At 52.5% G+C, this 115,343-nt stretch carries 90 protein-coding genes (2 of these 90 running past the window's edge); 42 read left to right on the forward strand and 48 right to left on the reverse strand.

The genetic code is table 11. The features are described 5' to 3' along the window. Both ACS5NO_RS06605 and ACS5NO_RS06610 read right to left on the reverse strand, forming a co-directional pair. Positions 1-656, reverse strand: the 5' end (the start) of a protein-coding gene (locus ACS5NO_RS06605) for a RagB/SusD family nutrient uptake outer membrane protein (protein WP_439414391.1). It extends 760 nt beyond the left edge of the window; the window shows 656 of its 1,416 coding nt (coding positions 1-656); it begins with the start codon at positions 654-656; the stop codon falls past the left edge of the window. Positions 657-679: 23 nt separating this feature from the next. Next, positions 680-3,853, reverse strand: a complete 3,174-nt coding sequence (locus ACS5NO_RS06610) for a SusC/RagA family TonB-linked outer membrane protein (protein WP_439414392.1) — start codon at positions 3,851-3,853, stop codon at positions 680-682. Between the two features lie 169 nt (positions 3,854-4,022). Between ACS5NO_RS06610 and ACS5NO_RS06615 the strand changes: the two genes are divergently transcribed. From ACS5NO_RS06615 to ACS5NO_RS06625, 3 genes are all read left to right on the forward strand, one after another. Continuing rightward, entirely contained in the window at positions 4,023-5,636 is a 1,614-nt protein-coding gene (locus ACS5NO_RS06615) for a DUF5060 domain-containing protein (protein WP_439414393.1), read from the forward strand. Positions 5,637-5,941: 305 nt separating this feature from the next. After that, a complete protein-coding gene (locus ACS5NO_RS06620) occupies positions 5,942-6,706 on the forward strand; it encodes a DeoR/GlpR family DNA-binding transcription regulator (RefSeq protein ID WP_114405658.1) in 765 nt (254 codons plus the stop codon). A gap of 141 nt (positions 6,707-6,847) precedes the next feature. Beyond that, entirely contained in the window at positions 6,848-7,798 is a 951-nt protein-coding gene (locus ACS5NO_RS06625; RefSeq protein WP_439414394.1) for an NmrA/HSCARG family protein, read from the forward strand. 34 nt (positions 7,799-7,832) lie between these two features. Here the strand turns inward: ACS5NO_RS06625 and ACS5NO_RS06630 are convergent, their stop codons facing one another. The 3 genes from ACS5NO_RS06630 to ACS5NO_RS06640 all read right to left on the reverse strand — a co-directional run bounded on the left by ACS5NO_RS06630 (position 7,833) and on the right by ACS5NO_RS06640 (position 13,112). Beyond that, positions 7,833-10,583, reverse strand: coding sequence for an alpha-d-galacturonidase (locus ACS5NO_RS06630; RefSeq protein WP_439414395.1), 2,751 nt, complete (start codon positions 10,581-10,583; stop codon positions 7,833-7,835). 123 nt (positions 10,584-10,706) lie between these two features. Continuing rightward, positions 10,707-12,179: an MFS transporter gene (locus tag ACS5NO_RS06635; protein ID WP_439414396.1), complete on the reverse strand. Its 1,473-nt coding sequence runs from the start codon at positions 12,177-12,179 to the stop codon at positions 10,707-10,709. A 195-nt stretch (positions 12,180-12,374) separates the two neighbouring features. Further along, positions 12,375-13,112 (reverse strand): class I SAM-dependent methyltransferase, encoded by a 738-nt coding sequence (locus ACS5NO_RS06640; protein WP_439414397.1) that lies wholly within the window; start codon positions 13,110-13,112, stop codon positions 12,375-12,377. An 86-nt stretch (positions 13,113-13,198) separates the two neighbouring features. Between ACS5NO_RS06640 and ACS5NO_RS06645 the strand changes: the two genes are divergently transcribed. Then, positions 13,199-13,621, forward strand: coding sequence for a phage holin family protein (locus ACS5NO_RS06645; RefSeq protein WP_439414398.1), 423 nt, complete (start codon positions 13,199-13,201; stop codon positions 13,619-13,621). Between the two features lie 94 nt (positions 13,622-13,715). On the opposite strand, the gene ACS5NO_RS06650 is transcribed toward ACS5NO_RS06645, so the two are convergent. From ACS5NO_RS06650 to ACS5NO_RS06670, 5 genes are all read right to left on the reverse strand, one after another. Further along, on the reverse strand, positions 13,716-14,135 hold the full coding sequence (locus ACS5NO_RS06650; protein ID WP_114405664.1) for an organic hydroperoxide resistance protein: 420 nt from the start codon (positions 14,133-14,135) through the stop codon (positions 13,716-13,718). 90 nt (positions 14,136-14,225) lie between these two features. Next, positions 14,226-15,065: a DUF4097 family beta strand repeat-containing protein gene (locus ACS5NO_RS06655; protein ID WP_439414399.1), complete on the reverse strand. Its 840-nt coding sequence runs from the start codon at positions 15,063-15,065 to the stop codon at positions 14,226-14,228. A 127-nt stretch (positions 15,066-15,192) separates the two neighbouring features. Then, a complete protein-coding gene (locus ACS5NO_RS06660; protein WP_439414400.1) occupies positions 15,193-16,062 on the reverse strand; it encodes a DUF4097 family beta strand repeat-containing protein in 870 nt (289 codons plus the stop codon). 141 nt (positions 16,063-16,203) lie between these two features. Then, the gene (locus ACS5NO_RS06665) at positions 16,204-17,019 is read right to left on the reverse strand and encodes a HEAT repeat domain-containing protein (protein WP_439414401.1); all 816 of its coding nucleotides are present in this window, start codon (positions 17,017-17,019) and stop codon (positions 16,204-16,206) included. 42 nt (positions 17,020-17,061) lie between these two features. Further along, complete coding sequence (locus ACS5NO_RS06670) at positions 17,062-17,580, reverse strand: RNA polymerase sigma factor (RefSeq protein WP_439414575.1); 519 nt, start codon at positions 17,578-17,580, stop codon at positions 17,062-17,064. A 137-nt stretch (positions 17,581-17,717) separates the two neighbouring features. Here ACS5NO_RS06670 and moaA point away from each other — a divergent pair, with 137 nt between their 5' ends. The 4 genes from moaA to ACS5NO_RS06690 all read left to right on the forward strand — a co-directional run bounded on the left by moaA (position 17,718) and on the right by ACS5NO_RS06690 (position 23,464). Then, entirely contained in the window at positions 17,718-18,698 is a 981-nt protein-coding gene (gene moaA, locus ACS5NO_RS06675; RefSeq protein WP_439414402.1) for a GTP 3',8-cyclase MoaA, read from the forward strand. A 203-nt stretch (positions 18,699-18,901) separates the two neighbouring features. Beyond that, positions 18,902-20,230 (forward strand): serine hydrolase domain-containing protein, encoded by a 1,329-nt coding sequence (locus ACS5NO_RS06680; protein WP_439414403.1) that lies wholly within the window; start codon positions 18,902-18,904, stop codon positions 20,228-20,230. Positions 20,231-20,399: 169 nt separating this feature from the next. Next, the gene (locus ACS5NO_RS06685) at positions 20,400-22,823 is read left to right on the forward strand and encodes an ABC transporter permease (RefSeq protein ID WP_439414404.1); all 2,424 of its coding nucleotides are present in this window, start codon (positions 20,400-20,402) and stop codon (positions 22,821-22,823) included. Positions 22,824-22,939: 116 nt separating this feature from the next. Beyond that, positions 22,940-23,464 carry a DinB family protein gene (locus ACS5NO_RS06690; protein ID WP_421829726.1) on the forward strand — a complete coding sequence of 175 codons (525 nt, stop codon included), beginning with the start codon at positions 22,940-22,942 and terminating at the stop codon, positions 23,462-23,464. A gap of 145 nt (positions 23,465-23,609) precedes the next feature. Here the strand turns inward: ACS5NO_RS06690 and ACS5NO_RS06695 are convergent, their stop codons facing one another. From ACS5NO_RS06695 to ACS5NO_RS06720, 6 genes are all read right to left on the reverse strand, one after another. Further along, positions 23,610-25,283 carry a serine hydrolase domain-containing protein gene (locus ACS5NO_RS06695; protein ID WP_439414405.1) on the reverse strand — a complete coding sequence of 558 codons (1,674 nt, stop codon included), beginning with the start codon at positions 25,281-25,283 and terminating at the stop codon, positions 23,610-23,612. A gap of 95 nt (positions 25,284-25,378) precedes the next feature. Continuing rightward, positions 25,379-26,209 (reverse strand): AraC family transcriptional regulator, encoded by an 831-nt coding sequence (locus ACS5NO_RS06700; protein ID WP_439414406.1) that lies wholly within the window; start codon positions 26,207-26,209, stop codon positions 25,379-25,381. Positions 26,210-26,332: 123 nt separating this feature from the next. Continuing rightward, positions 26,333-26,902, reverse strand: a complete 570-nt coding sequence (locus ACS5NO_RS06705) for a type 1 glutamine amidotransferase domain-containing protein (protein WP_439414407.1) — start codon at positions 26,900-26,902, stop codon at positions 26,333-26,335. 53 nt (positions 26,903-26,955) lie between these two features. Continuing rightward, complete coding sequence (locus tag ACS5NO_RS06710; protein WP_439414408.1) at positions 26,956-28,449, reverse strand: serine hydrolase; 1,494 nt, start codon at positions 28,447-28,449, stop codon at positions 26,956-26,958. Next, on the reverse strand, positions 28,449-29,522 hold the full coding sequence (gene bla, locus ACS5NO_RS06715; protein ID WP_439414409.1) for a class A beta-lactamase: 1,074 nt from the start codon (positions 29,520-29,522) through the stop codon (positions 28,449-28,451). Before bla ends, ACS5NO_RS06710 begins: the two co-directional genes overlap by 1 nt. Before the next feature lie 131 nt (positions 29,523-29,653). Next, a complete protein-coding gene (locus ACS5NO_RS06720) occupies positions 29,654-30,865 on the reverse strand; it encodes a cystathionine gamma-synthase family protein (RefSeq protein WP_439414410.1) in 1,212 nt (403 codons plus the stop codon). Positions 30,866-30,985: 120 nt separating this feature from the next. On the opposite strand from ACS5NO_RS06720, the gene ACS5NO_RS06725 reads away from it, so the two are divergent. The 8 genes from ACS5NO_RS06725 (at position 30,986) to ACS5NO_RS06760 (ending at position 43,750) form a co-directional block, all read left to right on the forward strand. Further along, positions 30,986-34,108 carry a SusC/RagA family TonB-linked outer membrane protein gene (locus tag ACS5NO_RS06725; RefSeq protein WP_439414411.1) on the forward strand — a complete coding sequence of 1,041 codons (3,123 nt, stop codon included), beginning with the start codon at positions 30,986-30,988 and terminating at the stop codon, positions 34,106-34,108. Between the two features lie 24 nt (positions 34,109-34,132). Next, a complete protein-coding gene (locus ACS5NO_RS06730; RefSeq protein WP_439414412.1) occupies positions 34,133-35,548 on the forward strand; it encodes a SusD/RagB family nutrient-binding outer membrane lipoprotein in 1,416 nt (471 codons plus the stop codon). 633 nt (positions 35,549-36,181) lie between these two features. Next, a complete protein-coding gene (locus ACS5NO_RS06735; RefSeq protein WP_439414413.1) occupies positions 36,182-37,303 on the forward strand; it encodes a fatty acid desaturase family protein in 1,122 nt (373 codons plus the stop codon). A 225-nt stretch (positions 37,304-37,528) separates the two neighbouring features. After that, complete coding sequence (gene fabF, locus ACS5NO_RS06740) at positions 37,529-38,773, forward strand: beta-ketoacyl-ACP synthase II (RefSeq protein WP_439414414.1); 1,245 nt, start codon at positions 37,529-37,531, stop codon at positions 38,771-38,773. 200 nt (positions 38,774-38,973) lie between these two features. Then, the gene (locus ACS5NO_RS06745) at positions 38,974-40,305 is read left to right on the forward strand and encodes a hypothetical protein (protein ID WP_439414415.1); all 1,332 of its coding nucleotides are present in this window, start codon (positions 38,974-38,976) and stop codon (positions 40,303-40,305) included. 91 nt (positions 40,306-40,396) lie between these two features. Further along, positions 40,397-40,918, forward strand: coding sequence for a hypothetical protein (locus ACS5NO_RS06750; protein ID WP_439414416.1), 522 nt, complete (start codon positions 40,397-40,399; stop codon positions 40,916-40,918). Further along, positions 40,915-41,982 carry a phosphotransferase family protein gene (locus tag ACS5NO_RS06755; RefSeq protein WP_439414417.1) on the forward strand — a complete coding sequence of 356 codons (1,068 nt, stop codon included), beginning with the start codon at positions 40,915-40,917 and terminating at the stop codon, positions 41,980-41,982. The genes ACS5NO_RS06750 and ACS5NO_RS06755 overlap by 4 nt, the downstream gene beginning before the upstream one ends. A gap of 25 nt (positions 41,983-42,007) precedes the next feature. After that, entirely contained in the window at positions 42,008-43,750 is a 1,743-nt protein-coding gene (locus tag ACS5NO_RS06760; RefSeq protein ID WP_439414418.1) for a T3SS effector HopA1 family protein, read from the forward strand. Here the strand turns inward: ACS5NO_RS06760 and ACS5NO_RS06765 are convergent. After that, on the reverse strand, positions 43,716-45,593 hold the full coding sequence (locus tag ACS5NO_RS06765; protein ID WP_439414419.1) for a tetratricopeptide repeat-containing sensor histidine kinase: 1,878 nt from the start codon (positions 45,591-45,593) through the stop codon (positions 43,716-43,718). The genes ACS5NO_RS06760 and ACS5NO_RS06765 overlap by 35 nt on opposite strands. Positions 45,594-45,878: 285 nt before the next feature. Here ACS5NO_RS06765 and ACS5NO_RS06770 point away from each other — a divergent pair, with 285 nt between their 5' ends. Beyond that, positions 45,879-46,679 carry a sensor histidine kinase gene (locus tag ACS5NO_RS06770; RefSeq protein WP_439414420.1) on the forward strand — a complete coding sequence of 267 codons (801 nt, stop codon included), beginning with the start codon at positions 45,879-45,881 and terminating at the stop codon, positions 46,677-46,679. A 10-nt stretch (positions 46,680-46,689) separates the two neighbouring features. Here ACS5NO_RS06770 and ACS5NO_RS06775 read toward each other — a convergent pair whose 3' ends face one another. Continuing rightward, the gene (locus tag ACS5NO_RS06775; RefSeq protein ID WP_439414421.1) at positions 46,690-47,763 is read right to left on the reverse strand and encodes a ComEC/Rec2 family competence protein; all 1,074 of its coding nucleotides are present in this window, start codon (positions 47,761-47,763) and stop codon (positions 46,690-46,692) included. 33 nt (positions 47,764-47,796) lie between these two features. Further along, positions 47,797-50,055 carry a S8 family serine peptidase gene (locus tag ACS5NO_RS06780; RefSeq protein WP_439414422.1) on the reverse strand — a complete coding sequence of 753 codons (2,259 nt, stop codon included), beginning with the start codon at positions 50,053-50,055 and terminating at the stop codon, positions 47,797-47,799. 314 nt (positions 50,056-50,369) lie between these two features. On the opposite strand from ACS5NO_RS06780, the gene ACS5NO_RS06785 reads away from it, so the two are divergent. After that, positions 50,370-51,425, forward strand: coding sequence for an alpha-hydroxy acid oxidase (locus tag ACS5NO_RS06785; protein ID WP_439414423.1), 1,056 nt, complete (start codon positions 50,370-50,372; stop codon positions 51,423-51,425). Positions 51,426-51,474: 49 nt separating this feature from the next. On the opposite strand, the gene ACS5NO_RS06790 is transcribed toward ACS5NO_RS06785, so the two are convergent. From ACS5NO_RS06790 to ACS5NO_RS06810, 5 genes are all read right to left on the reverse strand, one after another. After that, entirely contained in the window at positions 51,475-52,371 is an 897-nt protein-coding gene (locus ACS5NO_RS06790) for a pirin family protein (RefSeq protein ID WP_439414424.1), read from the reverse strand. A gap of 50 nt (positions 52,372-52,421) precedes the next feature. Further along, the gene (locus ACS5NO_RS06795) at positions 52,422-52,925 is read right to left on the reverse strand and encodes a hypothetical protein (RefSeq protein ID WP_439414425.1); all 504 of its coding nucleotides are present in this window, start codon (positions 52,923-52,925) and stop codon (positions 52,422-52,424) included. 125 nt (positions 52,926-53,050) lie between these two features. Then, positions 53,051-54,295 (reverse strand): sugar MFS transporter, encoded by a 1,245-nt coding sequence (locus ACS5NO_RS06800; RefSeq protein ID WP_138989349.1) that lies wholly within the window; start codon positions 54,293-54,295, stop codon positions 53,051-53,053. A gap of 219 nt (positions 54,296-54,514) precedes the next feature. After that, complete coding sequence (locus ACS5NO_RS06805) at positions 54,515-55,657, reverse strand: trypsin-like peptidase domain-containing protein (protein WP_439414426.1); 1,143 nt, start codon at positions 55,655-55,657, stop codon at positions 54,515-54,517. Between the two features lies 1 nt (position 55,658). Then, positions 55,659-56,234, reverse strand: a complete 576-nt coding sequence (locus ACS5NO_RS06810; RefSeq protein ID WP_439414427.1) for an RNA polymerase sigma factor — start codon at positions 56,232-56,234, stop codon at positions 55,659-55,661. Positions 56,235-56,376: 142 nt separating this feature from the next. On the opposite strand from ACS5NO_RS06810, the gene ACS5NO_RS06815 reads away from it, so the two are divergent. From ACS5NO_RS06815 to ACS5NO_RS06855, 9 genes are all read left to right on the forward strand, one after another. Beyond that, the gene (locus tag ACS5NO_RS06815) at positions 56,377-56,562 is read left to right on the forward strand and encodes a hypothetical protein (RefSeq protein ID WP_114405693.1); all 186 of its coding nucleotides are present in this window, start codon (positions 56,377-56,379) and stop codon (positions 56,560-56,562) included. Between the two features lie 178 nt (positions 56,563-56,740). After that, positions 56,741-57,601, forward strand: a complete 861-nt coding sequence (locus ACS5NO_RS06820; RefSeq protein ID WP_439414428.1) for a heme/hemin ABC transporter substrate-binding protein — start codon at positions 56,741-56,743, stop codon at positions 57,599-57,601. A gap of 32 nt (positions 57,602-57,633) precedes the next feature. Continuing rightward, positions 57,634-58,740 (forward strand): FecCD family ABC transporter permease, encoded by a 1,107-nt coding sequence (locus tag ACS5NO_RS06825; protein WP_439414429.1) that lies wholly within the window; start codon positions 57,634-57,636, stop codon positions 58,738-58,740. A 30-nt stretch (positions 58,741-58,770) separates the two neighbouring features. Next, positions 58,771-59,610, forward strand: a complete 840-nt coding sequence (locus ACS5NO_RS06830; protein ID WP_439414430.1) for a heme ABC transporter ATP-binding protein — start codon at positions 58,771-58,773, stop codon at positions 59,608-59,610. A gap of 12 nt (positions 59,611-59,622) precedes the next feature. Further along, on the forward strand, positions 59,623-60,663 hold the full coding sequence (locus ACS5NO_RS06835) for a hemin-degrading factor (RefSeq protein ID WP_439414431.1): 1,041 nt from the start codon (positions 59,623-59,625) through the stop codon (positions 60,661-60,663). Next, a complete protein-coding gene (locus ACS5NO_RS06840; RefSeq protein WP_150881487.1) occupies positions 60,663-60,890 on the forward strand; it encodes a hypothetical protein in 228 nt (75 codons plus the stop codon). The genes ACS5NO_RS06835 and ACS5NO_RS06840 overlap by 1 nt, the downstream gene beginning before the upstream one ends. Positions 60,891-60,941: 51 nt before the next feature. Then, positions 60,942-61,541, forward strand: coding sequence for an HmuY family protein (locus ACS5NO_RS06845; protein WP_439414432.1), 600 nt, complete (start codon positions 60,942-60,944; stop codon positions 61,539-61,541). 65 nt (positions 61,542-61,606) lie between these two features. Then, a complete protein-coding gene (locus tag ACS5NO_RS06850) occupies positions 61,607-61,963 on the forward strand; it encodes a DUF6686 family protein (RefSeq protein WP_439414433.1) in 357 nt (118 codons plus the stop codon). A gap of 248 nt (positions 61,964-62,211) precedes the next feature. Next, complete coding sequence (locus ACS5NO_RS06855; RefSeq protein ID WP_439414434.1) at positions 62,212-63,363, forward strand: hypothetical protein; 1,152 nt, start codon at positions 62,212-62,214, stop codon at positions 63,361-63,363. A gap of 96 nt (positions 63,364-63,459) precedes the next feature. On the opposite strand, the gene ACS5NO_RS06860 is transcribed toward ACS5NO_RS06855, so the two are convergent. The 10 genes from ACS5NO_RS06860 to ACS5NO_RS06905 form a co-directional block, all read right to left on the reverse strand. Beyond that, positions 63,460-64,854 carry an HmuY family protein gene (locus ACS5NO_RS06860; protein WP_439414435.1) on the reverse strand — a complete coding sequence of 465 codons (1,395 nt, stop codon included), beginning with the start codon at positions 64,852-64,854 and terminating at the stop codon, positions 63,460-63,462. Positions 64,855-65,008: 154 nt separating this feature from the next. After that, positions 65,009-67,282: a TonB-dependent receptor gene (locus ACS5NO_RS06865; RefSeq protein ID WP_439414436.1), complete on the reverse strand. Its 2,274-nt coding sequence runs from the start codon at positions 67,280-67,282 to the stop codon at positions 65,009-65,011. Between the two features lie 522 nt (positions 67,283-67,804). Further along, the gene (locus ACS5NO_RS06870; RefSeq protein ID WP_439414437.1) at positions 67,805-69,013 is read right to left on the reverse strand and encodes a hypothetical protein; all 1,209 of its coding nucleotides are present in this window, start codon (positions 69,011-69,013) and stop codon (positions 67,805-67,807) included. 88 nt (positions 69,014-69,101) lie between these two features. Continuing rightward, entirely contained in the window at positions 69,102-70,397 is a 1,296-nt protein-coding gene (locus tag ACS5NO_RS06875; RefSeq protein ID WP_439414438.1) for a sensor histidine kinase, read from the reverse strand. A 90-nt stretch (positions 70,398-70,487) separates the two neighbouring features. After that, a complete protein-coding gene (locus ACS5NO_RS06880) occupies positions 70,488-71,870 on the reverse strand; it encodes a sigma-54-dependent transcriptional regulator (protein ID WP_439414439.1) in 1,383 nt (460 codons plus the stop codon). Positions 71,871-71,987: 117 nt separating this feature from the next. Beyond that, positions 71,988-73,142 carry an ABC transporter permease gene (locus tag ACS5NO_RS06885; protein WP_439414440.1) on the reverse strand — a complete coding sequence of 385 codons (1,155 nt, stop codon included), beginning with the start codon at positions 73,140-73,142 and terminating at the stop codon, positions 71,988-71,990. A gap of 105 nt (positions 73,143-73,247) precedes the next feature. Next, complete coding sequence (locus ACS5NO_RS06890; protein ID WP_439414441.1) at positions 73,248-74,492, reverse strand: ABC transporter permease; 1,245 nt, start codon at positions 74,490-74,492, stop codon at positions 73,248-73,250. Between the two features lie 110 nt (positions 74,493-74,602). Continuing rightward, complete coding sequence (locus ACS5NO_RS06895) at positions 74,603-75,265, reverse strand: ABC transporter ATP-binding protein (protein WP_439414442.1); 663 nt, start codon at positions 75,263-75,265, stop codon at positions 74,603-74,605. A 1-nt stretch (position 75,266) separates the two neighbouring features. Next, a complete protein-coding gene (locus ACS5NO_RS06900; RefSeq protein WP_439414443.1) occupies positions 75,267-76,769 on the reverse strand; it encodes a TolC family protein in 1,503 nt (500 codons plus the stop codon). Further along, positions 76,759-78,018 carry an efflux RND transporter periplasmic adaptor subunit gene (locus ACS5NO_RS06905; RefSeq protein WP_439414444.1) on the reverse strand — a complete coding sequence of 420 codons (1,260 nt, stop codon included), beginning with the start codon at positions 78,016-78,018 and terminating at the stop codon, positions 76,759-76,761. Before ACS5NO_RS06905 ends, ACS5NO_RS06900 begins: the two co-directional genes overlap by 11 nt. A gap of 255 nt (positions 78,019-78,273) precedes the next feature. Here ACS5NO_RS06905 and ACS5NO_RS06910 point away from each other — a divergent pair, with 255 nt between their 5' ends. After that, complete coding sequence (locus ACS5NO_RS06910) at positions 78,274-78,885, forward strand: hypothetical protein (RefSeq protein ID WP_439414445.1); 612 nt, start codon at positions 78,274-78,276, stop codon at positions 78,883-78,885. 65 nt (positions 78,886-78,950) lie between these two features. Here the strand turns inward: ACS5NO_RS06910 and ACS5NO_RS06915 are convergent, their stop codons facing one another. Together ACS5NO_RS06915 and ACS5NO_RS06920 are read right to left on the reverse strand one after the other, a co-directional pair. After that, positions 78,951-80,957, reverse strand: coding sequence for a S9 family peptidase (locus ACS5NO_RS06915; protein WP_439414446.1), 2,007 nt, complete (start codon positions 80,955-80,957; stop codon positions 78,951-78,953). A gap of 195 nt (positions 80,958-81,152) precedes the next feature. Further along, positions 81,153-81,794 (reverse strand): cysteine hydrolase family protein, encoded by a 642-nt coding sequence (locus ACS5NO_RS06920; RefSeq protein ID WP_114405714.1) that lies wholly within the window; start codon positions 81,792-81,794, stop codon positions 81,153-81,155. Between the two features lie 181 nt (positions 81,795-81,975). Here ACS5NO_RS06920 and ACS5NO_RS06925 point away from each other — a divergent pair, with 181 nt between their 5' ends. Continuing rightward, on the forward strand, positions 81,976-83,178 hold the full coding sequence (locus tag ACS5NO_RS06925; RefSeq protein ID WP_439414447.1) for an FAD-dependent oxidoreductase: 1,203 nt from the start codon (positions 81,976-81,978) through the stop codon (positions 83,176-83,178). A gap of 115 nt (positions 83,179-83,293) precedes the next feature. Here the strand turns inward: ACS5NO_RS06925 and ACS5NO_RS06930 are convergent, their stop codons facing one another. Continuing rightward, a complete protein-coding gene (locus ACS5NO_RS06930) occupies positions 83,294-84,556 on the reverse strand; it encodes a serine hydrolase domain-containing protein (protein WP_439414448.1) in 1,263 nt (420 codons plus the stop codon). A gap of 58 nt (positions 84,557-84,614) precedes the next feature. On the opposite strand from ACS5NO_RS06930, the gene ACS5NO_RS06935 reads away from it, so the two are divergent. Together ACS5NO_RS06935 and ACS5NO_RS06940 are read left to right on the forward strand one after the other, a co-directional pair. Further along, entirely contained in the window at positions 84,615-85,925 is a 1,311-nt protein-coding gene (locus ACS5NO_RS06935) for an AAA family ATPase (protein ID WP_439414449.1), read from the forward strand. A gap of 3 nt (positions 85,926-85,928) precedes the next feature. After that, positions 85,929-86,747, forward strand: a complete 819-nt coding sequence (locus tag ACS5NO_RS06940; protein WP_439414450.1) for an HNH endonuclease family protein — start codon at positions 85,929-85,931, stop codon at positions 86,745-86,747. 7 nt (positions 86,748-86,754) lie between these two features. Here ACS5NO_RS06940 and ACS5NO_RS06945 read toward each other — a convergent pair whose 3' ends face one another. Continuing rightward, positions 86,755-87,348, reverse strand: coding sequence for a Uma2 family endonuclease (locus ACS5NO_RS06945; RefSeq protein ID WP_439414451.1), 594 nt, complete (start codon positions 87,346-87,348; stop codon positions 86,755-86,757). 46 nt (positions 87,349-87,394) lie between these two features. Further along, complete coding sequence (locus ACS5NO_RS06950; RefSeq protein ID WP_114405778.1) at positions 87,395-88,315, reverse strand: aspartate carbamoyltransferase catalytic subunit; 921 nt, start codon at positions 88,313-88,315, stop codon at positions 87,395-87,397. A gap of 152 nt (positions 88,316-88,467) precedes the next feature. On the opposite strand from ACS5NO_RS06950, the gene ACS5NO_RS06955 reads away from it, so the two are divergent. Next, the gene (locus tag ACS5NO_RS06955; protein ID WP_439414452.1) at positions 88,468-88,947 is read left to right on the forward strand and encodes a hypothetical protein; all 480 of its coding nucleotides are present in this window, start codon (positions 88,468-88,470) and stop codon (positions 88,945-88,947) included. Between the two features lie 63 nt (positions 88,948-89,010). Here ACS5NO_RS06955 and ACS5NO_RS06960 read toward each other — a convergent pair whose 3' ends face one another. The 3 genes from ACS5NO_RS06960 to ACS5NO_RS06970 form a co-directional block, all read right to left on the reverse strand. Continuing rightward, positions 89,011-90,318 carry an aminotransferase class V-fold PLP-dependent enzyme gene (locus tag ACS5NO_RS06960; RefSeq protein WP_439414453.1) on the reverse strand — a complete coding sequence of 436 codons (1,308 nt, stop codon included), beginning with the start codon at positions 90,316-90,318 and terminating at the stop codon, positions 89,011-89,013. A gap of 150 nt (positions 90,319-90,468) precedes the next feature. Next, a complete protein-coding gene (locus ACS5NO_RS06965; RefSeq protein ID WP_439414454.1) occupies positions 90,469-93,975 on the reverse strand; it encodes a PVC-type heme-binding CxxCH protein in 3,507 nt (1,168 codons plus the stop codon). Between the two features lie 242 nt (positions 93,976-94,217). Beyond that, positions 94,218-95,777, reverse strand: coding sequence for an alpha-amylase family glycosyl hydrolase (locus ACS5NO_RS06970; protein ID WP_439414455.1), 1,560 nt, complete (start codon positions 95,775-95,777; stop codon positions 94,218-94,220). A gap of 684 nt (positions 95,778-96,461) precedes the next feature. Here ACS5NO_RS06970 and ACS5NO_RS06975 point away from each other — a divergent pair. From ACS5NO_RS06975 to ACS5NO_RS07020, 10 genes are all read left to right on the forward strand, one after another. Then, entirely contained in the window at positions 96,462-97,316 is an 855-nt protein-coding gene (locus ACS5NO_RS06975) for a pirin family protein (RefSeq protein ID WP_439414456.1), read from the forward strand. A gap of 116 nt (positions 97,317-97,432) precedes the next feature. Then, positions 97,433-98,629, forward strand: a complete 1,197-nt coding sequence (locus tag ACS5NO_RS06980; RefSeq protein WP_439414457.1) for a molybdopterin molybdotransferase MoeA — start codon at positions 97,433-97,435, stop codon at positions 98,627-98,629. A 13-nt stretch (positions 98,630-98,642) separates the two neighbouring features. Further along, positions 98,643-99,740: a DUF922 domain-containing protein gene (locus tag ACS5NO_RS06985; protein WP_439414458.1), complete on the forward strand. Its 1,098-nt coding sequence runs from the start codon at positions 98,643-98,645 to the stop codon at positions 99,738-99,740. 116 nt (positions 99,741-99,856) lie between these two features. Then, positions 99,857-100,882, forward strand: coding sequence for a dipeptide epimerase (locus tag ACS5NO_RS06990; RefSeq protein ID WP_439414459.1), 1,026 nt, complete (start codon positions 99,857-99,859; stop codon positions 100,880-100,882). After that, on the forward strand, positions 100,879-101,943 hold the full coding sequence (locus ACS5NO_RS06995) for an aminotransferase class I/II-fold pyridoxal phosphate-dependent enzyme (RefSeq protein ID WP_439414460.1): 1,065 nt from the start codon (positions 100,879-100,881) through the stop codon (positions 101,941-101,943). Before ACS5NO_RS06990 ends, ACS5NO_RS06995 begins: the two co-directional genes overlap by 4 nt. Next, the gene (locus tag ACS5NO_RS07000) at positions 101,927-103,342 is read left to right on the forward strand and encodes a serine hydrolase (RefSeq protein ID WP_439414461.1); all 1,416 of its coding nucleotides are present in this window, start codon (positions 101,927-101,929) and stop codon (positions 103,340-103,342) included. The genes ACS5NO_RS06995 and ACS5NO_RS07000 overlap by 17 nt, the downstream gene beginning before the upstream one ends. A 129-nt stretch (positions 103,343-103,471) precedes the next feature. Continuing rightward, positions 103,472-103,936 carry a hypothetical protein gene (locus tag ACS5NO_RS07005; RefSeq protein WP_439414462.1) on the forward strand — a complete coding sequence of 155 codons (465 nt, stop codon included), beginning with the start codon at positions 103,472-103,474 and terminating at the stop codon, positions 103,934-103,936. A 262-nt stretch (positions 103,937-104,198) separates the two neighbouring features. Next, complete coding sequence (locus tag ACS5NO_RS07010; protein WP_439414463.1) at positions 104,199-105,314, forward strand: C40 family peptidase; 1,116 nt, start codon at positions 104,199-104,201, stop codon at positions 105,312-105,314. Between the two features lie 110 nt (positions 105,315-105,424). Continuing rightward, the gene (locus tag ACS5NO_RS07015) at positions 105,425-106,288 is read left to right on the forward strand and encodes a helix-turn-helix domain-containing protein (RefSeq protein WP_439414464.1); all 864 of its coding nucleotides are present in this window, start codon (positions 105,425-105,427) and stop codon (positions 106,286-106,288) included. Between the two features lie 119 nt (positions 106,289-106,407). Continuing rightward, positions 106,408-106,815, forward strand: a complete 408-nt coding sequence (locus tag ACS5NO_RS07020) for a DUF983 domain-containing protein (protein WP_439414465.1) — start codon at positions 106,408-106,410, stop codon at positions 106,813-106,815. 141 nt (positions 106,816-106,956) lie between these two features. Here ACS5NO_RS07020 and ACS5NO_RS07025 read toward each other — a convergent pair whose 3' ends face one another. The 6 genes from ACS5NO_RS07025 to ACS5NO_RS07050 all read right to left on the reverse strand — a co-directional run. Beyond that, a complete protein-coding gene (locus tag ACS5NO_RS07025; protein WP_439414466.1) occupies positions 106,957-107,793 on the reverse strand; it encodes a sugar phosphate isomerase/epimerase family protein in 837 nt (278 codons plus the stop codon). Between the two features lie 87 nt (positions 107,794-107,880). Next, positions 107,881-108,282: a c-type cytochrome gene (locus ACS5NO_RS07030; protein WP_439414467.1), complete on the reverse strand. Its 402-nt coding sequence runs from the start codon at positions 108,280-108,282 to the stop codon at positions 107,881-107,883. A gap of 33 nt (positions 108,283-108,315) precedes the next feature. Next, positions 108,316-109,995 carry a DUF8832 domain-containing protein gene (locus ACS5NO_RS07035; protein WP_439414468.1) on the reverse strand — a complete coding sequence of 560 codons (1,680 nt, stop codon included), beginning with the start codon at positions 109,993-109,995 and terminating at the stop codon, positions 108,316-108,318. Between the two features lie 61 nt (positions 109,996-110,056). Then, complete coding sequence (locus ACS5NO_RS07040; RefSeq protein WP_439414469.1) at positions 110,057-111,253, reverse strand: hypothetical protein; 1,197 nt, start codon at positions 111,251-111,253, stop codon at positions 110,057-110,059. Positions 111,254-111,392: 139 nt separating this feature from the next. Then, positions 111,393-114,257 carry a putative Ig domain-containing protein gene (locus ACS5NO_RS07045; RefSeq protein ID WP_439414470.1) on the reverse strand — a complete coding sequence of 955 codons (2,865 nt, stop codon included), beginning with the start codon at positions 114,255-114,257 and terminating at the stop codon, positions 111,393-111,395. A 272-nt stretch (positions 114,258-114,529) separates the two neighbouring features. After that, positions 114,530-115,343 carry the 3' end of a hybrid sensor histidine kinase/response regulator transcription factor gene (locus ACS5NO_RS07050; protein WP_439414471.1) on the reverse strand. It continues 3,245 nt past the right edge of the window, so the window shows 814 of its 4,059 coding nt (coding positions 3,246-4,059); the start codon falls outside the window, past its right edge; its stop codon occupies positions 114,530-114,532.

The following is a 115,343-nucleotide window of genomic DNA, read 5'->3' on the forward strand; positions in this document are numbered from 1 at the left end:
CCCAGCAACGTCTGAGCGGCTCCCTTGGAAGCCCGGCCCGGAATCGTAATGGCCGTCGCCAGGGGTAGTTTTTCAGCCGCAAAAATCAGGTCTTTCTTGATTTGATCGTAAACCGCACTTTGCGGGGAACGCAGGACGGCGTAGCTTTCCTCGCCGGTCAGTGGCGTGGTGACGATGGGCAAATCACCCCACAGTTGCACCATGTTGAAATAATAGAGCCCCCGCAGAAACTGCATCTGGGCTTTCACACCGTCCTTGTAAGCCGCATCCAGACTGGCCCCTTCAATTTTGTCGAGAACGATGTTTGCGTTAAAAATGGCCTTGTAGGATTCCTGCCAGAACTGGTACACCATCGTGTTGGCGGTGGCCAGACTGTAGTCCTTGAACTGCCATTTATCGGCCTGAATCCCCGAAATATTGAACATGATGGCGTTATCGCTCATCTGCTCGTTGGCGTACGAAACCGGCCCTTCCGGGTGGTAAACCGTATAGAGCGACGCATACGCTCCGTTGACGGCCAGCTCGAAATCGTCCCGGGTTTTGAAGTTATCCGCTGTCGCGTTCGAAAGGGGCGTCAGGTCCAGAAACGTGTCCTGGCAACTGGAGGTCAGCAAGCAGACGCAAAGAAGGGTGAGAAAATATTGTATCGTTTTCATGGGTGATCGTTCTAGAGTTCAGTTTACAGATCTACTTTCAGGCCAACCGTGACGACGCGCGGGATGGGATACGAACCGTAATCGACGCCGATGAACGCCCCGTTGGGCGCATTGCCTGAGGCATTCAAACCGTTGCTGCCACCGGCATAATTGCTGGCGCCGTAGGTCGTGTTTTCGGGGTCGTAGTTGGTGTATTTGCTCCACAGGTACACATTGTCAGCATTGATGTACACGCGGGCCACGCGGAACGGGGTTTTGCGGGTCAGCGACGACGGCAGCGTATACGAAAGCCGAATGTTTTTCAGGCGGGTAAACGACGCATCTTCCACCCACAGGCTGTGAAACTGATCCTGCAAACCGGTCAGGCCGAGGGTCGCGCGGAAGTGTTTGCCGTCGCCGGGATCGGCTTCCGACCGCCAGCGGTTGTCCACGCTCGCAAACATGTTCCGGCCGTTGTTCCAGAAGCCCAGGTAGCGGAAATTCTGGTTCACAATCTCCCCGCCGTAGGTTCCCTGCAACAGAAATGAAAAGTCGAAGCCTTTGTAGGAAACCGTGTTGGTCAGACCGGCGGTGAAATCGGGTTGGAAATTACCCAGCGAGGTACGGTCGTCCGGCGTAATCTTGCCATCGCCGTTCACGTCGCGGATGATCGGATCACCCGGTTTGGTCGAGCTGTAGTGCGGAGCCGCATCGACAGCCGCCTGGTTTTTAAACACGCCGTCGACCACGTAGCCGTAGAAATTCGAGATCGGCTGGCCCACTTCGGTTTTAACCGCCACGACGAAATCGGTGTAGATGATCGGGGCGTTCGTCGGCCCTAACTGCAAAACCGTATTGCGGTTCCGGCTGACATTCAGATCCGTCGTCCAGATGACCTTGCCGGTGGTATTTTTCGAATTAATATTCAGTTCAATCCCCCGGTTGCGCATCCGGCCGATGTTGGTGAGCTGGGACGAAAAACCGGAAATATCCGGCACCGGCACGTTCAGCAGCATATCGCGCGTCACCGAGTTGTAATATTCCGCCGACAACCCGATCCGGTCGTTCAGCACGCGCAGGTCAACGCCAATGTTCATCTGGCCGGTGCGTTCCCATTTCAGGTTGGTATTGGAAATATTGGAGATCGTCAGACCGGACGCCAGGGCGGCCCCGGAAACGTAGTTGGTCGCCGATAGCAGGCTGATGGCGCCGTAGTTCGGAATCTGATTGTTCCCCGCAATCCCGTAACTGGCGCGTACTTTCAGGCTGTTCACAAACTTGACATGCTGCATGAACGACTCGTCCGAAATCAGCCAGCCCGCCGAAACCGACGGGAAATAGCCCCAGCGGGTGTCCCGTCCAAACCGCGAGCTGCCGTCCCGGCGAATGGCCGCCGTCAGGAAATATTTGTTCTGGAAATTGTACTGCGCCCGGCCCAGATACGAGATCATTGACCATTCGGTAGCGGTGCTGGAACCGCTGGTGACGACTCCGGCATTGAGCGTTTCGACGAGGTCGTTCGGGAAGCTGCCCGACGTAACGGTCGCAAATTCATCGCGTTGTTTCTGCACCGAATAACCGGCCAGCACATTCAGGCTGTGGTCGCCGAAGCGTTTGTCGTACGTCAGCGTGTTTTCCGACAGCCAGTTCAGCATGTAGGACGACTGCACATTGCCCTCTGCCGGGAGCAATCCCGAATAGCCATAGCCTTGGTTCTTAACCCGATACGAGTTCAGGCGGTTGTTGAACAGGTTGCCGCTGATGCTGGTCCGAAATTTCAGGTCGTCGGTGATAAAGTATTCTGCAAAGGCGGTTGCGAGGGTGTTGAACGACTTGTTCTGCTTGTGGTAAAACCGGGTGAGTGAATACGGATGCCAGAGGTTCAGGTCGTTGTAGGCGACGTATTTGCTCCAGACCGAGTTGGGATCCCGGTAACCCAGGTTGCCGTTTTCGTTGTAAACCGGGAAAATCGGATCGCTCTGAATCGCCAGACTGACAACATCGCTTTTGCCCTGCGTGCCTTCCGTCCGATCAAAAACCGTCGTTGCGCTCAGGTTCAGCCCCAGCGAAAACTTGTCCGAAACCGCGTGTTTGATGTTGGTGCGCAGCGCCAGGCGTTTGTAATAATTTTCATCCAGAACCGCCTGTTGATCGAGGAATGATCCCGAAAACAGAAACTGGGTTTTCTCGGTACCGCCCGAAACCGAAAGCTGCGCGTTGTGCGATGGCGCCACGCGAAACATGACGTCCTGCCAGTCGGTGCCTTTGCCAAATTGCTGCGGATTGGTGATAAAATCGTCGGGGATGCGGTAGGTCGAGGGCCGGGCGCTGTTGGGGTCGGAGGCTTTGTTGACCGCCGGATTCAGGTCGACCCAGGCGTTGTTGTGGGCGTCAATGTAATACCCGATCCACTGCTGGGCGTCCATCATCGGCACCTTCCGGATCACCGACTGCGTGCCGTATTCGTAGCCCGCACTGATGTTGGTTTTCCCCGCCTTGCCCAGTTTGGTTGTAATCAAAACGACGCCGTTGGCCCCGCGTGAGCCGTAAATGGCGGCCGATGAGGCATCTTTCAGGACATCGACCGACTCGATGTCCTGCGGATTGATCAGGTTGAGGTTGAAGTTTTCGAGCGGAACGCCGTCGACCACAAACAATGGAGTCGTACCGGCGGTGATGGAACTGACGCCCCGAATCCGGATAATGGGCGAAACCCCCGGCGCTCCCTGCGACTGCGTGATGTTCACCCCAGCAATTTTGCCCGCCAGCGACTGAGTAACATTGCTGAACGAACGGTCTTTGAACTCATTGAAGCCCACCGAGGCCACCGCGCCGGTGATGGCCCGTTTGCTTTGCGTCCCGTAGCCCACCACGACCACTTCGTTGAGCGTCTTGTTGGACGGAAGCATGGAAACATCGATCACTGAGCGGTTGCTGACCGGAATTTCCTGGGTTTCGTAGCTGATGGAGCTAAAAACCAGCGTCGAATTTTCGTTGGCGGAAAGGGAATAGGCGCCGTCCTGATTTGAAATCGTGCCGCTGGTGGCGGATTTGATCAGCACCGAAACGCCCGGTAGCGGTTTCCCGTTTTCGTCGGTGACCTTCCCCGTAATGGTAAGGGATTTGGTCTGTGCGAAGGTCTGAACAAAAGAAAAGCAAAATAAAGTAAAGATCAAGCTGGCCCACCAGCATCTTCGGGAGGTAAGAGTAGAGTTCATCGTACTGGATTTGTTAAAATGTTCATAGAAATGATCAATTGAATCCGAATAAATTACCAGTAAATAGTGAATGGTTTAAAGCGTGTTAGGTTGGTATTTTCTTATTTTTTCTTAAAAGTATTTCGTTTTATTTGTTTTACTTTGTTTTTTAAAAATATTTTCTTGAATTATGTTCAGACAAGCTCAAATCCGGCTTTTGTTTCTTTTCTTCATGGGTTCTCCGCTGTATCCGATGGCGCAGGTCACGGTGGCTTCCGAAAAAGGCATTGAAAAATGGGAGGTCTACGAGATTACCTTGTCGGGGCCAACGGCTGGCAATCCCTTCACGGACGTTTGGCTAACGGCCGAGTTCTCGTCGGGCGAGAAGAAGATCATGACGACTGGTTTTTACGACGGCGAGGGGGTGTATAAAATCCGGTTCATGCCGGAAGCGACGGGGCAATGGTCGTACCGGACATCCAGCAACGTCAACGCGTTGCGTGGAAAAACAGGAAGCTTTACATGCCGCGCGCCTTCTGCGACCAATCACGGCCCGGTCGGCGTCCGGAATACGTACCACTTTCAGTACGCCAACGGAAAACCGTATTACCCCTTTGGGACGACGGCGTATGCCTGGACGCACCAGCCCGAGCCGTTGCAGGAACAGACGTTGACCACCTTGAAAAATGCGTCGTTCAACAAAATCAGAATGTGCGTGTTCCCGAAAACGTACAGTTACGTGGAGGAAGAACCGGCCCTTTTTGCCTATGAAGAGAAAGGCCGCACCAAACGCCCGAATGGTTCGACAAAGTACCAATGGGACTTTACGCGCTTCAATCCGACGTTCTTCCGGCACCTGGAAAAGCGGATTGCGGACCTCGCCAAACTCAATATTGAAGCCGATCTGATTATTTTTCATCCATACGACAAAGGCCGCTGGGGATTCGATAGTATGGGCTTGAAGAATGATTTATTATACATCAAGTATCTGGTAGCCAGATTGTCTGCGTATCAGAACGTCTGGTGGTCGATGGCGAATGAATTTGATTTCATCAAGAACAAACCACGCGAAGCCTGGGATGTCTACAGCAAAGCCGTGGTCGAAGCCGATCCGTATCACCACCTCTGTTCGATCCACAACGGGACGGAATACTACGACAACTGGAAACCGTATTTCACCCACGTCAGCATTCAGAATGGGTCGACCGTCGAGGATTTTGGGCGGGCGGTTTTGTTGCGCGATGCCTACCGAAAACCGGTGATTTACGACGAGGTCTGTTACGAAGGCAACCTCCCGCAGCGCTGGGGACGACTGAGTCCGGAGGAAATGACCGAGACATTCTGGCAGGGCGTCATTGCCGGCACCTACGTGACCCACGGCGAAACGTACCGGACGCCGGGCGACACCATCTTCTGGGCCGAAGGCGGCCGGTTTCACGGGCAAAGTCCGGCGCGGATCGGTTTTTTGCGAAATCTGCTGGAACAGCAACCCGGCCCGGTCGAACTGGCGGACCCCTGGAAAGATCACCAGACCTGCCAGTCCGACAGCGCGCATTACCTGATTTATTTGGGAAAACAGATGCCGTCGGAATGGGTGTTCAGTTTGCCCAAAAAAGGCGCACCACCCACCGGCGCGGTTTTCAAAGCCGAACTCATCGACACCTGGAACATGACCATTACGCCCGTTTCGGACACCTTCCGGCTGGGAGAAGCGAAAGATTACCGGGTCTATGACGAAGGATTCAGGAAAATTCGTCTGCCTGCCAAACCGTATCAGGCGATTCGGCTGACGCAGGTTAAATAGAAACATTTTTTCGTTCTCTAAGTATTGTTTATGATTAGTTAAGAATGAATAGAAGCTGTAGAAAGTAAATTTGGCAAATCCGATTTATTGACCAGCCCACGGTTTCAACCGTGGGATTTCGCGAATGATCCACCCAAAATTGAAACCGTTAAAACGGTTTTTGTTCACCGGTTTTCGTCATCAAAAACCCACGGTTGAAACCGTGGGCTGGGTAACAAACCGGGTCTTAGGCAATTAATCTATAGCGAAGAGAAAATTTCTTTTTGTTACTTTTGACAAACTCAGATAGTTTAGAATAAAACCGTATGCTACCGAATCAACGTCGGGATAAAATACTTGAATTGCTGAAGGAAGACGGCTCCGCCAAGATCGTCAATCTGGCCCGGATTTTTAAGGTGACGGAAGTAACGATTCGTCAGGACATCGAGAAACTGGAAAAAGACGGACTGGTGATCAAGGACCACGGCGGGGCGTACCTGAAAAACGTGGAAGACCAGGTGCGGACGGTTTCGCTGGGAAATCAGGAGAACATCGACAAAAAGGAACGCATCGCGAGCAAGTGCCTGGAATTCATCGAAAGTGGTGACACCATCATTCTGGATTCGGGTTCGACCACCACCGAAATCGCCAAAAAACTGCGCGGCTACCGAAACCTCACCGTGATCACCAACGCCCTGAACATCGCCCTGATTCTGGGCGCCGAAACCGGCATCGAGGTGATCATGACCGGCGGGGAGTTTAAACCGCCCACCCTGTCGCTGACGGGGCAGAAAGCCGCCGATTTTTTCAAAGGCATCAACGTCCAGAAGCTGTTTCTGGCCACAGCGGGAATCTCGCTGAAGGCGGGCTTAACCTATCCGAGTATCAGCGACTTAGTGGTGAAAAAAGCCATGATTGATGCCGCCGATGTAACCTATCTGGTGGCCGATTCGACCAAAATTGGCAAAAGTGCCTTCGCCAGTCTGGGAGCCTTGTCGTTGATCGATTACATCATCACCGACGCGACCATTCAGGAGAAGTACAAGCAGGTTTTCCACGACAACGAGATTGAACTGATCATTGCGCCGTAGGCGGCTCACAGCCATTTGCTGGTCGGTGGAGCAAAATAGGTGCAGTTGTTGACAACGTATCCACTATTGTCCTAACTTGGGGGCTCTGTTCCATTCGGTATGGAACGTTCTGTTTCTAAACTCCTAAACTCAATAATACTCATGTCCGAGAAAAAGATTATTGCCATTTTCGGCGCTACCGGTGCCCAGGGGGGCGGACTTGCCAGAGCCATCCTCCATGATAAAAACAGTGAGTTTGCCGTCCGGGCCATTACGCGGGACACCAGTTCCGATAAGGCAAAGGAACTGGCCCAATTGGGAGCCGAGGTGGTGGTGGCTGACATTGATGATGAGCAAAGCCTTAGCCAGGCCCTGGAGGGAGCTTATGGGGCCTTTTTTGTGACCTTTTTCTGGGCGCATTTTTCGCCGGAGCGGGAATACAACGAAGCCCGCAGCATGGCCCAGGCGGCCAAACAGGCCGGGCTGAAGCACGTGATCTGGTCGACGCTGGAAGATACCCGCGAGTGGATTCCGCTGGACGATGACCGGATGCCAACCCTTCAAGGCAAATACAAAGTGCCGCATTTTGATGCGAAAGGCGAAGCCGACCAGTTCTTTACCGATTTAGGGGTACCGACTACCTTCCTCCGGGCTTCTTTTTACTGGGAAAACTTCATCTATTTTGGAGCCGGGCCTAAAAAGGGACCCGATGACAGGCTGTATCTGACTTTGCCGATGGCTGATAAGAAGATGGCCGGTGTGGCTTCCGAAGATATCGGCAAAACCGCTTACGCCATCTTCAAGGGCGGGACGGAATTCGTTGGGAAGACCATCGGCGTGGCCGGGGATCAATTGACGGGTCAGGAAATGGCTGCGAAACTTTCCAAAGCGATCGGGCAGGAGGTCACCTACAACTACGTTACGCCGGAGGTATACCGGGGCTTTGGCTTCCCGGGAGCCGATGACATGGGCAATATGTTTCAGTTCTACCGTGATTTCGACGAGGTATGTAACCAGGTCCGGGATGTAAACTACACCCGGGAGTTGAACCCCGAATTACAGTCGTTTGATGCCTGGCTGGAGCAAAACGCCGGGCGTATTCCGCTGGACTAAAGGTCCGGCTCAGCACATCGACTGGCTATTGGTGTTACTCAAACAGCCAGTCGATGTTCTTTTTATTGCCCGCCAAACCGGCGTCGAAAACCGGGATTTCCTGGTTGCCGTCCATAAAACCGAGGAGCAAACAGGCTCCTTTCCCCAGATTCAGCGTGTGCGTTCCCGCCTTGAATGAATACGTATGTACATTGACGGGCGGTAAGCCATCCACCAGAACGGCGTTCGAAATTTTGATTTCCGACTGCCCGTAGTCGTTGGCACTGGCGTCCGTTTCCAGTTCCGGTGCGGGTAAGTAGCGGGGATTCTTTTCGGTAAAAAAACCGACCAGCAGTTTGACGGGTTGGCTGGCTGTAAAGGTTAGGCTGGTGCGTTCCGACTGCTGTGTCGATTTTGCCAGTTGCAAGCCTTTCAGGTTCTTCAATTCCTCCGCCACCGCAGCGATGGCAAGACCCGTATCGGAAAAAATACGCTGCCCTTTTTCAACGGCATACGTCTCCACGGTCGGGCTTTGAATCGTAACGGTGGCCGGTTTGAACCACACGGGTTGCCTGGCCACCGTCACCGGAGCCGATTTCAGCGAGTCGATCACGGATTTGAACCGCGTCAGTTCTTTTTGGTAAACCGGCAGCATTTCTTCCCACGTTTTGTAGGTTCCATCGACGCCCCGCATCGGAATTTTGCGCTGCTTCGTCTGCATACTGTTGGCATACAGGTACGTATCTTTCGTCAGCTTCACCAGATCCGTGTAATGTTCCAGACTGCTTTCCAGCAGCGGAACCGCTTTTTCCAGATCGCGGACGTCGGTCGAGTACTTGTATTTCAAAACCGCCAGGGCCGCCCGGGCCTTCTGGGCGTAGAAATTCGCCATCGCATTCTGGGCGTAGACGTCATTTTTCAGGCGGTCGAATTCGGCCTTGTTTTTAGTCACCGCACCAGCGGCTTTGTCAATGGCGGCCACGGCTTTTTTGCCGTGTTCAATCACTTCATCGGCCACCTGAACCGGCGTTTCGCCCCGGTGTTTTTCCTGTTTCGATTCCTTCTCGGCGTATTCGATAATCATTTCACCCTCAGGGGCTTCCGATTCGTACATGAGCGTAAACAGCCCGTAGCGAAACGGATTGATGAGTTGCGTCATCAACATACCGAGCGTGAGGGTCTGGCGGTTGCCGTCGGTGATGCCGTAGCGTCGCAATAGTTTCGGTGAAATCTCGCCGGTTTCTTCGTAGGCTTCCAGTACGTCCTTGCCTTTGTCGGCCGGTAAACCGTATTGATCCGCCAGTTGATTGCCCCAGTACGTCACTTCTGTCGGACGATCCCGTTTGGAATTCCAGGCGTAGCGCGCCCAGGTTTTGTACCAGATCCAGTCACGGTCGAGCTGGAGCAGGCGGGGCGACGTTTTGTCGGCGGTATAGGGCCAGTCCCAGTACGACGCCTGGGGGTACAGATGCAGGCCATTCGCACCATACACGTTATGCATCGCCTGAACGGACTTCTGAATAAAATCGGGCGAACCGTACCGAAAAGGCTCCAGATTGGCCAGAATGTGTACATTTTCAACGTGAACCGTACCGATACTGCTTAACGTCCGGTGCAAATCCGCCCATTTACCCCGGGGCGTGTAGGTCGTCAGGGCTTCGCCGTTGTATTTCGCCATCGTATACAAATTCTTGTACAACGGCAGGGCGGCTTTCATCACGCGGGGCGCATCCGAATCGTGGGCGCGGAGCACAATCGGCGGTTCAGCGGTTTGGCCGAGGGCTTTCAATCCGTCTTTGACGCCCGGAATAATCGTTTTGGTGAACCAGTCGACGTCATCCTGTCCGACGCCTTCCATGGCTTCGCCGAGGGTGATGAGCAGGCCGACATTCGGGTATTTCTGAACAAACGCGGCAATGGATTTCTGGGTATAATCCGCGATGAGCGGGGTGATGGGGCGGTTTCGGTCCTGGGTTTTGAGGTTGTGTTTTTCGGCAAACGGTTTTGAAAGAATGATGTTGTAGAACATCTGAATGACCCAGATGCCGCGTTTGTCGGCTTCGGCGGTCAGAAACCGGAACATTTCTTCGTTTCTCCGGAACGTCGCGTCATCCACTTCAACGGCGTAGGGATAGTCTTTTAGCCGAACCAGTGACGCAAACGGGTGGCCATTCCACAAATACAGGGAGTTGTAGCGGTTTTCGGCCATCTGATCCAGATACCGAATCCAAAGCGCTTTGTCGTAAAGCCACGGGAAGGTTTCGGGCGTATACGGATATTCATACACCTCGCGACCGGGGAGATACACCGGTTTCTGAATGCCCACGGCCGTGCCACGCAGCACCATTTCCGGCTGGTCACGCAGGCTGATCGTTTCGGGAAGCTGGCCGGTTTCGTTGATTTTTTCAGCCAGTTCCAGACAGCCGTACAAGACACCGGACGGGTCGGCTCCCACAATCAGCAGCGGATTCTGCGCGTCTCTCCGAATGGCAAAGCTTTCTTTGACTGGGTTTGGGTCTGCCGTTAATCTATAACGCAAAGAAACCGGTTTGACGTTGGCATCAGACCATAACCCAATGACAATCTGGTGACTACCCTTCGCCGGAACACCCTTGAAAAACGTAGTTTGATAACCGGCTTTGGTCAGCGCCTGTTTGAGTTTTTCGGCACCAAAGGTGACGCGAACGTGGGCCGAAACCGGCGTGACGATGGTGACTTTTTTACCGGTTTCCTGCGCAATGACCGATGCGGTACCTGGGAAGCAAAAAAGAACGGAGAAGAGAAGAATTGTAGCGTAGCGGTTCATATAACAGGACTTAGGAACAGTACAAATTTACCCTGTTTGGATACCGGTAATCTCCAGCATTTTCTCCAAAAAATATACAATGTTAGCCTGAGGGATAGTTCTAAAGTCTTCGAAACCGTATTTCTAAGAAGTTGGGTCAGTGACGGCGTTTTTCGGCTGAACCGGCTTTGAAACGAGCGGAGTCGTCTTGCCGCGCGTGAAGGAAATGAGCGCACCGGTCAGTACTAAACCGCTCATCGTCAGGTAGGCGTAATGCATCCCGAGCAGTTGGGCCGCCGTCGATTCGGGCGAGGCATCGTTTGCCAGTGCCCAGCGGTTGCGGGTGCTGTACCAAACGGCGGCCGCAATGGCGATGCCGACGACAAATCCCAGGTTGCGCATGAAGGCAATCATGCTGCTGGCAATGCCGCGCTGGGCGATGGGGGCCGCGTTGAGGGCGCTGCTGCTGTTGGGCGACTGAAAAAGGCCAAAGCCCAGACTCACCAGCGAACTCCGCCAGATGACATCCTGCCAGGTCCAGTCGACGGCCAGAAATGAAAAAGCAAAATAACCGCCCGCCGTGATCAGCAACCCGAAACTGGACAACCAACGCGTGCTGATCCGGCTGGAAAGATACCCGCCCAGTGGGGCCACCAGGCTGAGGGTCAGAGGACCCGCCAGCAAAATCAGTCCGGCGCGTTCGGGGGGTAGCCCCAGGAGTTGTTGCAGGAAAAAAGGAATGACAAACAGATTGCCGCCCGACGCCAGAAAACCGCAAAAGGCTGCGAGAATGGCCGCTGTGTAGGGCCGGATGCGGAACAGGCTCAGTTGCAGCATCGGCTCCCGAACCCGCATTTCCCAAAACAGAAACAACACCAGCAAAACCGTACCGATTGAGAGGAGTGTGACCACGAGCGGATGATCCCAGCCATACTGCGGTTCTGGCCCAAAATCCAGACCGGTGAGCAGAGAGATGACGCCGAACAGAAACAGCCCCGCACCGACCAGATCGAACCGTTGGCCGGTCACTTTCGGACTTTCCGGCAGGATGGTCCAGGCCCGCCAGATCGCCAGCAAACCGATCGGGACGTTCACGAAGAAAATGCTCGACCAGCCGAACTTGCCCAGCAGAAAACCGCCAATAACCGGTCCCGCACTGGACCCGGCGGCCACGATAGAGCCCATCAGACCCATCGCCTGACCGCGTTCCTGTGGAGAAAAGGTGTCGCCGATGATGGCCGGGCCGACGGCGAAAATCATGGATGCTCCCAGCCCCTGAACCACCCGAAACCCCACCAGCGACCACAGGTTCCAGGCCAGACCACACAGCAGGGAACCCAGCACAAAAACGCAAAAACCGGTGATATACAGCGTTCGGCGGCCCACCCAGTCAGACAGTTTTCCCATGATGAGCAGCGTGCTGGTGGTGGTCAGGAGGTAACAAAGCACGATCCACTCGACGCTGTCGCCCGCGCCCAGTTCCCGCCGGATGGTGGGCAGGGCAATGTTGACAATGCTGCTGTCGAGCGTCGACATGAACGTTCCGAACATGATCGTGCCCAGAATAATCCATTTATTGGGAGAAGAAGATGAAACCGCCGATGTTGTTGATGACACAGGAAAACGAAGTTACTTTGAGAAAGTAACGGGTTGTAGGGACGGGTTGTTTGAATGAGGTATCGAAAGGATAACTTCGTTTTCGATTAAAGAATGACAAATAATAAATGATGAATGTTGAATGTGAAAGTCTTTCCAGTCCAGCACTTTTACATTCAATATTCATCATTTATTATTTGTCATTCTTTAATGTCTTTACTTCTGAAATATCATCACATGTTGCTGGGGCAGTTTGGTATAGACGCTTTTCAGCCGCAAGCCGACGGTTTTCATTTCCTTCGTGGCCTGGGCGATGCTCATTTTGTGGTGGGGTTTGATGGGCACGTTCGGGTCTTCGGCGCGGTATTCGACCAGCACCACGCGCCCACCCGGTTTGAGCGCCCGGACGATGTTCGTCATCATTTCGCGGGGGTGCGAAAACTCGTGGTAGGCGTCGATCATCAGCGCCACATCGATGCCGTTGGCGGGGAGTTTGGGGTCCGTAATCGTTCCCAGAACCGGCTCGACGTTGGTCACACCTTTCTTCTTTTTGGTGGTATTTAGATCGTTAATCATCTCATTTTCAATATCGACCGCCAGGATTTTGCCTTTGGGGACTTTCGGAGCCATCAGAAAGGTGAAATAACCGGTTCCGGCCCCCACATCGGCGACGACATCCGCCGGTTTCAAATTCAGGGCTTCCAGCAGCAGATCCGTGCGCTCTTCCTGTTCGCGCTCCGGGCGTTCGAGCCAGGCGGCTCCCAAATGGCCCATGACCTGCGAAATTTCCCGGCCCAGGTAGGTTTTCCCGATGCCATCGTAAGCCGCTTTTCGATACTGATACACGCCTTTGGGCGAATCGGTCGTGGTAGCGGGTTGCTGACCGAAGCCTGATTTACAGAAGGACGTAATGACCAGAAGGAAGAGGCTGATGGATCGAAACGGTTTTTTCATGGCGGGCAGGAAATGATCTATGGGTTGAACAAGCTGCAAAAGAAAGTGTTTATTTAGGGATTATTTTCCATCAATCCCGCTTTCTCATGAATCTAATTTTGCACCTGTTACTCGATGCCGCCGTGATTTTCGGATTGGCTTACATCATGCCCCAAGTGGACGTAAAAAGTTTTGGCACAGCCCTGCTGATAGCGGTTATCCTGGCCGCGCTCAATTTTCTGGTCGGCTGGATCATTCGTTTTCCACTCAACCTGGTGACACTCTTTTTCTTAACCGGCATTGTGCGGATTGTGGTGACGGCTATTTTGCTGAAGCTGATCGATAAAATGATGGGTAGTTTCACTATTACCGGGTTCTGGCCGGCGTTGGTGATTGCGATCTCTGTAGCTGTTGTCGGGGCCATTGTCGACGGTGCCCTGGCTCCTTCCGAAGCCGTTGTGGAAGAGCGCCAACGGGAAGCGGTGCTGCTGACACCCGGTGCGGAATTCGCTATTAATTTTAAACGGTAAGAAAACGTTTTAGAAAGGAATGATAAATGTCGAATGATAGATGTAAAAGTTTTGCCAATCTCGGCACTTTTACATCTATCATTCTTCAGGAAAGTTAATCTACGATCTTCAAATCGACCTGAATATTTCCGCGGGTGGCATTGGAATAGGGGCAGACCTGGTGCGCTTTTTCAACCAGTTCTTCCGCTTTTGAACGTTCTACGCCCGGAATCTGAACTTCGAGAACAACGGCTAGTCCAAATCCGCCGTCTTCATTTTTACCGATACTGACCTGAGCCGTGACGCTGGTCTGACCCGCTTCAACTTTCTGTGTGCGGATGATTAAACTCAGCGCACTATCGAAACAGGCCGCATATCCGGCGGCAAACAGGGTTTCCGGATTCAGGTAGGTGCCACTCGGCCCACCCATTTCTTTCGGTACGCGGACATCGACATCCAATGCCCCATCATGTGATTTTACGTGGCCGTTGCGGCCTCCGGTTGCGGTGGCTTTCGCCGTATACAGTTTGTCCATGCTAAAAAATAAGTCACCGCCGGGGTTCGGCGGTGACAAAGTAAGTTTTCAAGACAACTGGCTCCGGGTCGAAATGGTTGCAGAAACGGTTTATTTCGCTTTCCGGATGTAGATGTTGCCGTGCATGTTTTTCATCATTACCTCGCGGCCCCCGCCGTTCACTTTCCCCTGAACCCAGTCATCGATGCTCACTTTGTACATGCCGTCTTTGCTGCTGCGGCTGGCTTTGGGCTGGCTTTTGTCCACGTCCACATCGAAGTCGCTGAAGATTTCGCCCCGGTCGGATTTGAGTTTTACGTCAAATTTGGCATTGGCCGGAAAGGTGACATCGACATTGCCGTTGAGGGTGGAAAACGCCATCGGTACGTCTGAAGTAACCCCGCGAAAAACCGCTTTCAGATTCCCATTGACGGTATTGGCCACGGCGGAACCGGTAATATTCGTCAATTGAATGGGGCCGTTGACATTATTGACCTCCAGTTCGCCGTTGACATTTTCAATGACAATATCACCATGATTGATCGTGCTGACTTTGAGCGAAAACTGCTGGGGAACTTTGATGTTCAGCGTAACGGCCCTTTTGAAGGAACCCGAGCTTAACTCTATTTTATTATTTTTCTCCGTAGCACTCAAATCGAGGCCACCCCGGGTCGAAATCCGCTTCATGCCATTGGCGAGTTCGTCGGGTTTTTCTTCTTTCTTCTTGCCGGTATTCGCTTCTGCCACGGCGTCCACCACCACGTCTTTTCCGTTGTAGCCAACGACGTGGATGGAGCCATTGATGATGCCGACGTGCAGGGAACCCGGTTTGTTGGGGTCGGTCAGCGGTATGGTGAGTTGTTCCTTGATTTCACTTTGGGCCAACAGCGGTTGGATTTCTGCCAAAGAAATAAGCATGAACAGGGCGACTAATATGCGATTCGTTTTCATGGAATTATAGCTTGTTTTTTACTGGAATAGAGAGGTGAATTTTGCCCCTAAATCCCCTAAAGGGGACTTTTGCATCCGGATGTTTCGGCGTCCAAGTCCCCTTTAGGGGATTTAGGGGCAAAAACCGCTACGATTGTTTTTTGATGTACACATTGCCGTTGAACGTCTCGAACTGGAGCGTTTTGCCGCCGTTTCCGATTCGGATGGACGTATCCTTGTTGAGCTTGTAAACCGTGCCGTCACCCCGCTTTTCCTGTGTTTTGGTCACTTTGACGGGCATGATTTCGGCATTGGGGAAATCGGTGTAGAAGTCGCCCTGAAAACTCTTGAAGCTCAGGTCGGCGGACAAACTGGCCGGGTAACTGATCTTGATGTCGCCGTTCAGGGTGTAATACTTCGATTTTTCGGGCGGACTGACCAGGTAATTGGCTTCCACATTGCCATTGATCGTCCGGGCGTCGGTGGTTCCTTTGATGTTGGTTAACGTAACGGCACCGTTGACGTTGTGAGCGAATAAAGAACCGCTGACATCTTTCACCGTCACATCGCCACCATTCACCGTCGAGACGTGCAGGTTCATGGAGTAGGGGACTTTTACGGTAAAATCGAGCTCGTATTTGTAGTCGATCCGTCGGTGGTTGGTGCCATCTTTCCAGTTATTTCGGTTGGGACGCGAATCATAGGGCTGGGCGATGTAGGCAATGACGCTGTCGGCGTCCTGATCGAACTGGAGCAGAAATTCTTTCTTGCCCTGTTCCAGTAACTCACTGGTTTTGGCCCGAATGCTCCGGTCCACTTCCAGCACTATTTTTGTGCCTGAGTATCCTTCCACCTTAATAAAACCGCTGATGTTGTAGATGGCCAACGTGCTGCTGCCGGCGTCTTTCGACAGCGTAAATTCCTTGCTGATGTGGTCCTTAAACTCCAGGGTTTGGGCCGATGCAGCGGCACAGGAAAGCCCCAACCCCACCAGCAGGAGGGAGATAAATGGTTTCATATTGGTACAGATTATAGAGGTGAGAATAAAGAGTAAAGACGTGAGAATAAAGAGATTAGAGCAGAGCATAAAGAAGTGAGAGGGAAGAAAACGCGGATCGAGTGACAAGTCTTTACGCTCTTGTCTATCCTCTTTTCTCTTCTAGGTCAACTCCTTGATGGTCTGTTCGATTTTCACCTTGACGAAGTCGTTGAGGTTTTCCTGCCGGAGCAGTTGCCGAAGCGGTTTGATCGATCGTTTTTCCTGGAGTTTCACCATCACGTCGGCCAGCGCGGATTGCACCAGGGGCGAATCCTGTTGGACAATCGAATGTACCAGGCCTTCCCGAACTTTCGGATCGGCCGCGAGTTGGGCCAGGGCTTCCAGCGTTACCAGCCGGACGTTTACATTGGAATCGTTGTTCAGCGTACCCAGCAGCGCTTCTACTACCTGCGCATCCACCTGCTCAATGTCTTTGGTGTATTCCACCGCCCGAAGCCGCTCGGTAGCCGAGGAATTTTCGAGCAGTGACAGCAAAACCGTCTGCCGCATCTGCTGCACCTGAGCACCTAAATCATTGATTTGCTGCTCGTAAACCGGTGCTTTTTTTGCACTCAGCCAGTAGCCACCCGCCAGCCCAACCAGTACCAGCGACAGGCTGTAGGCCACCCGAATGGCGAGTTCGGGCGTCAAAAACCGTCGAACCCGGCGCAGGATGCTCTTCCACGAGCGACGGCGTTTTTTTGCCTCTTCGATCTGCACCGTTTCCAGCATGGCGTAAAACCGGGAGCGGACTTTCTCGCCGGGTTCGGGCACCGGCACGTTGCCCATCGCCAGCCAGAGTTGGCGGGTCGCGGCCAGCTCCGTCTGGCATTCCGGGCAGTGTGCCAGGTGCGCTTCAACGGCGGCCCGTTCGGTGGCCGGAAGTTGATGGCTCAACAGATCGATCAATTGCTCTTTTGCGCTTTCACAGTTCATGTTTGTATGGGTTTCCGTTCGCGATGTCTAAAAATCAAGGACTTAGGCTTTTATATACACGCGTTTCAGTTCATTCATGGCCCGGTGAACACGGACCTTTACGGCTCCTTCGGTGGTGTCCAGAATCCGGGCAATTTCTTCGTATTTCAACTCCTGAAAACGACTTAAAATCAGGACTTCACGGTTTTCGGGACTCAGTTTTCGCAGGGCATCGTGCAGGGATGCCAACTCCTGTTCTTTCTGCATCGATTCATCGGCCGAAGTGCCACCGCCAATTTTCTCGACAAAATCAGCCACGTCGTAATGGTGTAGCGCGTGTTTGTTTTTCCGGACGTGATCGGCCAGCACATTGCGGGCCAGGTGATACATCCACGTCCGAAACTCGCCCTCGCCGGTGAACGTATGGCGGTATTTCAGCATCCGGTAAAACACGTTCTGCACCAGATCCTCGCTCGCATCGGTCTGCCCGGTCATGTGATATAGGAAACCGAACAGGGCGCGGTGATACCGCTCGAAGAGCAGGCCCATCTTTTCCAGATTGCCGTCCTTCACCTGAAGCATGAGTGAGTTGTCCGTCAGCGATTTCAACCGGGTGTGTGTTTCGAGTTGGTCTATTTGGGTGTGGAAACTTTGCGACTTCGGGAAGGTTACACAAAGAGATGAAATTTTTTCGTCTTGTTTTTTGTAACTTGCTTGTAATGATTTTCGACAACCACAATCGCCCCATCACCTATCTCCGTCTGGCCGTCACCGATCGCTGCAATCTGCGGTGCTTTTACTGTATGCCGGAAGAGGGGATCAAGTACCTGCCGAAGAGCCAGTTGCTGACCTATGAAGAGATGGAACGGCTGGTGCGGGTGCTGGCCCGGCTGGGCGTGTCGAAAGTCCGGATTACCGGCGGAGAACCGTTCGTCAGAAACGGGCTGATGGATTTTCTGTGGCGACTGAAAGCCACCGAAGGCATTGAAGAACTGAACATTACGACCAACGGCGTGCTGACCGAACCGCTCGTGCCGGAACTGGTGCGGCTGGGAATCGGCTCCGTCAACCTCAGTATCGACACCCTCGACCGGGAACGGTTTCGGCAAATCACCCGGCGCGACGAACTCCCCGCCGTGCAGGGAACGCTCGACGCCTTGCTGGAAAACAAGATTCCGGTGAAGCTGAATGCGGTGGTGATGGAAGGGAAGAACATTGAAGACCTGCCGCTCCTGGCCGAACTCACCCGCGACCATCCCGTGGAAGTGCGGTTTATTGAAGAAATGCCGTTCAATGGCGAGGGGAGCCACTACCCGGTTTTGAACTGGACGCACCGGCGCATTCTCCAGGAACTGCAAACCCTTTATCCCGGTCTGGAACGTCAGCAGGATTCGCCGTTTTCGACCGCTGCGACTTACCGGATTCCCGGGCATCAGGGAACCATCGGCATCATTGCCGCCTTCACCCGCACGTTCTGCGGTACCTGCAACCGCATCCGACTGACCGCGCAGGGAACGCTCAAAACCTGTCTGTACGACAACGGCGTGCTCGATGTTCGGGCTCTACTCCGGACGGGTGCAACAGACGCTGACCTGACAGCCGCTTTCCTCAAAGCCTTCGCCCACCGCCCGAAAAACGGCTTCGAAGCCGAACACGAACGCGGTCCGGTTACGGAATCCATGTCCACCATCGGAGGATAACCCTACAATTGAAGAATGCCCATTCATCGGTCTATTCTGCCATTGGTGTATTATGTATTACATAGTACCTGACATTGCCTATATATTGCATGGTCTTTTTGGGAAACCGCTTTCTTCAGGGAGCTTGCATCTCTCCTTTCAAAATGAAAGCCAGATTGGGGTAAGGGCGGTTTCTATTTCGCAAATTTTAAATCAAGGATTGAATGAGAAAAGTACTGGCTATTGTGTTCGTCTCTGTCCTTTTTTATCATCCTGGTTTTGGACAAAATTTAAATGTCGTAAAGTTAGACAGCCTGTTTGATGTTCTTGCCAGTCGTGACTTAGCAATGGGGAGCTTAATTATTTCAGTAAATGGTCAGGTTCAATATCGTAGAGCCGTTGGTTACTCTTTTCGGGATCTGAATAAAAAGATACCGGCGGATAGCCACACCAAATACCGCATCGGATCTGTATCGAAACTGTTTACGGCCGTCATGGTTTTTCAGCTTATCGATGAAGGCAAAATCGATATGAATCAAAAGCTGGCGGAGTACTTTCCTGAGTTGCCCAACGCTAAAAAGATTACGATTAGCAATCTGCTCAACCATCGCAGCGGTCTGCACAATTACACGGCGGACGATACCCGGTATCCGCAGTGGATGGATAAAGTGAAAACACAGCGGGAGATGCTTCAAATCATTGCTGAAAAGCCCGTTGATTTCGAACCCAATGTGAAGGCTGACTATTGCAATACCAATTACCTGCTTTTGAGTTATATCATTGAAAAAGTCTGCAAAATGTCCTATAGCAGTGCTTTACAGGAAAGGATTGTGTCAAAAATTGGCTTAAAAGAAACGTCTTATGGTAAACAGATTGACGCCAGCGCGAATGAAAGCAGTTCGTATAAATACAGGGAGGGTCGCTGGGAGGGACAGAAAGAAACGAATATGAGCATCCATAGCGGTGCGGGCTCCATCGTCTCGACACCGAGCGATCTGGTTCTGTTTATTGATGCATTATTTGCGAATAAACTGGTCAGGGAAGCGAGTTTAACCGCCATGAAAACGTTGGTGGATGGCTATGGAATGGGTTTATTTCCGTATGATTTTGACTCGAAAACCGCCTATGGTCACAACGGAAGAATTGAAGAGTTTTACTCCGCCGTTCGCTACTTTCCAGCGGAAAAAATCGCGCTGTCGTATTGCACGAACGGGATACTATACCCACGAGTGGATATCCTGGAAGCAATTTTAAAAATCTGTTTCAATAAGCCATACACCATACCCTTTTCTAAACCATACCTTTTTAAAGATCAGAATTTGGGGGCTTATCCGGGGAGCTATTCTTCGTCTCAAATACCCATTCGTGTGAATTGTAAAACCGACAACAACAGGCTGTTTCTGGAAACAAAAGGCCACCTATTTGAAGCCGAACCGATCAATTATAACTATTTTATGCATGCACCGACGGGTACTTTCTTTGAATTTTTTCCTGAAAACGGGACGCTGAAAATCAAGGAGACTGATAATGTGTATACTTTAAAACGACAGTAAAAGTTGTTTTGAAAAGCCTGTCCGCATCGGGACGTTCTGTGTCCGCAATGGGACAAATTCTGTTGGTACTCCTTTTAAAAAGTGCTCCTGCGGCTTTGAAATGGCCTTTTTAACGAACTGGCATCAGATTTGACCGATCTTATTTACCACTGCTTCAATTCTCCCTGTTATGATTCGCAACTACTTCAAAATTGCCTGGCGGAATCTGGCCCGCAACCGCGCCTTTTCGGCCATCAACATTGTCGGTCTGGCGTTTGGTCTGGCGTCCTGTCTGCTCATCAGCCTGTATGTGCTGGACGAATTGAGCTTTGACCGGTATCACGAAAAAGCGGATCGGATCGTTCGCGTCATCTTCCGGGGGACGGTTCAGGGTGGAAAAATGAACGAATCGCACGTGATGCCACCGACGGCGCAGGCCCTCAAGGCGGATTATCCGGAAGTGCTGGAGTCTACCCGTTTGCGGCAGGCGGGGTCACCAACGGTGGTGCTGGGCGATCAGAAATATACCGGTGACCAGATGGCTTTTGCGGACGCCAATTTCTTTCAGGTCTTCACGCTGCCCTTTCTGAAAGGTGATGCCAAAACCGCCCTGGTGGAACCGAATACCGTCGTGATTTCGGAACAACTGGCGGCTAAATACTTTGGAAAAGCCGACCCGATTGGCAAAACCCTGGCGTTCAAAAACGCATCTGCGGTTTTTAAAGTTACCGGGATCATGGAGAAAATACCGTCTAATTCTCACTTTCACTTCGACCTGTTTGCTTCGATGGCTAGTTTTGAAGACGCGAAATCGCCGTCCTGGATGATTTCGGAGTTTTTTACGTACCTGGTTCTCCCGGAGGGTTACGATTACAAACAACTGGAAGCGAAACTGCCCCAAACCGTAGAAAAATACATGGGGCCGCAACTCAAGCAGGCGATGGGCGTGAGCATGGCTGAGTTCCGCAAAGGCGGCAACGACCTGGGCCTGTACCTGCAACCGTTGACGGACATTCACCTGCATTCGTCAGATTTTGCCTACGATTTGGGAAATAATGGAGACATCAAGTACGTCTATATTTTCGGAGCCGTCGCCCTCATCATGCTGCTCATTGCCTGCATCAATTTTATGAATCTCTCGACGGCGAGTGCGTCCAAACGGGCAAGGGAAGTGGGCGTTCGGAAGGTGATGGGTTCTCAGAAGAAAGAGTTGGTCTGGCAGTTTTTGCTGGAATCGATACTGTTGTCGTTCATTGCGCTGGTGCTGGCCAGTATTTTTGCGTTTGCCGCGCTACCGCTGTTTAACAGCTTGTCTGGCAAGAATTTAAGCTTGCAGCTTGATGCGGTTCCTACGCTGTTGCCCGGTATTTTGCTGTTCGGCCTGTTGGTTGGCGTTCTGGCGGGCAGTTACCCGGCTTTTTTCCTGGCGTCGTTCAAACCGGTTGCGGTGTTGAAAGGCCGGTTTACGTCCGGCAAAAAGAGCATTGGGTTGCGGAGTGGGCTGGTGGTCGTTCAGTTTTTCATTTCCATTACCTTGATGATCGGAACCACGATAGTCTACCAGCAACTTAGTTACATCCAGAATAAGAAACTGGGCTACAACAAAGACCAGGTACTGGTTTTACCGGACGCCTGGGCATTGGGGAAAAATCAGGAGGTGTTTCGGGACGAACTGCTCCGGGACCCGCGTGTGGCCACGGTCAGCTCGTCCGGTTATTTACCGGCGGGGCCGTCGTACAACAACAACTTTATGGTGTATCCCGATAACCAGACCACGCAGTTTGTGAAAACGCTGCGGTATGATGTCGATGTCAATTACATTCCGGCGCTGGGGATGGAGATGGCGGTCGGGCGGAATTTTTCCAGCGATTTCGGAACGGATTCGTCGGCGGTCATCATCAACGAAACCGCAGCGGCTCAGTTGGGCTGGAAGGGAAATGCCCTGAACCGGACGATCACCAATTTGACCAACGAAGGCAATAAAGGCACGTACCGGGTGATTGGTGTCGTGAAAGATTTCCACTTCAAATCCTTTCACGAGCGCATTTCGCCCCTCGTGATGGTTTTAGGAAAAGGTGCCGGAACGATGATCGTGAAAATAAAAACCAAAGACGTTACCGGTTTATTGGCCAGCATGAAAAATCAGTGGGATGTTTTTAAACCCGAACAGCCTTTTTCCTACTCGTTTCTGGACGAACGATTCAATGATACCTATAAAGCAGAGCAGAAAATTGGTCAAATTCTGGGTGTTTTTGCCGGTTTGACCATTTTCGTGGCCTGTTTGGGTCTATTTGGTCTCGCTACTTTTACCGCCGAACAGCGCACCAAGGAGATTGGCGTCCGGAAGGTATTGGGCGCGTCGATCGGCAGCATCGTCGGTCTGCTTTCCAAAGACTTCCTCAAGCTGGTGCTGATTGCGATGGTGCTGGCTGCACCGGTTGCGTGGTATGCGATGAGCCAGTGGCTTCAAAGTTTTGAGTACCAGGTGTCCATTGCGTGGTGGATGTTCGTTCTGGCCGGTTTGCTGGCAATCGGGGTCGCTTTGTTCACCATCAGTTTCCAATCCATCAAAGCGGCATTGATGAATCCGGTGACGAGTTTGCGGGGGGAATAAGCATTTAAAAGAGAAGGGAGACAAAACCATTCTATAGGCTGTCTTCTTCGCATCATTTTAATAATCGGTGCTTTAATCGTGTCAGGTGGCAGTCCAGCTTTAACTTCTTCATTTAAATGACAGAAATAGAAATCTTAATCAACCAAACTTCGAATGCTTACGAATGGACAAACAAGCTCCTCGAAGCCGTTCCATTCGACAAGTGGGAAATCATTCCGGATATAGTTGAATCCAACATCAGTTGGCAAGTTGGACATTTGATTATCAGTCATTACTTCCATTCCATTATGGTCATCAGAGGGCATCAAATGGATATCCTCCAAAAGCTTCCAATTAAGGAATACAGTGACTATTTTACAGTATCAGCCCCTATCCTTTCAGTTGGAAAGACACAATCAATCACACTGCTCCAGGATCTAAAGGTCATTCAGCAAAAGTCGATAGATATCTTAACATCGCTATCAGTTTCAGAACTAAACAGCCCGCTTGAGCCTACCCCCACACCCCACCCAATTGCAGTAACAAAATTTGAGGCAATTGATTGGAATATTAAGCATACCATGTATCACTGCGGACAGATTGGTATGCTCAGACGCGTTGTGGATCAGCGTTATGACTTTGGCCTGAAGCTATCCAAATGAGCAGGAGCCCAGATGACACCGCTTGATTATAGAAGTATGAATTAATTTTTATCAGTGAACATTTGTCACTGAACCAACATGCTGGGCTTGCTAAACGGGTGTTTGTCAGGTGCAGTCGTGCTAATCACCAATGCGATTCGAATGGTTATGGCTTTCCGGCAATTGCGTTCTGGTTTTTAATCTTGACAAAATCTATATGATAGGCACGCTGGGTGTTCACTTCCAGTGACGTGACTTCGTGGTTGCTTCCTCGCTTAAAGAATAGATCGGCTTTGAGATCACACGGAGCGATAAAGCCATCGGCAAAGTAGTTGATTAGCCCGCATTCACCCCCCGACGCGAAACGGGCCATGAGTTTATTATTCTTTTTCGTGATTTTTACCCACGCACCTACTTCTTTGGAGTAGTAGTTGCCCACATAGTTTTCTGAATGAATCGGATTGATAAGGGACATGTCGGTTTTGTGATAGCGCATCGGCTCCGAAGAGGGTGGGTACACGACCAGTTCTTTAGTCGTATCAAAGGACAAAAGAATAGCATGAAAACGAAACAACTTTTCAGTAATCGGTTTCAATAAGGTGCCTGATAATAAGAGGCCCTGTGGTCCTAATGAAATATCCACATCACGGGCACTGTGACTGCTTTTGTAGAGTCCCACATAGCGGTTCAGCTTTTCGATATTGACTGCCGTGTTTTCGGCTTTTTCTTTTTCTTGTGGGGGGGAAAGGTAGGTTGGCCCCACCAGTATTCCGGCAACTTCCAGGGCGGGATCGCTTCCCGTCGTATCCAGCATGGAAGTATTACTGAGCCAGGCGATGGATAGTCCCGTATCCGGTAAACAAATCAGTTTGGCGCGGTAACCAGCCGTCGCTCCACCATGTTGAAAAACCCGTTTTGTAGGGCTTCCTTCAATAAATAATCCCGCAGCATACGTATTGAAAACGAGGGTGCTGGTTGAATCCAACTCAATTTGTTTAGACAGTAATGCGTTGCCGCCCAACCGGGCACTCAGGTAAAATTCACTCCATTTTAGCAGATCTTCGGCGGTCGTTAGCAAGCCGCCTGAACCGTGGATATTATTTTCTGGCATCGACTTGCAGAAACGGCCGTCCTTGATGTCATAGGCGGTGCTGCGCATCGGAACCACTTCGGTATAGTCGTTGCGCCATTGGGTATGAGTCATCCCCGCTGGTTGAAAAATAAATTTCCCGGTAAAATCGGCAACCGATGACCCGCTTACTTTTTCGACGAGTATAGCCAGCAGAATATAATTGGAATTGCTGTATCGAAATTGCTCTCCTGGAGGGCTATTCAGTTTTTTCTGTCGGCAAATAATCTCAAACACCCGTCCATTATCGAGTATTTTTAGAGAATTGGGCCACCCTGCCAGTTCAGCTACATCTCCCCATTCACGCAATCCACTGGTGTGATGAATGAGATGTCTGATTCGAATGGGACGCTGATAGACAGGTAACTCGGGAAGATATAGGTTGACAGGGTCATCTAAGGTTAGTTTGCCTTGTTGCTCCAGAAGTAATATAGCCGCAGCAGTGAATTGTTTGGAAACGGATCCCGCTTCAATCCGGGTCTCGGTTGTCATCGGAACACGATGTTCAAGATCAGCAAGTCCCCAGGCTTTGGAGTAAACCACGCGCCCTTTCAGGCTTATGGAAAGTTGTCCACCCGGCTTATTTTGGCTATAAAAACGAAGTGCGCGGTCAATGCTGGCCACCTTGTCATCGTTAAAACTCACTATTTCCTGCGCATGGATCTGGAAAGCGATAAAACACAAAATGAAAATCAACCTTTTTGATGACATAGATGCTATCTGATATATAAAAGAATATTATATAACAAGGATAGTAAATAATTCATCCTTTGCAAAGCAGTTGCAGGCATTATTCATCATCTCCCTCAATAAAACCGCCCGGTTTTGCTGATACAGACGTTTCCCTGCGCCAGTTGTTTCAAAAACTGCCGGGGTGTCAAACCCAGGTAATACTGAAAATCTTTGATGAGGTGGCTGTGATCGTGATACCCAAACGTCAGCACCAGATTGAGCCAGTCGGGCGGTTGTGGATGTTGTTGGGTTAGAAAATTGAGGAGATTTCGGAATCGGAGAAACCGGGTTAGTTCCTTGGCCGAATAACCCAGGTGCGTTTGAAACCGCATCTGAATACGCCGGGCCGAAACCTGCTGCGTTTCGGCCAGCACCTTGATCGGATCGACGACCGCGTCCCGGAAATAGGGAATGCTTTCCCGCAAAGAATCTGATGCGGCATCGGTCGGCGCAACGAACGTTACGGCATACGCATTGAGCAATGAGATCCGGTCAGCCAGTTCAGACAGGGGGGCCAATCGCTCCCACAGTTCCGAAAAACAATTCTTGTTGAGCAAAACGTCCGGATCGTGCCAATCGCCGGTTTTAAGTTCCTGCATCGATACGCCCAGTAACCGGTAAAAACCGTCGAGCGTAAAGTTCACCACGATCAGATCGGTCCCGGCGGGCAGTTCATACGTTAGCATTTTTTGCAGCGGCCCCAGCACGGCGGTTTTCTGAATGACATAGGTTGCACCGCCCAAAGCAATCGGAATGGCCGGACCCAGATTGAACACCAGCAACATCTCGTAGTTGGGCATCAATTGCAGCGTGACCGGTTGCTCTTCCGGAGAAAGCTGTACGCAATAATAATGGCTGAATACCGTCGCCAGCCGTTCGTCGGCATCAATAAGCTGACTGTTCATGCGCGAAGTAAACGAACAATATGGCAAAAAGTGGACGGAGTCGTCAGATAACGGCAACACCCGTCAGGTCTTCAAGACCTGACGGGTGTTGCCGTTATCTGACGACTCCTTGCGGTAAACCGCTTACGCGTGTTGGCCTGCGTGAGCGCCTTCGCGAATCTCTTCAATCATTTTTCGGTTAAAGGCCGGAATGTCGTCCGGTTTCCGGCTCGTGACCAGACCCTGATCCGTCACCACTTCTTCGTCGACCCAGTTGGCTCCGGCATTGATCAGATCCGTCTTGATGGACGGATACGACGTTACCGTACGGCCCTGCAACACATCCGCTTCGATCAGCAGGATCGGGGCATGACAGATAGCCGCTACCGGTTTGTGTTCCTCAAAAAAGTGCCGGACAAACTCGACGGCTTTTTGCTCCAGTCGCAGATGGTCGGGATTCATGACTCCGCCCGGCAGAAGCAAAGCGTCGTAGCTGTTGGCGTCGGCATCGTCCAGAACCACATCGACGGCGAACGAATCGCCCCAGTCGGTCATGGCCCAGCCTTTCACTTCACCACCCTTCGGCGCGATCAAATGCGTTTCTGCACCAGCTTCCTGCAGCGCCTTCCGGGGCTCCGTCAGTTCGACCTGTTCAAATCCGTCGGTCAGCAGAATCGCCACTTTCTTTCCCTTCAATTTTTGCTGATTTTCCATGATTACGTTGAGAATTGGTTCTGTATAGGTAACCATGAAAAAAGGAGAAGGTTTTATTCTTTCCGGAAATCCATTCCTCCGAAAATGAGCGAATCGACTTTGCCCGAATTGCCCAGACTGAACCGGGCCAGTGCCTTGCCAAACCACGCTTTCTGGTACGGGCCATAGAACGTATCGAAGTGCCAGTGTGCCAGCGTAGCGTTCAAAGCGTTATCGTTAATGTTGAAAACCAGTTGATTACCGACCAGCGTTACTTCAGCTTTTCCGTATAGCGGACTGGTGTATTTTCCGGTATATTCCTTCAAGGGCACTGACGGAGACGCATTGGCGACCCGCTTTTCCTGAAACGCCCGGGCGGCTTTTTTCCCCTGCTCCTTCAAGTTGCCATACAACGTTTTAAATTCTGCATTCCAGTCCCGGTTGCCACCGAGCGCGAAGAAGTCGAGGGTTTTATACAGCAACACATGCCGAACTTCGGCGTGGTCGTAATTCCCGAAGACATATACGCCCAGTTTTTCGTCGGGTAACTGCCCGGTAATGGCTGTCAGTCCGCCTAAACTTCCAGTATGAAAATTGACTTTGTGGCCCCGGTAATCGTGCTGGTACCAGCCCAATCCGTAGGTGAGCCAGTTGGGTTTCAGAATTTGCATAGTCGGGTATTCATCGTCCGGCACCATGGCCTGCGGTTTGAAAATCTCCGCCCAGGTTTGCGGTTTTACCAGACGCCCACCGCTGTATTTGCTGCTGTCGAGCATGCAAATGATCCACTTGCTCATGTCGTCGACCGACGACCAGACCGCCCCCGCCGAACCGATTTCACTATCCGCGCCGTAGTCGATGACCCGAATGGTGTCGTTGACGTTGTAATGCGGTTTCGTCATGTTGGTGCTTTTGCTCAGGCCGCGTTTGGGGGCGGTTTGGGTCATGCCCAGCGGGTTGAAAATGCGTTCCTGCATCACCTCCGACCACTTTTTTCCGGTCAGTCGTTCGATGATTCGCCCGGCGGCTGAATACATGATGTTCTGGTAAATGAAGCCCGATCGCAGCGAATAACTCGGTTTGACGTAGACCATCCGCCGGAACATTTCCTGAGCCGGAATGGTCATGGCCCCCGTAAAAAAGTCGGTGCTTCCGATGCCGGTATTGTGCGTCAGCAGGTCACGCACTTTCACTTCACGCGTCAGATACGGATCGGAGAACTGGAGTTCCGGCAGGTATTTGTAAACCGGGTCGTCCCACGACACCTTGCCTTCATCGACCAGCATACCCATCAGTGTTACCGTCATGGCTTTGGTCGTGGACGCGCAGGCGAATAAGGTTTGCGTATCGACGGGCTCGGTTTTTCCCAATTCCCGGACACCGTAGCCCTTCTTGAAAAGAACCTGATTGTCTTTCACCACCGTAATGGCCAGACCCGGAACGTCCCATTCCTTGCGAACCGCTTCCACGTAGGCATCAAATTCCTGGAGTTGTTTGGCCGTCGGTTTTTTCTGTGCAAAGGAGGTCAGGACGTTCAGGACGAGGGCAATGATCGCGAATGTCTTCATTACCGAATGGATTGAACCGGCGGCTGAAACAGGAAATAATCGTAAACCGTGCGGCTCAGGTGCGCGATGGTCTGCTCCCGTTCGGCTGATGCCTGAGATGATGCGGTGATGAAAACCGCAATGACAATGTGGCCCGCGTCGCCCGGCAGGGTGATGATGCCCACGTCGTCGGTGGCACTGGAATTCAGTGAGCCGGTTTTGTGGGCCACCACGGTGGCAGGAGGCAGATAGCCCTTGATGCGCGCCAGACCACCCCGGCAGCGTTCCATCACGGCCAGCAGCAGATCGCGGCTTTCGGGTTTGAGGGCTTTGGCCTGGTAAATCTGGGTCAGCAGGTTCACCATCGCTTCCGGTGTGGAGGTGTCGCGCGGGTCTTGCTCCAGTTTTAATGCCGCAGCCCGGCGGGTTTCGGGTGTCGTCGTTGCGCCAAGTTTATCGTAGAAACCGACGGTCCATTGGTCGGAGGGCGGCAGGGTGACGCCCTCCAAATCCGCAATCAGTTCGACGATGGTCCGGTCGACCGACATGCCATGAATGCCCAGCGCTTTCAGCCGCGCCCGAACCGGTTCGACGCCCCCGACCAGGTTCAGCAAAATGTCCGTCGCGGAATTGTCACTGATCACCATCATCAGTTCCAGCAAATTTTCCACCGAAAGCTGAACGCCCGGTTTGGCGAACAGCGTTTCCAGCGTGCCACTGCCCGGATGCAGATCGGACGGTTTCAGATCCACCATCGTGCGCAGGGAAAGTTCGCCTTTTTCGATTTTGGTCAGCAGTTCCACGGCAATCGCCACTTTCACGGTACTGGCCATCGGAAACCGCTCCTGAAGATTCATACTCACCTGCTTGCCGGATTCGAGGTGAACCGCGCAAAGGCCAACCTTACCTTTCGCCAGTTTGGCGATACGCTCCAGTTCCTGATTGAGTCTCTGCTCAACGATTGGGGAGGTTGGCTGGACGACGGGCTCCGGTTCTTTTTTTGCTTTTTTTGACTGGCTGAAACCGGGCGCACTGACCAGGAGCATCATCCAGAAAAGAAAAAGATGGGTTGGGAAGGATAGCGGTTTTTTCATGAATAGAAAGTGGGTTGAAATTGCCCCTAAGTTGCCCCTAAATCCCCTAAAGGGGACTTTAAGCATCCGGCTTAAGCTCTGTCCAAGTCCCCTTTAGGGGATTTAGGGGCAACTTATGGGCAAATGTTGAGTTATATTGTTCGTTCTTCCTCCAAAACCGTCTCCAGAGCCGCCAGCGCCTGGCTCAGATCACCGATCAGATCTTCGACGTTTTCGATGCCGACCGAATACCGGATCAGGCTTTCGGGAATGCCAAGCTGGGTGCGCTGGGCTTCGGTCAGTTCCACGTGACTCGTTGTTCGGGGCGGCCCGGCGAGGGTGCTGACTGATCCGAGACTGGCAGCCAGGTGGACAAATTGCAGCTTGGTAAGGAACGTTTTCACGTCCTCATAATTTCCGTGGAGCGAAAAACTCATGACGCCACCAAAACCGGCCATCTGTTCGCGGGCGATGGCATGACCGGGGTGCGTTTCGAGTCCGGGGTAAAACACATCACTGACCTTGGGATGCGCTTTCAAAAACCGGGCAATTTTCAGGGCCGACGCGTTTTGCCGTTCGATCCGGAGTTCCAGCGTTTTCATGCCCCGCGCAATCAGGTACGCCGGATCGGCTTGCAGGCTGGCGCCGTTGATTTCCCGAAACCGGAATACTTTTTCGACCAGCTCTTTTTTGCCGCAAAGCAGCCCGCCCATCGCGTCGGAATGTCCGCCGAGGAATTTGGTGGCACTGTGAAGCACCAGGTCAGCCCCCAGTTTCAGCGGATTCTGGTTGATCGGGGTCGCGAACGTATTATCGACCACCACCACCGCACCGACTTTATGTGCTGCCGCTGCCAATCGTTTGATATCGACCACTTTTAGTGTCGGATTGGTGGGCGTTTCGAGGTATACCAGATCACAGCCTTTGGCAATTTCAGCCTCCATCGCTTCGTGGTTTCCGGTTTCGCAGAGCGTCACGTTGATCTGGTAGGCGGGCAGGAAATCCAGAAAGAGCCGACTGGTTCCGCCGTAGGTATCCTTGATGGAAACCACCCGTTTTCCCGGCCCTAAAAGCGCAAACAGCGTATTGCTGATGGCCCCCATGCCGGTGGCAAACGAGGTGGCGGCTTCGGCACTTTCTAGAATGCGGATTTTCTCTTCCAGTACGTGAACCGTTGGGTTGGTGTTCCGGCTGTAAATATGGCCCTCGGTTTTGCCGGTGGCGACGTCGTACCATTCGTCGAGGTCATGATAGGCAAATGCGACACTGTTGACAATCGGCGATGTTGTAGCGCCTTGATAAAAACGCTCGGTCTCTCCAGCCCAAACGGAGGCCGTACCTTTATTTTGTTTAGAAAAATCCATTATTAGTTTTGTAAAGAGCAAAATATTCTACGCTGAATAGCAAAAATTGCAAAATTTTGAATAAATGCTAAACTTGCCATGAGAATAGTTTTTTAATCATTTTTTAACTTATGAGGGTGTATGAAGGAATTACTACGGATCTACCTGGGAATAGCGTTGCTGTTCTGCTCGTCGATTACGCTGGCGCAGCAAGTGGAAGTAAGTGGTCGGGTGACGAGCGACGGAGACGTTGCCGCCCTACCGGGGGTTAACGTCTCGGTGAAAGGCACGACAACCGGAACTTTGACGGACGTGGATGGCCGCTATACCCTTCGCGTGAATGCCGGAAATACCGTGCTGGTTTTTAGCTACATCGGTTTTGAAACGCAGGAAATCAAGGTCGAAAACCGCCGGAGCATCAACGTTTCTCTGCGGCAGGACAGTAAAATGCTGAACGAAGTCGTCGTAACGGCATTGGGGATCAGCCGGGAGAAAAAGGCGCTGGGCTATGCCTCGCAGAGTGTCAATTCGGAAGAACTGGTGCAAAACCGGCAGCCCAACCTCGTCAATGCATTGCAGGGCAAAGTGGCCGGGGTTACAATTTCGAGCACAGGTGGTGCGCCCGGCCAGGGCGCGCGAATTCTGATTCGGGGCATCAACTCGATCGATGTTACCCGCGACAATCAGCCGCTGTTTGTGGTCGATGGGGTTTTGTTTGACAACAGCACGTCGACGGGAACCGCCAATTCCGGGGCCGAATCGCGGGGCATGTCGAACCGGGCGGCAGACATCAACCCCGACGACATTGAAACGATCAACATCCTGAAAGGCGGAGCGGCCACGGCTCTCTACGGGTTGCGGGGCGCCAACGGTGTGGTGGTGATCACGACCAAATCGGGCAAAACCGGGGCGCTGAGCGTCAACTACAACAGCACGTTCGGCGTCGAAAATGTGAATAAATTTCCGGAAGTGCAGGATAAATACACCATCGGGTATTCGGGCGTTTACAATCCGCAGGACTTTTTTCCGTCGTGGGGACCCACCGTGGCCGAAGCCATCAAGATCGATCCGACGCACCCGCAGAAACTCTATAATCATTTCCGGGATGCCTACCAGACCGGGAAACAATACCAGAACAACCTGTCTTTTTCCGGCGGGAATGAAAAAATCACCTTCCTGTCGTCCATTGGTCACCTGAAACACGAAGGGGTGATTCCGTTTACGGATTTCAATAAATTGTCGGTCCGGCTCAACACCAATGTCAAATTCAGTGACAAATTCACCACCAATGCGAATTTAAACTTCATCAACTCCGGAGGAGACCGCTACAACGCCGATCGCTACAGCGAAAGCCTGAGCTACTGGTCACCCCGCTACGACGTTCGGGATTACCTCAATGCGGACGGTTCTTATAAGACCTACGGCAACGATAATCCCCTGTATGGTGCCATGACGAACAAACTGCGGGACAACGTAAACCGCCTGGTGGGTGGGCTGAATTTTGTGTATGCTCCGCTCAAATGGCTGACGCTGAACTACCGCGTGGGATTGGATACCTATTCGGAAGATCGCAAACGGACCGCACCCGGCCCGTCGGGCATTGCCAACGAGCGTGTTTTTGGCGACAACGCCTTGGGATTTATCTATCAATACCATACCAATTTTCGGGCCTTTACGTCGACGTTTGCCGCCAGTGCCACGACCAAGTTTGGCGAAAACCTGAACGCAACCCTGCGGGTGGGTCATGACCTCTACGACCGCCAGATCTGGAGTTTCGGGGCGGAGGGCAATGAGCTGACGGTGTATAATTACTTCAATCTGCGCAATGCCAAAACGATCACGCCAAGCCAATCGGAAGAAGATTACCGGCTGATGGGGATTTTTGGTGAATTAACGATGGATTACAAGGACTTTCTGTTCCTGACCCTGACCGGTCGGAATGACATCACGTCGTCGTTGCAGGCCCCCAACAATTCGTTCTTTTATCCGTCGGTGAGTCTGGGTTACGTGTTCTCGCAGCAGATGAAGCTGCCAACGTTCATCACGATGGGTAAAGTCCGGGCTTCGTATGCCCGAATCGGGAAGGATGCGGCTCCGTATTCCACCATCACCGGCTATTCGGCCTACGCCAGCCTGCCCGCCGGATCGACCGGTTTTACGCGGGGCTCGTTGCTGGGTGACCCAAACCTGCGCCCGGAATTCACGGATACGTACGAAGGCGGTCTGGAAATGAGCTTCCTGAACAACCGGCTCGGCCTGGATCTAACCTATTACCACTCGGTTAGCAAGGACCAGATTATTCAGGTCGATGTGACTTCATCGACGGGGTATGTGAAAGCCGCCATTAACTCCGGGTCGATGCGGAACAAGGGCATCGAGGTGATTCTGCGGGGAACGCCCATTCGGAAAGGCAAGCTGAACTGGGATGTCAACCTGAACTTTTCGGCCAACCGCAACAAGGTGCTGAGCCTGCGCGATGGGTTGACGGAAATCAACTACGCATCGCAGTTTGGGTATGCCAGCTCGACGGTAACCATGAAGCTGATTCCGGGATACGCTTACGGAAACCTTTACGGACGTACCTACAAACGGTATTATGCCAATGCCGCGGACGAAGTTCCGGCGGTTTTCGACAAAGACCGGCCGGTAGTGATTGGAGCCAATGGTTTCCCGGTAATCAGCACGGCGCAGAAGCTGATCGGCAATTCGCAGCCGGACTGGATCGGCGGTATCACCAACACCGTTCGATACGGAGATTTCTCGCTGTCGGCGCTGGTCGATGCCCGCGTGGGGCAGGATCGCTACAACCAGTTGGACAACTTCTTCTCGGCCTTCGGGATTGCCAAATACACCGAGGATCGCAACGATACCAAAGTTTTTGAAGGGGTGCTGGCCGACGGAACGCCGAACACCAAAGCCGTGTGGCTGGGGCAGGGGGTAGGGCCGGATGGCGTCAACTACACCAACGGTTTTTACCGGAATGTACACCGGGGCGTGTCGGAAAACTTTATCGAAGATGCTTCCTGGGTGCGGCTTCGCTCCGTGAGCCTTTCGTATGCCTTACCCACAACGGTACTGAAAAATACGTTCATCAAGAATGTTCGCTTTACCGTGACGGGGAACAACCTGGCTTTGTGGACCAAATACACCGGCTACGATCCCGAAACAAGTTCGACTAACAGTGGCAGCAACGTCGACGGATTTACCGGATTCACGTATCCGGCCGTCCGCAGCCTCCTGTTTTCCCTGAACGTCGGTTTTTAAGCTTCATCTTTATTCCTGAATATCATGAAATTCAATCATAAAAAACTAGTTCCGCTGCTGACTTTGCTGCTCATCGGACTGGGAGGCTGCAAGGATTATTTCGAACTGAAGGAGAATCCGAACCTGATCGGCAATCCGCCCCTGGCTTCTCTGCTTTCGACAACGACGCATAAAACCGCCCTCAATTCGCAGCGGGTTGCCAACACGACGTCCTACTTTGTACAATACCTCGCCAATCCGGGAACGGCGGGCTCGACGGATACCTACCAGATTACGGATTACACTGCCACCTGGGATGCGGTTTATTTCGGCATGGCCGACCTGTATGACCTCAAGAAAAAGGCGCAGGAGCAGGGCAGTTCCGAATATGTGGGTGTGGCCAATGTCATGCTGTCGTATCACCTGACGCTGATTGCCGATGTGTTCGGTGATGCACCGTTTTCCGATGCCTTTACCGGAACGACGCTGACGCCGAAGTATGACACCGCCGAAACACTCTACACGACGGCCCTGACGCTACTCAACGAGGGCATCACCGAACTGTCCAAAACCGATTCCAAGGTGAAGCTGTCGGCCTCCAACGATGTGATTCACAAGGGGAGCACGGCGGCCTGGATTAAAACCGCCTACGCCCTGAAAGCCCGGATGCTCAACAAAGTGTCGAAAACGAGCACCTACAAACCCGCCGATGTGCTCGACGCGGTGGCGAAGTCGTATGTCGCCAATGCCGATGATGCGCAGATGTCGACATTCCTGCTGCGGAATCCGTGGGCGCAGGTGGCCCGCAACAACGCGCAATTGCTGCTCGACGGCTGGCTTTCCGACCAGTTGGTTAATCACCTGAACGGCGTAACCTACGGCGTTATCGATCCGCGCATCGAGAAGATTACGGACAAAACCGTGAACAACGACTACAAGGGAACCCGGAACGGTCAGGGCAATGTGGGTGGAAACAACACGGTGAAAGACGAAAATTACATTTCCCTGAACTCCCCGCTGACGGGCGATGCGTCTCCGCTGCTGATTGTGACGTTTGCCGAAATGAAGTTTGTAGAGGCTGAAGCCGCTTTTCGGACAGGTGACAGGGCGCGGGCTTACGCGGCTTATCTGGCCGGTATTACGGCGAATATGGACAAGTACGGCGTGGCTGCGGCCGCCCGGGATGCCTATCTTGCCAATCCGGCGGTTGGCGTCGGCTCGGCGGCTTTGACGCTCGATCTGATTTTCAAGGAAAAATACGTAGCCACTTACCTCAACCCGGAAGCCTGGAACGACGCCCGTCGCTACGATTACAAATACAAAGGATTCCGCCTGCCGCTGAATGCCGCTCTGCCGACGTTCATCCGGAGAGCCGCCTATCCGAACGGCGAAAATTCGAAAAACGGTGCCAACGTCCCGGATGAAGTGCCGCTGTCGACCCCACTCTGGTGGGATAAGTAGGGTGTACGGTTTACGGTATTTGGTATTCGGTTTACGGTATTCGGTATACGGTGGCTGACGCGGGAACTGTAGGTGTGTGTCAGCCACCGTAAACCGTAAACTATAAACCATAAACGATAAACTAAACCCCGGCCCGGCTTCGTTTTTGAGAAGTCAGGTTTGGAAAAAGTCAGTTTTATATAAAATAATTTTCATGTTTCTTGGACTTTCAGAACTTGTTGCTAGCTTACAGCGTAGTATAGGTGTAATGCGTAATCTGAATTGGCTTTCCCTGGCCATTCAGTTCCACTCCTCTTCTTTTTATCTATTCAACGATGCCTCCAATTCGGTTTCAAGGTATCGTTGGCCTTTAATAGGGTCAGTCGAAGAAATTGTTTTTCTACGCACCGGTCAACCAGAGGGTAACCTCGAACGGGTTTAACGTATCCCGAAAAAAGATGACCAGAAGGGTCAGGACGAATTTCCTCCCCATTCGGAATGGTAATTGTTAGCAACGATCCGAGTATACTGAATCGTTGGGTCAATGCCGGAGTTCCGTCGCGGGTTTGCTTTATCAAATCAGGTAAGGGCCGATTAGCCTGGTTCATTTTACATTAAATTCTGGAAATCGGCCAAATTTTTAACGACTAGTTTATGGTAACGCCACTAAAGTTTAATACCACCAATCGATCCCCGTTTTTCTCTACCGTTCGGCAGCGTGTCAATGCGTATTTCAAAGACAATAACCTTTCTCCCAACGCCAATGGGGCCATGTGGGCTAAAGCCATTTTCTTCCTGACGGGTTATGCGGGGCTCTACGCGCTGATTCTTTCGAACCAGTTTGGACTGTGGACGATGCTGGGGATGGCTATTTTACTGGGCATGTTTGCGGCTTTTATCGGTTTCAATGTCTCTCATGATGCCATTCACGGTGCCTTCTCCTCAAAAGGATGGGTAAACCGGTTGCTGGCTTCCAGTTTTTACCTGATTGGCGCGAATCCGTACGTCTGGAAAATGACGCACAACGTCGTTCACCATACCTACACCAACATTCCCGGCCACGACGAAGACATCGAAATTGCACCGGGTCTGATTCGCGTGGATGTCGATGAGCCGCTTCGGCCCTGGCAGCGCCACCAGCAGTGGTATTCGTTCGCGCTCTATTCGCTGGCTTCGCTTTCGTGGGTATTTCGGAAGGACTATCTGAAATTTTTCAAGAAAACCATCGGCCACTGCGACAATACGAACCATCCCCGGAAGGAGTACATCACGCTGTTTGTTACCAAAGCGGCCTATTACGTCGTCTTTATCGTGATCCCTTTGCTGGTGCTGGATCTGACCTGGTGGCAGTTTGTCATCGGATTTGTGTTGATGCACATGGCCGAAGGGCTGGTGTTGGGGCTGGTTTTTCAGTTAGCGCACGTCGTAGAAGGCACGGCCTTCCCGGTTCCGGTCGAAGGTGTGGGCATTCAGGAAGCCTGGGCCGTTCACCAGATGCGGACTACGGCTAATTTTGCGCCCAATTCGCCCATTGCGGCTTTTTTCTGCGGAGGATTGAACCGCCAGATCGAGCACCATTTATTCCCAAAAGTGTGCCACATTCATTATCCGGCCATTACCGCGATCGTGCGGGACACCGCCCACGAATTCGGGTTGCCCTATATCGAAAATCCGACGTTCTCCACGGCGCTGGCGTCGCACTACCGGCTGTTGAAGAAACTGGGTCGGGAACCGGTAAAATCACAGGCCCCCGAATCGATTGGCGTTCCGGTGTAGTTCCGGTAGTTTTCAGAATTTCAAAGCCTTCGTTCTTTACTGCTTTCGTTGGTTGCCCCGTTCCCCTTTAGAGGCAACCAACGAAAGCAGTTTTTTTGTAATAACCAGTATCTCACGGACTTTCGTCTGTGGGACAAACCTAAATGGATTCCGGCGTTTTTTCGCAACGGGGAAGTCGCTTTCTTTACGGACAAATTGTTCGGAAAACTCACCTTTAGGTTCCTTATGTTACATCGGGTTGTTATTACAGGCATTGGCGCATTCACTCCCATTGGCAACGATATTCCAACATTCTGGCAGCACGTTGTCAATGGGCAATCGGCTTTTGCCGGTATCACCCGCTTCGATGCATCCTTGTTCCGGACCCGGTTTGCCGCCGAAATCGCCGGTTTTGACGCTGCTCAGTATCTCAATCGCACCGACGTCAAACGCTCCGACCGGTTTACACAATTTGCCCTGATTGCTGCCGACCAGGCCATTAACGATTCCGGTTTCGATCTCGCTCAAATGGACCCGTTCGATGTGGGTGTCATCTGGGGATCGGGCCAGGGCGGCACGGAAACGCTGGAAGAACAAACAAAAGAATACGCCCTGGGCGACGGCCAACCCCGGTTTAGCCCGTTTCTGGTTCCCAAGGTACTGGTGAATCTGGCCTCCGGCCTGATTTCGATCCGACACGGTTTCAGGGGCATCAACTACACGGCGGTTTCAGCCTGTGCGAGTTCCAATTCGGCCCTGATGGATGCCTTCAACTACATCCGGCTGGGAAAAGCCAAAATCATCGTCAGTGGCGGTTCCGATGCGGCCATTACACCCTCATCCTTCGGCGGGTATTGTTCCATGAAAGCCATGTCGACCCAAAATGACAGCCCCCAGACGGCTTCGCGGCCTTTCGACGTCGGGCGCGACGGTTTTGTGATGGGTGAAGGGGCAGGAGCCATCATTCTGGAAGAGTACGAACACGCCGTCCGGCGGGGGGCAACGATCTACGGCGAGATGACCGGCGCGGCCATGACCGGCGACGCTTACCACATTACGGCCACCCACCCGGACGGGATCGGGGCCACCAAAGCCATGCAACTGGCGCTGGCCGAAGCCCGCATCAACATCGAGGACCTGGATTACCTGAATGCCCACGCCACCTCCACGCCCGTCGGCGACCTGTCGGAGATGAATGCCGTAGCCAAACTGACCGGCTCGAAAAAAACAAAACTGCACATTAGCGCCACCAAGTCGATCACCGGCCATTTGATGGGTGCTGCGGGTGCCATCGAAGCGATCATCTGCCTGTTGGCAATGCGCGATAATGTGATCCCACCCACCATCAACACCACTGTCCGCGACCCGGCGATTCCCGAAAGCCTGCATCTCGTTTTCAAAGAAGCCGTGTCGACGTCAGTCAAAACCGTCATGAGCAACACCTTCGGTTTTGGGGGGCACAACGGAATTGTGGTTTTCCGGAAAGTGTGAGTTAAAGGACAGGATTTAGGGGCAGAAAGCGAAAGTTCTAAGACCGTAAGACGGGAATTTTCGGGGTTCCTGCCGAAATACGGGGGAAACCCCGGATCGATACAGGAATTCCCCCCTACCGAATCAGGGTGTCGTGTGTGACTTTTGAGGCAGTAATCTACTGATCACAAAGCGCCAACCTGATTGGGTACATCGTGGGTATGGAAACTCCTGAAAAGAAGAAAAAAAAGTTGCCGGTTCTGAGCGATACGGTTATCGTCTCCCTGTTTTTGCTCATCACGTTCTGCGCCGGAATTGCTTTCGTTTGGGCTGGTGTATACGGCACAAAAGACGGAAAACCGCTCACAGCCGTTCTGTGGTCGCTGGCCTGTTTTGTGCTGGGGGCGCTGATCGGTTTCCTGTTCGGGATTCCGCGCGTGCTGCAAGGCAACCCCCCACCACCACCTCCGCCGTCGGGCAGCCCGACTGCCACGCTTACCGCGCCACCACCGCCACCAGCACCGCCGACTCTCCTGCAAACGGCGGGGTACGATCTGCGGGTTAACACCAACCTGGAGCAGATTTCCGACTGGCTCACCAAAATCATCGTGGGGTTGGGGCTGGTCGAGTTGCGAACGGCTCCTGCCCGGCTCAAAAGTGCGGCAGGGTATATTGCCAGAGGCATTGGCCCCGGCACCGACTATTTTGCGGCTGGTCTGGTGGTCTATTTTACCATTCTGGGGTTCATGGGGGCCTACCTGATTACCCGCCTGTATATTGCCGGTGCGTTTGGCCGCGCCGACCGGGCCGCATCGCAACAGGAAGAGCAGGATCTGCAACGGGTCGAAAACATCCAACTGCCGACACTGGGCCGGGATGAGGTGTTGTCTGACGACGACAAAAAAGCCGCTAAAAACGTGGCCAGCAAGCCCCTGGCGGAGTTGGAATCCCCCAATGAAATATCGGTTTGGGCCAAAGCGCAACTCTCGCTGGGCAATTATGTCGATGCCGTGAAAGGGTACGGGAAAGCGATTGGTCAACTGGGTGAAGACCCAGAAAAACGGTATGCCTATGCAACGGCCCTGTATTACAGTGGAGCCAAAGACCTGGCCTTCGTGCAACTGTTGGAAGCCTACAAACGACTGACCGCAGCCTCGGATAAAACCCTGCGCCGAAATGTATACCGCTCACTGACCTATCAGGCGCTGTTTCAGGACCCGCCGAAAGGCTTCGACGATGCCATTCGGTTTGGTGAAGAATACGTTCGGGACCACCAGAACCTGGTTTCGCCGGGCGTCTGGGCCAACCTCGCTGCGGCTTATGGCCAAAAAATGAAATGGCTGCTGGCCAACAATCCGACCGATCAGACGGCGCTGGAGGCAACCCGGAACCGGGCGCTGGCGGTGGTTCAGCAAACCGCCGGAATGGGCGAGCGATGGAAGAAAAAGATTCGGGAAATGATGGATAAAAACTTCCCGAACAAAGACCCCAATGAAAGCGATCTCGAAGTGTTTGCCGGGGATGAAGACTTCCGCAAACTCGTGGGCCTTTGAGAATCTGGCCTGAGAAGAGGCATAAATAGGGGTTTAATCAGGGCAAAATGAATTCATAAATCAAGCAAACCTTACTTTAACTTTCAAACCGATGGAAAGCTCACAATCCCCGACCGATGTTACCCTGGAAATGTACGTTGATTTTCACAAAAAGCAGTTTGGTGTTGATAAAACCGAAGCCGACTTTGAGCAGGACGCGGCTAAATCGCTCCTGCGTCAGGGATGGATTCTATCGGTTGATTTGAATAAAGATATTCTGGCAATGCGCCGTACGGGCGAGTATGAAACCACTTTTAACCAGCATTTCTCCGCTGAAGGCCCATTTGCCGCTCTTTTGCTTGCCAATACGGCACTGAGAAAAGTGCTGTATTTCGAATGGCGGAGCGATACGGTTTTTTATTGTCCGCCCAATCAACAGATCGTTGACCCCGCCGATACCGACAGCCCCGGGTTTGATAATTACCTGCTGGCAGATGTCGATTTTGTTTTCAGCGACGATAGTCTACGGCAGTGGGAGAAGAATCCTTTTTCAAAATTCAGTGCGAAGTTAAACCTGTCAGAAATTGCCGAAACGACTTCTCCGAACCACAGCAACCGCTCATTGATCAAATGATTGCGCTGACAGGCTATACGGTTTTTCAGTACCTGCAGAACCGCGGAATCGTTAACCGGGAGGAATTCGTGGCCGGCAACCTGGTCATGATCGATAATCCGTTTCCGTCAAGCCGCAACGCCAATTTTATCGTCCGAAGAACAAACGGGAAGAATCTTTTTCTGAAGCAATCCCGGCGAATCACGGATGTGATGGATCGGCGGAAAGAACTGCTGTTTTACGAACTCGTAGGAAAACCGCACCTGGGTCTGGAAAAACACTGCCTGAAAGCCGTGACGCCAATCGACACCCGAAACCAGGTGCTGATTCTGGATCATTCGGATCAGTCGTTTACCTTCGAAGCCCTGATTGCCTGCACTGCCGCACCGTTGCGGGGGACACGACTCCGGCATCCTACGCGTCAAATTGGTCAAATGCTGGCTTATCTGCGGGAGAAACTGAGGGTAGAAACGGCCTGTGATTCGATCTGCCTGCATCGCTTCGGCACGTTTACGCCCTGGCTACTCACCCTTAGAGAGCAGGATGTTCTCGAAATCGAGAGAGCCAACAACCGGTATCTGTCGGCATTCGGTCGGTTTGTCCAACAACACAAAGGGTTGCTGGAGAAATTGCTGCGCAACTGGCAGTTTACGCACCTGATTAATACGGACGTTTGCTGGCGAAACATGCTGACCTCCGGAAATACACCGGATCAGGATTCCCCGTATTTCCTGATCGATTGGGAGTTTGCCAGTGTCGGGGATCCTGACTGGGAAATGGCGAGCCTGGCCGCCGAGTATCTGGTGGCCCGGTTCACGACGGCGGACACCCTCGACGTTCCCGCGCTTGCCAGTGGTCAGTACCGGGCATTGATACCCGTCCTGCTGGAGTCGGTTGTCGGAAAAATCGATCCCCTTGATCCGGCCTGTCGGAAAATCATTCAACTGCTGGGCATTATTCTGCTTCAGCACTATTATCGATGGGCGGTAGAAGGGGCGCAGAGCAAGCTGGTGGATTTTCCCAAAGTGTACGGCTATGCGCAGCGTTGTCTTACCGAAACCGAATCGGTTCTTCGCGAATTTTGATTTCATGGACTCAAACCGGTAAGAAATGGCCCACAAACCAATAGAACAACTCAAGTCGCTTGTGCGATTGATCCGGATCTCGGAAGATAAGCAGCAGATATTCCTGAACGGCGACGACAAAACCGGAGAGATTTGTCAGGATATGCTGGCAAAAAAATACATCTTCGACACCACCGATCTGAAAGCCGTACTCCAGGTTTGGTTGTATCGGGAGCATTACATTCGTCCGAACCAGAAACCGACGGAAGGCCCGAATGACGTCGATCAGTTTACCCATTCGGAATCCGGCGTCAGGCTTGACTTCTGGAATACCGGCGGATGGCGATATACAACTGGTGCTGTTCGGCCCGGCCGGCATTCCAATGAAGTTGTTTTACTGAAAGGCAGCAAGGCCCGCTGGGTCAGTGGGGGGCAATACATCGAAACCGGGGTCGCGGCCAATTCGGGCTGGATTCTGCTGGAATCGAACGAGCCAACCCACGAATTTGGGGCTGTTTCGGATGCCGTGCCGTTCAACTGGCTGTTTGGCCGGCAGTTATCCGACGGAGATGACCGGGGCAGAATCCGGTTTTATTTTAACCTGAAACCGACCAAAGCCGCCGTCACCTGTCTGGTGCGCGAAATTCAGAACGGTTTTAACCGCCACGAAGTACCTTTTACCCTCAAGTTTGTGGCCAATCCGGACAAATACAACCGGGCCGATTCGGCCGTGCTGTATACCGATCACCGGTATCTAAACCTGGTCGCCATTCTGTTGCAAAACTGTTATCGGGAGCTGAGCCGAAACGAAGCGCTTCGGCCGGATGTCCCGTTGTTTGTTCGGGAATTGGCTCCCGGTCTCGGGGTGGCGGAAGAACCGCATACCGGAACGAGTTTTGGCCTGGATCGCTCGTTTCAACTGGCGGATGCGCTGATGGAGGCCGGTCAGGCTTCGGATCCGGAAGCCCGAATCCGGAATGTGTTTGTTTTTTTAAGGAAAAAAGAATTTGACCCGGAAAACTTTCACCAGAACCCTTCGTCGCCCGTTCAATACCCGTTTCTGTTCGACCATTTTGCCAAACTCCGGCCGGGGGCTTGTCAGGCTTTGCCAGGGGGTGGAGATGACGGGTACCGGGTGGACCAGTTTCGGCTGGTCGACGAAATCGACGGGTTCGGTCAGCCGGGTTCGAGCCGGAAACCGTATCTCCTGGCGGCCCTGCGAATTGCCATTAAAGTGTGCCGGGAAGCAATCTGGTATTACGACAGGAAAACCGGGGAGTGGTCATGCAACTGGTTGACGTATCGGCCCAAAGACGGCCGGAACGAGGTCGTCTATCAGTTGCTGGATGATTCTTTCGAGGAAGGAATTGAAGGGGTACGGTTTTTTCTGCAAACTGTTTTAACCACCTGCTATCAATCTGAATGGCTGGATTTTGTGGTGAAAAGCGCCCGGCCCACGGGTCGGAATTTGGCAGATGGTCAGAACACGAGCCAGCCCGACTGGCATCTGAAAGATCCGGATCTGGATCGGTCATTCCGTTCGCTGTTCCAAACATCGGCATCGGTTTTGGAGGCTCTTCCGGACGAATTGGTGGCGGATGCCCTCATTGAACGCTATCTGAACCAGGACCGACCGCTCGGGAATGGGTATGGAGACCGGAAGCCGGAGCGGTCGGATCTATTCTGTCCTAATTTACAGTTTGGCCTGGCCGGATTCGGTTATTATTTTCTTCACGTCCATGATCCGCACCAATTCAGGCCCATTGTTCTTTCCAAATCGTTAGCGTGACAACCGTCCCCGACGGGTGAGCCGAATCGACCCGGATTTCGCCGGGAATGGCGGCCACCCGCTCCAGGATGTTTTTGAGTCCCATGCCGTTGGAATGCAGGTCGGACCGCATACCGATGCCATTGTCGGAAACGATGAGGTTCAGAAAATGGTCGGACACCGCAAGGCGAATCTGGCCAACGGAAGCCTGGGCGTGTTTCAAAATGTTGGTAATCAGCTCCCGACTGATGCTATACAGTTCCATTTCCTGTTTTTTGCCCAGCAACCCCTGGCGGTAAGCGGATTCGAAGGAAAGAACCAGCCGTCCACTTCGGTTCAGATCCGCAACCAGACTTTCGAGGGCCACCGACAAGCCCAGTTTTTCCAGTTCAGGAGGCATTAAATTGTGGGAAATTGAACGCACATCAGTATACGCCTGGTCCATGCTGGCGAGTAAATTAGCGTAGATTTGCTGCTCCTGAGCCGAGAGATTTTCGACTTCAAAACCGGTAAGCTGCCATTTTAGAGCCGCCAGCGTACTGCCCAAATTGTCATGCAATTCGGACGCGACCCGCTTGCGTTCGATCGACTGTCCGTTGTAGTATGCTTCCTGTATCTCCCGGTTTTTTCGTACCAGTTCGGTATTGGCTTCGGTGAGTTCGGATGTCCGCAACAAAACGCGTTCCTCCAGGGTATTGTTGACGTGGTTTAGTTGCTGGTTGGAGATGGCGAGCTGGTGCTGAACCTGGAGGATTTGCCGGTTTTTTTTATTCAGAAGGTAGTTGTTGACGATAAGTAAACTGATAAAAAGGAGGAACACAACGATACTGCCAGACAAGATAAGCTGTTCGTTTGTTTTTTTGTCGATGTCGCGATTGAGTCGTTCAACCTGAATTTTATTTTTTTCGTTTTCGTATTCAAAACGTAGCGCATTGATCTGCTTTTGCTGCATGTCATTTTTGTCTTTTGCCTGAACCGTAGTCAGTTCTTCGTGATGCAAAAGGGCTGACTTAAAATTCCCATTTTTTTTGTATACCAGATAGAGAACCTCGTTGAGTTCAGCGATTGTACTCCCCATCAGATTTTTAGTTCCCCGGTAGGCCTTTTGGGCAACTGCTAAAGCCTTGTTGGGGTAGCCCTGCAAAAGTAAAATTCGGGCTTTTTGAGCATCGGCCACGGCGATCTCATTCGGGTTATTCTGTTTCAGTTTGCGGAATAATTCCAGGTAGGATAAAGCCCGGTCATACGCCTTTTTATGCTGGTAACACGCCGAAAGATTGACCAGGCAATATCCTTCCACCTCGACAAAATAGGGGAAGCGGTTTTTCTTTAAACAGAGGTTGAAGAACGTTATCGCCTTGTCGTAGGCGGCATTCCGAAAATGAATAATTCCCACGTTATTGATCGATATCAGGTAGCGCAGCGTATCCCCGGCTTCCAGCAAAACCGGCATTGCCGCTTTGTAATAGGCCATTGCTTTTCCAGTGGCATTAAGATTCAGGTAGTTGTCTGCCAGATAGCGCAGGGCAAAACCCCTGTACGATTTGTTCTGTAATTCCTCCGCGATGTGAAGCCCCCGCAAAAGGTGTTCGCAGGCCCGGTAATAATAGCCCTTGCGGCCGGAATAATAGCCGTAATAACAATTGGTGATCATGAGTCCCCGGTTCCATTTCTGTTTTTCGGACAGCCCGATAGCCTGCTGAAAAAAGACCAGCGCGGTGTCGTCCTGCATGGCGAGTTTTCCCAGTTCGCAGAGCAGTTTTATCCGCGACGTATCGTTTTCAAACGAATGATTGGCAGAGGGAATTTGCGCCAGTTTTTTTCGTAAACTATCCACCGGCGATAATGCGAATGTGTCTGCCAAAGAAAGAATGAAAAAAAGAAAGGCCAGAGAAAAATGACGCATGGACAGGATGGGTTTCCGGTATAAACAAGCTGCTGATCAAGACGAATCGGTAAGCGGAAATTTCCGGAAAAATACGGGAATTCTCCCCTTGAATCTGCAAAAAACCAACGGCAAATTTACCAATTCCGATCACGATAAAACCGTGATCGGGTATCGAAAGGTAGTGACCTTCGTTGACCTAAACAATTGAAAATATGGTGAGTTTATTCGGAAAGGCTGAGGGATGCAACAACCGGAGCCTTTATGGATTGTGAAGTCGGGTATCTGCCGGTTTTTATACTGATAACAGGGGCAATCAGTGTCGGTCTCTTCCTGGTACGGCAACGGCAATTGCGCGACCAGCTCCGACATCGGTTAAAACAGGAATTCCTGGAACGGGAAAGCCTGGCTTCCCGGCTGGAAATGCAGCAGGTGCTGCTTGAGGAAACGGCCAGCGAACTCCACGAAAACGTTGGGCAGTTGCTAACCGTGACGCAATTGGTCATCTACACCATCGAAGAGAAAATCGGCGATTCATCCACCACACCTGATTTCAAAAAAGTCTTCGATTCGCTCCACACCAGCATTCAGGCAGTGCGGGGCGTTTCGAACACCCTGATGAAGAGCCGGAACCCGGATTTGTGGGATGGGATGAAAAAAATCTGTGATCGCATCCGTCAATCAGGCCCGTTCGAGGTCGATCTCACCCGGCATGGCCCGACCCGGCCCATTTCGCGCCGGGCCGAACCGATTTTGCTCCAACTTGTCCAGGAGTTTGCCAAAACGGTTCTGGAAAAATCGGGAGGACCCAAACTGACGATCCGGTTAAAATACGTTCTGTCATCGTTGTATATCACCCTGAGTGACGAAAGCTACGGATTGACCCCTGCGGAGCCGGGCGGTGGGAAGGACGGGGTTCCGGCTGCAATCCAAACGATAAACCGGAAAGTGGCCCTGCTGGGTGGCCGGTGCCTGATCATCGGCGGGAAAGGAAAAGGAACGTGGGTCGTCATTCGGCTTCCAACGGAGTTCGCTGAAACCAAACCGTCTTCCGTCGGGCCATGAACGTGTTGCACTAAACCACCATCGAATGCGCTCCGGGGGGCATAAATCGGATCTGGTACGTATTTTCGTTTTGCGGAAAATCGTCCAGAAACTGCTGGATAAGGGGCGTATGGTTCGACAAAATCAGTTCGATGGGCCGTTGTTGAACCGTTGCTGCCGTAACGATCCATTTCAGAGTGTCGTAATCCGGGTTGCCGTGTTTCCCATTGGCCGAAATGACGTATTGCTTCGCCCGCACTTTCCGGAAAAAATCCAGCGTTACGTTGCGGTCGCTGCCGTGGTGGGGGACTTTCAGCACATTGACATCGATGGAACCGTCGGGCTGCAACAAGCCGGTCTGCTTCAGGCCTTGCAGCAGATGATCACCCCGGGCGTCGCCGGTCAGCAGCACCCGAACACCGTTCGATTCGGCCAGCAAACAGATGCTGCTCAGGTTTGGAATGCTTTCGTCGGCCATCGCAAAACTTTCGATGTCGGCGGAGGCAATGGCTTCCTCCTGTTTGTCAAGCCACTTTTGCCATTCCTTTCGCAGTTCGGTCAGGTTCCGGGCGGTGGGGCCAACCACCGTGAGCGTTATTCCGCCGATTTGCAGTTTGAAAGGATGGGTTGTGGCTTTGAGCAACCCGCCCGGCACATTGGGGTTAATCGGAATGTTCAGTTGCAGCGCCCGGGTTCGCAGTTTGTTGCCCTGATTGATGGATTGAATCGTTACTTCTTCGGTATTTGCCATGCGGACGCCCTGCATGCCCGCCTGCTGAAAAACCGCACTGACGCGAACGGCGATGGTGTTGTTCTGCCCGATGGCTTTGTCGAAACTGTTGAACCAGAGTTGCGAAACCGAGATTTGCGGGCGTTGCAGCAGTTCTGAAAACAGATCCAGCAAGCCCACGATGTGGTCGCCGTCGACGTGGCTCAACACCACCAGATCGAGCTGCCCACCCCGTTGCTTGATGGCGTCCAGTTCCCCGCTGAGGTGATTGTCATACGTCCGTTCTGGCCCGCCATCGATCAGGATGTAGCGGACAACCCCGGCCGCATCCGGGGTTTCTAAAATCAGACAGTCGCCGAATTCGGCCTGAATCATGCGAAATACCATTGTTCTAAGGGGAAAACCGTGTCAAATACGTCCGAAATTCTGGATGGAAGGGGCCGTTAGTACCAGCGCAAAATCCTGCGAAATCGGTTTGGGAATGTTATAGGCACTGACCTTGATCAGATACCGCCCCGGTTGCGCAGCCTCCAGCCGAATCACCTCCACGTTATTTTTCCGATCCGGCGTTTTCAGCAACTGATTGGCCACGGCGTCCTGGTTGCCGACCCATTTGGTGGCAGGCCCGGCCGCCGGACGGTGTTCCAGGGTCAGATCCAGGTCGTTTTGCAGGGAGCGACCAGGAGAATCCGTGTAGACCAGACACAGCCGCAGCCAGCTTGCGGCCGGGAGGTTAAACGCAAACTGAAACCGCTGGCCGGTTCTTACAAACCGGAGTTGTGGATCGTTTTTCCAGGAATCGATAAAAATCAGATCAAAGCTTTCCGCTGTGTTCGGAATGGTCCGGCCCATGTCGATGCCCCCAAAACCCTGGTGAAAATTGGGCAGGGTAGGGTGTTCGGCCACGGCGCTTCGGCCCGTCAGCCATTTGGTGCCGTTGACGAGCGTGGCCCGGAGCAGCGCGGCACTGGGTTCGGCCAGGTTCCGGTCTTCGATGTAATACTGACGAACCAGCGCGGCACAACCGGCCACGAGGGGGGAGGCCATGCTGGTGCCGCCGTTGTAGGCGTATTCCGGGCGGGTGTCGGGTCCCCAGAAGTTCCGGAGGGGGGCCAGTTTGGATTTGGCCGAAACGATGTCGGTTCCGGGGGCCACCACATCGGGCTTGATCCGCTCGTCGTCGCATGGCCCCCGGCTACTGAACTCAGCCAGGGAGGTGGGGTCGCCCGACACGGTTTCGGACGAACTGGGGTTGACCGGAAACGAACCGCTCCAAACGTTGCCGTAGGTGAGCGCTGCGAGTCCGCCTGTGGTGCGGTTACTGCGGCTGGCACCCACTGTCAGGGCGTTTTTGGCGGTGGCTGGCGACCCCACCGAGAGCCAGTCGGCAAAACCGGGCTGCACCCGCTGGCTGGCTCTGGACGCGTCGCCGTCGTTGCCGGCCGCAATGACAATGAGCATATCCCGGTGTTGATCGACATACTCGTCCACTTCGTTGGAATTGAACGTGTAACGCGCTTCCGTATTGGCACCCCAACTGTTGTTGTGAATCCGCGCTCCTTTCAGATAGGCTTCCTCAAACAGATCGGCGAGGTTGAGCGGCAAACCGCCCAAACCGCCCCGCGCATCAAGCAGGGACTGGAAAAAAATGGAGGCTTCGGGGGCGGTTCCTTTGATGGCTCCGCCCGATGCCGACCCATCACCGGCTACCGATCCGGCCACGTGGGTTCCGTGGCCATTCGGGTCGGAATGGTCACCGGGCCGTCCCAGGCCCACCGCTCCGATCAGGCGATTGACCAGATCCGGGTGGGTGTCGTCGATACCGGTATCGGCTACACCCACAATCTGACCTTTTCCGGTTTGGGGAATATTGGTGGTCGTCAGCCCCGGTGGCACGGGTGCGTTGTCGATCCGGAGCAACTGACGGGCCGCGTCGTTGAAGAGTTTCGGGAGCGTATATTCTTCAATGTCAAATACTTCTGGCATGGATCGGAGGTCGTCGAGCAGGGGGTCGTCTTCCAGTGCCTGAATGCGAATTTTCCGTCCTTTCGCCTGAACCACCAGGGTATTCCGGTCGCGGAGGGCATCCACCACGATGTCGAGGTCGTCGGGCAAATGGAGCAGGACGTCGTAGGTTTTTATACTGCCCAACTGCGGAACGCCCCCGCCGACGCCACGGGTAGCCGTTCTGCTCCTGATGACGGGTGTGGCATAGCGCACCACGTCTGTAACGAAGGCTTCGTTGCGTAAATCCTGCACCTGTGCAATGGACAGTCTGGCGGAGAACGAGTTGGGCGGAAAAAACTCGATCGGGCTGACATCCAGCACCTGCAGCCGATCCCGCTGGGATTCCAGCAAGGGACCGTTCAGGTACACTTTGTAAAAATCAATGTCGCGCGGAAAATCTTCCGCGTTCTCCACAAAACCGCCCCGGGGCCGGCCAATGGAGAAACTCCCCGCCCGACGCGGATCGTCGTCTACGGCAGGCGGTTCCGAAACCGGGATTTCTTCCACAATCAGACCCTGTTCGCGCAAGGCAGCAATTTGGGTGTCGTCGGCACTGCCAATGACAAAACTCTCGGTTTCTTCGGCCTGAGAGAGCAATTGCCGGGCGGCATTCTGCTCAAACTCATGCATGAAATGAGCAATAACACGTTTGATCGCCATGGCGGTAGGAGGAAGGCTTTAGGGTGAATGAAGGACCTGTCGGGTGTTGATGAAGCGGGGTGTTCCGGCCCGATCTACCAGACAGGAACAGGTGCTAAGGTATCATTCTGAAACCCAGAATCCATCGTATCGGAAACGGTTTTTACTGAACGGTAAGTTGTGAACCGTTGGCTCGTTTCGCTTTGAAAAACCGCCTGAAAAGGAGTGAATGACTGGCCGGTGGTTGACAGGAAAATTTCGGATTATGAACCTGTTTTTCGGGTAGAATTGGACCGGATTTCCCATTTGTACGTTGGAAAACCAAGTGAATTCGTATGAAAGCAATACCGCCCGGTGCCCTGACGCGTGATGTATCAACCCTGCTCAATCTGTTCGACTTTGAAGAAAGTGCGGTTAACTGGATGACGAAAATGGCGTACGAATACGTAGCGAGCGGGGCCGCCGATGAACTGACCCTCCGCTGGAACCGCCAGGCTTTGGATGCGATCAGGCTCAACCCGACGGTTTTGACGGATGTGAGCCAACTTGATACCAGCGTTTCGCTTTTTGGAACCCGTCTATCGCATCCCATTCTGATTGCGCCTACGGCCTACCATCGGCTCCTGCATCCTGAAGGTGAACTGGCTACGGTTCGGGGAGCCGGAGCGGCTTCGGCACTTTACGTCGTCAGTTCGTTTACGACCACGCCCCTCGCCGAAATTGCGCAGCGGGCGACTGGGCCGCTCTGGTTTCAGCTTTATGTTCGGGACGACCGGGCGTTTACCAAAAATCTGATTCAGGAAGCGGAAGCCCTGGGCTATCGCGCCCTTTGCATTACGGTGGATACGCCCACGCCCGGCGTCCGGAACCGGGAACACCGGAGCCGATTTAAATTGCCGGACGGCGTACACACGCCCCACATGGGCGGGCCGTTGGTCGAAAAAAAACCGCTTATCTGGAAAGATATTGAGTGGATTCAGTCGTTTGCCAAAACACCGGTTTTGCTGAAGGGCATTCTGAACCCGGACGATGCCGAACGGGCGGTTCAGGCGGGCGTTTCGGGTATCATCGTTTCCAACCACGGTGGCCGGAATCTGGATACCGTACCCGCTACGATCGATGCCCTTCCGCGTATTGCGGAGCGCGTCGACCAGCGGATGCCGATTTTGCTCGATGGCGGCATTCGACGCGGAACGGATGTGCTGAAAGCCATTGCCCTGGGTGCCAGCGCGGTTTTGGTTGGTAAACCGATCTGTTTTGGCCTGGCCTGCGGAGGAGCTGAGGGCGTCGCCAAAGTGCTGCAAATCCTGCAATATGAACTGGAACTGGCCATGGCACTGACCGGTCGGGCGACTTTGGCGGGCATAGACCGCTCGGTAATCTGGCAATAGGACGGCGGCCTATTCGCCCGGCGTTGTCAGGCTACCGATGGCGCAGCCGTTACGGTTTTTGCTTCAGATAGGGAGGATCGGGCGGCAGCGGCACCACATCGGTTTCGCCTTCGATTACCGGAAATTCACCCTTCTGCCACTGCTGTTTGGCCTGTTCGATAAGTTCCAGGCTGGTGGCTACAAAATTCCAGTAAATATGACGTGGTTCGGCAAAGGGTTTTCCGCCAAAAATATAAACCGTGCTGTTGGCGTTGATCGTAAATTCGCAAAGCTGGCTGTTTTTAGCCACCAGAATGCGTTTGGGTTCGTAGATATGGCCTTCGCTTTCAATGCTGCCTTCCAGAATATACAGGCCCGCTTCACCGATCAGTTCATGGCCAATGGTCAGGGTTTTCGTAGCTGGACTTTTGATTTCCAGAAAGAACAGATCGCTGTAAACCGGCACGGGTGATTTTCGCCCAAAAGCCGTACCCGCAATCAGTTTGTAGGAAACGCCGTCGGTTTCCCAGGCCGGTATTTCGTCGGCATTCGCGTGGAAGAACGAAGGCGGCATTTCTTCCAGCTCTTTCGGCAGAGCCACCCAGATTTGTAAACCGTGCAGGCTTTTATCCGAATGACGCAGGTGTTCCGGGGTTCGTTCCGAATGAACGATGCCTTTTCCGGCCGTCATCCAGTTGACCTGACCGGGGGTGATTTCTACTTCCGTGCCGAGGGTGTCTTTATGGAAAATGGCTCCGTCAAAAAGATAGGTGAGGGTCGAAAGGCCGATGTGTGGATGGGGGCCAATGTCGATATTTTCGTGATCGCTCAGGTGGGCAGGCCCCATGTGGTCGATGAAAATAAAAGGCCCCACCATCCGCTTTTCGCGAAAGGGGAGGAGCCGGCCGACCAGAAAATGACCAATGTCGGCCGGGCGTTCTTCGATAATGATGGATATATTCGACATGTAAAACCCTATTTAAAAAGCAAAATACGAAACGCTGGTCAACCCGCCCCTCACAGCCGTCGCTCGTGGTGGATCGAAATACTATACCCGGTATAGTTTCCGGCAATGCCGTTGCCCGAGTCGGCGGGTTTGAAACTGACAACGATTTTATCTTTGTAAAAGATCTGGCGTTCCGTCAATTCCGAACCGGCCACGGTTTCGGCGGGCAGAAAGCCCATTCCGATCAATTCCCGGCGCAAAACCGCCTGCACGGTTTTGGAAGGCTGCTGAAAATTCAGTAAGCCCAGCCGACCGTTGCAAATGTACTGAATCAGGGCCGACGTTTGGGTCAACGTACTGACGTAGGGAAACGCCTGAAATTCGTAAATACAAGCCGGATTCGCTACACTTTCGGAGCGGTTTTTGAACAGAAATCCTTTTCGGAACAGGCAGGAATCGAACTGGGCGGTTTTCAGGCAGGTCAGGTCGATGAGTTCGCGCATCGTGATTTGCTGGGCGAAAACCGGACTGCTCAGGAGGAAGAAAAGGGAAACGAAACGATACCTGCGTGCCATGTCAATTTTTAAGAAGAGGTTGCATTATTCGTTTTACAAACAAATAATTTGCCAGACTTGCCTGAAAAAGCGAAACGCCAGTCCAGGCTGGCGTTTCGCAATGCAATACCGCTAAAAGGAACTGCTTAAACCGGTTTCGAAAATTTGGAACCGAACAGAAAAATGACGGCGTAACAAATAATCGGGAGGTAATAGGCCGCAGCCACATCGTATTCGGCAACGGCACCCATCGCAAACGGAAAGAGCGCACCACCGCAGACACCCATCGAAATAAAGGAAGCCGCCTGTTGGGTGTGCGAACCCAGGTTTTTCAAACCCAGGCTGAAGATGGTTGGGAACATGATACTGAAAAAGAAATTCAGCATCAGCAGCGCGATGAAGGAAGGCCATCCCCAGCTTTGAGCGATAATGAGACACATGACGATGTTGCTGGCTGCAAAGATCGCCAGCAGCGAATGGGGAGCGATAAAGCGCATCAGGAAAGTCCCGACAAACCGTCCGGCTAGCATGAGACCCATGAACAAGACCATGTAGTTCCCGGCGGTTTCATCGGAAAAACCCATTTTTTCGTGGCCGTAGTTGATGAAAAACGCCCAGGTACCGGCTTGGGCCGCGACATTGAAAAACTGGGCAATGACGGCCCAAACGAAATGCCGGTGCTGAAAAAGGCCCTTCCCCGGTTCAATATCCACATTGACAGCTTCCGGATCAACGGCAGCCGCACCGTGCGGGTCGGTCAGCGCGGGGACTTTAACAAACGAAAACAGCACTGCAATCCCGGCGATGACGCTGCCGATAACGATGTAGAGCGTCTTGACCGACGTCAGGTCCGTGCTTCCTTCCGTATTGCCCCGAAGCAGAAAGTAGGCACCGATGGCGGGTCCCATGATGGCCCCCAACGCATTGAAGGCCTGGGCAAAATTGATCCGCTGGTCGCTCGTGCGCTGGTCGCCGAGCGAGGCCACAAACGGGTGAGCCACGGTTTCAAGGGTAGAAAGTCCGCAGCCCAGGATGAACAGGGCCAGCCCGAAGTAGGTAAAGGAAGCCGCGTTGGCTGCCGGAACGAACAGAAAGGCACCCGTAGCAAAAAGGCCCAGGCCCAGTAAAACACCGGCTTTGTAGCCAAACCGCTTCATGAAAAGACCGGCAGGAATTCCCATGACGAAATAGGCCCCGAAAATGGCAAACTGGACGAAAGCCGACTGGGTTTTGGTCAGGCTCAGCACATGCTGAAAGTGTTTGTTGAGCACATCGCCCATCGTGATGGCAATGCCCCAGAACATGAACAGGGAGGTGACAAATACGAGGGTAATGAGGTACTTCTTATCGGTGAAAGCCGCTGGCTTTCGGTTACTGACACTGGCCTGCATAAGGAAGAGTTCGTTTAGATACGGGTCAAGGGTTGCTAAGACGTCAATTGAAGGGACAAGGTAACGCTTAATTTTAATTTGGTAAATGAAGCCCACAAAAAAGCCGGCCCCTTTCGGAGTCGGCTTTTTTGCCCCTAAATCCCCTGAAGGGGACTTGGACGCAGAATCCAATGGATGCTGAAAGTCCCCTTCAGGGGATTTAGGGGCTGAATAGCTGACCTATTTTTCGTGCTTAAACACCTTCACCATGTAGACACTCTCCTGAATTTTTTTGATCTGATCCTTCCGCGCCAGCTTGGCGAGACCGTTTTTGCGGCTCATCCGGATCGAACTGTTTTTGAGCGAGTCGGTCGGAATGGCGGAAATGGCCCGGAACAGGTAATCCGTTTTGATGGCAAACGTAGCGCCTTCCGTGGAGGTCTGCTTGCCGCTGATGATGCCGATCACATTGCCTTTTTCGTCCAGCAGCGGACCACCGGAGTTCCCGGGGTTGACACTGATGGCCACCTGATACGCCGTGGAGTCACCCCGATACCCGGTTTTTGAACTCAGATAGCCTTCGCCGTAAACGATTTCTTCCCGTGGAAAACCCAGCGTAAAGACGCGTTCGCCGAGATCGGTTGGCCCCGCTTCAAAACCGTAGGGCAGGACGGTTTTTCCCCGAAAGGCACTGTCTTCGTGAACCTGCAAAATAGCGAGGTCATATTTATGATCAGCGTAAACGACTTTGGCTTTATAAATATCCCCGTGCGTACTTTGGATGTATACCGAGTCGGCGTCCTGGATGATGTGCGTGTTGGTGACCAGATACCCGTCCGGCGACAGCAGGAAGCCCGAACCGGCCACCTGACCCGGATTGATCTGCAAGGCGCGTTCGCGGGCGTTCAGATCCTGCAAAATCGCATTCTGCGAACGCCGGATGGCCTGCAAATCCCGGCGCATCATGCTGTATTGTTCCTGCTGCTTGTGGCTCGACTGGTATTGCCGCACCAGCATCAGCGTTCCGAAGGTCGTAATGAGCGCAACCGAAGCGGCCACCGCCAGAATGGGGCGGTAGGTTTGCCACAACTGCCGGATCGTTCCGCCGTTGCGGTGCAGTTTCCGAACTTTAGACACCTGGCTGGCTTCGTCCCGAACGGCGTCCATGTCCAGGCTGGCATGAATCCGGTTCAGACGGCTGCGGAAGTCAGTCCGCTGGCCATAATTTTTCAGCGCTTTCGCCAGTTGCTGTTGCTCATTGGCACGCTGGGCCAAAACCGGGTCTGACCGACGGAGCGTTTCAAATTCCAGCCGTTCCGTTTCCGTCAGCTCGTTCCGAAGCCATTTGTCAATCCAGTCGGTGAATTTCTGGTGGTCGATCATCTTACTCCTCTTTAAATACTGAAAAGAACAACCGTTTAAGCCGCATCAGACACTTGTACTTCTGCGTTTTGGCATTGTCGGCGTTCGTATAGCCAAATTTTTCGGTAATGTCCTGCATCGACAGATGGCGGATGTAAAAATCCTCCAGCAACGTCCGGCAGGGTTCTCCCAAGCGGTCGAGCGAATCGGCCATCAGGTCGAACTGGCGGTCACGGGCCTCGTGATCAATCAGATCGTCGTCCACATCGGCCAGGTCTTCGGTATCGATCAGCGAATGGCCGTTTCGACTCCGCTTCGATAACTGCTTGAGCCAAAGCCGGCGACTCACCGAATAGAGATACGTTTTTAACTGGCAATGCAATTCCAGCGAATCCGATGTCACTTTCTCGTACAGCACGATCAGCGTTTCCTGATAAATATCTTTGGCATCGTCTTCGCTGCCGCTGTTATTCTGGATCAGGTGTAATACCATCGGAAAATACCGCCTGTACAGTTCTTCCAGCATCTCGTCCGAACCGTTGGCTAACCCTGCAAGCAGTTGGTCGTCAGATACATGCAAACGGTTGGACTCTGTCATTGGTTCCTTGCATACTTAATACGATTCCGGGTCAAATGTAACCCAAAAATAAATTTTAATTTTTCTGAAAAAAGATGGGTTACCTAATGGCCTTTCCCGTATTAAAGGTGAGATCTAAAAAACTTTTAAACTAACTACTCTCATGAAACGTATCGTTAAATCTGTATTGTTCGTTGCTACAATGGTTTCTTTGGCTGCTGCTTGTCAATCTAAAAAAGCTGAAGATACAACTTCAACGACGGACTCAACTGCAATGTCTTCAGACTCTTCTATGATGTCTGACACGACGATGGCAACTGACAGCATGGCTGCTGATTCAGCAAAATAATTCTACGTTTCTATAACGTACGAAAGCCGCCCAGCAATGGGCGGCTTTTTTGTTTTTAAGCCTGACAACCCGGATTTGCTACAATTCTAATTTAGACTAGTAAAAAATAATACCGCTTAACAGTTGTTTATTTAGAAATAGTCTAATTAATTTGTGCTACCCAAACGACTGGTTCATCATGGCGAAGAAACTCTATTGGCTTATCATCCTCCTGACTCTCCGTGTAACGACGTTTGCGCAGGGCGTTCCGAAAACCGAGCGGATCGTCTCCCTGAACGGAACCCTGACCGAAATTCTCTGCGATCTGGGGCTGCAAAACCAGTTGGTCGGCGTCGACATCACCAGCACCTATCCGGCGGCTATGGAGAAAATTCCGAAAGTGGGCCACAATCGAAACATCGGTGCCGAAGCCGTTCTGGCCCTGCGTCCTACCGTCATCATTGGTGTTCGATCCAACGGAAGCATGGATCTGAAGCCGGAAGTGCTGCAACAATTCAAAAGTGCCGGGGTGAAAACACTGATTTTTGATCAGGAAACGAGTGTGGCCGGCACCAAAAAACTGATTACTGAGGTCGCGAAAGCCTTCGGTGCTTCGGCGAAAGCAGTGGCCCTCACCCGCAAACTGGATGCCGATCTGGCCAAGGTACGAAAACCGGCTAAAGTCCAGAAAGTACTCTTCATCTATGCTCGTGGCACCGGAACCATGATGGTTTCGGGCCGGAATACACCCATCGAAAAAATCGTCCAACTGGCCGGGGCGCAGAATGCCTTCAACGACTTCGAAAGCTTTAAACCGCTGACACCGGAAGCCCTGGTGAGTGGTAATCCGGATGTGATTCTGCTGTTTACGAGCGGATTGGAAAGCCTGGGTGGGATCGACGGTTTGCTGAAGGTGCAGGGCGTGGCCCAAACCAACGCTGGTCGGAACCGCCGGGTGATTGAAATGGACGGGCAGTTGCTGACCGGTTTTAGCCCCCGACTGGGGCTGGCCGTGCAGGAATTGAGCCGGAAACTCAGTCAGGATGTATCCTTAAAATAAAACGGAATAGACCCACACGGATGCAAACGGATTTGACACCACTCGCAACGACCCAGCCGCTCCCGCAAGCTTCGCAGCCCGGCTTGTCCCGCTCCAAAGGCTGGTGGCTGAACGGCTTGCTGGCCGTCCTGCTGATTGTCGTGATGATCTGGTCGGTGGGCATCGGTGCCGTGTCGATTCCCATTCCGGATGTTCTGGCCATTCTCCTCAAACAAATTGGTTGGGAAGTGGATGTCGTAGAACCGCAGCAGGAGACGGTTTTGACCGTCATCCGGTTGCCGCGAATCCTGTTGGGCGTGCTGGTGGGGGCCGTGTTGGGAATTTCGGGTGCCGCCATTCAGGGCTTGTTTCGGAACCCACTGGCGGACCCGGGTCTGATCGGTATTTCGTCGGGCGCATCGGTTATGGCGGTTTTGATGATCGTGTTGCAACTGCGGGTTTTCAGCGATCTGTCGTCGCTATCCGGTTTGTACGCGCTGTCACTGGCGGCTTTTGCCGGTGCGGTCGGCACGACGCTCCTGGTCTATACCCTGGCTCGTAAAAACGGCCGGACCGTGGTCTCAACAATGTTGCTGGTCGGCGTTGCCATCAACGTTTTTTGCGAAGCCCTGCGCGGACTGATGATGTATCTGGCCGATGACGCTCAGCTTCGGGCGATTTCTTACTGGAGTCTGGGGAGTCTGGGTGGTGCCAGTTGGGAGGTGTTGCAGGTCGCCACGCCCTTTCTGCTGGTGCCGGTTCTGCTGATGCCGCGTCTGAGCAAACCCATGAATGCCTTCGCGCTGGGCGAGAGTCAGGCCGGACACCTCGGTGTGGATATATCAAAACTGAAACGGAATGTGGTCATTCTGGCCACGCTCGGTGTGGGCGTTGCGGTGGCGGTTTCGGGCGTCATCGGTTTCATCGGGCTGGTTATCCCGCATCTGATCCGGCTTGTTTCGGGTGCCAACCACCGCATGGTATTGCCCGGTTCCGCTTTGTTGGGAGCCATTGTATTGACCTTATCGGACCTCGTTGCCCGAACGCTGGTGGCACCCGCCGAACTGCCCATCGGAATCATTACCGGAATGATCGGCGCGCCAACCTTTCTGTTCATGCTGGTGCGGGGCGCGGGGCGAAAACCGTATACCGAAAACTGAAAACTGAATACCAATCAACAACGAAGTTCTATGCTGGAAGCGCAACACATCACCTACCAAATCAACCGGAAAATCCTGCTGGACGACGTGTCGCTGGCGGTAAAGCCGGGTGAACTGGTGGCGGTGGTGGGAGCCAATGGGGCCGGGAAGTCGACCTTGCTGAAAACCTTTAGCCGGGAACTGACGCCTACGCAGGGGCAGGTGTTGCTGGATAAAAAACCGATCAGGGGATTTTCGGCCCTGGAACTGGCCCGGCGACGGGCGGTTTTGGCCCAGCAAAATCCGCTGGCTTTCGAATTCAGTGTCTACGAACTGGTGATGATGGGGCGGTATCCGCATTTTGAAGGCCACCCACGCCCTGAAGATCAGGCCATTGTCGCGTATGCCCTGGAACGAACCGGTATTACCCATTTGTCCGGGCGGGCCGTGCCGACGCTGTCGGGCGGGGAGCAGCAACGGGTTCATCTGGCTAAAATACTGGCTCAACTGATGGATGCTGACGAACTGAACCAGCCCGAAGCGCCCATTCGCCAACCCAAATACCTGCTGCTCGACGAACCGACCACAGGGCTGGATTTTTATTACCAGCACAGTTTGCTGGAAGTCGCCACCGAGTTGACCCGGCGCGGCTACGGCGTCATCGCCATTCTGCACGACCTTAATCTGGTGATGCAATACGCCGACAAAGTGCTGCTGCTGAAAGAAGGCAAGGCGCTGGCTTTCGGCAAACCGGCTTCCGTTCTGACGACCGATTCCATTTTTAAAGCGTTTCATTTATCCGTACAAATTATTCACCAGCCGGAACTGGATGGTCCGTTGATCGTTCACACCCGGCAGACGAGTCCTGTTCCCTTTCCTTCTCCAATTTAGCGAACCAAAAACATGACAACAACCGTTCTGGATCTCAAAAAACAGTATGCGGCTTTTAAGGCCGAAAATCCCAAAGTGCGCATTCGCGATGCAGCTAATCAACTGGGCGTCAGCGAAGCCGAACTGGTGGCTACGGGCTTGGGCGAAACCGCCATCCAACTGGAAGGTGATTTTCGCGAACTGCTGAAAGAAGTGCCGACGCTGGGCTACGTCATGGCCCTGACCCGCAACGACAGCGTGGTTCACGAACGAAAAGGTGAATACCTCAACGTGTCGTTCAACGGCCATGTCGGGCTGGTGTTGGGCGAAGACATCGACCTGCGCCTGTTTCTGGCCAACTGGAAGTTCGGGTTTGCCGTCCACGAAAACGACCGCCGGAGTTTGCAGTTTTTTGCCGCAGATGGCGAAGCCGTTCACAAAATTTACCTGACCGACCAAAGCAACGGGGTCGCCTACGACGCGATGGTTGCCAACTACCGGGCGGCTGAGCAGACGGGAAGTCTGGACCTCGAACCCAAACCGGAAGCCGTCGTTCCAACGCCGGATGCGGACATCGACGGGGCGGCTTTTCAGGAATCCTGGCTTAACCTGAAGGATACGCACGAATTTTTCGGGATGTTGCGGAAACACAAGGTCTCCCGTTTGCAGGCCATGCACCTGGCACCGGAAGGTCATGCGTTCCCGATCACAATGGAAGCGGTGAAAAATGTGTTTGCCGAGGTTTCCAAAAGCGGTTTGCCGATTATGATTTTTGTGGGAAACCGGGGTTGCATCCAGATTCATACGGGTGAAGTCCGGAAACTGGTTGCGATGGGGCCGTGGTTCAACGTGCTCGATCCGCAGTTCAACCTCCACCTGCGGGAAGACCATGTCGCGTCGGCCTGGGTCGTGAAAAAGCCCACGACCGACGGCATTGTCACCAGCCTGGAATTATACGACGCGGAAGGCAATCAGATTGCGCTGGTTTTTGGCAAACGGAAACCCGGTATTCCCGAAAAAACCGAATGGCGCGACGTCATCGCGCAAACGGCGCTGGCAGGGGCCACACACTGATGAACGTACTGGTCTTTCGAACGAACATCAATTCCGGGCAGCGGCTTCACAAAGCGGCTTGCCGGTTGTGTAAACTCCGGGGCATTTGCCGGTGGAGCGTCGATATGGAAGACCGTGACTGTGTGCTGCGGATTGAGGCCCCGGAAGATTTGTTGATCCCGCTGGATGAACAGGTCGTGATCCGCCTGTTGACCAAAGCCGGTATCGCATGTGAAGTGTTGTCCTGATCTAAAAACCGGTAAATCACCACACTACTCAGTAAAACCGTACCTCTGAAAATGAATTCTTTAACGATCGCAAAGCTGCTTCTGGGTGTCGTGTTGCTGCACCCATCCGTTCAGGCACAATCAGTAAAAGTCAATACCGTCCATGATTTACCCGCCGATCCGGCCAGCAACGACCCGCAGTCGGGCCGACCGATGGGCTCGACCAACCGGTTTACGTTTTTCAGTTTTAAAGACGGCAAACAAGTCCCCAACAGCGATTCCGCGACGGCGAAATGGGACATCGGTTTTCGGGCGACGACCCTCATTGTGAATGGCGGAACCGGGCGGGCGGGTCAGGGGGGCGCGTATGTGCACAACGGAACGTTCGAAAGCCTGACTGTCATACCGGAAAACGCAGCCTTTGCCGTCGATGACAATGCCAACAAACTGGCGATTCCGACCGGTTCGGGAAATGGCTGGTATACCTACGGCGGTGGCGTGATTGCCCCTACGGCCGATAAAGTGCTCGTGATCCGCACCGGCGATGGCAAATACGCCAAAGTGGAAATTCTGGGCTATTACAAAGGTGGGCCGGACGGACCGGGAAGCGAAAGCCGGTATTACACCTTTCGCTATGCGTACCAACCCGACGGCAGCAAAAAAATCCAGTAACCATTACTATATCCACATCATCCGGCGGAAGGATCCGTGACTCCGCCGGTTTTATCGACTTTGTTATGGCTGACCGCGATGCCCGCTTTATCACACTGGCCCAAACCGAACACGGCGAGATTCACCTCTGCCGGGGTTGCAAGGCTAATCTCAGTTTTCGGTTCAACAACATCTTCCAGATCATGTCACCGGGCGAGTTCCAGCAATTATTTCGGCACGTCGAGTCGATCGATATCGATGGCTTTTTTGCCCGGCACCCGACGGATTGCGCCGGTGAGATTCGACGGCTTTACCTCGGCACGACCGTTGAACCCCTGTATTTCTGTTTCACGAGAATCGAGCTGGAGCAGTTGAAAGGCATTCTGCACAACGCCATGGCGCGGATGAATACGCTGGAGAAAGCGTGGACGGAACTAAATTAAGTTACCGCTGAGGAAAAAACGAAGACAATACAGTAAAAGCTATAGTGAGTAGGATAGAAAAAGCAGGGTCTTTGACGCTGCTTTTTTTTTAATAGAACAATTCGTTAGACCTTTGCACGTAGTAATAAAGAGAAGATAGAGAAGAGAGGAAAGAGCAGAGACGTTGGGATCAAGGTGTGAAATCTTGATAAATAGCCAGTTAGGTCTCTATTCTTTGCTCTATCTTCTTTAATCAAAAATAAGACATGATGAGTAAAGTGTATCAAATCCAGCGATGGGCCCTTCTGCTGGTAAGCGGCTTCACGATTGGGCTGGTTTCCTGCCAGGAAGAAAGTGACCCGGATGTCCGGCCCTTGCTGAACATTCCACAGGTGTACGATAGCGTTGGGTATCGATTTAATTCGGAGCCGCTACAGCCTCTGATTCAACAGTTTACGAGTTTGGTTGAGGAGGCCCGGAAAGGAGGGCAGCGGGGGACGTATGTTTCGGAAGAATCGCTCAATGCGGCTTTTACGCAGGGCGAATTCAGTTTGCTGTCCGTCACAACGCCGTATTTCGCCAGCCGTCTTCAAGCCCGGAACAACGGTTTTTTTGCCGAACTCTCGAAAGCCAGTGGCGGAACCTTTTACCCGTTCGACCGGAGCTGGGAAGGGGGCGTTTACGGCTCGTACCTGTTTGATGAATACGGCCTGGAAATGGGGCAGATGATTGAAAAAGGCATGTATGGCGCGGCTTTGTACAATTACGCCCTGTCGCTGACCAAAGGGACTTTTACCCCGGCGACTGCCGACCAGATTCTGTATGTATACGGAGCCAGCCCGATGTTTTACAACAGCGATAACGGCACTTTTTACCAGAATCCCGACCGGCTGATGGCGGCTTATGCGGCCCGGCGGGATGATGCCACCGGTACGGGTTTATACAGTCAAAACCGCCTGGCATTCATTACGTTGCAGGCGGCTTTGCAGGAAGGAGAGGATTACAATACCTACCGGGATGAAGCCCTGGCTGCCATCAAACTGAATTGGGAAAAAATCAATGCGGCCACGGTTATCAATACCATTCACGCCAGTACTTCGATTTTGAATTCAACCGGCCTGACGGAACAGCAGCGGGCGGATGTGTTGCATTTGATCAGCGAAGCCGCCGGTTTTTTGCACGGCTGGCGAACCATTGATGCGGGCAACAAGAAAATTACGGACAACCAGATTGACGAACTCCTAACCCTGTTAAATGCCCCTTACGACCGCTCCGCGTCGGTGTATCGCTTCGTGACCAATACCTCTGAGGAATTGCCAAAATTGAGCCAGGCCGTTGCGAGAATCCAGGGTATTTACGGATTTACCAACGATGAAGTTGAGAGTTTCCGCCGGAATTATGTAGCGGATCAGGCACGATAGGGTTACGGTATTCGGTTTACAGTTTACGGTGGCTGACGCATTCTTTTGTAAGCGCGCGTCAGCCACCGTAAACTGTAAACCGAATACCGAAAACCGTTAGACTTTCTTCACCAGTTTGAATTCGATATTCGGGTAGCCCCTTACGCCACCATCAGACGAAGTATAATTCAGAAATTTTAATTTATAAACGTTTCCGACGGCATCTTTTATGACGTAAAACCGATCGGATTTAACCCCCGCAGCGACGCCATTCGGACCCGCTGAGGTACGCCAGTTGCTGCCGATTACATTGCGTTCTTTCTTGAATGTTGTTGTCGTGATGTTCGCTTCGGCATAGGCTTCATACGTAACGGTGCTGGTCAGAACTTCTGCAGCTTCAACACCGCCCAGGTGATTGATGAAAACAAAATCCGCGTAGGTATAAGGAACAGATGCCGTCGCGCTTAAAGCCGCTTTATAAGTCGCTAATGTCCATTCGATATCCCAATTGGTTTTCGCCGGTTCCACCTCAGTCAAGCCTTTTTCGAACGATACATAACTGAAATTTAAATTCGCATCTTTCGTGACATCCAGTGTCTTAAACGTCGTTTCGGCAATCTGCGCGTATTGCAGTGTATAACCGGTTCCTTTGCGAACCACCCGGACTTTATACCAGGCTTTGGCTGCTGTCCCGGATGTTCCCGGATTGATGATGTATACTTTGTTTTCAGCATCCGTAGCAGAAATGGTTTTGATGACGGTTTTGGTTAAATCACCTTCTACATCATCCACATTATCGAAACTGCCCGTTCCCTGGCTCAGAATCAGGATGTTTCGTAAACCGACTGTGTCCGCGGCTGTGACCTGACTCAAGTCGGTTTTGGTCAGTTCTTTGGCCGAAGCACCCGTGGTGCCGTTGATGACAACACGAAAGTCTGTACCGCCGTAGAACCCCAGATCCCAGCTATTGCGGGCTACCGAGGTCTGGGCGTTGTTACTGAAATCGACAAAAACCGAATTGACCGCGCTGGAACCTCCTTCGCCACCGTTTAATTTGAGTTGCGAACCGGTCGATACAATTGATGAAAACTTCAGCGCTGCCGTGGTTTTTGTGCCGACTAAAACCGGGCTGGCGGCTGATTTAATCGTGAAATTAATGGCCTCTTTCCCACTCAGAAAAAGATTGGTAGCTTTGATTACTTTGAATGAACCCGTGCTGCTCCCGGCCGGAATGGTAACGGTCAGACTGTTGTTCGTTGCCGCCGGATTGGTTGTAAACTGGGTGCCGTAAGCAATACCGGTTGGTGCCAGATCGATGACAATGGCCGTGGCGGTTTCGGCACTTCGCGTCAACGTGAGTTTGACTTCTGTTTCGGTTTTGTCGGATTCGAATCCCTGCTCACTGGCATCAAATTGAACCAGGTTATCGGGTAGCGGGGGATCATCCTGTTTGCACGCACTGATGCAGGCACTAAAAGCGAGGAATACAAAAATGGAACGTACAGTGTTCATGGGTGTACTGGATTTATAAAATAAGGAAATTAATTGGATTGATTGGTGAATAAAGAGCTGAGACAAGAGAGTGAAGACAAGAGAGTAAAGACTGGAAGATGTTGGCTTATTTGATGTCTTTATTCTCTCGTCTCAGCTCTTTACTCTAGAAAAACTATTGACTCCACTGAAAATTTAACCCAAGAAAATAAGACCGTCCATAACTCAGCGGAACGGCCCCGCCAGTGCTGTGTGAACCTCCGGTGTCGGTCGACGTATTGGTGAGCCGCGTGACATTGAACAGGTTTTTGGCACCACCATTCAGCGTGACGTATTTCGTAATGGATTTGCTGATCGTCAGGTCGGCCCAGTGGTAATCGGCGGTTTCGGCCAGGCGCGTGACCGGCTTTCCTTCGGCGTCGGTCAGGCTTTCGTAAGTCGGCCTTTTGCCGGTGTATTTATAAAAGAGACTGACCTTGGTGTCGATCTTTTGCAGGTGATAGGTCAGGTTGGCATTGACCTCCGGCGACCAGACAAACTCCGGTAAACCCGGATCATCCTGCGTTAAACTGTTGTAGCGGCCGATGTGAGAAAAACCGACGGTTAACTGAAGATGCTTGCTAGACAGGGTATTATTGAAGGTTCCGCCCGTGGTTTTGAACCGGTCGATGTTGATGGTTTTCATCACCCCCGGGTTATTGGGGTCGTTGCCATACGCAATCAAATCATGGAAATCGTTGTAGAAACCGGTCAGGGTGGACGTAATCCGGAGCGTGCTGGTGGCCACCGACCGCCAGGAAATGGAACCGTTGAAACTGTTGGAATACTCGGCTTTCAGGTTTGGGTTGCCGGTGATGGAGTGGCTGGCATCGAAGAAGTTAAAGTACAACTCACGCAAAGCCGGCGAGCGAAAACCGCGGGCGTAGGCCAGCCGCAGATCTGTATTTTTGTGTAGGGTGATTTTCGTATTCAGGGACGGAATAACCGGTGGCGCGTCGTAAACCGAGTTTTTTACAAACCGCAAACCCGGCCGGATGGTGATGGCGGAGGTCGGTTTGAGTTCTGAGGAAACAAAAAAAGCGTAGTCGTTGATCGACGGTGAACCCAGGATTCGGGCACCGCTGGCACGCTCCGTGTTGATGTCGATGCCGGGTTGCAACGAAACCGCCGGCGACACTTTGTATTGGGCTGTGACCCGAAACACCTGGCTGACAAAGTCCGAAACATCCTGCTCGCCCTGGCCGAGTGACAACGTTCGTCGACCGGTCGTTAAATCGAGGGTGGTGGTCTGGGTGCGACGGCTGTAGTCGGTGTACGACACAATACCGTTCAGTTGCAGCCGCTCACTGGCCCGCCAGTCGCCCTGCGCCTGGTGGGTAAACCGGCTGGTGATGAAGTTCTGGTCCCGGGCCTGGTTGGTGTTCACGTTCACGGCACCCAGCGCGTTGATGGTTTCATCGACCGCATCCAGCCGGTACCAGACGTTGAAATTTTCATTTCGAAACCCGAGTTTGACGTTACCCAGCCACTGCTTTTTGGCATGCCAGTCTTTCGTTCGGGTCAACGACGTTCCCTGCCAGCCGCCGAATTCATTGTGTGTTCCGCCCACGCCCACGTGCCAGCCATTTTTTTGCCAGGTCGCTCCCAGGTTCTGATTGTGAGTGCCTTTTCCGCTAAATCCTTTGTATTCTTTCCCGACGGATTCTTCCTGAACACGCCCCGACAGAGCGATGCGTTCGCTGCCCGGTTTTTTGGTGATGATGTTGATGATGCCAGCCAGCGCGTCGGTGCCGTAGGAAACCGACATGGGGCCTTCCACGATTTCGACGCGGTCGATGGTGTTGATATCGATCTGATTGAGGCTCTCGCGGGTGTCGCCCCGGTCGACCATCGGGACGCCGTCGAGCAGAATTTTTACGTTCCGACCCGACATGCCCATCAGTTGAATGTCTGAGGTCCCGAGCGTCGCATCGTTGGAAAACCGGATGCCCAGTTCGTTGTTTAACACGCCGATGAGGTTGGTGGCACCCCGCAGTTGAATCCGCTCGCGGTCGATGGTGCGAATCTGGTAGACCGACTGGCGGACGGATTGCGGTTCGTACTGGCCGGTGACGACCACATCGTCCAGTTGTCGGGCCGCTTCGCTGAGGATGGTTGGCGGAATGGTGACGGTTTCTCCGGCTTTTACCCGAACCGGAATAGTTTGCGTTCCGAAGCCAAGTGACTGAATCACTATACTATAGCGACCTTCCGGGGCTTCCAGTGAATACCATCCTTCCGCGTCTGCGGTGGTTCCATACCGGGTTGCATTCAGCAGAATCGTCGCCGAAACCGCCGGTTTTCCGTCGGCTGAAACCACCCTTCCGCTGATTTTTCCGGTTGATCCCTGCGCCTGGACCAGTGTACTGATCAGGTGGAAACAACACAGATAGAGGAAAACGTATCGCATTGCTGAGGCAGTAATATTTATTTAGATTGATTAATTATTCTTATTTGGACTGATTATAAATTATTGCAAAGGTACAAGTTCAAATGAGCAATGCTACAGTTCGGGATTTTTTTTGAGAAAATTTAGAAAAGGGCTGTCATTCAGCCTGTGATTGGAACCAAAAAGAAACCCGGCCAAATGGGCCGGGTTGTATGCACCTACGGTTTGTTTTTTCAAGGGTCTTGTATTCCTTGTTGTTGTATCGGTCATCCCTACGGGATTCATTTATACCCTGGATCAAACCGGGGGCTACAATATGATCCATCCCTACGGGATTTTTGGATTGGACAATCCCGTAGGGATGGATCATATTGTAGATTCGATCGAACCCGTCGAAACGGTTTCATCAAATCCAACCAATCCCGTAGGGATGAATCATCTTGTAGCGGTGGGTTTTAACCCGCCGAAGAGGCATCATCAAATCCAACCAATCCCGTAGGGATGGGATCATATTGTAATCCCCCGATTTGAACTATGGATAGATTATTCTTCTCCTTTTTTATCCTGTTGAGCGCCAATCACCACAATCCGGTACGGTTTACCCGGAACGGAAATCGCTGGTTTGGCCGAGAAACTACTGCGCAAAACCGGGATGATTTGATTTTTGACGGGGTCGGTTACGTATACATACCGCTTCGTGATGCTGAAATCCGGTTTCACTTTGGCATCAGCCGCAATGGCGTCTACGACTTTCAAATCGTGCAGCGCCGAACCGGAAGCGTTGAAACCTTTCAGTGTACCGTCGGTCAGCATCGCAAAAACATCCCCATCATTCGAAATTTTGAACGAGTGAAGCTGATCGGTTTTGAGGAGTGGAGTCAGCGTGTTGGTGACGAGATCGATTCGATACACGCCTAAAGCGGCTCCGAAACCATAAAAAGTCTTCGAGCTTTGGTCATAGACGATGGAGCCCAGCCAGCCGGTTCCAAAATCGGCGGGATACTTGATCAATTGCTGATTCCCGTCTTTATTGACAGACAGAATCCCGTTGGTGGTTCCGAAAAGGGCCACTTCGCCATTGCCCACATCGCCGTGAATGCTGGTGACGGCAATCGTGGACTCTTTTACCACAACCCCATTTTCGTCGACGATTTTCACCCCTTGAGGCAACGTCCCGGCAACTGAATTGTCCTTTTTGGTCACGGCAAACGTGCCATTGCTGAAGGGAACCACCGCGCCGTGGTGCGGCACATCCACTTTAATTACTTTGGCTTTGGCCCCCGCTGTGTGCAGTTCGTCCTCCGTCGTCAGCGACAGGGAACCTTCGCCGTCATTGAAAACGACGATGCGGTTTCCCCAGACATAAACGTGCGTGGGCAAACTGGCTTCGAGCGTCAGAGCCGCCCATTTGGGTGTTCCTTTCACGTCGGCATGGTCACCGTGGTCGACAATACCGCTGTCGAAAAACCGGACGTGGTGGTTGGCCCGATTGACCACCGCCGAAAACCGTCCGCTGGCGGTTGGATAAAGCGCATTGGCACCAAACGGGGCCGAAAATTTTTCGGTGGTTTGTTTCGCGGGGTTTACCAGCGTCAAATCACCGGTTTCGGCATCGCTGACTAGTAGGCGCGTAAAGGCCGCTTCGTTGTCGGTGGGTTGGACGGTTTTTGAATCGTCGGTGTGACAGGCCGACAGGCTGGCTGCGAGTAAACCCATCATCCAGAACCGGGAAAGTAGCGTTGTTTTTTTCATCGTAGTTTTTATTAATGCAACAATGTTGCAAAAATAAGGACTACGTAATGATATACAACTGTGTTGCATTAATAAAAACAGAAACCGCTTATTTCCCGAACAGAATGGTAAATTCCGTCCAGCCGTCCGGATTGGTTTTGAGGGAAAAAGGAAAACCGTGGTTGAGCAGAATGTCGCGGGTGAGGGTGAGACCGATGCCCTGTCCGTCGGGTTTGGTGCTAAAGAAAGGATTGAACAGATTGGTTTCCAGATCCGGGCTAATCGGGAGGCCATTATCACGGATCATCAAGTGTTCAGGAGCTACCAGAATATCGACTGTTTGTCCGGCAACGCAGGCTTCAATGGCATTTTTGATCACATTGACCAACACCTGTTCCAGTTGTACGACATCCACCGGAACCCAGACAGAATCGGGCGGTAACGCATGGTGAAGCACAACCCCGCGCGCAGCCGCTTGTGGGTGCATCAATCGGCTCACATTGCGCACCATTTCGTTCAGGTCGACGGGGTTTTTGTGGGGCGGTGGGAGCCGGACCACATCGGCAAACCGGCGCATGAAAAGATTTAGGCGGTCGTTGCGTTCAATAGCGATTTGGAGCGCGTGGCTAACATCCTCCTGATCAGGCGCATCCATGTAGGATTTGGTGACATTCAGAATGGAGTTGATGGCACCGATGGAGTTGTTTACTTCGTGGGCCATCATCCGAATCACCTTGCTGTAGGCTTTTTTCTCGGACTCCAGAATCTCGCTCGTTAATTCCTCGATCAGCATAAAATCGCGCCGGAAACCCCGGTCCATGAAGTGGGAGCGCTGAATCCGGTAGGTTTCAATTCCCGTTCCTTTCAGGGTTCGGGTTTCGCTGTCGTTCGAATGCGCCAATTGGTTCAGCAGCGGGTGGTCGATTTCTGATAAATGCCGTCCGGTCAATTGGTTCGCAGGGCGTTGGAGCAAGGCCGTTGCTTTCGGGTTGGCCGACGAAATCCGCCGGTCAAAATCGAAAATCAGCGTGGCGATGGGGGAGGCTTCGATGAGCTTTTCCAGAAAAAACTGCTGTTCCATTTGTTTGGTGCGTTCCTCACGAAGCCGGTCGATCATGAGGTTGTAGACGTCGATCAGACCGTCGACTTCGCGGTTGCCGGTGGGCACAAACTTGATCGTAAAATCCTTGTCCTTAATCGCTTCAATACCCGCTGAAATAAACTGCGACGGTTGCCCGAAAGCCCGGTAAATCTGGATGGCTGCCAGCACCGAAGCCAGCACCAGTACCTCCGAAACGATGAACAGCAGCTTGTTTTCCTGAAGCCATTTAAAAATGAGGAAAATCAGAGCCGCGTGGATCGCGATGATGTAGAGCAGGTATTTGGTCCGCAGGGAAAGTTTCATGAATCCAAGATAAACGATAGGAACGCGGATTGAACGGATTGAAACGGATTTTCACGGATTGAAAAAGATTTATTTATCCGTTCAATCCGTCTAATCCGCGTTCCCATCAAACGGGATTCCGTATTTTTCCAGCCGTCGATACAAAGCAAACCGTGTGATGCCCAGCGCCCGTGCCACTTTGGAAACCCGGTTGTTGTAGAAATCCATCGCCCGGCGAATCATCTGGAATTCCAGTTCGTCCAGCGTGATGGTGCCGATTTCGGGTAACCGCACCGATTCCTGCCGAACAGTCGAAAGCGGAACGTGCTTCTGAAAGTCGCTGATTTCCAGTTCGTCTTTGGTGGATAACAAAACCGTGCGTTCCACGATGTTTTTCAACTGGCGGATGTTGCCCGGCAACGCCAGGTTTCGCGCCCATTTCAGCGCCGACGGATTGATGGTCAGCCGGGGCCGCTCGTAGATGGTTTTCAGGTTGTTGACAAAGTAGGTGACCAACTGGGGAATGTCATTGGGCCGTTCGCGCAGGGCCGGAAGTTTGACGGTGATGAGGTTGATGCGGTAAAACAAATCCTCGCGAAACGTGCCTTTGGCGACCATCTCTTCCAGATTGCGGTTGGTTGCGCAGATGACGCGTACATCGACGGACTTGCTCCGGCTGCTGCCCAGGGGCTCGAAGGTGCGGTCCTGCAAAACCCGCAGCAATTTGACCTGGCTCGACAGATCGAGGTCGCCGATTTCGTCCAGAAAGATGCTGCCTTTGTTGGCGAGTTCAAACCGCCCGACACGGTCGGATTTGGCGTCGGTGAAAGCCCCGCGCAGGTGGCCGAACAGTTCGCTTTCAAACAAGGTCGACGAAATACCACCCAGATTGACTTTCACGAACGGTTTGCTCCGGCGTCGGCTGTTCTGGTGAATGGCTTCGGCAATCAGTTCCTTGCCCGTTCCACTTTCGCCCGTAATCAAAACCGGCGCGTCGGTGGGCGACACACGGCCGATCGTTTCCAGAATGTCGAGCAGCTTGGCGTCTTCGCCGACGATGTGTTCAAACTGGTACTGCTGGTCGAGTTTCTGACGGCTGGGCGACAGCGGTTGGGCTGGTTTGGGCTGGGCCAGGTTTAAAATCGTGCGGATGGATTGCAGCACATAGTCATTCTGCCACGGTTTGGTGATGAAGTCTTTGGCCCCGGCTTTCATGCCCTGCACGGCCAGATCGATGGTTCCCCAGCCCGTAATCAGAATCACCGGAACCGTTGGGTAGCCCGCCCGAATGACGTTCAGGAGTTTCAGGCCTTCTTCGCCGGAGGTTTCGATGGAAAAATTCATGTCCAGCAACACCAGTTCCGGCGTTTCGGCGTCGAGGGCTTCCAGGGCCTGCGCAGGGTTCTCAGCGGTTTTCACGGTGAACCCATCCCTCCGCAGCAGGAGCGAAAGGGAGGTCTGAACGGCAATATCGTCGTCGATGATTAAGAGCATGTGAAGCAAAATAGTGAAAAGTTGTTACACAGAGTTAATCAGAGGAAATCAGGGTTAATCAAAGTATTTCTCTGGTAAACTCTGATGTTCTCTGATTAACTCTGTGTAACAGTCAAATTATTCCTCATGCAACGCCACCGCCGGTTGAATCCGTGCGGCCAGGCGACTGGGGAAGAGGGCGCAGAGTGTAACAATCCCGTAAATGACCACGACCGATATGGCAATGGCGGTCAAGTATATACCGGCCTGAATATCGAAGACGTTCATCAATGGGAATTGCATCGCAAACAAGAGTCCAATCAAGAGCGCAAACGTCGCCAGTACCAGGATTTCGCTGATGAATTGTTGCGAAATACCGTTTCCGGTGGCCCCCAGCGCCCGGCGCAAACCGATTTCGCCCCGGCGTTTGGCAATGCTCAGATTCAGAACGCCGAACAACCCGAGGGCGACGTTGATCAGCAGGAAACCCGACACGATCAGGAAGATAATAACCGGCACGAGGGTCAGGTTATGCGTGGTTTTTCGCGAATCCGTCAGGTGGTCGACTTCGACGCTCCAGCCAGCTACCATCGTCGTAATCGCTTTCACCATTTTAGCTTCAAAAACCGCATCGGTTCCCGGTTTTACCCGAATCATCAGCAAATCGTCCCAGGGTGATTTCGCATCCACCATTTCAAACAACGCCGGTTTGTCCACCATAAATTCGCCCTTCGACTTAAACGTATTGACAACACCGGTTACTTTGAATCGTTCGCTAATGATTTTCCCCACCGGTTTTTCGTCGCCGAACAATTCCTCCTTCAATTTCCGATTGATAACAACCGGCGAGTATTTGCCGACACTATCCGCACTTCGGTACCAGCGCCCTTCAACAACGGGAATCACCATTGTTTTGGCATAATTTTCATCGGTTACATAAAAATCTGCTAATACATGCTTTTTATTATAATCGATGCCATTGTTCCTCGAACTCTGTGAAAACGGAAAATTGTTACTCATTCGGGACGCTGATTCAACTTCGGGGTACGCCTTGACTCGTTGCAAAATCATCTCGATTTTTTGGGCGAGTTCGGTGGTATCTTCATTGCTTTTCAGGCTGATGGCCCAGGCATTCTGGTATTCAAATCCCAGCGGTTCGCGGTAATTCCGGACGTTGTACACAATCAGCGAAGTCAGTCCGAAGAGGACCAGAAACGAAGCCCAAATCTCCACCAGCAGCAGCGAGTGGGCTTTCTTCTTGTTCCAGATTAATTTAAAAAGATGTCGGATCATAAGATTATTGAGTGAATGAGTGATTGTGTGATTGAGCGAATTAGTGATTGAGTGACTAACTCTGTGGTAGTGCATCACTCAATAGCTAAATCACTCAATCACTCATTAAGATTTCAGTGCTTCCGCGATTTTGAGTTTTGACATGCGCAGGGCGGGCAGGACGCCGGACAGGAGCCCGAAGACGAGGCAGACCAACAGGCTGACCAGGAATACGTTCAGATTGATGGTCAGGTCGGCGTAGGCAATGATGCCGCTGCTGTTGATGAGTTGTATGACAATCAGGGTTAGAACGATAGCGATGCCGCCACCGATCAGCGTGATGAAAATGTTTTCGATGATAAACTGCCACATGAGGGTTTGGACGGGTGCGCCGAAGGCTTTCCGGATGCCGATTTCCGAGGCCCGTTCCATGATCCGGCTGACGTTCACGTTCACCAGGTTGACGGCCGGAAGTCCAATCAACATGAGCATGATAAAGGCAATGATACCGAAAAAGACGGTTTTCAGTCCTTTGTTGCCGTTGAGGGTGCCGACGAAATTTTCCACATACGGCTCGCTTTTCACTTCCACATACGCATATTTATACCCATCCTCAACGCCCGGCAACGGGATTCGGGCGATGTGGCTCTGAAATTCATCCCGAACGGTTTTGAGATCGGACGTCTTTTTCGCCAGCAGAATCGCCACGTAACCGCCCCGCATGCCGGTTCGCTGGTAATTACTTTTAGGCGTGGTGTACGGATAATACACGTCGGCGTAGGTAAACGGCCGGGTCACCGGGCTGCCTCTCACCACCCCAATAACGCGGTAATGAATGCTTTCTATTTCGACGTCTTTGCCAATTACCGATTCCGCCACATTCCCAAAATACTGCTTTTTGAAGTCATCTGTAATCACAACAACCAGATCGCTGTTGGCAATATTTTGCTCGTTGTAGGGCTTGCCTTCCAGAAAGTCAAACTCGGTCACTTCCCAGAAATCCGCGTCGGTATACTTGGTGTTCAGCTTGATTTTCTGCGAACCCACGTAGGCGTTGGAGCTATTGACAAAGGTACAGATCGTGACCCGCTCGGCGGTTTTCAGCGATTTGGCGTATTCCGTCAAAAACTTGAAGCTCATCGGCCCCGAACTGCTGCCGGTTCTGGTCGAATCCTGGGTTCGCATCTGCATGACGTAGAGCGACCGGTCGCGTTTGGTTTCCGGGTAATGACTCCCGAACAAATGGTCGAGAAACGAGGTCAGCACCATCAGCACTGTCAGGGTCAGACTAATGCCGAAGAGCGTGATGAAGGTGTAAAACGGATGCCGCAAGAGCACCTTCCAGGCGATTTTTATGTAGTTCGTTAGCATTTCATTGAGTGATTGAGTGATTTAGCGATTGAGTGGACGGGTGACTAAGGAAATAGAAACGTATGATCTTTGATCTATTCACTCAATCACTCATTCGCTCAATCACAATTTTATTGCACCTGCGTCCCGTCAAAAAGGCGGATCAATCGATGCGTGCGTTTGGCCATGGTTTCGTCGTGGGTCACCATGATGATCGTGGCGCCTTCGTCGTTCAATCCCTGGAGAATGTTCATGATCTCGTTGCCCATCGCGCTGTCGAGGTTTCCGGTGGGTTCATCGGCCAGGATGATTTCCGGTTTACCAACGATGGCGCGGGCGATGGCGACGCGCTGTTTCTGTCCGCCCGACAACTGCTTCGGGAAGTGCTTGATGCGGTTGCTCAGGCCCACTTTTTCCAGCGCTTCTTTGGCGTAGGTCTGGCGCGGTTTTCCGTTCGTGGAACGATACAGCAACGGGATTTCCACGTTATCGACCACCGATAAGTCGTTGATCAGGTGGAAGCTCTGGAAGATAAAGCCGATTTTCTCGTTGCGCAACCGGGCCAGTTCCTTGTCGCGGTAGGTCGACACCCGCTGACCATCCAGCTCGACGGTGCCTTTCGAGGGTTCGTCCAGCAGCCCCATGATGTTGAGGAGCGTCGATTTGCCGCAACCCGATGGCCCCATGATGGAGACAAATTCACCCTTGCGGATGTTGAGGTTGATGTTGTTGAGCGCCAGCGTCTCGATGCTGCTGGTGCGGTACACTTTTTCGATGTTCGTAAGGTTGATCATGTTAGTATTTGATTTTTTCATTGCGTTCAAAATCGTACAGCGTCAGCAGCCGGATGGTGTAAAAAGCCGTCCAGTAATCCCGCAGGGCCAGAATGGCATCGCGCCGGGCGCGGTCTTTTTCCTGCATGGCAATGCCTAAATCCGTGACGCTCAAATCACTCAGTATAAAGCGGTTCTGGGCAATCTGGTAGCGTTGCTGGCCAATTGCGTCGGCTTCGGCGGTGAGTTTCACCTGCTGCTGGAGCATTTGCAGTAGCGTCACCTGCGTATAAATGGCCTGTTCGAACGTTAGCTTGTCCTGCTCCACGGTTTGCGTCACCAACTGCTGCGTGGCTTTGGCGGTTTCGGTTCGGGCCTGGGCGCGACCCCACGTCATGATGGGCAGCACAAACTGCACTTCGAGGTATTCCCGATCCTGCGGGCGAATGTAAATATCGCCCAGATTGGCACCCCGGTTCGAGAGACCAAAAGCCGCATTCAGTGTGGCATTCAGACCGTTGTCTTTGCGGGCTTTGTCCACATCGCGCTGGGCTTCCAAGGCTTTCCGCCGGAAGGCGATGGCGTCGGAGCGGTTGTTGAAGGCTTCATTCAGGGCTTTTTGGACGTCGATGGTAAGTTCGCTAATGTGGGTCGGCACCACCAGTTCCAGTTTCCGGTCGTCGCGGTAGCCCATATACGAACGCAGGCTCAGCGAGGCAATTTCGGCATTCTGGCGCGCCGATGCGAACTCTTTTTTGGCCGTCAAAACGCCCATTTGCAATTGCAGGATGTCATTCTGGGAAATCTTGCCCAGTTCCAGTTTGTGTTGGGCAATTTTATACAAGGTGTCGTTGTTGCTCAGGTTTTTTTCGGCAATCTGCAAATTGACCTGCGCCACCAGCAAATCAAAATAATAGCCCGTGGCCGAAACCGTCACTTTCTCCATCGACTCGATGAAAAACTGGTTGCTTTCTTCAAATTTCAACGGCTCAATTTTGCGATCCCACTTCATTTGGTTGAATTGAAACAGCGGCTGCCGGAGTCCGACCGCAAACGGAATGCCGTTGTACAGCCGGTTATTTCGCTCGAAATCGTCAAACCGCTGAATCTGTTTCTGCACGAAAACCGACCCGCCGGTTGGCGCAATGTTCTGGCTCAGCGAGAGATTCAAAACCGAATTGTTGTTGGAAATCGGCTGGAAGCTAATTGTTCCGTCGGGCTGCGTTACCTGGATAAAGGACCGTTCGAAGTTGGGCAGCGAACCGTCGAGGCTCAGTTGCGGTTTGAAACCCGCCTGAAACGTCCGGTATTGCCAATAGCTGGTCTGTTTCTGCGTGGCCGCCTGTTTCGCCGAAATCGACTGCGACTTTGCCATCTGCACCACATCGTCGAGCGTCAGCAACTGCGGCTGGGCTTGTAGGGTATGTCCCAGCAAAAGCAGCACAAGAAGACCAAGACTAATCAGAAGAGCCGTCTTTTTTTCAGTAATCAGCGGCTTGTTCGGGGTAGCGTGTTCAGTTTGCATGGTTGTCGATCGTGATTTCCTGCAAATGCTCGAACTCGCTCAAATCGGTGATGATGACGCGCTCGCCCGGCTGAATCCCGCTTTTGATCTCCACATAATCGAAATTGGACAAGCCAACCTGCATTTCCCGGCGTTGGGCGATTCCCTGGTTATTCAGGACGTAAACAAACTGATTTTTCTTGCCTTTGAACGCTGGTCCGTTGGCCACCCGAACGGCTTTGGCGGTCTGGCTGGTTACCACGAAGACTTCCACTTTCATGTTGGGCCGGAGCGACGCGTGGTGGTTGTCGTCCAGTTGCACCACGAACTGAATGACGCCGTTTTTCACCGACGGTTTTACCTGTGTAATGAGGCCGCGCAAATTGGTTTCGTTGACTTTGACGATGACCGGCAAACCGGCTTTCACCTGATCGGCGTAGACATCGGAGCAGGAGCCTTCAATCCGAAAACTACCCAGATCGGCTAGTTTCGCCAGAATTTCGCCTTCGTTGACCGCCGAGCCGATGTTCTCATTCACCCAGGTCAGCACGCCCGGTCGGTCGGCGATGATGTTGGCCTGATTCAGTTTTCGATCCAGTTCGCTCAGGTTTTTCTCTTCGATTTGCGCCTGCAAGGTGGTTTCTTTCAGGCTGGCGCCCATCGACTGGCGGTTGTAGGAAAGGTCGTTTTCCAGTTTTTTCTTTTCCAGTTCGGCAATGCGAAGGCTGTTTTCGGCGCGGGTGACGTCTTCCTGGGTTTGTCCCCCGACTTTCAGCAGGCGTCGGGCATCTTCCAGTTCGGCTTTTAGCCGGTTAATGTTGAGGGATTTGATCTGGTCGTCGGCTTCGGCATCGAAGAGGTTTTTGTTGAGCTTCATCCGCAATTGTTCGATGCTGTTGCGTTTGAGCGCCAACTGATCTTTCATCTTTTCGAATTCAATGAGGGTCAGCGATTTGTCCAGATCCAGAATGGCCTGACCCGGTTTGATCTGCGTGCCGGGGGTCAGCAGGACGCGCCGGATGCTGGCGCGGATGGGGCTGGTGATGATTTGTTCGTAAGCCGGAATGACTTCACCCGTGGCACTCAGCGAATTCTCGACCGGGCCAATCTCCGCCGTCGCTGTCCGGATGCGCGAGGCTTCGACGGATGTTTTTAAAACACGCCGGAAGAAGTAAATCGCGATTCCGGCAACGACCAGCACGACAAAGACGATGAGGTAATTTTTGGTCCGGCTTTGCCTGACGATTTCGGGGGCTAATTCTCTATCCATTTGTTGTTATACCTTGACAGAGACTATCCAAACGATGTGCCAGTAGTTAAATGGCTGATAGTTAGAGGTTTATTGTCTTTTTGGTTTTCTAAAAGTGTGCGGTTTCGCACGGGTCGTGCGGGAGTGAACGAGGTGGTATTACTACAATCTGAAAGGTTTTATTTAGATATATTCATAAATTGTATCGACGAGTGAAATTTGCAAACGGACTGATTGGCGTGCGGTAAATACCATCATCTTATTCATCTATTTTTCATGAAAACGAAAACTTTACTATGCCTGATTCTGGTGATCAGCGGGTTTGCGGTAACGTATGGTCAATCGGTTTCAAAAAATATTCTTCGCGTCGGCATCGGTACCCACTGGCCTTATATGGGAGAGGGATCTGGTATGAAAGGCGGGATTGCCTTTTCGGGTGAGTACATGCGGGAGTTGAAAAAACGCTTTTTCTTAAGTGGCAATGTGCAGTATTTAACTCGTCACGAAGGATTTAAAAACGAGATCAACATCAATCGTTCCGAGAACGTAGCTGTACCCAGCTTTTTGAAAAATAAGCGGGTGCAGCATGAATCGATTGTCGCGGGCTTTGTGAGTGCGGTATGGGCACCCCTGGATGATTCACGAAGTCTCTTTCTGATCGGTGCTGGTGTCGGGGTTCGCTATAAAATGTACACGCAGTTTTGGACCTACAGCAATCCGGATGGATATAGGATCGAAAGTCGGCGTCGGATAAGTCCGGCTGGCAACTTTCTGATTAGCTACGATTATAAACTAAACCGACACCTGAATCTCGGCATTCGGCAAAATTTCATCATCGACGGCGAGTTTATGCCGCTGCTGACGGTTGGCGTTGGTGCCCGGTTTTGAGCTATAAAAAAAGCCCCGTATTCATGGGGCATAATTTTTTATTAAGCATACACCTTCAACCGCTGTCAGGGTTTCTTATCCGCCAACTGCACGGTTTTCACATCTACCGTGATCTCCTTCAACCGTTTGGCCACGTTCTCCGGCATGGATTCCTGAAACCGGCCGCCCAGGTGTTTGGCCAGAAACTTCTCTGCCAGGGCCAGCATCGCCATGTTGTTGACGGGCCGCGCAAAACCGTGGCCTTCATCGGGCGCACAGAGGTATTCGACCGGAAAACCACGGTCGCGGAGGGCCACCACAATCTGGTCGGACTCCGCTTTGTTGACGCGCGGGTCGTTGGCGCCCTGCACCACCAGCAAGGGTGATTTGATCTTGTCGGCAGAAAACAACGGCGATTGTTTCATCAATTGCGCTTTGCCTTCGGGCGTGTTGGGGTCGCCCATGCGCTCGTAGAACGTTTTCCGAACTGACTCCCAGTAGGGCGGAATCGAGTTCAGCAGCGTGATGATGTTGGACGGTGCGACAATGGCAACACCAGCCGCGTAGACGTCGGGCGTGAAGGCCAGGCCCGCCAGCGTGGCATAACCGCCGTAGGAACCGCCCATGATGCCGACGCGCTTCGGATCGGCAATGCCCTGATCGATCAGGTATTTGACGCCCCAAGTGATGTCGTCCTGCATTTTTTCGCCCCACTGTTTGTTGCCCGCGTTCAGAAATTGCTTGCCGTAGCCGGTCGACGACCGGAAATTCATCGACAAAACCGCATACCCCCGATTCGCCAGAAACTGGTGGTACGAGTTATACCCCCAGGCGTCACGCGCCCACGGTCCGCCGTGGGGAACAATCACCACCGGCAGATTCTTGTGGTCACGGCCCTTGGGCAAGGTCAGAAAAGCCGGGATTTCCAGGCCGTCGGATGATTTATACCGGATGGCTTCCATGCGGGCCAGGTCGTTGATCGGCAGTTTGGGGCGGGGGCGGTATTGGAACGTCAGCTCTTTGGTTTTGCGGTCGAACAGAAACGTGGCACCGGGGTCGGTGTCGCTCGTCGCCGACAGCAGCCAGTATTGCTCATCGTCCGTGGCCGAACCGAATAGAACATCGACGCCCGGAAGTTCCCGCAGAATGAACTGAAAGTCTTTTTCAAACAGTTTGTCTTTCCAGTACCGGCGTAGCCGGTCGTCGGTGTAGGTCGTAAAAATGGGTTCCCGGGTCACTTCCGAAATAAGAATGCTTCCGAAATCCACCTTTTTCATCGGATCGGATTCGACCGACTGCTCTTTCAGCGAAACCGGGTTGAGCAGAATCAGTTTCTGAAGATCCGACTTGTCTTTGTTGGTGACCAGATAAACCCGCTGATTATCCTTGTGAAAACCAATGGGATAGCTGGTTTCATAAATCGTCGTTGAATAGATTTTGGTCATACCGGCCTCATCGACCCGCAGAATTTCGGAACTGCCGTCGGCTGCGGTACTGGTGGCGAGCCGCAGTTTGTCGTCCCAGTCGAAAATCCAGCCGGTAACCCGGTCGGTATTCTTGCGAACGAGCGTTTTTTCGCCGGTAGTCAGGTTCAGTTTGTAAAGGTCATGCCAGGCTTTATCGCGGTCGTTCAGGCCAATATACAGCGTATTGGGGTCGGTTTTGGGAACCCGATAAATAGCCGCCCGCACCCCGTTGACATCGGTCAGGTTGCGGGCCGCCGGTACAGTGCTGGCTTTCAGACCCTCGGAAGGGCTAACTGCGTAGATATTGAAATTCTCATTCCCGCCCTTGTCCTGCACGTAAAGCACATATTTGCCATCCCGCGACCAGAAATAATTGGCGATGGGCCGGGTCGTGTCGGCCGTCACCGGTTTGGCCGCTGTAAACGGATCATCGCGTTTTTTGACCCAGATGTTGCGGGTTCCTTTATACGGTTTGATGAACGACATGTAGGCCCCATCGGGCGAAAGCTGCGCGCCGATAATTTCGGGATCGCCAAAAATTAGCTGCCGGTCGATGAGCGCCGGAACCTGGGCCATTGCCGCCGTAGCCAGCCAAAACGTAAAAAACAGCAGGGATACCTTCTTCATAACAACGGTTGGTCAAGGATGAAGTTGGTAAGTTAAAGAAAAAAGAAGTTGAAATCGAGGGGAGTGCCTTGGTGTGGTAGTTGAAAAGAGAGAATTTTAAATGGTAAATGATGAACGCTAAATGTAAAAGTATCCAGGTGCCGTTCACTTTTACATTTAGCGTTCATCATTTACCATTTAAAATTCTTTTCTTCTTTACGCCGAGTATCCGCGTCCTTCAATTTCTGTCACTTTTTCGCCCGACAGTTCTTCCACAAACTGGTCGTGGGTCATCGGTTTGGAGAACATGGGGAAGTTTTTGGCGCAGGCAAATTTCTGTTCTTCTTCACTCAGGGTGGCCGTGCAGTCGGTTAAGGTAATCACTTCAAAGCCTTTTTCATAACCGGACCGCATGGTCGATTCCACGCAGCAGTTCGTCAGAAAACCGCCCAGCGCAATGGTTTCGATGCCTTTGCTGCGGAGAATAAAATCCAGGTTGGTGCTGGCAAATGCATCGAGGCCACGTTTACCTTCCAGCACGATCTCGCCCGACTCCGGCTTCACATCATCGACAATCTCGACGCCCCAACTGCCTTTCCGAAACGACTGGCTATCGACCACGCCTTTCAAAATGCCGTAGGGATGGGCCGTAATTTCGTAGTAGCCTTCGTGAAAACTGATTGGCGAATGGATGATCGTAACCCCGGCTTCACGGGCTTTCGTCAGAACGTCTTTCGTATTTTCCAACATGTTGGTGGAGTCCATCACGCCTTTGACGGCGTCGTGCAGGCTGCCTCCCGGCGAGGTGAAATCGTTTTGATACTCGATCAGAACCAGAGCGGTTTTCGATGCATTCATGGCTTGAGGGGTGTGTTAAAAGGTGAACGTTAAAGCTAGACAATTCCAGTTGTATAGAAAAGCAACGCGCCCGGTCGGTTGGAATTGTTCGCTCGTCGGCCAAAAATGGCGGTTCACGAAAATCGCCGGGCATGGATGGACAGGCCGTCCTACTTTTGGCTATTCAATCAGCAGAACGACCATGACGACTCCCCAGAAAGCCCTCATCATCGGTTGCGGCATTGCCGGCCCGGTGGTAGCCCTTTTTTTACAGCAGGCAGGCATTGACGCCGAAATCTACGAATCACAACCCGCCGGCCTGGACGAAGCAGGTGCGTTTCTGAACCTGGCTCCCAACGGCGTCAACGTGTTGAAAGCGCTGGACATCGATTACCTGCTGGAAAAAGACGGTTTTCATTCGGTGGGAATGGATTTCTTCAATAGCGACGGCAAGCAGTTGGCTCAACTGGAAAGCTGCGACGAAGAGGAACGGTTTGGAAGCCGCAACGTCATGATCAAACGGGGACAATTGCACCAAATCCTGCGCGATGAAGCCCTTCGGCGGAACATTCCGGTTCGGTTTGGTAAGAAGCTTAGCGGGATTCAACTGAACGGTTTTCAGGGCGTAACGGCCCGGTTTGAAGATGGCTCGCAAGCCGAGGGGGATTTCCTGATTGGGTGTGATGGGATTCACTCCCAAACCCGCCAACTGGTTTTTCCGAATGCCCCTAAACCGACCTATACCGGGGTTGTCGATTGTGGTGGTTTTGCCCAATGCCCGCCCGGTTTGTCGACCTCCGGGGCCATGCAGATGATATTTGGCAAGAAAGCCTTTTTCGGGTACATCGCCAAACCAGACGGCGAAGTTTACTGGTTCAGCAACGTGGCCTGGCCCAGCGAACCGAAACGGAACGAACTGAATGCTATTTCCAGCGAAGTCTGGCGGCAGCAGTTGCTCCGCAACCACGGCAACGACCCGGCCCCGGTTCCGGAGATTATTCAGTCGACCCCCGGCGAAATCGGCAAATGGCCGGTCTACGACCTGCCGTCGCTGCCAGCCTGGCATAAGGGGCCGGTTTGTCTGGTGGGCGATGCCGCCCATGCAACCTCACCCCATTCGGGACAGGGCGCATCGCTGGCCCTCGAAGATGCCGCCGTGCTGGCCCAGTGCCTGCGCGATTCGCTAAAGGTGGAACACGCTTTTTCGAAGTTCGAGAGCCTGCGCCGGAAGCGGGTCGAGAAGATTGTCCGCCAAGCCCGGCGGACGGGCAACGGGAAAGTGGCGACCCATCCCGTTGCCGTCTGGTTCCGCGATCTGGTGCTGCCGTTTTTCATCAAACAGGGCGCCAAAGCCTCGGAAGCCGTGTTGTCGTATAAGGTTCAGTGGGAGAAGGAAGTAGTTTGAGGGTTTCGAATGATAAATGTAAAATGATAAATATCGAATGTAAAAGTAAAGAGCATTGTACCGATCAATTTTACATTTGATATTTATCATTTTACATTTATTATTCCTGAACGAGTCACTCCAGCGCCTGATACACCGCAATTTTAAATTTTCGTCGGAATTCACTGGAGTGCGCATACGGCTGCACATTGGTAAAAACCAGCAGGATCAGGTTTTCTTTCGGGTCGATGGTGTATTCGGAGCAATACATACCACCCCAGCCGAACGTACCCGGACTGGTTACATCACCAAAACTGCTTTCCGGTGTGCTGACTTGAAAACCAAGTCCAAATTTGTCGTTGTAAGCGTTGATTTTGGACTCACTGATCTGATTGCGCAGCATCATTTCAACGGTTTTTCGCCCCAGAATTCGCCTATTGTTGAAGCTGCCGCCGTTGAGCATCATCTGGCAGAATTTGGCGTAATCTTCCACCGTGCTGACCAACCCGGCTCCGCCCGAAAAATACGTTTTGGCGCCTTCCACCGCAAACGAGCGGTAGACGTTGTTTTCGTGCAGGGTCAGCGGTTTTTCGGGGCTGCTTTTGGAATAGAGTTCCACCAGCCGACTGGCTTTGTTGGCGGGGAGATAAAAATAGGTATCGTTCATGCCGACCGGTTCCAGCACCCGTTCGCGCAGGGCCACATCCAGCGGTTTTTCGGCCAGAATTTCAATCAGTCGGCCAATGATGTCGGTGTTCAATCCATATACGAAGGCTTCACCGGGGTCTTTGGTAAGCGGGCGGGCGGCAATCCGGTTAACGACGTCTTCGAGTTTATCCGGCTGGATCGAGTTGTAAAACGGCACTTTGAATTCCGGGCGCTGGTCGAGCGGATGGTCATAAGGAATCCCGGCGTTGTGACTCAGCAACTGCCGGATGGTCACTTCGCTTTTCGCCGGGCGGGTTTCGTAGGTGACTTTCTCCTTATCGACGCTCACCAGCACCCGCGGATTTTTGAAGGCCGGAATGTACTTGGAAATCGGATCGTCGAGCAGGAATTTCTCTTCTTCAAACAAGGTCATCAGCGCAACCGTCACCACGGCTTTCGACTGGGAGGCAATGCGGTACAGATCGTCGCGTTTGAGTGGTGTTTTCTTTTCCAGATTGCTGTAACCGAACGCTTTGTAATGAACAATCTTGCCATTCCGGGCGACGAACGTGACGGCATTGGGGGCTATTCCCTGATCGATCAGACCCTGGAGAAAATTGTCAATCCGTTTGAGTCGTTCGGCGGAGAACCCGGCATCGGCGGGGGATTTGGCGGTGGTGAAGGTTTGGGTGGGTTGGGCAACGGCAAGATTTACGGTAAGCAGGAAGCTTAAAAGTATGTATTTAACCATGTACGGTATTTGAGGTTATGGGGTAAAGACGTAATTTTCATCAAAAATGGGAAAAAGTATGACACCGCGCGTCTGGTTCAAAAGTATTTCGCTGGAAAATGTCCGCTCGTTTGGTCGGAAAGAAACGATTAACTTCACCAAAGACGGAAATGCTGCGCAGTGGAATGTGATTCTGGGGGATAATGGGACGGGGAAGACGACGGTTTTGAAGGGGCTATGTTACACGATTAATTCAGAATATGGAAGTGGATATTATGCTCAAGATTATGATACATATATATCACTCTCAAGAGGTGATGAAACGAAAATAATGATTCATTCTCATCTAGAAGGAAAACTAGCTGATAGCTTTGAAAAGGATATAGCAAGTTTTTCGCCAAGGCTTGTAGAATTATCAGATGGAACAATAGCACCAATGGGGGGGACTCATCTTCGTACTTCTGCTTACGATAAAAAAGGTAGATTCAAAAACTTAGAACCTCCTTTGTTGTTTGCATATGGCGCTACTCGAAGAATCGGAGAATCTGCAATTACTAATAAACAAGAAAGTAGAATTAAAAGCTTACTTGTTGAATCTTCTGATTTAGTAAACACAGAAGAGTGGCTAATTCAATCAGAATTTTTTGCATTAAAAGATGGTAACAATTATTATAAGCGTCTCGAAATAGTTAAAGATATTTTGTTGAAATTGTTTCAGGAGGAAGTTTTCGAAATAAAAAGTAAAATTGTTAAAATAAACGGTTCTGAAGTTCCAAGAGTATATTTTAAAACGCATTATGGTGAAGTATTACTTCATGAATTGAACTTAGGTTACAAAACACTTATTGCTTGGATGGCTGATTTAGCTAAAGGGTTATTAGAACATTATCCTAATAGCGAAAACCCCTTAGCTGAATCCGCCATCTGTTTAGTCGATGAAATAGATTTGCATTTGCATCCGAAATTTCAGCGCACGATCATTCGGTTTTTAACAGAAACCTTTCCGAATACGCAGTTTATTGTGACGGCGCATAGCCCGTTGATTGTGCAATCGGCGGGGGATGCGAATATCATTCTGTTGAAGCGGGTGGGGAATGAAGTACACGTCGAGAATGATCCGGTCGATGTGCGCAACTGGCGATTGGATCAGATTCTGACCAGTGAGTTGTTCGGTTTGGACTCGGACCGCTCCGAGCGGGTTTCTCAGCTACGCACCGAGCGGGATGGTTTGTTGGCGAAAAAAAGGCTGGCGAAGCCTGAGAAAGCCCGGTTGAAAGAGCTGGATAGTGAAATCGGATTTGTGCCTTCCGGTCGCGATGCCGCTGAAATTAAAGCGGAGACGATTATTCAGCAATTGGCGGAAGCGTTGCGTAAACAACAACAGGGATAAGCGATGGTACGGATCATTAAATCGGACGCCGTTCCCGCCAGATTAGCCATAAAAGGGGTTTTGGAAACGACCAAAAATTGCCAGCTCTACGAAACAAACCCAGCCGTTTACGATAATGGAACCGATACGTTTGAAATTGACAGTGACATCTACGGTGACGCATCGGTAAAAGAGCAATTGATTGCTGAACAAAACGGAAAATGTTGTTTTTGTGAGGCTGATTTTACGGCGAATGGTTACGGAGATGTTGAACATTTCAGGCCCAAAGCGGGCTATACAATTACCCTAAGTGGAAAGCTGAATCGTCCCGGCTATTATTGGTTGGGTTATGACTGGAAAAATCTCTATTTCTCGTGCCAGATTTGTAATCAACGCCATAAAAAAAACTATTTTCCGTTGGAAGACGAAGCCAAAAGAGCTAAAAATCATTTACAGGATTATCGTTTAGAATCAGTAGCCCTCATTCACCCTTCAGACGATGAAGCGGAAAACCATATTCACTTTAACCGCCATATCATTATTCATAAAACCCAGAAAGGAAAGAACTCTATCCGGGGGTATGGGATCTATCGGGTTAAACTAAATGCTGCCAGAGAAGCCCATTTACAGAATGTTCGTAACAACGTATTTTTGGCAAGGGTCGATTTAGACACCATAACCGAACCCGTGAAAGCGCAGTTTAGTCAATCGTTCAACCTCGCCTGGGAAGAGATCGAATTGTTAATAAAAATTGCCAAACTATTTGTTAATGTTGCCGCTAAATCGGGCTCACCCTTTGCGCTAATGGTGCGGAATAATTTTCCGGAATTACCGGTAATCTAATGAATTTTTAAAAAGTCACTGTTACTTCAAACCCCTCCAAAACCGCTTCCCCCGAAAGCGTTACCTGCTCGCCCGTCTGAATCTCAATCGCTCCGGTTTCCCGATAAATGAAGACGGTTTTCTCGATCCGGTCGATGAGCCAGCCGAGCCGACAGCCGTTTTCGCGGTATTCTTCCATTTTGGCTTTGAGTTCCTGGGTCGAATCCGTTTTGGATCGGATTTCAATCACAAAATCAGGGCAAATAGGGGCAAACTTTTCCTGCTTTTCTTTGGGTAATTGATCCCAGCGATCCTTACGAATCCAAGACACATCCGGCGACCGAACGGCCGAGTTGGGAAGTGTGAAACCAGTCGATGAATCGAATACGTAGCCCGCTTGCTTTTTGCGGTTCCAACTCCATACTTCGCCATTGAGGTTGGCGTTATAACGTCCTGTTTCAGATCCGGTGGGGGGCATAAGAATAATATTTCCGTCGGCATCGCGCTCCAGACGCAGATCTTGATTAGCCTGACACAAGGCAAAAAAGTACTCGTCGTCAAACCGGTATTGACGGGGCGGGTGAAGTGTCAGGTGGTCGGAAGTCTGAATGGTCGCAAGCATAGGGCACGGCCTTTTACCAAATATAACACAAATGACAGAATAGTGTCTACATCTGCGCCAGCAGATACAACACCGCCATCCGAACCGCCACGCCATTTTCCACCTGATCCAGAATGATACTATGGTGCGAATCAGCCGCGTCGGAGGTCAGTTCGACGCCCCGGTTGATGGGGCCGGGGTGCATCAGCACAATCGGGCGGTCGAGTTCGTCCAGCATCTTTTTGGAAATCCCGTAGTAGAGCGAATACTCCCGCAGCGACGGAAAATACTTGATCTGCTGCCGCTCCAGTTGAATCCGCAGCACATTGGCGACGTCGCACCAGTTGAGGGCTTCCCGAACGTCGTGGCTCACTTTGACACCCAGTTCGTTGATGTGTTTGGGAATCAGCGTCGTAGGGCCGCAAACCATCACCTCCGCGCCTTGTTTTTGCAGACAGAAAATGTTCGACAAGGCCACGCGGGAGTGCAGAATATCACCGATGATGGCGACGCGTTTGCCCGCAACATCGCCCAGCTTGTCCTGAATGGAAAACGAGTCGAGCAGGGCTTGCGTCGGGTGTTCATGGGTGCCATCGCCCGCGTTGACGACGTTGGCTTTGATGCGATCCGACAGGTAGTGCGGGGCGCCGGGGCTGCTGTGGCGCATGACGATCATGTCGACCTTCATCGCCAGAATGTTGTTGACGGTATCCAGCAACGTCTCACCCTTTTTGACCGAACTGCCCGAAGCCGAAAAGTTGACGACATCGGCCGATAACCGCTTTTCGGCCAGCTCGAACGACAGCCGGGTGCGGGTCGAATTTTCGAAAAAAACGTTGGCAATCGTGATATCGCGCAGCGACGGCACTTTTTTGATGGGTCGGTTAATGACGTCTTTGAACTCGCGAGCCGTTCCCAAAATGAGCTGAATGTCGTTCTCGGTCAGGTTCTTAATGCCCAGCAGGTGTCGGACGCTGAGTTGTTGCATGGCGCGAATGAGGAGGAAAAGTTTGGCAAAGATAGCTTTTGCAACGCCGGTTTTCAAATTCAGGGCTGACTTAATCGGTCTGATAACCTTTTCGCTTTTCCGGGATAAGCAAGTGACAAACGCATCATCACCTTCTCATCGTCTTCGGTACCATGATCTGGCAACTGACTTATCATCCCGTCTTTCCACGGAATAGCGTTGCGATCCGGCAACAACTCCTCCGGTTTACACTGAGCCTTACGCTGGGTTTCACGACTTTGTTTTTTACGAACACGACCGTGGCGTATTATCGAAATTTCTACCAAATCCGGAAAACCGGGCAATCGATGGCCGTGATCGTTCAGCGAACCGAGCGAACCGTGGTGGGGAAAGGCACGCAAAAAAGCCGGGCGAAACGGTTTCGCTACCAGGCGGTTTTTCAATTCCGGAATCAGGAGCGGTCGATGCCGGTTTCGAAAGACTTGTATGATAATCTGAAGCCGGGTGATCCGGTTCTGGTGCTGTACGGCGCAAAACAGGACGGTTTTATACCAGCCAACGATCCGGCCGATCACCGCCAACTGATTACGCCCCTGATTTTTTGGGCGATTTTGATTGGTTTGTCAGGAAAACAAACAGGACTTGTGCGGTGATACCATAGATTGGTTTAATGAGGTCCATTGAGAAAGCGTGAAAAAGCATCGCCTTTCACCACCTCAGGCCTTCTTTTTCTCCGCTGCAATTTCGCCAATCGCCCGCACCAGTTTGTCCAGATCAGTCAATGTCGTGTAGACATGGGGTGTCACCCGAACGCAACTGATGTTTTCCCAAACCGTCGGAGAGGTATTGATTTTGTATTTCGACATGAGCTTGCCTTCCACTTCGCCGGGCGTCATGCCGTCTATGCTCACCCCGCAAATCCCGCACGAAAACTGGGATTTCAGCGACGTGGACAACCGGACGCCGGGGAACTTCAGCACTTTTTCGGCCCAGTAGTTTTTCAGATACCGCACCCGTTCTTCCTTGCGTTTGTTGCCAATGCCATTGTGAAAATTGATGGCTTCCCCAATGCCCTGTTCGATCGGAAAACTCCGCGTGCCGAGCGTCTCGAATTTGCGGATGTCGTCGCTTTTTGGCTGGCTATTGCACAGCAATGGCCATATTTTGGATATTTTCTCTTTCTTGATCCACAACATGCCGGTGCCGACAGGGGCCGATAAAAACTTATGGAGGCTCGTTCCGAAGTAATCGCAACCGAGTTCAGATACCTTAAAATCCAGCAAACCAAACGAGTGCGCACCATCCACAACCACCTCGATGCCGTGTTTGTGCGCCATGCGGCAGATTTTCTGAACCGGCATGATCTGGCCTACCCAGTTGATGACATGCGTGACGTGGATGATTTTGGTTCTGGGCGTAATGGCTTTTTCGTATTCTCGGACAATCTGCTCGTCATCTTCGATCGGGAAATTGAAACTGAGCTGTTTGTAAACGATGCCCTCGCGTTGCGCCCGCTGCCGCCACGCCTGAATGATGTTGGGGTAATCCTGCAACGTGCCGATCACCTCGTCGCCCTTCGCCAGATCGAGCCCGTAAATAACCGTATTGAGCGCTTCGGTGGCGTTGCGGTTGATGGCAATTTCGTCGGTCAACGTCCCTGCCAGCAGCGCCAGTTTTTCCCGCACCGGCTCGCGGCCCTGATCCAGAATCCGCCACATGTAATACGACGGCCCCTGGTTCACCATGTGGTTGTAGCGTTCGACGGCCTGTTGCACCACCAGCGGAGATGGCGAAACGCCCCCGTTGTTCAGAATGATAATGCTCGATGAAGAAGCCGTATAGCCTTGCTGAATGGTCGCCCAATAGTCTTCGTCGGCCGCAACCTGCAACGTGCTGAGGTGCTGAACCCGCTCGTTGGCAACGGCCCAATCCGCAGCGTGGACCGTGTTGAACAGGCTGTTGAGCGAGAAAGCACTGCCGGCAGCAGCCAGCTTTTTGACGAAATTTCGACGGTTTTGTGACATAGTACTGCAAAGGTGAGAAATTGGCCGGATTTCACGACTTCCATTTACCAGGAAATAGTCATTCGGCCCGGAAAATGATACAAACTACCCCCACCAGCCGGAGAGCTTTCGGAAAATACGGCACCAAAAGCCCCGAAACCGGTGGCGGTTTTACTTGACACTCAGTAAATAGCCCAGCAACTGATTGAACTGAGCCTGCGGAATCGTCTGGCCAAAATGGTCGGGCATCAGCGTATACCGGGACGCCTGACTTTCGGCAATGTCTTTTTTCGGCACAAAAAATTCCTCACCAGCCGCATTGGCATACACCACTGACGCGGCCTCTTCCCGGCGAAACAACCCGGTTTTGACGCTGCCGTTTTTCAGTTTGATCGTATAGGTTCGGAACGCTTCCGAGATGTTCCGGTTCGGGTCCAGAATTTTGGTGGCCAGCGACTGACTGCCCCAACTGCCGATTCCGTCCAACTGCGGGCCAATCATCCCGCCCTCTTTGTTGATCTGGTGGCAGGGCGAGCAGTTCTGGATAAAAATTTGCCGCCCACCGGTGGCCGAAGCGTCCAGGTGCGCCAACCGGTCTTTGATGAGTGCTTCCCGAGTTTCGTCAATTGGACTTAAGTTGGCAGTTAATTGGGTAAATTCGGCCAGTTGTTTTGGGCTGGCGTTCAGCAACAGCCGGTCTTCCAGACCCGGTTGCCGCAAAATCCGGGTGTATAAAATACCGTTCCGGACTTGTTTCAGAATCAGGTCTTTGCCGTCTGACGTGGTGGCCAACGCCTTCAGCAGTTCGAGCTGCACATCGCCCGTCGTTTTCTTCAGTCCGTCGGCCAGTGCCTTCCCGGTTTGGGCCAGCGGAAATTCGCCCAGCATTCCGGCAATCTCTTTGCGATACGGCTGGGGCGATGAGTCATCGGAGAGGAAAGAAACCGCCTGGGTCGCATACCGCTCGGGAGCCAGTCGAAGCAGCGCCCGTAGGCTGGCCACTTTGATAAAATAAGCCGTCGACGGACTCGCCAGCAACTTTTGAATCGTTGGCTCCAGAGCCGAAATGCCCGATTCTCCGGCGGTTTCGATCGCAAACCGTTGTTGTTCACCCTGTTCCTTCGGGTTGATGGCCGGAACCTGGATGGCGTTCGTTTTAAAGTTGCCCACCCAGATCAGCCCGGACGCCTGGTCGATCACTTCCAGATACACGCGTTTGCCCTGATAGGCCTGTAAATTCCAGGTGACGGTTTCGGCCTGATAATCATTTGCTTTCAGAAAGGACTTTCGGGCAATGATCTGGGTCGTATCGTCGGCCAGTCGCAACTGCACCCGGTTTTCGGGATCGGTGTTGGTTTTGAGATTGTAGTTCACCGTTGAAAATTCCAGCGACGCAGGAGCCGTAAAAACCGGCGACCGGACAACGCCTTTGAGCCCACCCAGATCAAAGCCAAACATCCGAATGTCGGGTGACAACAGTGTGGTGACCGGCGGAATCCGAATCGCCACCGGCAGGTCTTTCAGGTATAGATTCCCTTCAAGCGCGTACGTCCAGTCCGGTGCCGGGGACACGATCAGGCTCTGTGCCAGTGCAATGCCCCATTTCCGAACGGATTCATCAACCTGACCGCCTTGCTGTTTGATGCTTTGCTGAATCACCGTGAACAACTTGTACTGGCTCCCCGGATCGCCCTGGTATTTCCGGATGATAAACCGCACCAGATCATCGCGTTGGGCAACTGGCAGATAGAGTGCCGTCTGGCGGAGCATCTTCAACTCCGTTTCTTTCGGGAGGGAAACGGTTTTTAGCGTTTTTAACAGAAACTCGCTGGCATACACCGTGTTGACCCCAATCAGGGATTCGGTCAGGGCGATTTGATCCGTCTGACTCCAGGCTGTCAGTGTGGCCTGGGTTCCTAACGGTTTTGCCCGCATTAAATCCCGAAGGCCAAGCCGGGTGGTGTAGGCCAGGTGCGTATCGAAAGCCGGTATTTTTTGCTGAAAAGCCACCAGTGTTTTTACGGTTTCCAGCGTCGGAAAAACCGTCATGGCTTCCACCGCAGCCCGCTGAACGTGGGGATTCGCGTCGCTCAGGGCCAATTGCACCGGGGCTTGAAAGACCGTTCCGGGTGTTTTCATTTCCCGGATGATGCGCAATGCGTGCGTCCGAATCAACGCCTGAGGGTTTTGCAGGGCTTTGAGCAGGCTTTCATTCCGTAATTCGCCCAATTGGTGCAGGACCCACAAACCCTGCGCGTAAGCGGTTTCGGCGGTTTTGCGTCGGTTCAAAAAGTCTTCAACCGGTTTGACGGCGGCTTTGCCGATGCGGTGAATCAACTGGTCGGCCACGGTCATGCGGACAGATAAATTGTCAGCCGATAAACCGTCCAGCAGTTCGTTCATGCCTGCTTTCGTCCAGTCTTTCAGACCGTTTTTGTCCACCTGACCTTTGTAGGTAATGCGCCAGATGCGGCCCCGGAGGTGATCGCGGCCAGGGTTGTCGAGCGGCACCTCGTAGTGGCCAATGATGCGGTTGTAGAAATCGGCAATGTATAACGCGCCATCCGGACCTTGCACAATGTCGGCGGGCCGAAACCAGGGGTCGGTACTCCGCAGAAAATCTTCCTCCATTTTCCCCACCGGCGACGAGCCTTTGAAGGCATACGAACTGCGGTAGATGCGGCATTTCACGACGTCGCCCATGAACAGGCTGTTGCGATACGGTTCGGGAAAGGTGGTGCCGCTGCTGAGGGCCAGACCCGATAGGGCGGTGGCTTCCCGTTCGTGCGGTTTCATGATGGGCGCAAAACCGATTCCTTCCGGCAAGCGGCCAAAATACGGGTATTCGGCTCCCCGAATCAATTGGTAAAGCGGGGAGGAATGGCAATCGGAGGAATACAGGTAACCCCAGTCGTCGAACGTCAGGCCGAATGGATTGACGCGGCCAAAGGTCGTTTGTTCCACCCGGCTGCCGTCGGCTCGAAACCGGAAGGTGTTGCCGGAACCGAGCGTCAGGGAATCGCCGTCGGTTCCGGCAATTTTCGACAGGTTCGTAAATCCGTGGCAGGCATGAATCCAGCCGTCGAAGCCGCGTCGGAAGTGATTAACCATGCCGTGCGTGTCTTTAAAGCCAAACGGCCCCAGCAGCCGACGGCTGGTTTCGATTTGATCGTCCCCGTTGGCATCGGTCAGTTGATACACGTTCGGAATACTGAACGCCACGGCTCCGTCCTGAACCGGCAAAATACCGATGGGAATGTTGAGCGTATCGCTGACGGGGATAAAAGTGTCGGCTTTGCCATCATGATCCCGGTCTTCCAGGATCGTGAGCCGGTCGTGACCGTTGCCGGGCTGCGCCGGAAAGGGATATTCCACCGATTGCGTGACCCACAGGCGTCCTTTGGCATCGAAGGCCAGGTTGATGGGTTTGCCAATCTGCGGCTCGGAAGCAAACAATTCGATCTCAAAACCGGGGGGTAGCGTAAAACCGGCCTGTTCGTCGGCCGGTGAGCGTGCCTCCGTCGAGCGGATGTGTTCGTCAAATGCGTTGCCGCTGTAGGGTTGTTGTTGGAATTGGGTCGTCGGGGCAGGAGCGGCTTTTTTTTGCTGCCAGTACGTCGTACAGCCTGCCACGAGCAGAAAGCTCAGCAGAGAAAATTGGTAAATAGGGGCTCGCATTGGCCTGGCCTGCTACGGTAAAAAGGGTTAGGAATGCTCTTGAACCGGCGGTAGTTTCCAGACATCCCTAGGGTGCAGGGTGAGCGAAAGGGCGCTCCTGAAAGATACCGTCGACTCAAAAGGTGTGTAGCAAATATACGGGCTGCTCAGGCGGCTTTCCTTTATTTTCTTTCCAATTTATGGTACTATTTTTCGACTTCTGGTTTCACGCTGCCCTGGATATGGATTCGTTTCGAAGCGGATTACTCCAGCACCACACACCCATACGCCGGAATCCTTACTTTTCCATTTTTGAATAGTTTGGCTCCCCCCGCCGTGTCCAGTACAATTTGCTTTCCTTCAGCCAGTTCGGAAGGATACAGAACGGCATCCAGCCCCCGTTTGGTCAGGTTGTGGATGACCAACACCGACCGGTTTCCGGATTTCCGGGCAAATGCAATCACGTTTTTGTGCTGAATGCCCGTTTCTTCCAGTTTGCTCAGGTTGTCGTTCAAAACCGGGTGGCTGTTGCGGAAGTGAATGAGTTTTTTGTAGTGATTGTAAAGCGAATTCGGGTCGGTTTGCTGTTGCGCCAGCGGAACAACCGTTCGGCTGGTCGAATACCGGGCTTTGCGCCAGCGGGCGCGTTCCGGGTCATTTTTGCCGGTATTCCAAAGGAACGGTTCGCGGATGTTTTCGTCGGGTTTGACGCCCAGCATCCCGATTTCTTCGCCGTAATACACGTACGGATTGCCGGGTAGTGTCAGCAGCAGACTGGCGGCCACTTTCAGGTGGTTCAGATTGCCGTTCAGAAAGCTCCCAATCCGGGTTTGGTCGTGGTTGGAGAGCATGATGGCGTCGATGAAGTTCGGATTCACTTCGGCAAAAATTGAGTGATTCCGCACCAGCATCTGAACGATTTCTGATGTATCCCGCTCTTTATACGGAATTTCCTGCAAGGCCAGGCTGAGGTCGAAATTGAAGTTGGCTTTTAGTCCCCGGAAGTAGGGCGCAATGCGTTCGGCCCGCGTCCAGACCTCGCCGACGGTATACACACCCGGTTTGGCCGCTTCCATGACCTGACCAAATTCTTCCCAGAACTGGTGATTTTTTGGTTCTTCCCACTCCGGGTAAATGTGCCGGGCCGCATCAAGCCGAAAACCGTCGACGCCGACGTCGGTCAGCCAGAACTTCCCGGTTTTGTAAATTTCTTCCCGGACCTTCGGATTGTCGTAGTTCAGATCCGGCATACCGCTCCAGAACAGGGCATAATATTTCTCGGAAAACGGCGCGCCCGGCACGCGGTGCCAGGGATTTTTCTCCTGCGAGTCGGCGGTGGTTTCGCGGGTCGCAATGTTCAGGGCGTCGATTTCTTTCTGATTCATCCAGACGTACCAGTCGTGATACGGATTGTCCTTGCTTTTACAGGCTTCCACAAACCACGGATGCTGGCGGCTGGTGTGGTTGATCACAAAATCCAGGATGACCTTGATGCCGCGCCAGTGCGCTTCCGAAACCAACCGCCGGAAGTCGTCCATCGTACCGTATTCGGGCGCGATGCCGTAATAATCCGTCACGTCGTACATGTGGTAGCTCGGCGACGGATTGACGGGCATGAGCCAGATGGCCGACACGCCGAGGTCTTTTAGATAATCCAGTTTGGAGGTCACGCCGTTGAGGTCGCCAATGCCGTCGCCGTTGGAGTCGCAGAAAGCCCGGACGAAAATTTCATAATGCACCCCGGTTTGACCGGTAACGGTTTGATCAGAAAGGGGTGATGTTAAATCGGATAAAGGAGTTGGGACGGATGCGTCGGCAATCATAGGACTAAAAAAAGATTCAGAAGGTTAACCCGCCAAATCAGCCGGGAGTTTGTAAAAACGGTTTTTTCTCCAAATTCAACAACAAAATCGGCAAATAAACCACAACACCATACCCACGACCCTGAAAGGGTCATATCACTAGCCCCGGATAAAATCCGGGGTTGATCGTGGTAATCCGGGGTTTGGGATCACGATGATCGGGGGTTGGTCGTGGCCGTTCGGTGTTGATCATGGCAATCCGGGTTTGGGATCATGGCAATCCGGGGTCGATCATGGCAATTTGGGGTTGGGATCATGGTAATTCGGGGTCGATTATGGCAATCGGGGTCGATCATGGCAATTGGGGTCGGTCGTGGCAATCCGGTCGATCATGGCAATTGGGGTCGGTCGTGGCAATCCGGTCGATCATGGCAATTTGGGGTTGATCACGGTAATTCGGGGTTGATCACGGTAATTCGGGGTCGATCATGGCAATCCAGTTGATCACGACAATCCGGGGATTGCGATTATGGGCATGATCATCCGGATTGCCACGGTCAACCCCGGATTGCATCCGGGGCTAGTGATGGAACCCTTTCAGGGTTCGTAGATACGGTCATTTAGTGTATATGTGATGATCATGAACTTTTGGTGCAATATAAATGTATATACATTAAATGTAATTACTTGTAAATCCTTACGACGATGAAAACTGAACGCACCGTACAACAATTGATACCCGCCCCATTGATGAGCATGGGCGAACTCCGGGTTCGCCAGCCGCTTCCATCGGGCCGACTGAGTTACCTGGACCCGTTTGTCCTGTTACACCACGGTCATAGTTTCCTGAAAGAAAATGAAAACCCTAACCACGCTGGCGTAGGACCACACCCGCACCGGGGGTTTTCGCCGGTCACGTTTGTCTTCAAAGGCGGGGTGCGGCACCGCGACAGTCGGGGCAACGACCGGAGCGTTTTTGAAGGCGGCACGCAGTGGATGAACGCCGGTTTGGGCATCATGCACAGCGAACGGCCGCTGTCCGACGAATTGGAAATCATTCAGATGTGGGTCAATACACCGTCTGCGCACAAAAAAGATCAGCCGAGCTATTACCCGCTGTTGAAAGAAGAAACGCCTTCATTCGTCAGCGACGATGGGAAGGTGACGGTCAATGTGATATCCGGTGAACTGTTGGGTTTGAAAGGCCCCATCCCGACGTTCTCGCCCATCAATTCCGCGACCTTGTTCCTGAAAACCGGGGGCAAAGTGTATCTGCCATTGCCCGCCAGTCACAACGCGTTTCTGTATTTGCTGGACGGAAAAATGCGTGTCGGCGACCAAACGGAGGTGAACGCCCGGTATATGGTGGTTCCGGAAAACGACGGCGAAGGCATCACCCTCGAAGCCCTTGAAGACACCCGGCTTTTGCTGATGTCGGGCGAACCGATTGGCGAAAAAATCCTGGCGCAGGGTCCGTTTGTGCTCAATAACGAAGTGGAAGTGATGGAAGCCTACCGCGATTACCGGATGGGGAAAATGGGGATTTTGATCGAAGACTAAAAAAGACGTTGCTAAAAAAACGCGGAGGGTGGGGTATTTACTAAGATTCTGGTAAATTCTCCGCCTTCTGCGTTTTTGCGTAGAGTTCTTTTGTTTTTTTGTAAAAAACTGACCCTATGCTTTCCGTCGCCGAAGCCCATTCCATCGTACTGAATCACTTGCTGGTGTTGCCGGCAGAACCCGTCTCCTTATCGCAGGCTGCCGGCCGGGTGTTGCGCGAACCACTAACCGCCGACCGGGATCTGCCGCCTTTTAACCGTGTGTCGATGGATGGCATTGCCATTCAGTTTGCGGTTTTTGAAACCGGACAGCGGCAGTTTCGGGTCGCCGGAACGCAATTTGCGGGACAACCGGCGCAAACCCTGACCGAACAAACCGCTTGTCTCGAAGTGATGACGGGAGCCATGTTACCGACGGGAACCGATACGGTTATTCGCTACGAAGACCTTCAAATCACTGACGGTCTGGCCGAAATCCAGATCGACGCCGTTCAGGTCGGCCAGAATGTGCACCACCGGGCGACGGATCGGAAACAATACGAAGAACTGGTCCCGATTGGAACACGACTGGGGCCACCGGAAATGGCGGTGGCCGCATCGGTTGGTAAAGCGACGGTTTTGGTCAGCAAACGACCCAAAATTGCCCTGATTTCGACGGGCGACGAACTGGTCGATGTCTCGGAAACGCCCGAACCCTACCAGATTCGCCGGTCGAATACCTATCTGCTGCAAACGGTTTTGCAAGCAGCCGGAGCCGAAACCACCCTGCTGCATTTGCCCGATGACGCCGATACCATGGAAACCGCTTTGAAAACCGTCCTCCAGGAGTACGATGCGCTGGTGTTGAGCGGGGGTGTTTCCGCCGGAAAAGCCGATTTTGTCCCGAAAGTTATGGAACGGCTGGGCGTCCGGCAACGGTTTCATCAGGTGGCGCAACGCCCCGGAAAACCACTGTGGTTTGGGGCTTCGGATGAAGGAAAGGTCGTCTTTGGATTACCCGGAAATCCGGTTTCGACGTTCCTGTGTGCGTATCGGTACTTGCTACCGTGGCTGAAGGCATCGCTGGGTTTGCCGGTTTTGCAGCCTTCCGTCGCCCGCCTGGCCCGGTCAGTTTCCTTTACGCCCAAATTAACGTATTTTTTGCCCGTGCGTTTGTCGGTCAGTCCGGACGGAATCGGGTTGGCCACGCCTTTACCCGGCAGTGGGTCAGCCGATTATGCCAATTTGCTGCAATGCGACGGTTTTATGGAATTGCCGCCGGAACGGGCGGAGTTCAGCGAAGGCGAAGCCTTTCCGGTTTATACGTTCCGCTAACGTCCCAACCATCGTGAAACGGATTCTGTCCATCCTGCTCCTTTTGCTTCCGCATTTTCTGATGGCGCGGCAGGAACCGGTATGGATTTCGTTCAAAAAAGAACCCATTTCTGTCCGCAATCCGACCTTTTCACTGTTGAAAATTCGGGATGAGCGGTCTTTTAAGTCGCAGTTTGGGACCATATTATCAGGCCCCAAAAGTGGCGTGGCCGTTCGCAGCAACGAAGAAATCGCTTCGACGTTCGATGACCTGCTGAGCCCTGGTTTCCTTCCCGACTCCACGCGGGTGCCGGTCATCATTCGCATTCAGGAGTTTGTGTTTTCCGAGAAAGCAAAAAAAGAATTTCAGGCCGACGGCACTTGCCGCCTGGAACTGGCCTTCGATGTGATGCGCGACGGAAAACCGATTCAGTTGACCACCTACACCGCCCGAACGATTTACACGCGCTCGTTCGGGCAAACCGACCGGCTGGAACTGGTGGCCCGCAAAGCCCTCGAAAGTGCCGCACAGTATCTTTCCAACTGGATCAAAATCAACCGCGACAAAAGCCCGGCGCTGGTGAAAGGCCTTAAATTTGTCTATGTCGACCACAGCATTCAGCAGGCGTCGGGCGATACGGTTTTTTACCACCCGCTTCGGCCGCTGTCCTGGGACGATTTTCAGGCGGCTCCGCGCGTCGGCAGTCGCAATGCGGCTTCGATTTTTCCCACGTTTTCGTACGAAGGCCATAGCCGTTGGGTCAATGGCTTTATTGAGGTTCAACTCACATTCAAAACGTTCATGGTAAAAAGCATGTCGTGGGTGCGGCATAAAGACGACTACGGGCTGCTGCATGAACAGAAACATTTCGATATTGTCAAACTGATTGTCGAGCGGTTTAAACAGCGCATCATCGCCGACCCGGATATGGATTTTGAGGAGTACAACAGCCGGGTGCAATTTCTGTATCTGGAAGCCTACCGCGACATGAACCGCTGGCAGGAGCAGTACGACGGCGAAACCCAGCACGGTATCAACCGCGCCGAGCAGGAGCGCTGGAACCGCAAAATTGCCCAGGACCTGAAAAATGCCGAAGATTTGACAGCCATTATGCTTTCAAACCGGCAGTAAATGTGTTTTTGGTTTTCGGTTTACCGTTTTCGGTTGGCTGACGCGTTCTTGAATGCATGCGCCAGCCACCGTATACCGAAAACCGAAAACAAACTCTTTAATCATCATCAACCATTATGCCCATTTTCCTCCGTTTCCACCGTTTCGACCTTCGACTGAAACACACGTTTACCATTGCCCACGACTCCCGCGATGTTCAGCCATCGCTCATCATTGAACTCCGCGACGGCCCCCTGAGCGGTTTTGGTGAAGCGACTTCCAACAAATATTACGGCATTACGCTCGACCGCATGATCAACGACCTCGAAGGGATTCGCGGGTTGATTGAATCAGGCGAATGGATGACGGCTGAAGACCTGTGGCAACTAGCGCATGAGTCGTTGAAAGATAACCCGTTCGCCCAGTGCGCATTAGACGAAGCCGCGCATGATCTGGTGGCCAAACGCGCCGGAAAACCGCTCTATCGTCACTGGAATCTGGATGCCCGCCAAAATCCGATCACCGATTATACCATCGGGATCGATTCGGTGGAGAACATGGTGCGAAAAATGCAGGAATTGCCCTGGCCGCTCTACAAAATCAAGCTTGGTACGCCCGACGATCTGGCCATTGTTCGAGCACTTCGTCAACACACTGATGCGGTTTTTCGCGTGGATGCCAACTGCGCCTGGACCGCTGAAACCACCATTCAGTATGCGCCGGATTTTAAAGCATTAGGCGTTGAGTTTATAGAACAACCGCTCAAAGCCGATGACTGGGAGGGCATGAAGCGCGTGGTTCGGGAAAGTGTTCTGCCCGTTATTGCCGACGAAAGTTGCATTGTGGAAAGCGATGTCGAACGGTGCGCGGGGTATTTTCACGGCATCAACATCAAACTGACCAAATGTGGCGGTTTGACGCCCGCCCGGCGCATGATCGAAAAAGCGCGGCAACTGGGCCTGAAAGTCATGGTGGGTTGTATGAACGAAACCAGCGTCGGAATTTCGGCCATTGCGCAGTTGCTGCCCCTGCTCGATTACGTCGACATGGACGGTACGTTGCTCATTACCAACGATCCCGCAACGGGCGTCACCTTCGATTTTGGCCGGGTGATTTACGCCGACGAAAACGGAACGGGTGCGAATCTTATCCTCAATTCATGACCGAGCATTTTTTAATTGACCATTTACCCGGCCGAACCATCGACCTCGACGGGCAGGACTATTTGTTTTTCAGTGGAACCTCGTACCTCGGCATGGCGCAGAACCCGGCATTTCGGGCGTTGTTGATCGAAGGCATGGCGCAGTACGGCACGGTTTTCGGTTCGTCGCGCAACGGCAATCTGCAACTCCGGATTTACGAAGAAGCGGAGGTCAAACTGGCCGCGTTTGCCCGCGCCGAAGCGGCTTTGACCCTGTCGTCGGGCATGTTGGCGGGGCAGGCCGTCGTCAACTGGCTGAAAGGGCAGGATTTTGGGTTTCTATACGGCCCGAACGCCCATCCCGCCATCTGGCAGGAGCCGAACACCCGTTTGCCCACGCTTTCATTCGACGACTGGACGAAGCGATTGCTCGAGTTGGTGGCAACGGCCCCCACGCGGCACATCGTCATTGCGCTCAATTCGCTGGATGCCTTGTTTTCGGTTGGCTACTCGTTCGAGTGGGTCAATCAATTGCCCGCTGATCAGGAAATTACGTTGCTGGTCGATGACTCGCACGGTTTGGGCGTGATCGGCCCGGAAGGCAGTGGCATCGGATCGCAGATACCCCGGCGGGACAACGTCCGGCTGATTGTCACGGCGTCGCTGGCGAAGGCGATGGGTCTGCCGGGCGGGGTAATTTTTTCCGATTCCAAAACGCTGGCATCCATTCGCCGAACAGCTTTTTTCGGGGCCTGTTCGCCCACACCACCGGCTTACCTCTACGCTTTTGGTCAGGCTCAGGGACTCTACCACGCGGCCTTTGACCGGCTGCTTGAAAACATCCGGCGGTTTGAAAACCGGGTCGGCGATTCCGATTTATTTCAGCACATTCCCGCTTATCCGGTCTTTTATACTGCTCAGGATCAGTTATATTCGTCCCTGTTGGCGAACCGGATTTTTGTCTATTCGTTTGCGTATCCATCGCCCACCGACAAGCCCAACACCCGCATTGTCATCAACGCAATGCACCAACCGGAGGACATCGAACAACTAGGCGACTATCTGTATGGAAAAACGAGGTGAGTGTAAAGATAATCAGCATATTGCTCAGAAAATCAAAAGATTACTATCCGATTTTCGCCGACTTGCCCCTGAATCCCCTAAAGGGGACTTTGGGCATCCGGTTTATTCTACGTCCAAGTCCCCTTTAGGGGATTTAGGGGCAAGTCGGCGAAGGTGGTATGTTAGCATTCTTGCCATCCTAATTTCTCTTTCCGGCTATCAAACCACGGCCCAGCATACTGATAAATTTCTGGAAGGGTTCCTGAAAAAGAGTCCGGAATTGTTCGGTCGGGTTCTGAATAATCCGGCCAAATACGACGTTCAGATTATTTACACACAAATCAACCGCGACGAGAAAAACCGCCCGCTCTTTAAAAGTTACCACTACCGGCTCGATAAAGACCGGTATTTTTATCCCGCCAGCACCGTCAAACTGCCGGCGGTTTTGTTATCGCTGGAAAAAATAAATCAGCTCAGCAAAAAACAGCCCGGCTTATCGATTTACACGCCCCTGCTGACCGACTCGCTGGCTGGTATTCAGACTGCCGTCAGCGCCGATTCGACGGCAGAAAACGGGTTGCCGTCGGTAGCGCACTACGCCCGGAAAATCCTGATGGTCAGTGATAACGACGCCTTTAATCGGTTGTATGAATTTGTCGGGCTCTGCGAGATGAACGAACGGCTACGCGACAAGGGCTACCGGGATTTGCGCATCGTCCACCGGCTTTCCATTCCGCTGACACCCGAGCAAAACCGCCAAACCAATGCCATCCGATTGGTCAAATCCGATGCGGTTTTGTACCAGCAACCTGTGCAGCTATGCGACAAAATCTTCCGACCCGAGAAACCCATCCGCCGGGGCGTCGGCTACCTGAAAGGCGGCACGCTGGTGAAGGAGCCGTTTGATTTTACTGAAAAAAACTACTTTTCGCTCGAAGACCAGCAGGAAATGCTGAAGGCGGTTTTGTTTCCCGATGACGTGCCGGTGCGGAAACGATTCGACCTGACTTCCGACGATTACCGGTTTCTATACCGCTACCTGTCCCAATTGCCGCGCGAGTCAAAGTTTCCGGCCTACGATTCTACCTATTACGACAGTTATTGCAAATTTCTGGTGTTTGGTGATGCCAAAAGCCAAATTCCGCCCTCGGTTCGGATTTTTAATAAAGTGGGCGACGCCTACGGGTACATGATCGACAACGCCTATATCGTGGACTTTGACAGGGGCGTGGAGTTTCTGTTGTCGGCGGTGATTTACTGCAACGAAGACGGTATTTTCAACGACGATCACTACGATTACCAAACCGTTGGGTATCCGTTTATGGCGAATCTGGGAAGAATCATTTTCGATTATGAAGTCAAGCGGAAACGAATCAACCCGCCGGATTTGAGCCGGTTCCGGGTGAATTATGATCAATAGAAAAATGGAACGAAAAATTCAGTGACTTTTGATAACGGTTCAAGCGCCTAAAATGACGATTCATGTAACCATCAATTGAGATTGGGTGCGTTCAACGCTACGTTTGCAGCGAACAAAACAACTCTACTGATGAAAAAAATACTCGTTTTCCTGTTTGTACTCGGCGTATTGGCTGCTTGTAAAAAGGACAACAAAGACGATCCCAAACCCGATCAGCCTGCTGAACCGGCGGCCAAAGTGGCAGGAACGTATAAACTAAGCTCTTTCCACTTCATCAACGGCGCCAACGAAGTCGAACTGGAAAAATTACCCGTGGTGGAAAGCGGCAGAACAGTCGCTTCCGGAACGGTGAAACTGACCAAAAAATCGGATGGGAAAGTGCTGATGAATGTAAACCTTGTGATTGAAGGCGAAGGAACCATTCCCGTACTGGAAGACCTGGAGGTCGAAGTTCGGGAATCCGGGAAAGTTTTCGGGCTGTATGCCGATGGCGAACGGATTGGCGATGCCGACGGCGGTTTCATTATCTTTAATGTTTCCGGAACTTCCGAAACCGGCGACGAACTGCTGCTGTCTTTCAACGCGAATAAATAAAAAGTTTACGGTATACGGTTTTTGGTTTACGGTTGGCTGACGCATGCAACTATAAATGCGTCAGCCAACTGTAAACCAAAAACCGTATACCGTAAACTGTAAAAAGCCGGAGACGAATTTGCTTCCGGCTTTTGTATTTTTGTGCTTTCTGCCGACCGATGCTTGATTCAACCAGATTCAGAGCAATGAAAATTAGAAATTTGAATCATTCGGTATCGGTCTTTTCGCTTTCGTCGCTTATCTTTCTTCTTTTCTGGGTACCATGAAACGAATTCTTATTGGATTTTCGCTGCTTTTTATGATCTCCGCCGACGGTTTTACGCAATCCATCAGTCAGGTTGTTGATTCTGTTCGGAAGCAGTATGCCCCGGATAAACGGGTGGCGATTTTCAATGTGGAAGCTGATTCGTCGGGTCAACTGACCGGTTTTACCAACCTGCCCGAAGCCAAACAGGCCCTGCTCGCCCAACTAAAAGCCGCAGATGTGGCGGTTGTCGATCAGATTCAGTTGCTGCCCGCGCCGGTTTTGGGCGAAACGATCTACGCCGTTGCCAACGTGTCCGTTGCTAATTTGCGCTCCAACGCCCGGAATGCCGCCGAACTGTCCACACAGGCCCTGCTGGGCATGCCGCTGAAAGTATGGGACAAAGACCGTGGCTGGTACCAGGTGCAAACGCCCGATCAGTACATTGCCTGGACGGATGCGGGGGCCATCCAACTGATGACAAAAGCCGATTTTGAACAGTGGCAGTCGGCCGAAAAAATCATCTACACGCGGCCTTTCGGGTTTGTCTACAGCGAACCGGGCAAACGATCCCAAACCGTATCCGACATTGTGGCCGGGAATACGCTGGTGCTGGTCGGAGAAAACCGGCAGTATTTTCAGGTCCGGTATCCCGACGGCCGGACGGGGTATGTTTCCAAACGGGAAGCCCAGCGGTTTGATCGGTGGAAAGAAACCGCCAAACCCACGGAAGAGGCCCTGGTCAGCACGGCGAAAAGTCTGATGGGGATTCCGTATTTGTGGGGTGGCACCTCGGTCAAGGGCATGGATTGCAGCGGTTTTACGAAAACCGTCTACCTGCTCAACGGGCAGCAATTGTCGCGCGATGCCTCGCAGCAGGTGAACGAGGGCGAACTGATCGAAACGCCCAACAAAACCTTTGCCCAGCTCAAACCCGGCGACCTGCTGTTTTTCGGCGAACCCGCCACCGCCGATAAACCCGAGCGCGTGGTTCACGTCGCCATGTGGATTGGTAACAACGAGTTTATCCACGCATCAGGCCACATCCGGGTCACCAGCGTCGATCCCACCGCCCCGAACTTCGATGCCTATGAACTAAACCGGTTTCTGCGGGCAAAGCGGGTTTTGAAATAATTAATGATAAATGTAAAATGATGAACGCTAAATGTAAAAGTGAATGCTTCCAGAATACTTTTACATTTAGCGTTCATCATTTTACATTTATCATTTAAATTTTAAACCCCATGTCCACACCCGTTCCGGTTTACCCTCTTCAGGCTTTTCCCCGTCACGAGCCCAACGCGCTCTTTTATATGACGCGGCTGGAAAAACTGGTGCAGGAATTCAAGGGCATCGACAAACCGCATTCGCACACGTTTTACCTCGTGATGTGGATCATCAAAGGCAGCGGTACACACACCATCGACTTCAAAACGTATGCGATTGCGCCCTGCCAGCTTTATTTTCTGACGCCGGGGCAGGTTCACAGTTGGCAGTTGTCCGACGATGTGGAAGGGTTCAATCTGTTTTTCGAAGCTAATTTTTTCCGCAGCCGCTTCGGAAACCGACTGTTCCAGTATCCTTTTTTTCATTCTCACCAACACCAGCCCTTGCTGGAAGTCGCCGGAGAACCGGCGCTGTTCCGGGATTTGTTTCGCTATGCCTGGCAAGAATACGACGCCCGTCTGCCGAACCGGCCGGAGGTTTTTCTTTCGTTTGTCCACCTACTGCTCGAAACCGCCAACCGGCTGTATACCGAAAAACAGGCCGATACCGATACCCATCTTTTCGACAAAATCCGGCAGTATGAGGAATTGCTGGAACAACAGTTTTTAACGGTTCGGGAAGTGGCGGCTTATGCCGAACAGATGCATCTGACGCCCAATTATCTCAATCACATCTGCAAAAAAGTGCTGGGAAAAACCGCCAGCCAGTTGCTACACGAACGGCTGACCATCGAAGCCCAGCGGCTGTTGACGCATACTGCGCAGTCGGTAAAAGAAATCGGGTTTCTGCTGGGGTTCGACGATCCGTCTTATTTTGTCCGGTTTTTTAAAAAACACACCCGCCAAACACCCGCAGCGTTTCGCCAGTCGTTGATTGCCTGATCGTTGATTTGTACCATAGCTATCCGGTTCTGTCTTTTCGGAAGGAGAATTCATGACGTACCTTTGTTGCGTACCTGATGGCCGCCCGGCGGCTATTGGTGCATTAACGTCCGAAAGCCATGTTAAAAGATAATCGATTGTATAGCGTCGTGTTCAACAAATGTCCCCGTTGTCATCAGGGCGACTTTTTCATTACCAGCAGTGCCTACAGCCGCCGGTTTGATGAGATGCACGAAAACTGTTCGCATTGTGGGGAAGCGCTCATTCCGGAACCAGGATTCTACTGGGGTTCGATGTTCGTGAGTTACGCGTTTTACACGATCTACACCCTCCTTACCTTTTTCGTGTTCGTGAGTTGGCTGAAGGTCGATCTGGACTATTACCTGATGGGGCTGGTGCCCACCCTGGTGATTCTGACGCCCTATTTTTTCCGGCTGGCGCGCCGGTCGTGGCTGACGTTCTTCATCGCCTACGACCCGCAGAAAAACCGGGAAGCTAGTGGAAAACACCTGACAAGCTATTTGTGAGTTAACTTGAGAGAGCCCTGGAAGGGCGGTCTGTCAATAGGCAATAGCTACCACTACTGATGGATGCTATTGCCTATTGACAGTACAGGCCTCAGGCATTAATTCAAGCAACTTCTGAAGGTTTCGGCCTGATTCCGGGGCTTATTTCAAGCTTTGCAAATACGCTATACTTTCCGGCATTTGCTCCATCGAGCGCGACGATTCATCTTCGATAAAGTAGTGTTTGACGCCCGATTTTTTGGCCTGCTTCATAATCTCGGCAATGCCCAGATCGCCTTTGCCAATGGCAACGTTCGATTCCACGTCGACGTGGCCGGTGTTGTTGCCGGGCGTGCCGGGTTTCCGGTCTTTCAGATGCATCAGCGGGAAGCGGTTCGGGTATTTTTTCAGTAGTGCAATGGGGTCCTGACCGGGGTGTTTCACCCAGAATACATCCATTTCAAAGTTACAATAGCGGGGCTCCAGATTTTCGGCTAAATAATCGAAAAACGTGCCGTCTTTATACGGTTGGAACTCGTAGCCGTGGATGTGGTAACAGAACAGAATTCCGTGGTCTTTCAGGAGTTTTCCGGCGGTGTTGAACACATCGGCCGCCTTTTTGGCATCTTCCAGCGTAAAAACGTCGCCATTATGCGGAATCCAGGCACACATTACGTATTTGACGCCCAATGCTTTGGCTTCGGCCAGTACCTTCGGAACGTTGTTGGACAAATCCTCGTAGGAAGCCCCGGTGCTGATGGGCTTCAACCCGTTTTTTTCAACCAGTTTCCGAAATTCAGCGGGTTCCATTCCGTACGTTCCGGCCAGTTCGACTTCCCGGAAACCCATCTGACGGACTTTCGCCAGCATTCCGGGAACATCTTTCGGAAATTGTTCCCGGAAACTATACAATTGCAGGCCCACCGGCGACTTGGGTTGGGCTAAGGCCGTAGCCAGCAGACTGAAGGCAAAAAGGGTAGTAAAGAGAAGGTTTTTCATGGGTGTAGGCGTTTCCTGATCGGTTTTCAGGATTTATCGAAGGTCATAGTTAATCCTTAAATCTTTCTAATCACAGTTCATACAGTTTTATTTCGCACTTCGTACTTTCTTCACTTCCTCCGCCGTAATGGCATCGGCTTTGTTCCCAAAACTATTGCGAATGAAAGTCAGAACATCAGCGATTTCCTTGTCAGACAAAAAATCGTGGGCGGGCATCACATTGTCAAACGTTTCCCCGTTGATTTCGATCGGTTCCTGGAGTCCTTTCAGAATGACGTTGATCAGCCGGGTTTTGTCGCCCTGCACCCAGTCGGTTTGCTTCAAAGGCGGATTCAGGTTCGGAACGCCCCCGCCATCGGCCTGGTGGCAGGTGAGGCAATACTGTTCGTATACCTGGTGGCCCGGCCCGGCTTTTAACGCTGGTTTTTTAGTTTGAGCAAAAACGGTTGTTGTCAGAAAAAAAAGAATCCATATACACACAATTCTCATAACGCAAAGTTGGCTTTTCGTAAAGATAGACGATTAGAGCAAACCGTCCTTCACCTGCGTATCAAAAACGCCCGTCAGCACCTGCCCATTGCGTTTGACCTGCACCCAGATGCGATAATGGCCGGATCGGGGGAAAGCATACGGAAATTCGACCATGTTATTGACCTTCATCGGGTGCGACATTGCGGGCATCCCCGCCAGCAATAGCGCATTTTTTTCCGCTTCGGGCAATTGTTTCAGGCGGGCCACATAGCGGTCGATGCTGTCGCGGAATTGGGTGGCATCGGGATACTGAAACCGGCGCGTGGTGTCGGCAATGCGGTCGACCATAAAGGATTCGGCCGCCATCGAATACGTGCCCACCGGATGCAGGTGGATATACACCGTGCCGTCGGAACGCACAATGGCCGCGTGGCCACCCATGCCCAGATACGGTTCCAGCGGAGCCGGTTTTCCCATCGCGTCAGCAACGGCAAACTTGAGTACATAAGGCGTTCCGGCTTCCAAAACTGCAGCCGGTTTGTCGGTCCAGAGCATGGTCGAACCGTCGCTTAGCTTTGAACTGGCACCCGGTATGCCGCACAGCACCATGTCGTCGTCGAGGTGAGGCAAGCCCACAGCATTGGGTTTGACACCCATGGCTTCCGTCACCAGCCAGCTATCGTCCGGATCGGTTTCCGTCCGGTTTTTACCATCCGCAACGGTTTTTTTGGAAAAATCGGGAATCGTGATGGTGTCGGTCAATGTTTCTGCAAAACCGCTGCGGAACACCACATCGGCATACAGCAGATACTGGCCAGCAGGCAAATTGGGTAAGTTCGACTCAAACTGGTCGAGTTCTTTCCGGTCGGGGTGAAGGTGGGCAAAAGCATCGAGTCCGGGCGTTCGGGCCAGAAAAACGTGCATCAGCTTGCCGTGATCCGGCACGATGAAACCCAGGCGACGGCGTTTGATGCCGCCTTCGGCAAAGTGCGTGGTATCGATCCGGACGGTCAGAACCGCCTGACCGTCGGCTGCAACCTTCACGGTCGACTGAATGGGCGTCGGCGCATACAATTCGTGATTGCGGTAGCCATCGGCCCAGCTCGTCCACCACGTCCGCCAGCCGGTGAGACCAACGGCCATGAGAACGGCGGCAACGCCCATGCCGACCAGCCGTTTCCGGCCATAGGACTTCGGTACGGATTGTCCCGGTTTCAGCGTTCCGTCGGCCAGGCTGGCCCCCACCGTCGTAATGAAAAGTACGACCAGTAAAATGCCGAGGGCCGCCAAGCCGACGCCGGTTCCGGTGGGCATGGGCTCCATTTTGGTCGGAACCGAAAGAACCGGGGCCACCAGGGCGGCTTTCCCGTCGGGGCCGTCGATGTTCAGTTCGATGCTGGACGAGCCGGAATCCATCATCCAGACAACGCCCTCGTAGCGGTTTTCTGCCACCGCCTGAAGCTCGTCGTGAACCGGTGCGCCCTCGTCGCCGGACGAAAAATAGATCGGCCGGGCCAGAATGGACGATGCCCGGCCGCTTTCCACATAAACCGTCACCTTGGCCGTTCCGGGTACCACATCCGGCGGAATAACACTCACCAGCACCTGGTATTTTCCGGCCTGCTTCTGCACCAGCACGCCCGGGCTACCGATGTGGGCGAAAGCAATGAGCGAATGAGCGAATGAGAGAATGAGTGAATACAACAGGACCCGCACCAGGAAATTCTTCATTTTGAAAGGACGCACCATCTTACCTATTAACTCTTAACTCATAATTCTTAACTCTTAATCCTTAGCGTTGTACGCGTTTCATCCAGTTGCCCCATAGCAGCCCAATTCGGGCCGACACGATGGCGCACAGAATGGCAATCCCGATGCCTTTCAAAAAGTCCGGGGTCGACTGCAGCCAGTGGGGATGGAATTGGTGATGATACGGCCAGGTTGGATCTTCTCCGTATGACATGGAATCGGAAAAGAAAAAACCGTTTTGGGCGTAGGGAGACGTATGGAGAAATTCGCCGAAATACCACTGAACCACCGTGATCACCAGCATAAAAATCGTGCCGGTGAGCGCGGCCAGAAGCCAGTCGTTGAGCTTGCCGCCATCGAAGCGGTGGAGCAGTTTGTCGAGCACAAAACCGGGAATGACCAGCAAAAGCGGGAACATGAAGGCCTGGTAGTGGGTGATGGGGTTCAGGACCGGGCCGAGCCGGGGCGTGGCCGGGAAGAAAGGCAGAATCCAGCTCGGAATCAGCATCGTCAGCATGTAGGCAGCCGCCGTGAGGGTGATCGGATAGCGGAGTGACGACGCGCGGCCCACTGCCAGCAGGTAAAACGGAAACGCAATGCCGATCGTGATGTAGGAGGAGGAATGGTGGGAAGCCCACTGCCCCAGTTTTTCGGCGAGCATCGTATACAGGATGCTCAACAGCAAACCGGCGGCAATGGTAAACATGATCTTAAGCCGCTGCGCCTGTTTCTGATCCCGTTCACTGTCTGACAAAAGGTCGTTGGTCACCCGGTTTTGCAACGCCAGCACGCCGATCATGGCCCCGAATTGCACCGTCATCATGCCAATCAGCAAAACCGTATGCGGAGGAGTCAGAATCTGGACGTCAAGGCCGTAGGTGTTGTGCCACCAGTCGTCGAAGGGGGCGGAGGTCAGCATGGTCAGGGCGCCCCAGACGCAGTACATGGCACCCAGCGATCCGTAGAAAATGCCCCAGAACCGGACAGAACCGGTTCGCTCGGGATTCGTTTTGGCGAAGGTCAACTGCAGAATCTTAAACCCGGAAAAAGCACCCGCTACGACGGCTCCGACGTACATGAGCAGATGCGGGGGCGCAAACAGACCGTCGCGGCCAATGCTCATGTGCCACATAATGTCCCAGAGCAGTCCCCACACGATGCAGAGCGAGGAGAACACCACGGCGTAGATGTACGTGGGTATTTTAGTCCGTATAACCGGAGGAGAAAGGGTGGCTTGCATGAACGCGTTGTCGGTTAAAGGAATCGTGGGTAAATATAGGAAAAAGACCCTATAAACTGCATTAATCCCGATGCGGTTGCCACTGACTTTCGATTGCCCCAAAAAAGACTCGAAAGAATCCTTTTTGGGGCATGAATGATTAGCGTTTCATGATTTTCAGCGTGTGACTCTTTCCGTTGGTATCGACGCGCAGCAGGAGCAAGCCGGGTGGTTGATTCTGGATCGATACGGTTTGGCGTTCCACCGGTTTGGCCGCTTCAATCTGGTGTTCCTGGAATATCCGCCCGCTGGCATCGGTCAGTTGCCAGCGCAGCGGCTGGTATTCGGCACCCCGGATTTCAACTACCACCTGATCGCTAACCGGGTTGCCCAAAACCGTCACTTGTAACCCTTCGCTGCTTTCGGCCGACAGCCGAACCGGCGACGGACAGGTGAGCGGTTTGCCCGAATCCTTCAGGTCATAGGTCGAACCCGACACCCGGGCCCGAATCAAGTGCGTCGTGTTGTTTTTCAATTCATTCGGTACCTCAAAACTGTAGGCATGAGCCCCGTTGCCCTTCCCGGCATTCTTCAAATCCACCCGGTAAATATTGGCCACCACACTGCCCCAAACCGCACCGTCGGTATAAAATTCGACCGTCAGCGGGGTGTTGGGTTTGTTGCGGTCCCAGACCCAGCCGCGAATGGTGCCGCATTCCACTTTATCCAGGTAGCCTTCGAAACTACCGGTGACCGGTGTGGTCGCGGTTGGATTGACTGTCAGTTTGAAGCTCACCGAGTTGGTGGCTCCCTTGTCATCGGTGGCCGAGTAGGTCAGCACAAACAACCCGCTCGCCGTGGGTGTGCCGCTGATCTGCCGGGTGGCACTGGTGAAGGTTAAGCCGATGGGTAAGCTCACGAGTCCGTAGCTGAGGATACTGCCTTCGGGATCGGTGAAGGCGGGCAGGGTGGTGGTGAAAGCTACGCCCTGCTGAGCAGTCAAGGCTGTCATCGTGGGGGCGACGGGTTGTTTGTTGGTGGGGGGAGGAACAGTTCCTCCTTGACAGATCAGGGCTTTGGGGGAATCTTTCAGGAAGAAACCGCTGTCCTTGATGCGGGCCGAGAGGTAATGGACCTGTCCGTCTTTCAATGATTCGGGAATCGTCCAGCGGAAGGCATGTATGCCATTGCCTTTCCCGGCGTCTTTCAGATCCTGGCGAAATTCATTGGCCGGAATGGTCGTCACATAGTTAGGTCCGTCGAAAATATCTACGGAGAACACCGTATTGGGTTTGCTGCGATCCCAGGCCCAGCCGCGGAAGGTGGAGCAATCGGCACCATAAATAAACCCGTCGAAGCTGCCCGTTTCGGTAGGAGCGGTGATGATGATTGTGGCCGAACCGGGCGGACTGGAACAACTGCCGAGGGTGCAGGTAGCTGAATACACCAGCGTGCCAATGGCCGACGTGGGCACCGAAATGGTGGTGCCTGTGCCACTGGTGTTGTTTGAGCCTTTCCAGGTGACTGTTCCACTCGTGCAGCCAGTGACCGACAGCGACACGCCTGGGGTGTTTTGAAAAATTGGATGGGTGGAAACGTTTGACGTAATGGCAATGTCCGATGGAGCACAACTGCCTTCGAGCAGAATTAACCAAAGGTCATCCTCGCCACGATGGGGTGCAGTTTTGTCGCCGTCGTTGGTTGCCGAGGCCGAAACGCCGGTTAGCAGAAATGCCCCCGCAGTCGGTTCCATCAACGCGAACAATTCATCGTCTTCATCACCTCCCAGCGTTCTGTCCCATTGGGTGGTGCCGTCGGCCTGGAGTTTAACAATCCAGATATCACGGCCCCCTTTCGAGTCAGCGGTTTTCTCATGGCCGCTGTCCGACATTGACCAACCCCCGACTAAAAAGCCTCCATCGCTGGTGGAAAGGAGCGCGTAACACCGGTCATTCAAAGTTCCCCCCAGCGTCCGGTCCCAGCTAACCTTGTTGGTATTGTCGACCTTAACGATCCAATAATCTAATGGATCATTTTCATCCCCTCTGAAATCTTCCGATTTATCGCCACTTTTACCTGAATCGGAATAGCCCGCCAGGACATATCCCCCGTCAGGCGTCACTTCGATGCTATACAGGTATTCAAACTTATTCCCACCGATCGTTTTATCCCAGATTTTCGTACCATCCGGTTTTATTTTAACCACCCAGTAATCGTTACTGCCCTTGTTATTTTCAGTTTTGCCGGTCAGATCTTCCACTGGGGAAGCGAAAGAAATCGATACGCCACCCAGCAGATAGTTTCCGTCGGCCGTCGGTACAATCATGCGTAGTTCTTCTTCGAGGCTACCGCCAAAGGTTTGATCCCATTCCCGGTTGCCGCTTGCATCAATCTTGACAATCCAGAAATCGTAATCTCCTTTATATGCCGCCGTTTTATTGCCATTTACGGCAGATTCAGAATACCCGCCGAGTAGAAATTTTCCGTCCAAGGTAACGGCAATGCTCCGGAGGTTATCAATTCTGTTTCCGCCAAACGATTTATCCCATTGTTTGACCCCGTTGAAGTCGATTTTAACCACCCAGTAGTCGGCCTCCCCAAAGGAGGTACTGCTTTTGTTGCCATCGTTGGACGAATACGAATGACCGCCCAGCAGGTATCCATCGGTGGTTGCAACAATGGCTCGCAATTCTTCATCATCTGTTCCGCCGTAGGTTTTTTCCCATTGTTTGACGTGGTTGGCATCAAACTTCAGCAACCAGAAGTCTGCTCCTCCAAAAGCCTGTGCTTCTTTCGTTGAGCCGGGTTCAGCATCCGAATCGGAATGACCGCCCAGCAGGTAGCCACCATCGGCGGTTTTCAGAAAAACGCGCCCCGTTTCATTGCCGGAACCGCCGAACGTTTTATCGAATTTTTTGAGCGGCTGGGCCTGAAGGGCTCCTCCGAGACTGATGAGCAGCAGGAGCATAAGCTGGAAAAGGCGAATCCGGTTTTTTCTTTTTGTGAATCGTACATCGATTTTCATGCTTGGATGGTTTACAGGTGAGAATGAATAGGATGAATAATCATTACTTCATTGGCAGGAGTACAATGTATTTCCCGGCAGCAAACCTATGGACACTGGCCCAAAATCATTTTCGTAATTGTCCCAACGGTTTTCGTAATTGTCCCAAACGGAAAAAAACTGCCAGTTTTTTCAAGAGAAACCGCTTCATCTGGCGGTTTCTCCCAAAAAATAACCCCGGCTACAGATGCAGTCGGGGTGTTGCTGAAATAGTAGCCGGAAGGGAGTTTTAGTCAGGGTTGAGAGATAAACTGGCTGGGGCTTATGTGGTAGTAATCCCGAAACGTTTTGGAGAAATGGGCCACGGTTTCAAATCCGACCAGATACGCGGATTCCGTTACCGAACGACCTTCACTCAGAAACTGGGTCGATCGTTTCAGCCGGTACAGCCGGATAAAATCACCGGTCGACAGGCCCGTCAGGGTCTTCAGTTTTCGGTACAAACTCATCCGGCTCATCTGGGTTAACTGACTGAGCTGGTCAACCCCAAACGCCGAGTTGTCCAGATTGGCTTCCGCCAGGGCCATCACCTGTTGCAGGAAAGGGTCGGTTTCAGCCGGTTTCACAACGGCTCCTGGTGGGCCGGGCCGGGACAGCTCGAGCCGGATTCGGTCGCGCAACCGGCGTTGGCGTTCCAGCAGATTCCCGATCCGCAGTTGCAATTCCCGGACATGAAAAGGCTTGGTGATGTAATCGTCGGCACCCCGTGACAAGCCCGCCAACCGGCTGTCGACCGAGGCTTTGGCCGTCAGCAGCACCACCGGAATGTGGCTGGTGTGGCGGTTTTCCTTGAGTTTTTCGCACAGGGTGTAGCCGTCCATTTCGGGCCCGGCCTGGACGGGCATCAGCACATCGCTGATGATCAGATCCGGAATCAGTTCAACGGCTTTTTCAAATCCTTCAACCCCGTTCGACGTTCGGAATACCTGATAGTGCGCGGGTAAACTTTCGGCGATAAAACCGGCCAGATCGTCATTGTCTTCCACCAGCAGAATCCGGGGTGATTCGTCCGGGGTGGGTATCGGATCGACGACCGGCAACTCCGTT

Origin of the sequence: Larkinella fluvii (genome assembly GCF_051857545.1) — a bacterium.
GTDB lineage: Bacteria > Bacteroidota > Bacteroidia > Cytophagales > Spirosomataceae > Larkinella.

Bases quoted from the DNA above. Each gene is read 5' to 3' on its own strand.
- ACS5NO_RS06610 (WP_439414392.1), bottom strand. From the start codon at position 3,853: ATGAACTCTACTCTTACCTCCCGAAGATGCTGGTGGGCCAGCTTGATC.
- ACS5NO_RS06615 (WP_439414393.1), top strand. From the start codon at position 4,023: ATGTTCAGACAAGCTCAAATCCGGCTTTTGTTTCTTTTCTTCATGGGT.
- ACS5NO_RS06620 (WP_114405658.1), top strand. From the start codon at position 5,942: ATGCTACCGAATCAACGTCGGGATAAAATACTTGAATTGCTGAAGGAA.
- ACS5NO_RS06625 (WP_439414394.1), top strand. From the start codon at position 6,848: ATGTCCGAGAAAAAGATTATTGCCATTTTCGGCGCTACCGGTGCCCAG.
- ACS5NO_RS06630 (WP_439414395.1), bottom strand. From the start codon at position 10,583: ATGAACCGCTACGCTACAATTCTTCTCTTCTCCGTTCTTTTTTGCTTC.
- ACS5NO_RS06640 (WP_439414397.1), bottom strand. From the start codon at position 13,112: ATGAAAAAACCGTTTCGATCCATCAGCCTCTTCCTTCTGGTCATTACG.
- ACS5NO_RS06645 (WP_439414398.1), top strand. From the start codon at position 13,199: ATGAATCTAATTTTGCACCTGTTACTCGATGCCGCCGTGATTTTCGGA.
- ACS5NO_RS06650 (WP_114405664.1), bottom strand. From the start codon at position 14,135: ATGGACAAACTGTATACGGCGAAAGCCACCGCAACCGGAGGCCGCAAC.
- ACS5NO_RS06655 (WP_439414399.1), bottom strand. From the start codon at position 15,065: ATGAAAACGAATCGCATATTAGTCGCCCTGTTCATGCTTATTTCTTTG.
- ACS5NO_RS06660 (WP_439414400.1), bottom strand. From the start codon at position 16,062: ATGAAACCATTTATCTCCCTCCTGCTGGTGGGGTTGGGGCTTTCCTGT.
- ACS5NO_RS06665 (WP_439414401.1), bottom strand. From the start codon at position 17,019: ATGAACTGTGAAAGCGCAAAAGAGCAATTGATCGATCTGTTGAGCCAT.
- ACS5NO_RS06670 (WP_439414575.1), bottom strand. From the start codon at position 17,580: ATGCTTCAGGTGAAGGACGGCAATCTGGAAAAGATGGGCCTGCTCTTC.
- moaA (WP_439414402.1), top strand. From the start codon at position 17,718: ATGATTTTCGACAACCACAATCGCCCCATCACCTATCTCCGTCTGGCC.
- ACS5NO_RS06680 (WP_439414403.1), top strand. From the start codon at position 18,902: ATGAGAAAAGTACTGGCTATTGTGTTCGTCTCTGTCCTTTTTTATCAT.
- ACS5NO_RS06685 (WP_439414404.1), top strand. From the start codon at position 20,400: ATGATTCGCAACTACTTCAAAATTGCCTGGCGGAATCTGGCCCGCAAC.
- ACS5NO_RS06690 (WP_421829726.1), top strand. From the start codon at position 22,940: ATGACAGAAATAGAAATCTTAATCAACCAAACTTCGAATGCTTACGAA.
- ACS5NO_RS06695 (WP_439414405.1), bottom strand. From the start codon at position 25,283: ATGTCATCAAAAAGGTTGATTTTCATTTTGTGTTTTATCGCTTTCCAG.
- ACS5NO_RS06700 (WP_439414406.1), bottom strand. From the start codon at position 26,209: ATGAACAGTCAGCTTATTGATGCCGACGAACGGCTGGCGACGGTATTC.
- ACS5NO_RS06705 (WP_439414407.1), bottom strand. From the start codon at position 26,902: ATGGAAAATCAGCAAAAATTGAAGGGAAAGAAAGTGGCGATTCTGCTG.
- ACS5NO_RS06710 (WP_439414408.1), bottom strand. From the start codon at position 28,449: ATGAAGACATTCGCGATCATTGCCCTCGTCCTGAACGTCCTGACCTCC.
- bla (WP_439414409.1), bottom strand. From the start codon at position 29,522: ATGAAAAAACCGCTATCCTTCCCAACCCATCTTTTTCTTTTCTGGATG.
- ACS5NO_RS06720 (WP_439414410.1), bottom strand. From the start codon at position 30,865: ATGGATTTTTCTAAACAAAATAAAGGTACGGCCTCCGTTTGGGCTGGA.
- ACS5NO_RS06725 (WP_439414411.1), top strand. From the start codon at position 30,986: ATGAAGGAATTACTACGGATCTACCTGGGAATAGCGTTGCTGTTCTGC.
- ACS5NO_RS06730 (WP_439414412.1), top strand. From the start codon at position 34,133: ATGAAATTCAATCATAAAAAACTAGTTCCGCTGCTGACTTTGCTGCTC.
- ACS5NO_RS06735 (WP_439414413.1), top strand. From the start codon at position 36,182: ATGGTAACGCCACTAAAGTTTAATACCACCAATCGATCCCCGTTTTTC.
- fabF (WP_439414414.1), top strand. From the start codon at position 37,529: ATGTTACATCGGGTTGTTATTACAGGCATTGGCGCATTCACTCCCATT.
- ACS5NO_RS06745 (WP_439414415.1), top strand. From the start codon at position 38,974: ATGGAAACTCCTGAAAAGAAGAAAAAAAAGTTGCCGGTTCTGAGCGAT.
- ACS5NO_RS06750 (WP_439414416.1), top strand. From the start codon at position 40,397: ATGGAAAGCTCACAATCCCCGACCGATGTTACCCTGGAAATGTACGTT.
- ACS5NO_RS06755 (WP_439414417.1), top strand. From the start codon at position 40,915: ATGATTGCGCTGACAGGCTATACGGTTTTTCAGTACCTGCAGAACCGC.
- ACS5NO_RS06760 (WP_439414418.1), top strand. From the start codon at position 42,008: ATGGCCCACAAACCAATAGAACAACTCAAGTCGCTTGTGCGATTGATC.
- ACS5NO_RS06770 (WP_439414420.1), top strand. From the start codon at position 45,879: ATGGATTGTGAAGTCGGGTATCTGCCGGTTTTTATACTGATAACAGGG.
- ACS5NO_RS06775 (WP_439414421.1), bottom strand. From the start codon at position 47,763: ATGATTCAGGCCGAATTCGGCGACTGTCTGATTTTAGAAACCCCGGAT.
- ACS5NO_RS06780 (WP_439414422.1), bottom strand. From the start codon at position 50,055: ATGGCGATCAAACGTGTTATTGCTCATTTCATGCATGAGTTTGAGCAG.
- ACS5NO_RS06785 (WP_439414423.1), top strand. From the start codon at position 50,370: ATGAAAGCAATACCGCCCGGTGCCCTGACGCGTGATGTATCAACCCTG.
- ACS5NO_RS06790 (WP_439414424.1), bottom strand. From the start codon at position 52,371: ATGTCGAATATATCCATCATTATCGAAGAACGCCCGGCCGACATTGGT.
- ACS5NO_RS06795 (WP_439414425.1), bottom strand. From the start codon at position 52,925: ATGGCACGCAGGTATCGTTTCGTTTCCCTTTTCTTCCTCCTGAGCAGT.
- ACS5NO_RS06800 (WP_138989349.1), bottom strand. From the start codon at position 54,295: ATGCAGGCCAGTGTCAGTAACCGAAAGCCAGCGGCTTTCACCGATAAG.
- ACS5NO_RS06805 (WP_439414426.1), bottom strand. From the start codon at position 55,657: ATGATCGACCACCAGAAATTCACCGACTGGATTGACAAATGGCTTCGG.
- ACS5NO_RS06810 (WP_439414427.1), bottom strand. From the start codon at position 56,234: ATGACAGAGTCCAACCGTTTGCATGTATCTGACGACCAACTGCTTGCA.
- ACS5NO_RS06815 (WP_114405693.1), top strand. From the start codon at position 56,377: ATGAAACGTATCGTTAAATCTGTATTGTTCGTTGCTACAATGGTTTCT.
- ACS5NO_RS06820 (WP_439414428.1), top strand. From the start codon at position 56,741: ATGGCGAAGAAACTCTATTGGCTTATCATCCTCCTGACTCTCCGTGTA.
- ACS5NO_RS06830 (WP_439414430.1), top strand. From the start codon at position 58,771: ATGCTGGAAGCGCAACACATCACCTACCAAATCAACCGGAAAATCCTG.
- ACS5NO_RS06835 (WP_439414431.1), top strand. From the start codon at position 59,623: ATGACAACAACCGTTCTGGATCTCAAAAAACAGTATGCGGCTTTTAAG.
- ACS5NO_RS06840 (WP_150881487.1), top strand. From the start codon at position 60,663: ATGAACGTACTGGTCTTTCGAACGAACATCAATTCCGGGCAGCGGCTT.
- ACS5NO_RS06845 (WP_439414432.1), top strand. From the start codon at position 60,942: ATGAATTCTTTAACGATCGCAAAGCTGCTTCTGGGTGTCGTGTTGCTG.
- ACS5NO_RS06850 (WP_439414433.1), top strand. From the start codon at position 61,607: ATGGCTGACCGCGATGCCCGCTTTATCACACTGGCCCAAACCGAACAC.
- ACS5NO_RS06855 (WP_439414434.1), top strand. From the start codon at position 62,212: ATGAGTAAAGTGTATCAAATCCAGCGATGGGCCCTTCTGCTGGTAAGC.
- ACS5NO_RS06860 (WP_439414435.1), bottom strand. From the start codon at position 64,854: ATGAACACTGTACGTTCCATTTTTGTATTCCTCGCTTTTAGTGCCTGC.
- ACS5NO_RS06865 (WP_439414436.1), bottom strand. From the start codon at position 67,282: ATGCGATACGTTTTCCTCTATCTGTGTTGTTTCCACCTGATCAGTACA.
- ACS5NO_RS06870 (WP_439414437.1), bottom strand. From the start codon at position 69,013: ATGAAAAAAACAACGCTACTTTCCCGGTTCTGGATGATGGGTTTACTC.
- ACS5NO_RS06875 (WP_439414438.1), bottom strand. From the start codon at position 70,397: ATGAAACTTTCCCTGCGGACCAAATACCTGCTCTACATCATCGCGATC.
- ACS5NO_RS06880 (WP_439414439.1), bottom strand. From the start codon at position 71,870: ATGCTCTTAATCATCGACGACGATATTGCCGTTCAGACCTCCCTTTCG.
- ACS5NO_RS06885 (WP_439414440.1), bottom strand. From the start codon at position 73,142: ATGATCCGACATCTTTTTAAATTAATCTGGAACAAGAAGAAAGCCCAC.
- ACS5NO_RS06890 (WP_439414441.1), bottom strand. From the start codon at position 74,492: ATGCTAACGAACTACATAAAAATCGCCTGGAAGGTGCTCTTGCGGCAT.
- ACS5NO_RS06895 (WP_439414442.1), bottom strand. From the start codon at position 75,265: ATGATCAACCTTACGAACATCGAAAAAGTGTACCGCACCAGCAGCATC.
- ACS5NO_RS06900 (WP_439414443.1), bottom strand. From the start codon at position 76,769: ATGCAAACTGAACACGCTACCCCGAACAAGCCGCTGATTACTGAAAAA.
- ACS5NO_RS06905 (WP_439414444.1), bottom strand. From the start codon at position 78,018: ATGGATAGAGAATTAGCCCCCGAAATCGTCAGGCAAAGCCGGACCAAA.
- ACS5NO_RS06910 (WP_439414445.1), top strand. From the start codon at position 78,274: ATGAAAACGAAAACTTTACTATGCCTGATTCTGGTGATCAGCGGGTTT.
- ACS5NO_RS06915 (WP_439414446.1), bottom strand. From the start codon at position 80,957: ATGAAGAAGGTATCCCTGCTGTTTTTTACGTTTTGGCTGGCTACGGCG.
- ACS5NO_RS06920 (WP_114405714.1), bottom strand. From the start codon at position 81,794: ATGAATGCATCGAAAACCGCTCTGGTTCTGATCGAGTATCAAAACGAT.
- ACS5NO_RS06925 (WP_439414447.1), top strand. From the start codon at position 81,976: ATGACGACTCCCCAGAAAGCCCTCATCATCGGTTGCGGCATTGCCGGC.
- ACS5NO_RS06930 (WP_439414448.1), bottom strand. From the start codon at position 84,556: ATGGTTAAATACATACTTTTAAGCTTCCTGCTTACCGTAAATCTTGCC.
- ACS5NO_RS06935 (WP_439414449.1), top strand. From the start codon at position 84,615: ATGACACCGCGCGTCTGGTTCAAAAGTATTTCGCTGGAAAATGTCCGC.
- ACS5NO_RS06940 (WP_439414450.1), top strand. From the start codon at position 85,929: ATGGTACGGATCATTAAATCGGACGCCGTTCCCGCCAGATTAGCCATA.
- ACS5NO_RS06945 (WP_439414451.1), bottom strand. From the start codon at position 87,348: ATGCTTGCGACCATTCAGACTTCCGACCACCTGACACTTCACCCGCCC.
- ACS5NO_RS06950 (WP_114405778.1), bottom strand. From the start codon at position 88,315: ATGCAACAACTCAGCGTCCGACACCTGCTGGGCATTAAGAACCTGACC.
- ACS5NO_RS06955 (WP_439414452.1), top strand. From the start codon at position 88,468: ATGATCTGGCAACTGACTTATCATCCCGTCTTTCCACGGAATAGCGTT.
- ACS5NO_RS06960 (WP_439414453.1), bottom strand. From the start codon at position 90,318: ATGTCACAAAACCGTCGAAATTTCGTCAAAAAGCTGGCTGCTGCCGGC.
- ACS5NO_RS06965 (WP_439414454.1), bottom strand. From the start codon at position 93,975: ATGCGAGCCCCTATTTACCAATTTTCTCTGCTGAGCTTTCTGCTCGTG.
- ACS5NO_RS06970 (WP_439414455.1), bottom strand. From the start codon at position 95,777: ATGATTGCCGACGCATCCGTCCCAACTCCTTTATCCGATTTAACATCA.
- ACS5NO_RS06975 (WP_439414456.1), top strand. From the start codon at position 96,462: ATGAAAACTGAACGCACCGTACAACAATTGATACCCGCCCCATTGATG.
- ACS5NO_RS06980 (WP_439414457.1), top strand. From the start codon at position 97,433: ATGCTTTCCGTCGCCGAAGCCCATTCCATCGTACTGAATCACTTGCTG.
- ACS5NO_RS06990 (WP_439414459.1), top strand. From the start codon at position 99,857: ATGCCCATTTTCCTCCGTTTCCACCGTTTCGACCTTCGACTGAAACAC.
- ACS5NO_RS06995 (WP_439414460.1), top strand. From the start codon at position 100,879: ATGACCGAGCATTTTTTAATTGACCATTTACCCGGCCGAACCATCGAC.
- ACS5NO_RS07000 (WP_439414461.1), top strand. From the start codon at position 101,927: ATGGAAAAACGAGGTGAGTGTAAAGATAATCAGCATATTGCTCAGAAA.
- ACS5NO_RS07005 (WP_439414462.1), top strand. From the start codon at position 103,472: ATGAAAAAAATACTCGTTTTCCTGTTTGTACTCGGCGTATTGGCTGCT.
- ACS5NO_RS07010 (WP_439414463.1), top strand. From the start codon at position 104,199: ATGAAACGAATTCTTATTGGATTTTCGCTGCTTTTTATGATCTCCGCC.
- ACS5NO_RS07015 (WP_439414464.1), top strand. From the start codon at position 105,425: ATGTCCACACCCGTTCCGGTTTACCCTCTTCAGGCTTTTCCCCGTCAC.
- ACS5NO_RS07020 (WP_439414465.1), top strand. From the start codon at position 106,408: ATGTTAAAAGATAATCGATTGTATAGCGTCGTGTTCAACAAATGTCCC.
- ACS5NO_RS07025 (WP_439414466.1), bottom strand. From the start codon at position 107,793: ATGAAAAACCTTCTCTTTACTACCCTTTTTGCCTTCAGTCTGCTGGCT.
- ACS5NO_RS07030 (WP_439414467.1), bottom strand. From the start codon at position 108,282: ATGAGAATTGTGTGTATATGGATTCTTTTTTTTCTGACAACAACCGTT.
- ACS5NO_RS07035 (WP_439414468.1), bottom strand. From the start codon at position 109,995: ATGAAGAATTTCCTGGTGCGGGTCCTGTTGTATTCACTCATTCTCTCA.
- ACS5NO_RS07040 (WP_439414469.1), bottom strand. From the start codon at position 111,253: ATGCAAGCCACCCTTTCTCCTCCGGTTATACGGACTAAAATACCCACG.
- ACS5NO_RS07045 (WP_439414470.1), bottom strand. From the start codon at position 114,257: ATGAAAATCGATGTACGATTCACAAAAAGAAAAAACCGGATTCGCCTT.